Origin of the sequence: Actinoplanes sp. NPDC048967, from assembly GCF_040649415.1 — a bacterium.
Classification (GTDB): domain Bacteria; phylum Actinomycetota; class Actinomycetes; order Mycobacteriales; family Micromonosporaceae; genus Actinoplanes.
On sequence record NZ_JBEZFL010000006.1, the window covers coordinates 110,742 to 223,514 of the forward strand.

Consider the following 112,773-nt stretch of genomic DNA (forward strand, 5'->3'; position numbering starts at 1 on the left):
GCCCTCGGCCACCAGCGGTTCGCCGTCGCCGGCCACGACACCGGTTTCGCGATCAGCTACGCGCTGGCCGCCGACCACCCGGACCGGGTCGCCTGCGCGGCCCTGGCCGAGATCCCCGGGCCGCCCGGGGTCACTCCCTCCCCGGCGTTGTTCGTCCCGTCGGCGGTCAACGACCGGCTGTGGCACATCCCGTTCAACCGGGTCGAGCAGGTGCCCGAGCAGCTCGTGGCCGGGCGCGAGGACATCTTCTTCGGTTACGAGTTCGCCGTCCAGGGCGGGAAGCTGCCCGCCGAGGCGATCGAGTACTACGTCCGCCTGGTGTCCGACCCGGAGGCGCTGCGCGGCAGCCTCGGCTTCTACCGGGCGTTCGACGCCACGGTGCAGCAGAACGGGCAGCGCAAGGACCGGCATCTGAGCATGCCCGTGCTGGCGATCGGCGGCGAGCTGAGCTACGCCGGGCACGTGGCCGAGGTGATGCGGCTCGTCGCTGACGACGTCCGGGGCGTCGTCATCCCGGGCGCCGGGCACTGGGTCGCCGAGGAAGCGCCGGAACACATGCTGGCGGCGCTGACCGAGTTCCTGGCCCCGTACCGCGGCACTGCGGCCCGATAGAGCGACGGCCGTGAAGGAGACGACAGCAAGCACCGGAACCGGCGACGACGCCCGGATGTCCCGGCGTGGCGTGATCCGTGCGGCCGGAGCGGGTGCGATGGCCCTCGGGCTGGGCAGCGCCGCACTGACCACAACACCGGCGGCGGCGCACGCGCCGGCGCTCCGCGGTCCGGTTCCCACCGGACCCGGTTCGGTGTCCGGGGCGCCGCACCTGCCGCCCGGGTTCCGCCGAACGTTCACCAGCCGGTTCGTCACCACCGGAGGCCTGCGCCAGCACGTGGTCGTCGGCGGCGCCGGGCCGCCGCTGCTGCTGGTGCACGGCTGGCCGCAGACCTGGTACGCGTGGCGGCTGCTGATGCCGGCCCTGGCGCGCCACTTCCGGGTCGTCGCGGTCGACCAGCGCGGCATCGGACTGTCCGGCCGGCCCGCGACCGGGTACGACACCGGCACGCTCGCCCGCGACCTGGCGGACCTGATGGACGCCCTCGGCCACCAGCGGTTCGCCGTCGCCGGCCACGACACGGGCATGCCGATCGGGTACGCCCTCGCCGCCGATCATCCGGACCGGGTCCAGCGGCTCGCCGTGGCCGAGGCCGCCCTGCCCCGGGTGGGGGACTCACCCGCGATGTTCGGTGAGGCGGCGGCCAACAACCGGCTCTGGCACATCCCGTTCAACCGGCTCGACACGCTCAACGAGCAACTCGTCCGAGGACGCGAGCACATCTACTTCGGCTGGCAGTTCGCGACCAAGGCCGCGAAGCCGCTCCCCCGGTACGCCGTCCGGCACTACGTGGACACTCTCGCCCGCGACCCGCACGCACTGCACGGCAGCTTCCAGTGGTACCGGGCACTGGACGCCACCGTCACGCAGAACGAGCAGCGGGTGAAGCGGGGACGGCTGACCCTGCCGGTCCTGGCCGTCGCCGGCGCCACCAGTGCCGGCGGGGGTGTCGCGGAGATGATGAACCTCGTCGCGGACGACGTGCGGAGTGTGATCATCCCCGGCACCGGTCACTGGGTCGCCGAGGAGTCGCCGGAGCGGATGCTGGCCGCGTTGGCCGGCTTCCTGGCGCCGTACCGGGCACGCCCTCACGGCTGACCCCGGCTGCGGCCGGGTGGCCCGGCGCCGGGCCACCCGGCCGCACACCGGTCGATCCAGTAGGTTCCGGAAGGTGCAAGCGAACGACCCCACCGTGCGGCCCGCCACCGCGGCCGATGTCGATGCCCTGGTGCGACTGAGGGTGGCCAACGCCGAGGCTCACCTGGCTCTGGACCCGCAGGTCTACCGCATCCCCGAGCGGGCGGCGGTGCGGCGCCACTTCGCCGCACTCCTGGCCGAGGGGCCGGCCGGGCACGCCGTGCTGGTCGCTGAGGTGGCGGGCCGGATCGTCGGAATGGTCGAGCTGGTACGCAGCCCGGAGTCGCCGGACCATCAGATCCTGCGGCCGGAGCCCGCGGCACAGATCCACACCGTGGTCGCCGAGGACGCGCGCGGCCGGGGTGTCGGCTCGGCGTTGCTCAGCGCCGCGGAGCAGTGGGCGTCCACCGCGGGGATCACCTATCTGTCCGCGGGGATCCAGCACCGCAACGCCGCAGCCGTGCGGTTCTACGGCCGGTACGGATACACGACCTCCGGTCTTTCGCTGGGCCGGCGGGTGCAGGCGTGACGGACCGCCCCGGCCGGTCGCGGCAGCCCCGCCGGGCTGATCCGCTAGCGTCGCCGGGGTGAGCGGGAACATCGACGACTTCTACCGTGACGTCGCCACCATCGCCCTGACCGTCGGGGAGAAGCACGGCTTCGTGCTCGGCGGTGGTGTCGCCTGGCTGGTCAACGGCCTGGTGCAGCGCCCGACCGAGGACATCGACCTGTTCACCGACACCGCCGGCGCCGTCGAGGCCGCCGCCGGGCAGGTCACCGCCGCCCTCACCGCGGCCGGCTATCAGGTGTTCCGTGAGGTCGGCGACGAGCTCTTCGCGGGCATGGACGACGACCTGCGCGAGTATCACGTGGCCGACGGCACCCGCGCGCTGCGGCTGACCCTGACCCGGCTGGACCGCAGCCGGGCCCCGGTGGTGATGGACGTGGGCCCGGTGATGCACCTGGACGACCTGGTCGCGTCCAAGGTCGCTGCGCTGGTCAACCGGCGCGAGGTCCGCGACTACATCGACGTGGCGGCCGCGCTGGAGCGGTACTCGCTCGCGCGGGTGCTGGAGCTGGCCCGGGCGCTGGACCCCGGGCTGGACGACGACGAGGTGGCCGACGCCGGGCGGTATCTGGACCGGCTCGACGACGCGCGGTTCGCGGTCTACGGACTCAGCCCGGAGCAGGTCCGGGCGGTACGGGAGCGGCTGGCGGCCTGGCCCCGCTGAAGAGTGGACGTCGACGGATGTAGTGGACGAAACCTTCCCAATCCGGTTCCGCGCGGTCCAGGCGCATGCCAGCCGCCGCCGCGCACCGCGCACTGGCCACATTGTCCGGCTCGACGCCGGCCGCGAACAGCACCACATCGGCCACCTCCGGCGCGGCCATCACGGCCAGCAGCGCCGCCGTCCCGATGCCCTGCCCCCATCGCCGCGGATCGACCACGTACGCCAGCCCCATGCTCGGGCCCGGCTCCACCGCCTCGATCACCGGGCCGTCCGGGCCCTCCGCATACCGGCACCAGCGGTCGTACACCTCACCGCCGATGTTCGCGACCACCGCCCCCGACGAGTCGTACGCCACCCAGGAGTGGTCGCGCAGCACCCGGCGCCCGCGGAACGTCTCGCCCAGGCCGGTGCCGGCCAGGTCCAGGTTCCGGACCGGCCATTGCGGGCCGCCCAGCCGCCGGACCACCTCCGGGTGCGCGAACCAGGGCTGTACGGCGGGCAGCAACTCCCGGGTGAACGGAGCCAGCACGACGTCCATGGCCTCCAGTGTGCGCGCGAGGCGCCCGTCCGAATACCGCCAGACCAGCGGGCGGCCGGCGCAGCAGGATGAGGTCATGACGACGACCATCGCGTACCGGATCAGCGCCCTCTCCCCCGCCGTGCTCGACGAGGCCCGTGCCGGGGGTGCGGCCGAGCGGCACTGTGCGGGCGGGGGTGAGCCGCTGCGGTGCTGCCTGCGTGACGCGGCCGCCGGTGAGGGACTTCTGTTGTTCAACTACGAGCCGCCGCTGCCCGTGACGCCGTACCGGGAGAAGGGTGCGGTGTTCGCCCACGCCGCACCGTGCGGCGGGCCGGCGGACGACCTGCCCTATCCGGGTGACTGGTACGGCCGTCCGCAGGTGCTGCGGGCCTACGACAGCGCCGGGCGGATCCATCCGGCCAGCCGGCAGCACGACGGTGGTGATCCGGTGGCGGCGATAACCGCCGTGCTGTCCGAGCCGGGGGTGGTCCTGGTGCACAGCCGCAACGTGGTCTACGGCTGCTACATGTTCAGCGTCCTGCCTACGGGCGCAGCGTCGCGGTGACGTCGTCCACGTCGAAGGTGGTCACGCCGCCGCCCGCGGTTTCGCTGCTGAGGAAGGTGATGGTCGCCGTGCGCTCGGTGGCCGCGACGGAGGCCGCGGCGCTGTACTGCTGCCAGTCGGTCCGCATGTCGAAGGCGAACGAGAAGCGGGTCTTGGGCGGCTCGCCGGACACGGCGAGACCCATGTTGAGGTAGTCGCCGCGGCTGGTCTCCGTGGAGTCGGCCCGGCCGTAGAACCGCACGTCGAGGCCGCAGCCGGCCGGGATCGTCACCGTGGCACGCAGCAGGTCGGTGCGGGTGACGTCGAGACCGGCGAAGGTCGCGTACGCCCGGCCGGTGTGCGCCGGACGTTCCGGCGTGCCCAGCACCACCATGCGGGGGCCGGCGGTCCAGCCCGCCGTCCCGCGTTCGAAGCTGGGGTTGACCTGCACCTGGGCTGTGCAGGGGGCCGGTGCGGGCGGGGCCGGGGCCTGGGCGCCACCGGTGGTGACCACGAGGGCGGCGGCGAGGACGACGAGGACTTTCACGGGACCTCCGAAGATCAGTGGCATTGAGCGGTGTCGATACATTCTGCAACCGATCGGCAACCTGGTGTGTCCCGTTCCGCACCCGGCGGCGCGCAATCTCTGTCGTGCGAGGCCACCACACGCACCAGAGGAGCTCCCGAATGCGCCTTCGAATCGGTTCCACCATCGCCGTCGTCGCCGCCGTCATCGGCCTCGCGGGCAGCGTCGCCGGCCCGATCTACTCGGCGTTCGGCGTCTAGCGGATCGGCCGCAACTCCACAGCAGGGTCCCCTTCCGTGGCCGGGCGCGCGACGCGCCCGGCCACGGTGCTGGGAAAAGCGCGACGGATAGGGTGGGGACATCATGACGCTCACCGACCGCCTGCCCGGCACCGCCGAACCCGACGCCGTCTTCGATGCCTTCCAGAGCTGGGTGAGCGAGCAGGGACTGACGCTCTACCCGCACCAGGAGGAGGCGCTCATCGAGATCGCCACTGGGGCGAACGTCATCCTCAACACCCCCACCGGCTCGGGCAAGAGTCTGGTCGCCACCGGCGCGCACTTCGCCGCCCTGGCCGACAAGCGCACGACCTTCTACACCGCGCCGATCAAGGCGCTGGTCAGCGAGAAGTTCTTCGCCCTGTGCGCGGTCTTCGGCGCGCACAACGTCGGCATGCTCACCGGCGACGCCAGCGTCAACGCGGATGCCCCGATCATCTGCTGCACCGCGGAGATCCTGGCCAACCTGGCGCTGCGCGAGGGCGCCGACGCCGACGTCGGCCAGGTCGTCATGGACGAGTTCCACTTCTACGCCGAGCCCGACCGGGGCTGGGCCTGGCAGGTGCCGCTGATCGAGCTGCCGCAGGCCCAGTTCATCCTGATGTCGGCGACCCTGGGCGACACCACCCGCTTCGTCGACGACCTGAGCCGGCGCACCGGCCGGCCCACGGCCGTGGTCAGCAACACCGAGCGGCCGGTCCCGCTGGTCTTCCAGTACGCGATGACCCCGTTGCACGAGACCATCGAGGAGCTGCTGACCACCCGGCAGGCCCCGGTCTACATCGTGCACTTCACCCAGGCCGCCGCGTTGGAACGCGCCCAGTCGCTGATGAGCATCAACATGTGCACCCGCGCCGAGAAGGATGCGATCGCCGCGGCCATCGGCAGCTTCCGGTTCACCGCCGGTTTCGGGCGCACTCTGAGCCGGCTGGTGCGCCACGGCATCGGCGTGCACCACGCCGGCATGCTGCCCAAGTACCGCCGGCTGGTCGAGACCCTGGCGCAGGCGGGCCTGCTCAAGGTCATCTGCGGTACGGACACCCTCGGCGTCGGCATCAACGTGCCCATCCGGACCGTGCTGTTCACCGGCCTGAGCAAGTACGACGGGGTCCGTACCCGGCTGCTCAAGGCCCGCGAGTTCCACCAGATCGCCGGGCGGGCCGGGCGGGCCGGCTACGACACCCTGGGCACGGTCATCGTGCAGGCCCCCGAGCACGTCATCGACAACGAGCGGATGCTGGCCAAGGCCGGCGACGACCCGAAGAAGCGGCGCAAGGTGGTCCGCAAGAAGCCGCCGGAGGGCACCATCGGCTGGGGCCAGCCGACCTTCGACCGGCTGGTGGCGGCCGACCCGGAGCCGCTGACCTCGTCGTTCCAGGTGTCGCACGCGATGCTGCTCAACGTGCTGGTCCGCGGCGGCGACCCGTTCGCGGCGATGCGGCACCTGCTCACCGACAACCACGAGGAGCCGGCCGCCCAGCGCCGGCACATCCGCCGCGCGCTGGCCATCGCCCGGGCGCTGCTGGCCGGTGGGGTCATCGAACGGGTCGAGACCGACGACGGCATCCGCTACCGCCTCACCGAGGACCTGCAGATCGACTTCGCGCTCAACCAGGCGCTGTCGCCGTTCGCGCTGGCCTGCCTGGAGCTGCTCGACCGGGAGTCGCCGGAGTATCCGCTGGACGTGGTCTCGGTCATCGAGGCGACCCTGGAGGACCCGCGCCAGGTGCTGTCCGCGCAGCAGTTCAAGGCCAAGGGCGAGGCCGTGAACGCGATGAAGGCGGAGGGCATCGAGTACGACCAGCGGATGGAGCTGCTCGAGGAGGTCACCTACCCCAAGCCGCTGCTGCCGCTGCTGGAGGGCGCGTACGAGACGTACCGGGGCGGGCACCCGTGGGTCGCCGACTACGAGATCAAGCCCAAGGCCGTGGTCCGCGACATGTACGAACGCGCGATGACCTTCACCGAGTACGTCTCGTTCTACGGCCTGTCCCGTTCCGAGGGTCTGGTCCTGCGGTATCTCGCGGACGCGTTCCGGGCGCTGCGCCAGACCGTGCCCGAGGACGCCCGCACCGAGGAGCTCACCGACCTGATCGAGTGGCTGGGCGAGCTGGTCCGCCAGGTCGACTCCAGCCTGCTCGACGAGTGGGAGCGGCTGCGCAACCCGGGCGCCGAGATCGTCGAGGTCTCGCCGCTGGACGACAAGCCGCCGGCGGTCACCCGCAACGTGCGCGCGTTCCGGGTGCTGGTGCGCAACGCGATGTTCCGCCGGGTCGAGCTGTTCGCCCTGCGCCGGGCCGAGGACCTGGGTGAGCTGGACACCGAGTCGGGCTGGAACACCGATCGCTGGATCGAGGCCCTGGAGGACTACTACGCCGAGTATCCGGTGGTCGGCACCGGGCCCTCGGCGCGCGGGCCGGCGCTGCTGCACATCGAGACCACGCCCACGGTGTGGAAGGTGCGGCAGGTCTTCGAGGACCCCGAGGGCGACCACGACTGGGGCATCGAGGCCGAGGTCGACCTGGCGGCCAGCGACGAGCTCGGCGCCGCGGCGATCCGGATCACGGCGGTGGGCCCGCACTGAGCGACGGCGGGTCGGCGCCGGCCCCCGCGGTCGGGCGCAGCGGCAGGCACACGGTGAAGGTGGTGCCGGCCCCGGGTTCGCTGGTGACCTCGATGTAGCCGTCGTGGTCGCGGACGATCCGCTGGGCGATGGTCAGGCCCAGCCCGGTGCCGCCGGTGGCCCGCTGCCGGGCCGGGTCGGCCCGCCAGAAGCGGTCGAAGACGCGCAACAGGTCCTCCGGGGTCATGCCGACGCCGGTGTCGCGCACGGTCAGCACGGCCTGCGCGTCGCGCTGACGGACGCGGACCAGGACGTGGCCGCCGGTGTCGGTGTAGCGCACCGCGTTGGTCAGCAGGTTGCCCAGCACCTGGCGCAGCCGGTCCGGGTCCGCCTCGATCCACACCGGGGCCGGCACGTCCACGGTCAGCGCGATGCCCGCCTCGGCCGCGACCGCCCGGTGCACGGTCGCGCCGACCTGCACCAGGTCGGCCAGGTCGATCGGGCCCTTGGCGTAGCGCAGGTCGCCGACCTCGGCCAGGGCCAGCACCTGGAGGTCGTCCAGGATGCGCCGCTGGAGCATGGTCTCCTCGTGGAGCGAGACGAACAGCTCCCGGCTCGGCTCGACCACCCCGTCGGAGAGTCCCTCGAGGTAGCCGCGCAGGTTCGACAACGGCGTACGCATCTCGTGCGCGACGTCGGCCACCAGCCGCCGCTGGCGTTCCTCGCTGCTCTGCACCGCCTCGGCCATGGCGTTGAACGTCTGCGACAGCCGGGCCAGCTCACCGCGGCCGGAGGTGGGCACCCGGACGTCCAGCCGGCCGCCGGCGAGCAGCCGCGAGGCCTCGGTGAGCCGGCGTACCGGATGGCTGACCACGCGGGCGATCCAGGCCGTGCCGATCAGCGCCACCACGATCAGGCCGGCGGCGCCGAACGCGGCGGGCCGACCGAGCCGGCCGACGTCGGTGTCGGCGGGCGCGCCCAGATAGAGCTGCAGGGGCAGCGCGGCCGACACCCCGGCCCGATCGTTGAAGGTGGTGGCCGCGCAGGTGCGGTCCTCGTCCGGCGATGTCGGCGCGCTGCACTGCCGGTACGTGAGCATGTCGATGTCGATGCGCCTGCGGTCGTCCAGCACCAGCTTCGACGCCCGGCTGACGCAGTCCGGGTGCTCCTTGAGCTGCTGCCCGGTCAGGTAGGGGGCCCGGTCGGTGGCCAGGACCGCGTCGCTGCCGGGTTTCTTGTCGGCGATGCAGCGCACGGCGACCAGCGCGGCCCGGTACTGGGCGAGCTGGCGCAGCATGCCCGCCACCGGCGTCCGTTCCAGGTCGCCGCCCCGGGCCGGCTCGAACAGCGGGGTCGTCAGCAGCCGCCGGCCGGGGACGCCCTTGGCGAGCAGAGCGGACAGCGCCGGTGGGCTGCTGTCGCCGGCCCAGCCCTCCAGCTGCGGCCGGGGGTCGATCAGCATCGGGCCCGGACGCACCGGGCCGGCGGCCCGGCCGGCGAGGTTGTCCGTGTCGACCAGCACCGTCTGGTCCAGGGTGATCAGGCGGATGTGCAGGCCGGTCTGCCGGGACAGCCCGGCGGCGAGTTTGTCCACACCCGGCCACCGCCCGTGCAGCAGGCCGTAGCGGGCCACCTCGTCGGCGATCTCGTAGCGGTGCCGGTCGGCACTGGCCTGGGCCTCGTTGAAGGCCCGGGAGGTCAGGTTCAGGGTCAGCCAGGCCGTCGCCCCGATCGCCGTCACGGCCACCACCATGACCAGCAGGAAGATGCGCAGCCGGAAGCTCATTGCTCGGCCATCCGGTAGCCGCGGCCGTACACGGTCTGCACGTACCGGGGCTCGGCCGGGTCGGCCTCGATCTTGCGGCGCAGGTTGACCACGTGGGCGTCGACCGTGCGCTCGGAGACGTCCTGCTCGAAGCCGAAGGTCCGGTCGATGATCTGTCCCCGGGTGAAGACCCGGCCGGGCTCGCGGGCCAGCAGCTCGACGATGCCGAACTCCTTGGCGGTCAGGTGCACCGTGGCCCCGCCGACCCGGACCTCGAAACGGCCCGCGTCGACCTCGAGATCACCGACGCGCAGGGTCGCGGACCGCTCGTCGGCCGGGCCGATCCGGCGCAGCAGGGCCCGGACCCGGGCGGTCAGCTCCCGCGGGCTGACCGGCTTGGCCAGGTAGTCGTCGGCGCCGATGTCCAGGCCCAGCAGCATGTCGTTCTCCGACGAGCGGGCGGTCACCAGCAGGATGGCGATCGACGACGCCTCGGCCCGCAGGATCCGGCACACGTCGAGCCCGTCGACCAGCGGCATCATGACGTCCAGGATCAGCAGGTCGGGCCGGCGGGCCCGGGCCTGCTCCAGCGCGGCCCGCCCGTCGCCGACGGTGAGCACGTGGTGGCCCTCCCGCTCCAGATACAGGCGGATGAGCTGTGCGTGCTTCGGGTCGTCGTCGGCTACCAGGATCCGGGCGGTCACGGACGCGATTCTCACCCAGGCGGTCAACCTCCGCGGGGAATGTCAGATTCCGGTGAAGATCCGGTCCGGTTCTCGTCCGTCCACGATTCCCGGCCACTTCCTCACAGGTCCTTCATAACCGGCTTCCTACGGTGCAGACCCGCCGTCAACCGAAGGAGTGCCACGATGTGTGGTCTGAGCGTGTTCGTGAGCAGCCGGGCGCACGCCGGTGTCCCCGACCCCGCGTCGGCCGCCGCCTTCGCCGAGGCGCTGGCCACGATGCACCACCGGGGGCCCGACGACACCCAGGTCGAGTACGGCGACGGCCTGGCCTTCGGCTTCCAGCGGCTGGCGATCGTCGACGTGGCGGAGAGCCGGCAGCCGGCGCACTACCCGTTCGACGGTCCGCAGGCCGGGCGCTGGACCGTGGTGTTCAACGGCGAGATCTACAACTACCGGGAGCTGCGGGCCGACCTGGTCCGCGAGCACGGCGCCACGTTCGCCACCCACGGCGACACCGAGGTGCTGGCCGCGGCGGTCCACTACTGGGGTGCGGCGGCGTTGTCGCGGCTGCGGGGGATGTTCGCGTTCGTCGCGTACGACCACTGGACCGGCACCGTGCACGCCGCCCGCGACCCGTTCGGGATCAAGCCGCTGTACCTGCTGGAGACCTCGGACGGGCTGTTCCTGGCCAGTGAGCGCAAGGCGCTGCTGCCGTTCAGCGGCGACTCCGGCGCGGCCCTGGACACCGACGCTCTGGCCCACTACCTGACCTTGCAGTACGTGCCGGACCCCATGACGCTGCACCGGCACGTGCGGCGGCTGCCGCCGGGGCACCGGATGACCTGGACCCCCGGCGGCGGCCTGCGCCTGGACCGCTGGTTCCGGCCGTCGCTGCGGCCGCTGCACGTACGGCCGGACGTGGCGATCCACGCCATCCGGGACGCGCTGCGCGACAGCGTCCGCAAGCACCTGCACGCCGAGGTGCCGTTGGGGGCGTTCCTGTCCAGCGGGGTGGACTCGTCGGCCATCGTCGCGCTGGCCGCCGAGGTCGAGCCGGACCTGCACGCGTTCACCGCCGGTTTCGCCCATGAGGGCTACTCGGAGATCGAGATCGCCCAGCACACGGCGGACCAGCTCGGGGTACGGCTGACCCCGACGGTGGTCACCGAGGACGACGTGATCCGGGAGCTGCCGCGGATCGTGCAGCTGCTCGACGACCCGGTCGCGGACCCGTCGCTGGTGCCGCTCTACTTCCTGGCCCGTACGGCGTCCCGGCACGTCAAAGTGGTGCTGTCCGGGGAGGGCTCGGACGAGCTGTTCGGCGGCTACACGATCTACCGCGAGCCGATGTCGCTGGCCGGCATCGAGCGCCTGCCGGCCGGCATGAAGCGCGGGCTGCGCAGCCTGTCGAAGGTCATCCCGGAGGGCGTGAAGGGCCACAGCTTCCTGGAGCGCGGCACCACCCCGATCGAGGAGCGCTACTACGGCAACGCCCGGATCTTCTCCCCCGCGGAGAAGGCGGAGCTGATGCGCTTCACCGCCGACCCGCACACGGTCGTCACCGCCAAGCTGTACGCGGAGACCGCCGACGTCGACGACGTCGCCTCGATGCAGTACGTGGACCTGCACACCTGGCTGCCCGGCGACATCCTGACCAAGGCCGACCGGATGTCGATGGCGCACTCGCTGGAGCTGCGCGTGCCGTTCCTGGACCAGGCGGTGTACGCGGCCGCGGCGGGTCTGCCCACCGAGATGAAGCTCCCGGCCGGCAGCCGCACGACCAAGTACGCGCTGCGCGAGGCCATGCGCGGCATCGTGCCGGAGTCGGTGCGCGACCGCCGCAAGCTGGGCTTCCCCACCCCGACGCGGCTGTGGCTCAAGGGCGCCATCGGCGACTGGGTCGCCGAGCTGATGGCCGGCTCGCCGACCGGGCACCTGCTCGACCTCGGCTACGCCCAGCGGCTGCTGGCCGAGCACCGGGCCGGCGTGGCCGACAACTCCCGCAAGGTCTGGACGGTGGCGATGTTCTGCCTGTGGCACGCGATCACGGTGGAACGGTCGCTGGACCCGGCCCCGCCGATGATCCGGCCGGTCACTCAGCCGGCGGCGACCGCGGCCGCGTGAGCTCAGCAACGCGCCGGCCCGTCCGAAGGTCAGGTGTGGGACGGCTGGGGTGGATCCTCGCGGCGGCGCTCGCGCTCGGCCCGGCGGCCGGGTGCGCGCCGGCGCCGTCCGCGGTGCCCGCGACCGCCGAGCCGTCCGCGCCGGCTCGGCTGAAGGCACCGGCCGCGAAGCCCGTACGGGTCAGCTATCCGGCGCGGGGGCGCGGCGACTGGCGGATGGCCGGTGGATCGCCTCGGACCGCCGGCCGCAGCGGCCCGCTGCTGCGCTACCGGGTGCTGGTCGAGAAGGACATCACCGGGATCTCGACCGCCGGGTTCGCTGCCGCGGTCACCGGGACCCTCGCGGATCCGCGCGGCTGGACGGCCGGCGGGACGCTGCGGCTGCGGCGGGCCGGGCCGGGCCAGCGGTACGACTTCACGATCTATCTGGCCACGCCCCGCACCCGCGACCGGCTCTGCGGCAGCAGCACCGACGCCTACACGTCCTGCCGCAACGGTGACCGCGTCGTGCTCAACGTGGCCCGCTGGGTCAAGGGCGTGCCGCGGTACGGCTCCCCGCTCGCGGTCTACCGGCAGTACATGGTCAACCACGAGGTCGGGCACCGCCTCGGGCACGGTCACGAGCGCTGCCCGGGCAGGGGTGAGCCGGCGCCGGTCATGCAGCAGCAGACCCTGGGACTGCACGGGTGCCGGGCGAACGCGTGGCCGTACCGCGGCGGCAAGCGGTTCGCGGGACGCTCCGGCGCGTACGCCGATCCGGTGCCGCCGCCGGACCGCGGGGTCCGCCGTCCGGGTTAGGCCGAACGCAGCCCCCTGCCCGCCGTTGCGGCAGAACAGGGATAAAGCGTGGATCCTCCACTTTTGCCACCGTAGGGTGGGTCTTGACCACGAGCGATCCTCTGTCAGGAGAACCATGCACAGCCACCGCCTCAGCGCCGCTGCGACCCATCGCCGCTGGGCCTTCGTCCTCACTCTCGCCGTCGCGGCCATCGCCGGCGGCACCCACCTGATCGCCTGACGCTACGACGGCACCTCGTCGTCATAGCTGCCCGACGGGCCCGCGTACCGCCGGCCGTCCCGGTACGGCCACGCGTTGGCCGTGCACCCGTGCAGGCCCAGCGTCTGCTGCTGCATGACCGGGGCCGGTTCGCCCTTGCCGGGGCAGCGTTCGTGACCGTGCCCGAGGCGGTGCCCGACCTCGTGGTTGACCATGTACTGGCGATAGACCGCGAGCGGCGCTCCGTAGTGCGGCACGCCGTGCGCCCAGCGGGCCACGTTGAGCACCACCCGGGCGCCGTTGCGGCAGGACGTGTAGCCGTCCGGGACGTCCTGGCACAGCTCGTCCCGGGTGCCGGGCGTGACCAGGTAGATCGTGAAGTCGTACCGGTCGCCCGGGCCGACCCGGCGCAGCTGCCGGACCCCGCCGCCGGACCAGCCGCGCGGGTCCTGCAGGGTCCGCTGGACCGCGGCGGCGAACCCGGCGGTCGAGATCCCGGTGATGTCCTTCTCGACGAGCACCCGGTAGCGCAGCACCGTGCCGTGCGGCGGCTCGGGGCGCTGGGCGGCGGCCGTGCGGAACCGGCCACCGCCCCGCTCCGGATAGCGAATCCGGGGTGCCGTGCGCAGCGGCGCCCGGGACACGTCGGGCGACGCCGACGGGCTCGCCGGTGCGGCCGCCGGCGCCGCCACGGTGGGATCCCCCACCGGGCCGCAGCCGGCCAGCAGCAACGTCAGGACCAGCACCGCGGTACGGCCGCCGGCGCGCGACATGGGACTTCCCTTCGGCAGGCAACAGGTGTTGTGCGAAGGGAAGGACTGCTGGGGGCCGCGGAAGGTTGATCCACCGGGCCGTCAACCTTTTCGGGCCGTCACTCGTCTCAGGCGGGAGCGTGCCGGGCGGTGTGCACGGCGAACGGGTCCAGGCCGGCCTCGGCGCGGCGCTCGTCCATGCCGTCCGGGTCCTCGATCGGCCACGGCACCGGTACGCCGTCGGCCACCCCGGCGATCTGGGTGCCGTAGACCTGCGGACGGCCCTCGTTGACCAGCACCCGGTCCCGCAGCATGGCCAGCGCGGACGGGTCGGCCTCGCCGGCCGCGACGGCTGCGCTGAGCAGGGGCAGCACCCGGCGTTGCAGGTCGAGCTGCTGGTCCGCGTGCTGGGCGATGAGAAAGGCCCGGCGCGCGGCCTCCGCACCGACCAGGGTCACGGTGGGCCAGCCGTACGCGTCCAGCAGCTCGGCGAGGCGGTCGGCGTTGCGCACCGTGACCCGCCGGTGGGCGAGCCGCGCGGCCGGGTCCCCGCCCAGCGCGCCGGCCTGCCGGTCGCGGTCCTCATCGGTCAGGGTGATCAGTTCCCGGGCGAGGTCGTCGTTCGTCATGGACGTCAACGCTAGGGCGCGCGACACGCGGGACACGGGGGTGCCACCCGCAAGCCCACCGGCGGCGCTCTGCGATGATTCATACCGTGGCCGCGACAGGCTCGCGGGCCTCGTCGTCGCTGTGCTCCTCGGCCGCACGGGCGCCGGTACGCTCGGCGCCGATGCCGGCCGCGACCACGAAGGCGATGCCCGCCACCGGCGCCCAGCCGGGCACCTGACCCAGCACCAGCAGGCCGATCAGCAGGGCGAGGGCCGGTTCGAGGCTCATCAGCGTGCCGAAGGCGGCGGTCGTGAGCCGGCGCAGCGCCAGCATCTCCAGCGCGAACGGCACCACCGGCAGCATGATGGCCAGGCCGAAGCCGGCCAGCAGCAGTTGCCAGGTCATCTCCCCCAGCACGGCCGGGCCGGCCACCACGGTGGCCACCAGCGCGGCGACCGGCATCGACACAGCCAGACCCTGCAGCCCGGCCACGTCGTCCCCGACGCGCTGGGTGAGCAGGATGTACGCGGCCCAGCACAGCGCCGCGGCCAGCGCGAAGCCGACCCCGACCAGATCGATGCCGCCGTGCCAGGGCTCGGTCAGCAGCACCACGCCGACCGCCGCCAGCGCCGGCCACAGCTTGGTGCCGCGCCGGCCCCGCACCACGGCCACGCCGAGCGGGCCGAGGAACTCCAGGGCGCTGGCGGTGCCCAGCGGCAGCCGGGCGATGGCCGCCATGAACAGCATGGTCACGCCGGCGGTGACCACGCCCAGGGCGACGGTGTTCAGCAGGCTGGCCCGGGTGAACGAGCGCAGCCGGGGCCGGACCAGCACCAGCAGGATCACGCCGGCCCAGGCCAGCCGCAGCCAGGCCGCGCCCTCCGCGCCGATCCGGTCGAGCAGGCCGACCGAGACGGCCAGACCGAGCTGGACGAGGACCATCGAGGCGAGCGCCATCGACGCCCCGGTCCGTGCTTGTGAACGCATGCCGACCAGTACAACCTCGGAGCACCGTTCATGTCCACGTGCCGATGATGGACATACCGTTCGGCATTGGCTGACAATGGCGGCATGGACACCCGCCGCCTGCGGTTATTGGTGGAACTGTCGCGGCTGGGCTCGATGCGAGCGGTCGCCGACGAGTTGCACATCACCACCTCGACCGTGTCGCAGCAGCTCGCCGTGCTGGCCCGCGAGGCCGGTGCGGTGCTGATCGAGCCGGACGGCCGGCGGGTCCGGCTCACCCCGGCCGGACAGCGCCTGGCCGGGCACGCGGTCACCATCCTGGCCGCGGTCGAGGCGGCCCGGCTCGACCTGGACCCGCTGGCCGAGCCGGCCGGTGCGCTGCGGGTCGCGGGCTTCGCCACCGCCGTACGGCGGTCGCTGCTGCCCGTCGCGGCCACGCTCGCCGCGACCCACCCCCGGGTCCGTCTGCTGATCCATGAACACGAGCCGTTCGAGGCGTTCGAGCTGCTCGCCCTGGACGCCGTGGACCTGGCCCTGACCTACGACTACAACCTGGCCCCGGCCGCCTTCGACGCCGCGCTGGAGTCGGTCCCGCTGTGGGAGATGCCGTGGGGCCTCGCGGTGCCCCGGGACGACCCGGGCGCCGACTTCGCCGGGTTCGCCGGCCACGACTGGATCGTGAACTCCCGCAACACCGCCGACGAGGACGTGGTCCGCACGATGGCGTCACTGGTCGGCTTCACACCCCGGATCGTGCACCGCGCCGACAGCCTCGACCTGGTGCAGGACATGATCGTCGCCGGGCTGGGGTCGGGCTGCTGCCGATGGGGACCGCCACGCTGCCCGGCGTCCGGCTGATCGCCCTGACCGGGTTCGAGCCCCGGCTGCGCTGCTACGCCGTGACCCGGCGCGGCCGGGCCACCTGGCCGCCGCTGGCCCTGGTGCTGCGGATGCTGTCCGGCACCTGATCAGTCCCCGGCCCGGACGACGGCGAGCACCACGTCGTCGTCGGTGCCGCCCGCGAAGTGCCCCAGCAGGTGGTCGCAGATCTGCTCGGCGTCCATCGCGGCGCAGCCCCGCAACGCCCGGGTCAGCTCGGCCAGGCCGTCGTCGAGGGTGGCGCCGCGGCGCTCGATCAGGCCGTCGGTGTAGAAGATCACGCTGGTGCCGGGCAGCAGCTGCACCCGGTGGTCGGTCCGCACCGTGCGGGCCCGGGTCCCCAGCAGCGTCTCGGGGCGGGTCTCCAGCAGCCGTACGACGCCGTCCGGGGCGACCAGCACCGGCGGCGGATGACCCGCGTTGGACCAGCGCAGCGTGCGGGTGCCGTGCTCCTCGCGTTCGATCTGGGCCAGCACCACCGTGGCGAACGCCTCGACGGCGAAGCCCCGCATCGCGTCCTGCAATCCGGTCAGCACCAGCGCCGGCGGTTTGAGCAGCGCGTACGAGATGCCCCGGAGCAGGTTGCGGATCTCGCTCATCGCCGCCGCGGCCCGCCGGTCGTGCCCGGTGACGTCGCCGACCACCACCGTCACCCGGCCGTCGGGCAGGGTGAACGCGTCGTACCAGTCGCCGCCGATGTGCGCGCCCGCGCCGGCCGGCTGATACCGCACCGCCACCTCGGTGTGCTCGGGCTGCACCGGCGCGGCCAGCAGGCTGCGCTGCAACGCCTCGGCCAGCTCGCGTTCCATGGCCGTGGCCCGGCGCTCGGCCTGCCGGACCCGGGTCCGGTGCAGCCCCTGGGCCAGGGAGGCGCCGAGCAGCCGGAAGAACCGCAGGTACTCCTGGTCGACGGCGAGGTGCGGGCTGACCCGGCTGACCAGCACGGCATCCGAGCGGTCGCCGTCCGCCCCGGTGAGCCGGATCCGGGCGATCCGGCCCTGCTCGGTGATCTCGACCGCCACGTCCCGGTCCAGCGGCGCGGGCCAGGCCGCCGTCGGCACCTGCGCCTCCGGCAGCAGGATGTCCACCCCGGGCAGGTCCTCGGGTGCCGAGCGCAGCACGGGCAGGGCGTGGTCGAGCAGCTGCCCCACGTCCTCGGCGTCGGTGAGCTGATCGTTGAGCCGGCCCAGCAAAGCCAGCCGGCGGGCGCCGAGCACCTGCGCGGTGGTCTCGGCGGCGATGTCGACGGCCCCGGCGATCCGGCCGTCGCTGTCGTGCACGGCCGAGTACGAGAAGGTGAAGTAGGTCTCCTCGAGGAAACCGCGGCGGTCCATCAGCAGCCGCAGATCCTCGACCCACGTCGCGCCCCGCCCGGCCAGCACCGACTCGAGCATCGGACCGATGGTCGCCCAGATCTCGGCGAAGACCTCGGCCGCCGGCGCGCCCAGGGCGGCCGGATGCTTCTCGCCGATCATCGGCACGTAGGCCTCGTTGTAGATCAGGACGTGGTCCGGGCCCCAGAGCAGCGTCACCGGCGCGCGGGTGTTCAAGGTCAGATCCAGCGCGGCGAGCAGCACAGGACTCCACGACGGGACCGGTCCGAGGGAGGTGGCCGCCCAGTCGACGCGCCGGTACGCGTCGCGCAGCGTCCCGGCGGCGGCGAAGGGATCGGTCACCCGCAGAATGTAGCCGGGATGATCGTGCGGGGTGTGCGGGCGGTCAGCCCGCGCGGCGGCGGGCCCGGCGGGCCGCGAGCTCGTCCCCGGCGGCGGGCTCGGCGTCCAGGCCGGTGCCGACCGGCTGCGGGCCGGCGGCGGGCTCGGCGGGCAGGTGCGACAGCGAGCCCTGGATCTCCTTGAAGGCCCCGCCGATGGCGATGCCGAAGACACCCTGACCGCCCTGGAGCAGATCCACGACCTCTTCCGGCGACCGGCACTCGTACACCGTGGTGCCGTCGGAGATCAACGTGATGCCGGCCAGGTCGTCGACGCCGCGCGAACGCAGCGTCTCGATCGCCTTGCGGATGTTCTGCAGGGAGACGCCGGCGTCCAGCAGGCGCTTGACCACCTTGAGGACGACCAGGTCACGGAACGAGTAGAGCCGCTGCGTGCCGGAGCCGGAGGCGTCGCGGATGCTGGGCACCACGAGCGTCGTCCGCGCCCAGTAGTCGAGCTGGCGGTAGCTGATGCCGACCGCCTGACAAGCCGTCACTCCGCGATACCCGGTATCGCCGTCCTCGCCGACAAGCGGACCCTCTTCAGAGTCTGACTCGTGCACGCGACTACCTCCCCGCTGCGCGGTGCCGCTTCACCTGGACTTCACGAGCGTATAACCCAGCGAGCCACGAAACAGGGAGGTAATGCCGCGACACGCCGCGTACGGACGACCGGACCTGTGGTGATCGTCGATGCGCGGATCAGCCCGCGAAGTCCTCCGGGCGGACCTGGTCGAGGAACTCGCGGAACTTCTCGACCTCGTCCTCCTGCTCGTCCGGGATGACGATCCCGGCCTCGGTCAGCACCTGATCGGCGCACCGGATCGGCGCCCCCACCCGCAGGGCCAGGGCGATCGAGTCGCTCGGCCGCGCGGACACCCGCAGGTCGTCACCGATCAGCAGATCCGCGTAGAACACGTTCTCCTTGAGTTCCGTGATCTCGACGGCCTTCAGCGGCGCCTCGAGCGCCGCGAGGATGTCCCGTAGCAGATCATGGGTCAACGGCCGGGCGGGCTTGACGCCCTGCTGCTCGTACGCGATGGCAGTTGCCTCCACCGCGCCGATCCAGATCGGCAGGTACCGATCGCCGTCGACCTCCCTGAGCAGGACGATCGGCTGGTTACTGGGCAGCTCCACCCGAACCCCGACCACGCTCAGCTCGCGCACCGCCCGCCTCCGTGTCGCTTCGTCGTGCCGCCCCGTAAGGCCACCGCCGCCTTGTGAGGGCAACGCGACCATCAGGCTGTTTCCCGCCTATCCTGCACGGTACACGGACGCTCGGGACCGAGCGCCACACGATGCCCGTGTCTGTGGGGTTACCCCGGCCCTGCCGGACAAACCGGCAACCCCGCGCCTCACCGTCCGAGAGTGTCCCGCAGGCCCGCCCGCACCAGCGCCGCGTGCAGCCGCTGGGACAGCGCCTGCAGCTCGCGCGCCGTCTCGGCGGCCCGGGCCCGCGCCGCCGGGTCGTGCTGGCGCATCAACGGCGTCAGCAACTGGGCGAAGAGCCCGACCTCGCGGTCCGCCCCGGTCCGGAACGCGCGCAGGTGCCGCAGCTCCAGGCCGTGCCGGACCAGGCCCACCACGGCCTCGACGATCACCACGGCGTCGCCGTCGTACCAGCCCGGCGGCCGGGACAGCACCAGGCCCATCTGCTCCAGCTCGGTGAGCATCTGCTCGGCGATGCCGGTGCGCTCGACCAGGTCGGCCCGCGACACCCGGGTGTCGGCGGCGTCCGCCGGCACCTCGGCCTCCGAGCCGACCGCCACCAGCGACGGGCGCCGGTGCGACAACGTGTCGTCCCCGCGCTCCTGCGCCTCGAGCTGCTCGCGGATGACGCGCAGCGGGAGGTACTGGTCCCGCTGCGCGGTCAGGACGAAACGCAGCCGCGCCACGTCGTTCCACGAGTACTTGCGGTAGCCGGAGGCGGTGCGCTGCGGGTCCACCAGCCCCTCCGCCTCCAGGAACCGGAGCTTGGAGATCGTGGTGTCCGGGAACTCGGTACGCAGCTGGGCCAGCACCTCCCCGATGCTCATCAGCGCAGCGTCACGTTGACCCTGGGCCCGAGACCCGGGATCGTGCGCGGCCGCCCCCGACGGGTTCACGCCCCGCTTCCCTCGCCCTCCGGCCGGGGACCGGCGATGAAGACCAGCCGGAACTTGCCGATCTGGACCTCGTCCCCGTTGCTCAGGGTGGCCGACTCGACCCGCTCACGGTTGACGTAGGTGCCGTTGAGCGAACCCACGTCGCGCACCGTGAAGGTGCCCCCGTCGCGGTGGAACTCGGCGTGCCGGCGCGAGACCGTCACGTCGTCGAGGAAGATGTCGCTGTCGGGGTGGCGGCCACTCGTGGTCACGTCATGGTCCAGCAGGAACCGCGCACCCGCGTTGGGGCCGCGGCGCACGACCAGCAGCGCCATCCCCGGGGGCAGCGAACCGGACATCCGGCTCGGTACCACGTCGGTCTCGGGGCCCTCGAGCACCTCGTCGAGCGCACCGAGGTTCAGCGTGGACGTGACGTCGAGCGGGGGGAACTCGTCGTCTGGGCGCGTCATCGGACCACCTCACGGATCTGTTTCGGTCGCCGCCCGACGACACGGGGTGAGCGAGCCGGACCCGGGTCCGGAGCGCAGCGCCCCCCGCCGCTGCCCGGAGGTCCGGACGGCACGACTATCGGTATGAGAAAGGAATTGCAGATTTCTCCATGTGCCCCGCGAGCCTAGTCAGCGCCGAAATGGCGGGCAACCAGACGCGCGGGCGATCAGCTGTCGGTCAGCGCCTTGTAGGCGTCGGCGTCCAGCAGCCCGGCGAGCGCCGCCGGGTCGTCCGGGGCGATCTCCACGAGCCAGCCGGCCGCGTACGGCTCGGCGTTGATCAGCTCCGGCTCGTCGGCGAGACTGCCGTTGCGGGCCACCACGGTGCCGGCGATCGGCGCGTAGATCTCGGAGACGCTCTTCGTCGACTCGATCTCGCCGAGCTGGTCGCCGGCCTGCACAGCCGTACCCTCGTCGGGCAGCTGCACGAAAACGATGTCGCCGAGCGCGTCCTGCGCGAAGTGGGTGATGCCCACCCGCACGGGCGCGGTGCCGTCACCGGACACCCACTCGTGCTCGGCCGTGTACCGCAGGTCCTCAGGAATCACGCATTCCTCCGTTGACAAGCGCGCCCGCTCACGAGACCGGACGCGCGTACTGCAGGCTGGTGGGCTGACGCACCGCGGACACCTCGACCGCCGTGCGTTGCTCCATGGTCACGTTACCGCCGGCCTGGCTCACCGAAGCGACCACCCCACCGGGGATCTGCAACGCCGTCTGCATCGTCGACGGCACACCGATCACCCACAGCGTGTACGGGCCGCTGAGCTGCTTGCCGTCGACGATCACCCGACCGCCGTCACCGTCGACAAAATAGGACGAGGCCACGATCCGTACGGCGACGCCGTTGTCGCCGATGATCTCCATCACCTCACCGCCGGCGCCGCGCAGCTCCTGCACGGCGTTCAGAATGGCGGAAGCCTTGATCGGCTGGCCCCTGGGGTCGATGGAAATCTTCAACCCGGGCCCGCGCGCGGGCAGCGTGCCGGAGAGCAGCCCGAGCTCGTCGGCCCGCTTCCCGGCCTCGGCGAGCGCGGCCTGCCGCCCGGCGACCCCGGAGGTCAGCTGCCGCTGGCTCTCCTCCAGGGCGTTGATCTCCTGCTGCAGGCGCTGGTCACGCGCCTCGAGGTCACTGAGGATGCCGACCAGGTCCTCCTGACGCGCGGTGGCCAGGCCGGCGTCCTGGTCGTTGCTGCGCAGCTGCACGGCCAGGGTGAAGCCGAGCAGGGCGAGCAACAACCAGATGAGCGCGCCGGCCGACGACAGCCGCCGCCCGGCAGGCGCCTTCTCCTTGTCCGGTACGGCGGGAGCTCCCGTCACCGGTTCGGGTGAGTCCTCCGGCGTGGCGCCGCGGGGGTCGTCCCGCGAATCCTGGTCGTCGGCGGCTGCCGCGCCGCGGGCCGCGCTTTCCTGCCACCGCCCGGGCGTGTCGCCCTCGGCACCCCTGGTGGCCGACCCGCTTCCGCCGGGCTGATCGGGTGCGTCGTGGTGCTCGGACGCGTCGCCGAGAGGCCAGGAAGGGCTGTCCGACCACCGGCGCGGGGTGTCGGCGGCCTCCGCACCCCCGGATTGCTCATCCCGGAGGGCCGGCGGCGCGTCGTCGGCGTCGAGCCGGCTCTCGTCGTGCCGGGTGGGCGATGGTTCGTCGGCGCGATCGGCCCAGGCCTGGTCATCAGCGTGCGCCGACGCGTCGGCCTCCCACGGCCGGTCGCCCTGCCCACCCGCGGCGTTGACCCACGACTCGTCATCGTGGCCGGCCGGCAGCTGATCGGGGTGGGAACGGGCGCCGTCCGGCGTGGACGGCCCGGCGGCGGAATCGGGCCAGGGCGGATCGTCCTGGGGTGTCCTGGCGTCATCGGCGGCCGAGGACGCGCGCGGCGTCCTGGTCGTTCCCGGCGCGAAGAACGGCGGCTGCAGCCGCATGGTGGACCCGCCGTCGAACGACCGCCGCCGCGCCGGCCCAGCATCAGGGGAACGGGGCTCGACCTGCACCGTCGGCTCGTCGTCGACCGCCGCGGGTGGCGGCGTCAGCAGGGTCGTGGCTTCGTCAGCGGGCCGGTCCGGGCGGGACACCACGGTGCTCTCGTCGCCGGCCGCAGCGGCGCTGTCAGCCGGCGCGCTCGCGGGCTGGTCCGGCGGCCCGTCCGGGTCCGTGGCGGGCGGCGGCAACATCGCCCCGGAGAGGCGAACCGTCGGACCGTCAGCGGACAAGGGCGCGTGCGGATCGGCCGTCGCATAGGGATGGGGAGCGTTCTCCACGTCCGGTGCCACCGCCTCGGCCGCCGGTTGCCTACCGGCGGCAGGCATCCCCGGATCCCCGAGAGCCGCCGGCCGGCCGGCGCTGTGCCGCTCACCGGCCTCCCGCTCAGCCGCCGCGCCACCGGACGACGAGCGGTCGCCCTGCGCGGCCGCGGATGGCGGCCGGTCGCCGCTCTCCTGGTCACCCGCGAGCTGGTCAGGCCGCTGGGCCACGGGCTCCGGCCGCTCGCCGGAGGCCGGCTCGGCCGCGGGCCAGTCGCCGGAAGCCGGCTCGGACGCGGGCCGCTCAGGCCGCTGGGCCACCGGCTCCGGCCACTCGCCGGAAGCCGGCTCGGACGCGAGCCAATCGCCGGACACCGACCCGGACGCTGGCCGCTCAGGCCGCTCATCACGCGGGGCGGGCTGCTGGTCGTCGGTCATCGCCGCCCCTACGCCCGGAACAGGTGCCGGCGGATCGCGGCCACGTTGCCGAAGATCCGGACGCCGAGCACCACCACGACGCCGATCGAGAGCTGGCCGCCTACGCCCAGCTGGTCGCCCAGGTAGACGATGATGCCCGCGACCAGCACGTTCGAGATGAAGGAGACCACGAACTGCTTGTCGTCGAAGATCCCGTCGAGTTTCGCGCGCACGCCGCCGAACACCGCGTCCAGCGCGGCCACGACCGCGATCGGCAGGTACGGCTGCAGCGCGATCGGCACCGTCGGATGGAACACGATGCCGAGCACGACGCCGGCGATCAGGGCGAGTACGGCGATCATCAGCCGCCTTTCGACTCTTTGCTGGACGGGGTCGGGACACTGGACGGCGGCACGGACGGCGAGGCCTGCCGCAGGTTCGGCTCGGTGGCCGCGTCCAGGGTGACGTCGCTGAGCTCGGCCACGTCGTACGAGATGCCGAACTTGGTGTTGAGCGCGCGGAAGAAGCGCCCCGCCGGGCCGTCGCGGAACTTGCCGGCCAGCTGGTCCGGTCCGATCGCGATCACCTGGTACGGCGTGGTCACCGGCCGGAAGTCGACCAGGATCGCCTCGCCCGCCTGCCGGATCGTGGAGGTGGCGGTGAGCCGCTGGCCGTTGACCGCGACGGCTTCCGCACCGGCGGCCCACAGCGCGTTCGTCGCCACCTGCAGGTCGGTGTCGCGGACCCGGGCCTCGCTCTTGCGTTCGCCGGTCAGCGGATCGACCGGCATCGGGCCGTCGCCGACGGTGACCCGGGCGCCGGGGCCGCGTACGGGGGCCAGCCCGGTCTCGGCCTCGAGGTCACGCAGCCGGGCCACGGCCGCCCCGCCGAGCTGTTTCTCGCGCAGCTCGGCGACCTCGGCGCGGAGCCGGTCGGCGCGGGCCTGCAGTTCGGCGGTCCCGGTACGGCGGCTCTGCACCTGGTCGACGAGGGTGTCGCGGGCCTGGCTGCGGGCCGGTTCGGCGGCGGTCGTCTCCTGGTAGGCCACGACCAGCAGGAAGCCGAGCCCGACCAGGGTCAGGGCGCTGATCGCGCTGACGATCCGTTTCGGGGCGCCGGTGCGGCCCTCGCCGCGGGCCTTGCGGGCGGCCGCGTCGGCGTAGCCGGGGTCGAGGGGGTTCTGGAACAGCTCGGTCAGGAAGTCCGGGGCGAACCGGCGCTGGCCGTCGCCGCCGTCGGGCGAGGTCATCCGGCGACTGCTCCGCTCCGGGCCTGCTCGGCCCGGTCGGCGCGCAGCAGCGCGCGGGTCTGGGCCAGGTAGAGCACCGCGGCGGCCCAGTACAGGCCGAGGGCCCACCAGGCCAGGCCCCAGCCGATCGGCGCGACGACCGCGTGGATCGACGGTACGGCCTCGGCGAGCAGCAACAGCGGGAGCGCACCGAGCAGCACGAACGTGCCGGTCTTGCCGACGTAGTGGACCGGCGGCGGCCCGTACCCGTGGCGGCGCAGCACCAGCAGCGCGACGGCCAGCACGGCCTCGCGCAGCAGCAGGGCCGCGGTCAGCCACCAGGGCACGACCTCGCGCACGGTGCAGCCGATCAGGGTGGCCAGGATGTAGAGCCGGTCGGCGAACGGGTCGAGCAGCTCGCCGAGGCGGCTGACCGAGTTCATCCGGCGGGCCACGTAGCCGTCGACCCAGTCGGTGGTGCCGCCCAGGGTCAGCACGATCACCGCGGCGACGTCGTGCTGCGGGCCGAGCAGCAGGTAGAGGAAGAGCGGCACGCCGAGCAGCCGGACGAAGCTGATGACGTTGGGAATCGTCCAGATCCGGTCGGAGGCGGTGATCGGCGGGGTGCTTCCGGGCGCCGGGGATCCGGGCGTCACCTGCGCAGGCTGCTGCGACATCGCGCCCCCTCTCCCCCTGCCGGCCGCGGGACCCCACCCGCGGACGTCGTGCGCCGCCTCGGTGGGATCGTCCGCTGCCGACCCCCCGGTCGGCACGCCGGACACGCCGGGCCGGTCACTCGCGAGCCACTATAACCAGCCCCGTCGTTGTCCCGGTTCACCCCGGGCCGGACCGTGCGCGGGCCGTTGTGCGGGACACACCCTGTAGAGCGTCCTAGGAAGGATGGGTACCGCACTTCTCAGCGTTTGCCGCGGCGGCTGCGTACGTAGTCGTCGACCACGTAGCGGCCCAGCTCCGAAACGTCCGGGCTGAAGACCCGGCCACCGCTGCGCTTGGCCACCGCGTCGACGAAGCGGCGCAGCCCGGGGTCCTCACCCAGCATGAAGAGGTTCAGCGTGGCGCCGTAGCGGGTGAGCAGGTCCACCTCGCGCACGGTCAGCTGCACCGTCTCCGGCAGGGTCGGCCAGTTGAAGTACGCCTGGCCGTCGTCCTCCAGGTGGGCCGTCGGCTCACCGTCGGTCACCACCAGCACCACCGGCTCGGCGCCCGGGTGCCGGCGCAGGTGCCGGCCGGCCAGTTTCAGCGCGTGCTGCAGGTTGGTGCCCTGCACCATGTCCGGCTCGATCGCCGCCAGCTCGCCCTGCGACAGGCTCATCGCGTACCGGCCGAAGCCGATGATCTGCAGCGAGTCCTGCGGGAACTGCGTCGCCACCAGGTGCGACAGGGCCAGCGCGGTCTGCTTCATCGGACCCCAGCGGCCGTCGGCGAACATCGAGTACGACAGGTCGACACACAGGGCGACCACCGCCGACGCCCGGCGCTCGGTCTCGGCGACCTCGAAGTCCTCCGGCTCCAGGCGCACCGGCAGCGTGCCCACTCCCCCGCCGGCGCGGCGGCGGACCGCGTTGCCGATGGTGCGGACCACGTCGAGCGGCTGCTCGTCACCGAACTGCCAGCGCCGCGACGACCCGATCAGATCCCCGGCCGCGCCCGCGTCCCGCACATCGTGCGAGCCGCGCTTCTTGCTGGACAGGTCGGAGAAGACCTGCGCCAGCGCGGTGCGGCCGAGCCGGCGCAACGCCTTGGGCGACAGGGTGAGGCCGTCCTCGTCACGGGTGACCCAGCCCTGGCGGCGCAGCTCGCGTTCGAGCTCGCGCAGCCGGCGCACGTCGTCGGCGGCACTGCGGCCGAGCTGGCGCTCGACCGCCTCGACGTCGACGTCGTCCAGGGTCGCCCCGGGATGCTCCTGGCCGAGCTGCTCCAGCAGGTCGTCGAGCTCACCCAGCTCGCCCAGCGCCGCGGTGGCGTCGCCGTAGCCGAGGTCTTCGTTGCCCCGCATCCGCTCGCCGCGATTCCAGTTCAGCTCCGGCCGCAGCGCACGCAGGTTGTCGGTCAGCTCGGCCAGCTGACCGCGCAGCGGCCCGTCGCCGAGCGCCTGGTCCATGAGCTGGGCCAGCTCCTCGCGCTGCTGCGGGCTCAGCGAGCGCATCAGCCGCTCGGCGGCCGCGGCCCGGCGGGCCAGGGAGTCGACGAGCTCGTCGATATTCTGTGGATTCTCCGGGAAGAACTCGCCGTGCTTGGCCATGAACTGCTGGAACGCGTCGTCGGTGTCCTCGCCGCGGGCGTGCTTGCCGAGCAGGTCGTTGAGATCGCCGACCATCTCGGCGACCCGGGCGTCGGTGGCCGGGTCGCGGCCCTGCAGCGCGTCCTTCATGCCGGCGAAGCGCTGCTCGACCACCTCGCGCCGCAGACCGTCGAGGATCTGCTGGTACGTCGCCCGGGCCTCGTCGCTGGCCCAGTTGTAGTCGGACAGCTCCTGCACAGCCTGGGCCGTGGAGCGCGGCAGGTTGTCGAGCACCGCCTCCTGGAAGCGGGCGTCGTCGCCCTCCCGCCCGCGCAGCTCGTCGCGTTCGGCGGCGACGGCCTGGTCGAGCAGCTGCTGGGCCCGCGTGACGGCACCGTCGAGGTTGCCCCGGCGCAACGCCTCCCGCCGCATCCGCCGGGCCCGGGCCTCCAGGTCGTCCAGGCCCCGGCCGTCGCGGGGACCCCGGCGCAGCAGGTCCCGCAGGGCGTCGCGCAGATTGTCGCCGCCGAGCACCCGCTCGCCGACCTCGTCCACGGCCGCCCGCACGTCGTACGGCGGCGCGAGCGGGTCGGGCCCGTCCCGCCAGACGCCGTACCGGAAACGGTTACCGGCCATGGCCGGGCCCGTTCTGGGGAAAGAGGCCCATGTCAGCTCCCGTAGAGGGTGCGGCCGTCGTCGGTCAGCTCCTTGGCCAGCCGGCGGGTGAGGTGCAACCCTTCCAGGACGAACTCGACGCCGGAGGCCGCCTGGCCGGAGCTGGGCGCGTCGCCCAGGCCGAGCCGGTCGAGGACCTTGGCCAGGCCCGGCACGGTGCCGATCTGGCCCAGCAGCTCCTCGGCCGGGACCAGGTCACCGGTCTCGATGATGGCGCCCTCGGCGACCAGGTCGGTGAAGCCGGACAGGTCGAGGCCGGCCAGCCGGGCCCGGAACGTCTCGGCGGTGGCCAGGCGCAGCAGGTGGGCCAGGATCTCGGTCTCGCGTCCCTCCTCGCCGCTCTCGAACTCGACCTTGCCCCGCAGGGTGCTGGTCACCGAGACGGTGTCGCAGATCCGGGCGACGGCCTCCCGCTCGTTCTTGAGCCCGGCCCGGCGCAACGCGGACGCGGCGACCGTCTCGGCCGCGGCGATCGCGAAACGGGCCGAGATGCCGGAGCGGGTGTCCACGGCCGGCGAGTCGCGGACCGCGCGGGTGTACCGCGCCAGCACGTCCACGAGGTGGTCCGGCACCGACGCCGCGAGAGCCGCCTCCTGCCGGATCAGCGCCGTCTCCAGCTCGATCTCGAGCGGGTAGTGGGTGCGGATCTCGGCGCCGAAGCGGTCCTTGAGCGGAGTGATGATCCGGCCCCGGTTGGTGTAGTCCTCCGGGTTGGCCGAGGCCACCAGCAGCAGGTCCAGCGGCAGGCGCAGCTGGTAGCCGCGGACCTGGATGTCGCGCTCCTCGAGCACGTTGAGCAACGACACCTGGATGCGCTCGGCCAGGTCGGGCAGCTCGTTGACGGCGAAGATGCCCCGGTTGGTCCGCGGCACCAGGCCGAAGTGAATCGTGTCCGGGTCGCCCAGGGCCCGGCCCTCGGCCACCTTGATCGGATCGACGTCGCCGATCAGGTCGCCGACACTGGTGTCCGGGGTGGCGAGCTTCTCGCCGTACCGCTCGGAGCGGTGCAGCCAGGAGATCGGCAGCAGGTCGCCGGTCTCGGCGGCCAGCCGCCGGGTGGCCGGGACGAGCGGCTGGTACGGGTGCTCGCGCAGCTCGGAGCCCGTGATGAAGGGCGTCCACTCGTCGAGCAGGTCGACGAGCCCGCGGATGAGCCGGGTCTTGCCCTGGCCCCGCTCGCCGAGCAGAACCATGTCGTGGCCGGCGAGCAGGGCCCGCTCGACCTCGGGCAGCACGGTGTCGTCGTAGCCGACGATGCCGGGGAAGCGGGGCGCGCCGCGGCGCAGCCGGTCCAGCAGATTGTCGCGCAGCTCCTCTTTGACCGTGCGGAACTCGTGGCCGGAGGCGCGGAGCTCGCCCAGTGTGCGGGGAAGATCGGTCGGAGGTGTGGGGACGAGCTGTGTGGAAGCTTCAGTCACTTCGGAAACGCTACTCCGGACCTGTGACAAGTGACCAAGACCGCGGCCAGACCCGCGGAATTGGCTCTGGCCGGGCGCTGCCGCGGGACGGGACGCTGAGGACATGAGCGACATCGACATTCTCAGGTACGCCGCGTTCAGCGCCGATCCGGCGGGCGGCAACCCGGCCGGCGTGGTCCTGGCCGCGGGCACCCTGACCGACGCCGAGATGCTGGCGATCGCGGCGGAGGTCGGCTACTCGGAGACCGCGTTCCTCACCGAGGACCGGGGCGCCGGGGTGTACCGGGTCCGCTACTTCAGCCCGCTGGCCGAGGTGCCGTTCTGCGGGCACGCGACCGTGGGCACGGCGGTCGCGCTGGCCGACCGGCACGGGCCGGGCACCTACCTGTTCGTCACCAACGCCGGGGAGGTGCCGGTGGTCGTCGACGACCAGCGCCGGGCCACCCTGACCAGCGTCGGCGCCCGGGTGGCCGAGCTGGCTCCCGAGGACCTGTCCGCCCTGCTGGCCGCGCTGCGCTGGGACGCGGGCGACCTCGACCCGGCCCTGCCGCCCCGGGTCGCGTACGCCGGCGCGTACCACCCGGTGATCGCGGCCGCGACCCGGCAGCGGCTCGCCGAGCTGGACTACGACGTGCCGGTCCTCAAGGCGCTGATGGAGGCCCGGGGCTGGACCACCGTCCAGCTCGTGTGGCGCGCGGCCGAGGACCGGTTCGACGTGCGGGACCCGTTCCCGGTCGGCGGGGTGTACGAGGATCCGGCCACCGGTGCCGCCGCGGCGGCGTTCGGCGGGTATCTGCGCGACGAGTGGCTGGTGCCCGGCGACGCGGTGGTGCAGCTGTCGCAGGGTGACGACCTCGGGCGCCCGGGACGGCTCACCGTGACGCTGACCCCCGGCGAGGACGGCGTACGCGTCAGCGGCACGGCGGTGCCCATCCCCGGCTAGCGCGGCGATAGAGTCGGGCCCCGATGAGCGCCACGATGATCGTCAAGGACCTCGCCGCGGGGCACGGCGACCGCACCCTGTTCAGCTCCCTCGACCTGGTGGTCGCCCCCGGGGACGTGATCGGGCTGGTCGGCGTCAACGGGGCCGGCAAGACCACGCTGCTGCGTACCCTGGCCGGGCTCCTGCCGGTCGAGGCCGGCACGGTGTCGCTGAGCCCGCCCACCGCGAACGTCGGCTATCTGCCGCAGGAGCGTGAGCGGCGCGCCGGCGAGACCGTGCGCGACTTCCTGGCCCGGCGCACCGGGGTCGGGCCGGCCCAGCTCGCCATGGACGCCGCCGCCGAGGCCCTGGCCGAGGGCGCGCCCGGCGCCGACGAGACCTACGCGACCGCGCTGGAGCGCTGGCTCGACCTGGGCGGCGCCGACCTGGACGAACGCGCCGCGGCCGTCGCCGCGGAGCTGGGGCTGGGCGTCGCGCTGGACCATCCGATGACGGCGCTCTCCGGCGGCCAGGCGGCCCGCGCCGGCATGGCGTCGCTGCTGCTCAGCCGGTACGACGTGTTCCTGCTCGACGAGCCCACCAACGATCTTGATTTGACAGGGCTGGCCCGGCTGGAGGAGTTCGTCACCTCGCTGCGCGCCGGCACGCTGCTGGTCAGCCACGACCGCGAGTTCCTCACCCGGACGGTCACCGCGGTGCTGGAGCTGGACCTGGCCCAGCAGCAGGTCCGCCGGTACGGCGGCGGGTACGGCGCCTACCTGGAGGAACGCGAGCGGGCCCGGCGGCACGCGCGCGAGGACTACGAGGAGTTCGCCGACAAGAAGGGTGCGCTGCAGGAGCGGGCGCAGATGCAGCGCGGCTGGATGGAGCACGGCGTGCGCAACGCGCGCCGCAAGGCCAAGGACAACGACAAGATCGGCCGCAACGTCCGCGCCGAGTCGACCGAGAAGCAGGCCGCCAAGGCCCGCCAGACCCAGCGGATGATCGAGCGGCTGGAGGTCGTGGAGGAGCCGCGCAAGGAGTGGGAGCTGCGGATGGAGTTCGCCGCCGCACCCCGCGCCGGTGCGGTCGTGGCGACCCTGCGTGACGCCGTCGTGCGCCGCGGCGACTTCGTCCTGGGCCCGGTGACCCTGCAGATCGACTGGGCCGACCGGGTGGCCATCACCGGGGCGAACGGGGCCGGGAAGTCGACGCTGCTCGCCGCCATGCTCGGCCGGCTGCCGCTGGAGGCGGGCTCGGCGGCGCTGGGGCCGGGCGTGGTCGTCGGCGAGGTGGACCAGGCCCGCGGGTTGTTCCTCGGCGACGAACCGCTGATGGCGGCGTTCGGCGCGGCCGTGCCCGAGCTGCCGGACGCCGAGGTCCGCACGCTGCTGGCCAAGTTCGGCCTGCGGGCGGCGCACGTGCTGCGCCCGGCGGACACCCTGTCGCCCGGGGAACGGACCCGGGCGGCGCTGGCGCTGTTGCAGGCCCGCGGGGTCAACCTGCTGGTGCTGGACGAGCCGACCAACCACCTGGACCTGGCCGCGATCGAGCAGCTGGAGGCCGCGCTGGCCGGCTACCCGGGCACGCTGCTGCTGGTCACCCACGACCGCCGGATGCTCGAAGCGGTGCACACCACCCGCACGTTCGAGGTCGCGGACGGCACTCTCACTGGTTGACGCCGCGGGGCTCGCTGATCGGGCTCTCGTTGCCGGAGCGGTCCAGGCCGCTGAGGCAGTACTGCGCGGCGGCCGGTGGCGGGGCCGGGTCCTGGACCTTGGTGCCGCCGCGGCCGGTGGCGACCAGCTTCGCGGCGGCGCCGTCGACCCGGTAGAGCGCCCAGCTCGCCGGCTCGGCACCGGTGCCCGGCTGCCAGTCGAGCTCCACCGGGCCGGCGGCGGTGCGGCGGGCGCCGACGAGCCGGGGCGCGCCGGGTGGCTGGGCGGGCAGCTGCGCCATCGTGGGCAGCAGCGCCGGGGCGGCGTAGTGGTTCTTGCGGTAGCGGGTGACCGAGCCCAGCCGGTCCTCGCGGATCTGCTTGGCGCTGAAGTGCACGCTGCCCAGCACGCCGTACTTGTCGTTCAGGGTGAGCTGGCGGTCGATCTGGTCCGGCTGCCGCCACGGGCCCTTCTCGCCGACGCGGTAGTCGCCCTGCCCGATGTAGAGCTGCACCCGGGTGCCCTTGACCAGCGCCGACCACCAGGGCAGGGCCTTGGTGTAGTCGGCCTTGTCGAAGCCGATCGCCCAGTACAGCTGCGGCACGATGTAGTCCAGCCAGCCCTCGCGCACCCACTTGCGGGTGTCGGCGTAGATGGCGTCGTAGCTCTGCAGCCCGTGGGTGTCCGAGCCGGCCCTGTCGGTCTCCTGGTTGCGCCAGATCCCGAACGGGCTGATGCCGAACTTGACCCACGGCTTGAGCTGCTTGATCCGCTGGTTCATCTCGCGGACCAGGGTGTCGACGTTGGCCCGGCGCCAGTCCCCGCGGCTCTGCGACTTGTCGGCCCGGCGGGCGAAGCTGGCATCGTCGGCGAACTCGTTGCCACCGCCCTCGGGGTACGGGTAGAAGAAGTCGTCGAAGTGGACGCCGTCCACGTCGTACTTCTCGACGGCCTCCAGCATCGCGTCCTCGACGAACTTGCGGGCCGCCGGGATGCCCGGGTCGAAGTACAGCCGGGCGTTCTTGCCGTCCGGGTAGGAGATCGCCCAGTCGCGGTGCTTGAGCAGAGGATGGTTCGGCGCCAGCTTCCGGAAGTCGGCGCCGGGCCCGGACGGGGCCGGCTGGGTCCCGCGGTACGGGTTGAACCAGGCGTGGAACTCCAGATTACGGGCGTGCGCCTCGGTGATCATGAACGCCATCGGGTCCCAGCCGGGCGACCGGCCGTCCCGTTTGCCGGTCAGCCACTCCGACCAGGGCGCGTACGCCGACTCCCAGAACGCGTCGCCGCTGGGCCGGACGTGCACGAAGATCGCGTTGTGCCGCATCGACACGGCCAGGTCCAGCCAGGCGCGGTACTCGGCCTGCACCTTCTCCTTGCTCAGGCCGGGCCGGCTGGGCCAGTCGATGTTCATCACCGTGGTGAGCCACATGCCGCGCAACTCCCGGGTGGCGCTGACCGGCACGCCCGCACAGCGGCCCGGGGTGCCGGCGGCCGGACCGACCCGGGCCGCGCCGGGCGACGCCTGCTTGCCGGCGCCGGGTGGGTCGTAGGTGGCCGCCCGGAGCAATCCGATGCCGAGGACCGACACTCCCAGGAGAATGGCAACCACAAGGACCACGGTGGGCCGGACGGGGGGACGGCGCATCGGACCAGTGTGCCTGGTCTTAACCTCAGGCCATGAATGTGGTCGTGGTGGGTGCGGGAATCGCGGGGCTGGCCTGTGCCCGGGAGCTGGCCGCCGGCGGTGCCGCCGTCCGGGTGCACGAGCGCGGCCGGGTCGTCGGCGGACGGCTGGCCAGCAAGCGCCTGAACGGCCGGTACGCCGATCTGGGCGCGGCGTACTTCGTGGCCGACGACCCGGATTTCGCCGCTCTGGCCGAGGCGTGGCGCGCGCGGGGACTGGCCCGGCCCTGGACCGACACCCTGGCGGTGTTCCCGGGCGAGCCGACCACCGGGCCGATGCGCTGGGCGGCGCCGGGCGGGCTGCGCTCGCTGGCCGCCGACCTGGCCGACGGGCTGGACGTCACGTTGAGCAGCGAACTGAGTGCGGTGCCGGAGGATGCCGACGCCGTGGTGCTGGCCATGCCGGGACCGCAGGCGCTGCGGCTGGATCCGCCGGCGGCCGTGGCGGACGCGGCCCGGGCGCAGGTGTGGGAGCCGGTGCTGGCGGCCGTCTGCACGTACGAGAAGCGGTCCTGGCCCGAGCTGCACGGCGCGTTCGTCAACGACCACCCGGTGCTGGCCACGATCTTCGACGACGGTGACCGGCGCGGCGACGCCGCGCCGGTGCTGGTGGCCCACTCGACGCCCGCCTTCGCCCGGCCCCGGCTGGCCGACCCGGGCGCCGCGGCCGGCGAGCTGGCCGCGGCGGTCAACGACGTGCTGGGGCTCACCGACCGGCCCGAGGTCCACGTGCACCGCTGGACCTACGCCCAGCCGAAGCCCGGCGACCGGTCGTTCGCCACCGACGGCCGGGTCTGGCTGGCCGGGGACGCGTTCGGCAAGCCGCGGGTGCAGACGGCCTGGCTCTCCGGATGGGCCGTGGCCCGGGCGATCCTGGCTCAGAGCACCGAGCGGTAGACCTCCAGGGTGTCCACGGCGATCCGGGACCAGCTGAAGTGCTCCACCGCGCGGCGGCGCCCGGCCAGGCCCATCTCGGCGGCCCGGGCCGGGTCCTTGATCAGCTTGGTCATGGCGGCGGCCAGGTCGGCGATGAAGCGCTCCGGGTCGACCGGGGTGCCGGTGCCGTCGGTGACCTGCTCGATCGGCACCAGCAGGCCGGTCTCGCCGTCGGCGACGACCTCGGGGATGCCGCCGGTGGCGGTGGCGACCACGGCCGTCTCGCAGGCCATCGCCTCCAGGTTGACGATGCCCATCGGCTCGTAGATCGACGGGCAGACGAAGACCGTGGCGTGGGTGAGCACCTGCACGACCTCGTGCTTGGGCAGCATCTCCTGCACCCAGATCACCCCGGCCGCGTCGCGGGCGTTGCGCAGCTGAATGGCCAGGCCCTCGACCTCGGCGGCGATCTCCGGGGTGTCCGGCGCGCCGGCCAGCAGCACGATCTGGGTCTCCGGCGGCAGGTCGTGGCAGGCCCGCATCAGGTACGGCAGGCCCTTCTGCCGGGTGATCCGGCCGACGAAGACCACGCTCGGGCGGTTCAGGTCGATGCCGAGCCGCTCGATGACGTCGGTGCCACGGTTCGGGGCGTACTGCTCGGTGTCGATGCCGTTGTAGACCACCCGGATCCGGTCCGGGTCGACACCCGGGTACGCGGTGAGCACGTCGCGCTTCATGCCCCCGGAGACGGCGATGATCGCGTCGGCGCCCTCGATCGCGGTCCGCTCGCAGAACGAGGAGAGCGCGTAACCCCCGCCGAGCTGCTCGGCCTTCCACGGGCGCAGCGGCTCCAGGCTGTGCGTGGTGACCACGTGCGGGACGCCGTACAGCAGCTTGGCGGTGTGGCCGGCGAAGTTGGCGTACCAGGTGTGGCTGTGCACGATGTCGGTGCCGTCGCAGCCCGCGGCCATCTCCAGATCGACCCCCATGGTGCGCAGGGCGGCGTTGGCCCCGGCCAGCTCGGCGGGCTCCGGGTACGCCGTCACGCCCGGCTCGTCGCGGGTGGCACCGAAGCAGTGCACCCGTACGTCGGTGAGCGGACGCAGGTCACGGGCCAGGTATTCCACGTGCACCCCGGCGCCGCCGTACACCTCCGGCGGATACTCCCGGGTGAGCAGGTCGACGCGCAGATCCCTACCGCTGGAGGTCGAACGTGAGTCGGTCACGTGTCGCAGAATAGTCTCATCCCGGCCGGTCGGCCCGGTTGTCACATCGGGGTGGCGTAGACGACGACATTGTGGTCGTAGGTGCCGTCGCGGAACGCTCCCCCGCAGGTGACCAGAGCCAGCTGCGGGCTGGTGTCCCGGCGGAACAAAGCCTCCGGCAGCTTGCTCTTGTCGTAGCTGCGCCGGGCCGTCACCCGGTACGCGACGGTACGGTCGCCGGCGCGGACCTCGATCCGCGACCCGACCGCCAGCTTCTCCAGGCGGTAGAGCGCACCCGGACCGTCCTCGGCCGTGTCGACGTGACCGGCGATCAGGACGGTACCGCGCCGCTCGCCGGGCAGCACCGAGCCGATCCACCAGCCGAGCCGGTCCGGGTCGTCCGGCACGTCGAGCGCCCCGTCCCGGGTGACGCCGACCGGATCGACCGGGGCTCCGACCTCCAGCCGATCGATGGTCACCTTCGTCGGCGTCCACAGGGCGGGCGCCGGGGTCCGCACGGCCGGCGCCGCGGAGGAGGGTGCGGGTGGAGCGGGCAGCACGCCCGCGTCGGCCGGGGCCGAGGGCGGGCGCAGCGCCAGGACGAGGCCGACGGCCAGCGCGCCCAGGCCGGCCACCAGGGTGGTCCAGCCCGCGGCGCGCCGGCCGTGGCGGCTCATCGCGTGGCGGCCGGGGAACGGCGGCGCAGCAGCACCAGGGCCGCCGCGACCAGCAGCAGACCCAGGGCGCCGAAGCCGATCGCCGCCGGGGCGTTCGACGTGGCGGCCTGACCGCCGGTGCCCGTGCCGATGCTGCTCGGCACGCCGAGGTCGCTCGCGGCGTCCTCCAGCAGGCCGTGGTGGGCGGCCACCACCGGCGCGGAGTTCTGCGCCACCTTCTTGGCCTGGGCGTCACTGCCGTCGGCGACCTCCTGCTCGCCGAGCCGCATGGCCTTCATGTGGGCGTCCATCTGGGTGGGGATCCACAGCGCGTCGAAGTCCTTGCCGGAGGCCGCCTGGTAGCGCCGGGCCAGCGCCCGCTGCTCCGCGTTGGGGGCGTCCGGCAGGTCGACCCCGAGCGCCTCGGCGGTGTCGGTCAGCGTCGCGTCGAGCTTGGTGTGGTCCGCGACCCAGCGGGCCCCGAGGTCCTTGACCTGCTCGCTGGCCGCCTTCTGCTGGGCCAGCTTGCCGGTGGCGATCTCGGCCAGGTTCGACTGGTGGGCCGCCTTCAGGAACGTGGTGTCCTGGTCGGACGGCGCCGCCGCCGCGGCGGTCGCCGGCAGGAGCAGGAGAGTGGCCACTCCGGCCACCGCTGCCGCACGTCGGATAAGCATGATCATCGATCCCTTCGTCGTCGTGACCGGGCGACTACCCGGCCGCCCGGCCACTATGCGAGGAATCGACGCGGAAATCGACGCAACTTGTCTCACTCGGGCACGGTGATGTCCTCCGCGAAACGAATCAGCTGGTCACGGGTGAGGGGGACGTCCGCCTGCTCGACCGCGATCGACAGCAGACGCTTCGCGTCGAGCCGCACGTTGAGCGTTCCCGGCCCCTGGTCCGAGGACTCGAGCGTGGCCGGCCGGCCACCGATGGTGAGCCGCTCGTCCTCCGGCGACGGCTCGTCCTGCCCGGAGACAGTGCCCAGGCCGAGGCAGATCCCCCGGCCGCTCTCGCCGTCGGTGAGGGTCGCCGGTGGCGCCAGGCAGAGATAGTCCGTGGTGAGCGTCTGCAGGACCAGCCCGGGCGGTGCCGTGGCGATGCCGAACGGCAGCGGCGTGGGCGGCATCGCCACCGGTCGCAGGCCGTCGGCGAAGCGGAGCACCTCGGCCTCGGTGTTGCGGCTGCCACTGCCGAGCTGGGCCCAGCGGCCGTCGGCGAGCTGCCAGCGCACGCCCACGTACCGGTCGCCGGGACGATTGCCCTGGTAGACATCCGCGTCCAGGGTCCGGATCAGGGCCGGGCGGCCGTGCACGGTGGTCGCCCGGTCCTCGCCCTCGACCCACCAGTCCGCCGGCTTCGGCCCCACCGACAGCTCCATGGACCGGTCGGCCGAGTCCCCGTAGATGAGCAGGACGTTCGGACCGACCCGGCCGACCCGGGCGGTGCCCGCACCGGGTGGCGTCCAGCCGGGCGTCAACGGAAAGACGGGCAGGTCCAGCCGAGGCCGCTGCCAGCCCGCCACCGGGTCGGCCGGTGCCGGTTCTTGCGGCACCGGCGCGGGCGGGCGGTCACCGGAGATCGCGACCGGTACGGCGACCGCCGTCGCCAGCACCGCCGCCGCCACCAGCACCGCCCTCCGGCGCCGGCCGGAACGGCGGATGCCCCCGCGCACCGCTTCGAGCAGATCCGGCGCCGGCACCGGCGCGTCGGCGCGCTCGCGCAACATCGCGCGCAGGTCGTCCTCGAGCATCATCGCGAACCTCCGGACAGGGTGGTGGACGGGGCCGGGCTCAGGTCGGTCCGCAGCCGGGCGAGCCCGCGGGCGGCGTGCACGCGGACGGTCGAGGCGGCACAGCGCAGCACCTCGGCGATCTGCCGGTCGTCGAGATCCTCGTAGTAGCGCAGCACCAGCACGGCCCGCTGAGCGCGGGTCAGCCGGTCCAGCCGGGCCCACAGGTCGTCGCGTGCGGCGTGCTGGTCGGCGAAGTCGGGCACCGAGCGGCCCGGCGCCGCGGTGGTCTCCGGGTCGCTCCCGCGCCGGCCAGGGCGTTCCGCGCTGGAGCGCCGCCGCAGCCAGGACACGTGCGAGCGCACCAGCGCCGTCCGCAGGTAGCCGTCCGGGTCGTCAGCCTCGATCCGCGACCACCGCCGGTACGCCTTGATCAGCACCTCCTGCACGAGGTCCTCGCCCAGGTGCCGGTCGCCGCAGAGCAGATGGGCGAACCGGCGTAACGCGTCTCCCCGCGCTCTGACGTACTCCTCGAAACCATGGCGCACTGCCTCGCTCCCCCGCTGCGGTCGTGGTGTCTGCCTCCAGGACGCCGTGGCGGCGCGATTCTGCTTACCGGAAACCGTAAAATCCGGGGAATCGGCTCTTCGACTGGCGCTGGGGCACCGGGAAAGTTAGCGTCACGGGCATGGCTGTCAAGGTGCTCGCGATCGTTCTGGCAGGTGGCGAAGGCAAGCGCCTGATGCCCCTCACCGCGGACCGGGCCAAGCCCGGTGTGCCCTTCGGCGGCATATACCGCATGATCGATTTTGTCCTGTCCAACCTCGCCAACGGCGGGTTCCTCAAGATCGTGGTGCTGACCCAGTACAAGTCGCACTCGCTCGACCGGCACATCACCAAGACCTGGCGGATGTCGACGCTGCTGGGCAACTACGTGACCCCGGTACCGGCGCAGCAGCGGCTGGGCCCGCGCTGGTTCGCCGGCTCGGCGGACGCGATCTACCAGAGCCTCAACCTGATCAACGACGAGAATCCCGACTACGTCATCGTCTTCGGCGCGGACCACATCTACCGCATGGACCCCAAGCAGATGGTCGACGACCACATCGCCTCGGGCGCGGCCGTGACCGTCGCCGGGATCCGCCAGCCCAGGTCGATGTCCGACCAGTTCGGCGTCATCGACGTGGGCGAGGACGGCAAGAAGATCCGCGCCTTCCGGGAGAAGCCGGTCGACGTCGAGGGCCTGCCGGACGCCCCGGACGAGATCTACGCGTCGATGGGCAACTACGTCTTCACCACCCGGGCGCTGTGCGAGGCGGTCACCGCCGACGCCCAGGACCCGGACAGCAAGCACGACATGGGCGGCAACATCATCCCCATGCTGGTGGAGCGGGGCGAGGCCAACGTCTACGACTTCCGCGACAACGACGTGCCGGGCAGCACCGAACGCGACCGCGGCTACTGGCGCGACGTGGGGACGCTCGACTCGTTCTACGACGCCCACATGGATCTGATCGCGACCCTGCCGGTCTTCAACCTCTACAACATGGACTGGCCGATCCTGACCGCGTACGGCGCGTGGCCGCCGTCGAAGTTCGTGCACGGCTACGACGACCGGCAGGGCCGCGCCGTCGACTCGATGATCTCTCCCGGCGTGGTCGTCTCCGGTTCCCTGGTCGAGCGGTCGGTGGTCTCCCCCAACGTGCGGGTGAACTCCTGGGCGCACGTGGAGGGCTCGGTGCTGATGGAGGGCGTGCAGGTGGGCCGGCGCGCGGTGGTCCGCAACGCGATCATCGACAAGAACGTGCTGATCCCGGAGGACGCGCAGATCGGCGTCGACCTGGAACGCGACCGCAAGCGCTACACGGTCTCCGACAGCGGCATCGTTGTCATCGGCAAGGGCCAGCGCATCGAGCCCTGACAGTCGCTCCCGCGACCGCCTCGCCTCAGAGGCGGTCGCGCAGCGTCTGGCTCGGCGAGACGCCGTAACGCTCACGGTAGGCGCCCGCGAAGCGGCCCAGGTGGGTGAAGCCCCAGCGGGTCGCCACCTCGCTCACGCTGACCTGACCCGGGCCGGCCCGGGTGAGTTCCGCGTGCACACCCTCCAGCCGCAGCCGGCGCAGGTAGGTCAGCGGGGGCACGCCGACGTGCTGGCGGAAGGACTCCTGCAGCACCCGGATGCCGACGCCCGCGATGCCGGCCAGCTCGGCCGCCGTGAAGGAGCGGCCCGGCTCGGCGTGCATCGCGTCCAGTGTCCGTTTGACCGTCCGGGGCCGCCGGGCGGTCGGCTGTCCCGCCGGACCTTCGGAGAACGGGTGCTCGACGGCCTGGGCCAGCCCGCTGATCGCCAGCTCACGCCAGCGGCGCAGCAGGTGCGGCAGCAGCGTGAGGCCGTCCTGCTGGCGGGTCTCGGCCAGCAGCAGCCGGACCAGCGCCAGCCAGCTGCGGCCCGGCCCGCCCGCGAGCCCGAAGGTCGCCCCCAGCGGCAGCGGCGAGCCGACCTTGCGGTCCAGGGTCGCGTCGAGCTCGCGTTCCAGGGCCAGGCGGTCCACCTTGAAGCTGATCAGCCGGCAGTCGGCCGACCAGCGCAGGGAGATGTCGCCGACCGGGCGGAACACCGCGGCCTGGCTGGGGTCGGCCGTGGTCGCCGCCCCCCGGTGCAGCACCTGCACCGCGCCGGTCAGCGGGGCCAGCACGTGGTACGCCGTCTCCAGGTTGCCGCTGTCCAGGCACATCTCGACGCCGTAGCTGATCTCGCCGATGGTGATCGGCCCGATCTGCGCCACCTCGCCGGAGAAGGTCACCTCCGCGCTCCCGGCCGGTTTGATCTCCAGCGGACCGTAGTACATCCGCCGGCAGAACGAGCTCGCCTGTTCCACATCGGCCGTCCTGAGGCTGGCGGAAACCGCCACGTCCCCGTCCGGAGTTCCCGTACCGGGCTCCGGACCGGCCGCCCCTGCCGTGTCCATCCGCTCACCCTAGACCGACAGAGGCGTCACCGCGCGTCACACTTTGGCGGGTACCGGCCACTCGTACTCGGTGACCGAGCCACTGCGCACGTCGACCTCGGCCAACGGGGTGACCGCGTCGCGCCAGACGACGTAGCGGCCCTCGGCCAGGTTGTCGATGACGACGCTGAACAGCACGCCGTCGCGCACGTACCGGGCGCGGACCGCGGCGTGGGTACGCGTCGCCGCGTCCCCCACCGGGCTCACCTCGATCTCGTGGCCGTGCAGGCTGCCGGGGGTGTGGATGACCAGCGCACCGATGCCCGCCCCGATGTTGAGGACCACGGTGCCCTGCCCGGACGGGTCGAGGGTGTGGTGATGGTGCACGCCCGCGCTCACTTGTCCGCCGGCTCGGGGTTGTTGAAGCCGTCGAACGGCACCCCGAGGTACGGGAACTTCTTGAGCAGCTTGGAGCTGGCGTCCTTGGCGGACAGACCCTGCTCGACCAGCGCGGCCGCGGCGTCCGGCTTGAACTTCTCGTCCACCAGCGGCACGGTGACGCCGGCGATGGCCCGCAGCGAGATCGACACGACGTCGTCGGCGACGCGGCGCCCGTTCGGGAAGCCGGCCAGGTCACCACCGAGGATGCCGAACGCGTTCGGGTCCTCCTTGGTCGGCGGGACGGCCGTGTTCAGGCGCAGCATGTCGGCCTGCACGTCACCGGTGTTGTTCTGGAAGTCGTCGATCAGCCCGTCCGGGATGCCGGTGAGCAGGATCGCCACCAGGTCGGCCCGGGCGGTCTTGGCCTTGTTGAGCGCGGCCAGGTTGTCGAACAGGCCCGGGTAGAGCACCGGCAGCAGCGCTCCGAGCTCCGGCTGCTCGACGAACTCGGCGAAGCGCTTGTCCTCGCTCGGCGGCAGGCTGTTCCACAGGTCCTTCTGCGCCATCGGCACGATGACCTCGTTGAACAGCGGGTTGCCGAGCCGCGACACCTGGACCTGTGGGCCCACGTACACGTCGTCGTTGTCCTTCTTGCCGTGCCGGACCTGCACCTGGCGGCGGCTCGCCGAGGTCCAGACGCCGATGACGGCGCCCGGGTCGCGGCCGCGGACCTTCTTCTTGCCGTCCTTGCGCACATAGTGCAGCGGCAGCTGGATGGCGATGCTGTGCACGTTCATCTTGTCGGTGGCGTTGACCGCCTTGCCGGCGTAGTTGAACAGCTTCTGCCCGACCAGGTGCTTGTCCTGGAACGGCCGCAGCGTGCCGAGGTCGAAGATCGCGCCCAGGTCGACGAAGAACGGGTCGGCGCGCTGGCCGGCGAAGACCTTCTCACCGGTCTTCAGCTTGTGCACCGCGTCCTCGGCGAGCTTGTCGTAGTCCGGGATGGACAGCGGGCCGACGTTGCACGGCGGGCAGGGCAGCTTCTCGGCCAGCACCGTGTGCTTGCCGTTGGCGTCCACCTTGGTGACCGAGTAGAACTGCCGGCGGTTCCAGTTCTCGCTGTCGAGCGACTCGATCGGCCCGGTGTTGTACAGGAACGTCCGGTCGTTGCGCAGTTCGGTCCGGAACCGGAACTGGTACGTCAGATCCGGCCGGCCGTCACCGTTGGAGTCGACGTGGATCTCGTACAGCACGTCGTCGCCGAACTCGAAGAAGTTCGGGCCACTGGCCGGCAGCTGCAACGGCACGTAGTTGGCGATCAGCGTGACGGTGTCCGGGTGGTCCGGGCTCACGAACGCGTACAGGTCGGCGCTGTCGGCGACCGGGTCCTTGCTGATCTCCGGCGCTTCACGGTGCGATGACATGGAGGACTTCCTTACTCAGGAATCGACGGGGCTGGGTGAGGAAGCGATTCAGGCGCGCTTGACGGCCTTGAGGAGCTTCTCGGCGAGGTCGGGATCGGTCAGCGTCACTCTGGACCCGCCGGAGAACACGTCGAACGTGCCCTTCTTCGCGTCGCGCAGGGAAATCACCAGCGGCTCGCTGTCGCTCGAACCGGCCTTCTCACCGGCTAGGCTGAGCCCGGCCACGCTGGCGCCGGCGGCGCCGACTCCCACCGTGGCGGCGATGGCAAGAACCCGACGGCGCGACAGGCGGTTAACCGCCCGCGTGCCGTAGTGGACACGACTCATGCTCGGCCTTTCGTCAAACGCTGCGGCGGTCTCCCGCCGTCGCGCGAATCGGGGTTATTGCCCGGGACTTACGTCGTCGACGTCCATCAGTACGAAGCCACCACCGCCGTGGTTCAAAGCAATTTCCCAGCAAAGGTTTCCTTCAGGTTGCCGTTGCCACGGAATCGATGAATGCGCAGCTCAACCCGGGAAAGGCCGATTACTGGGAGCGTTTCCGGCGCGATCGGAATCGGCCACTCACCGTCTCTCCGCGACTGCGTGGGGTGATCTTGGGAGGGTGACCCGAGCGGATCCGGGTCGTTGGAGTTGTGGCCGGCACGAACACGGACGAGCGGGGTGGATGATGGCGGGACGATGGCTGGTCGCGGCGGTGCTGCTGGTCACGCTGGGCGGGTGCGGAGACGAACCGGAGGCCGAGCCGGCGACCGTACCCGTGCCGGTGACGACGAGTACGGCGCCCGTACCGGCGTCGCCGAGCGGGATGGTCAGCCGGGTCGCCGTCGCGGTCTCCCCGGCCCGGACGACGCCGCGGACGACGCCGAAGGCTGTCGGGCGGGACCGGGCCGATCCGGCCGAGTTCGTCGCCGTGGTGCAGCGCACGATGCCCGGCCTGGCCCTGGACCGCCGGGACGAGGAGATCGCCGCGCTCGCCCAGCAGGCGTGCGCGGCGCTGGCCGCCGGCCGGTCCGCCGCCGCCGTGGTGACCGAGGTCCGGACCTTCGGCACCGATCGGGCCGGCGCCCGGCAGCTGATCAAGCTGGCGGTCGGCACGGTGTGCCCGGAGCAGGACCGCCGGGCCGGGGAGTTCTGACCGGGCGTCAGGGCTTGCGGGCCACTCCGCAGTACTGGTTGACGTCGATGTCGGGGTCACCGGGCCCGGGCCGCCAGCGCGAGCACGACACGACGCCGGGCTCCAGCAGCTCCAGGCCGTCGAAGAAGCGGGTGATCTCCGCCGAGCTGCGATAGACGATCTTGGGTGTGCCGTGCTCGTTCCAGAACGACACGATGCTGTCCGCGGCCTCCCGGTTGATGTCGTTGCAGCCGTGCGCGATGGCCAGGTAGCTGCCCGGGGGCAGGGCGTCGACGAGGCGCGCCACCACGGCGCGGGCCGCGTCGTCGTCGAGGACGAAGTGCAGGATGCCCAACAGGGTGACGGCCACCGGCCGGGAGAAGTCGAGGGTGCGCCCGGCCGCCGCGATGATGGCCTCCGGGTCGTTGAGGTCGGCCTCGATGTATTCGGTGGCGCCCTCGGCGGTGCTGGTCAGCAGGGCGCGGGCGTGCACGAGCACCAGCGGGTCGTTGTCGACGTAGACGATCCGGGCGTCCGGCGCGATCGACTGGGCCACCTGGTGGGTGTTGTCCGCGGTGGGCAGGCCGGTGCCGATGTCCAGGATCTGCCGGACCCCCCGCTCGGCGACGAGGTGGCGCACCATCCGGCCGAGGAAGGCCCGGTCGGCCACCGCCAGGTCGATGATCGAGGGCAGCTGCCGGGCGATCTCGTCCCCCGCGGCCCGGTCGGACGCGAAGTTGTCCTTCCCGCCGAGCCAGTAGTTCCACAGCCGGGCCGAGTGCGGCACGTTCGTGTTGATCCGGGCGTCCCCGGCCGGTTCCGGCATCGCGGTGGCTCCCTGTCCGGTGTGGGGGTGGGCGCATATCTTTGCACCATCTCTGCAATAACTACAGCCCGGCGCGGGTCAGCCGAAAGTCGCAGCCGACGCACAGCAGGTCGCGCCCCTGGTCCGATGCCACGCACAGGTCGGCCGCGGATGCTGGGAAGTGCCCGTCACCCACCCCAGGAGGTCATCATGTCGGCACGCGGAATGCTCGGTCTGGTCGGCACCGCCGTGGGTGGACTGATCGGCTGGGGCGAGGAGGTCCCGGCCGCGGACCCGGCTGCCCTGCGCGGCCTGTTCGCCGACCTGGGCCTGAGCGTCGGGCGCACCGAGCAGGAGCTGACCGCCGCCGTCCGGGGCTTCCAGGCCCGGGTCGGCCTGGAAGCGGACGGCGTCGCCGGTCCCCGCACGGTGCACCTGCTCGCCCGTTACGCCAAGGAAGCCCGCGAGCTGCACCGCTTCGAACGCGCCGCGGCCGCCTGACTCACTCCGGCTTGCCGAGCGCCCGCAACGCGTCCAGCCCCGGCAGCAGGAAGTACTCCCCGCCCCGGCACGTCACCAGCGGCCGCGGCACGTCGACGTACGCCGGCGGCGAGCCCTGCAGCAGGATCCGGGCGCCCGGCCCGCCGGCCGTGGTGAAGATGTCCTCCTCGCGGCCGCGGCCGAAGGCGTTGCCGTCGGCCATCCACTCCGTCTGCACGAACTCGAACTGCCGGCCCGGATCGGCCACCACGGCCAGGAAGAGCAGCCCGCGTTCGGCGCCGTCGTCCTGCGCGCCGGGCGGCAGGTACGGCCCGTACGGGATGCCGCGGCGCAGCATCAGGTGCCGGCGGGTGAGCTTGCTGCCCCCGGGCAACGCGCCGCGCGGATTGGCCCGCCGTACGTGGGCCGCGGCCGGGCACGGCGCCAGCAGCTCACCGTCGCGGCGGCGCCCGACGAGCCCGGCGGCGACGTCGTCGGCTCCCCCTTCGAACCCCGCGGCGGCGGCCCCGGTCATCTCCCGGAACGCCGGCACGTCCTGCTCCAGCTTGCGGTAGACCAGAAAGCTGCCGTTGCGGCTCAGCCCCGGCGGCAGGAGCCGCCCGGCCACGTCACCGTCCACATCGGGCAGGCCCAGCACGAACTCGCCGGGCGGCAGCACCTCGCCGGGGGCGTCGCGGCGGCCGTAGCCGGCCACCCGGGGCTGGGAGATGCCGTCGGCGAAACCGAAGTGCTCGACAAACGTACGGCTGTCGCCCTCGGCCTGCGGCAGGCGCCCGCCGCGCTGCTCGCCGACGACCCGCAGTCCCTCGCTGTCGGCGATGCCGGCCCGCAGCCGGTCGAGCCACGGGTCGAGCTCGGTGGAGTCGGTCGCGGTCAGCAGCAGCACGACATCGACGGCCCCCGGCTCGCTGAAGGGCGCCTGCCAGGGCCCGGTGCCCCGGCCGGGCGACAGCACGTCCTCGCGGGCGTGCATGCCCTCGCGGAACTCCTCGGGGAAGTCCTTCAGCTCGGCGGCGGGCACCCCGAGGCGGGCCAGTCCGGCGTGACTGAGGCCCAGGTGCAGGGCCCGGGCGGGCCGGTCACCCACCTCGGCGGCCGAGGTGACCTCCGGTGCGACGGTACGCAGCCAGCGCCGGGCCCGCGGCCCGGAGGTGATCCGGAGGAACAGGTGGGCGGCCACACCGTGGTCGGCGAAGCCGCGCAGCACGATGCCCTGGATGTCGGGCAGCTCCAGCTCCGCCACCGGACCCGGCTCGGGGACGCGGTCCTCGTCCAGGTCGACGGCGATCCGGAAGCGGCTGCGCAGCATGCCGTCGGCGTTGCCCGGCGCGGTCGCGGCGAACGCGGCCACCCGGCGGCGCAGGCGCAGCGCGTCGGTGAGCTGAGCGACCGAACCCTCCGGGCTGCCGGAGAACGTGTAGTCGGCCCGCACGCTGCGCTCGGTGAAGAACGCGACGAAGGGTGCCTCCCGGTCGTGCCCGGGATAGCCGGTGCAGTCGCGCCAGATGGCGTCGGCGTCCGGGCCGAGCAGTCGCAGCCGCCGGAAGAAGTCGGCCGGGTCGCCGTCGACGGTCGCGGTCATCAGCAGGTACGGGTGCGGCAGGTCGTCCGGGCGCGGCGGGCGGCCGCCGTGCGCGAGCAGATCGAGCAGCCGGGCCTTGCGGCTCATCCCCTCCGGCCGTTGCTGGCGCACCGCGTGCTCGAGCACGACCAGGCGGGCGAAGTGGACGCCGGCCACCGTGGCGAACGGGCTGCGCTCGAAGGACCGGATCCGCTCGCGCAGCCCGGCGGCGCGACCGTCGGCGATGCGCGCGAACACGGTCACTGACCGGGTGCCGGTCCTGGTGCGGCTCATGACTGCGCCTCCCAGCTGTAGAGGTCACCCTGGACCTCGTCGACGAAGCGCTGCCAGGCCTCGCCGAACCCGGCCGGGTCGGCGGTGCCCAGATGACGGTCGTAGGCCTCCCGGACGCGCAGCGCGGATGCGATCTCGGTCACTCCGGCGTCCGGGTAGGCGGCGTAGTAGTGGTCGACGTCGAGGTCGTTCGCCCGGATGTAGCGCCGGAACGGCCCCGGCGGCAGCGCCCCGGGGAAGCCGAAGGACCAGCCCCAGATGAGCGCCATCCGGGCCGGGATCTCCAGCGAGAAGGCGTCGATGTACTTGCCCCAGGCGCCGTTGAAGTCGCTGCGGAACAGCAGGTAGGCGTACCGGGAGCGGCGGCTCTGGCCGGGGAGGCGGGGCAGCACGGACCAGTGCGCGAAGTGGATGAACGACATCCGCTTGAGGTCCTCGGGCGCCCCGAGCAGGTGCCGCAGGAACAGGAAGCCCCGCAGCAGCGGCACCCAGCGCCGCGGCATCGGGGTGAGCACGGTCAGCGGGGTGCCGCGACCGGCCAACGAGGACAGATAGGAGCCGTCCCGCGACTCCCCGCCCGGTGGATTCGTTGTCTCGATCATGGTGATGATCCTTCACGAAAGATCAACCGCGTCGGCTCCCGCTGACACGGTACGGGTACCCTCGCCCGGTTGCGACGGGAATACACTCGGCCGATGATGCTCGGACGGACCGCCGAACGTGCATTGATCGACGGTCTTCTGACAGGCGCGCGGGCGGGCCGCAGTGACGCCCTGGTGCTCACCGGCGAGCCCGGCATCGGCAAGACGACCCTGATCCAGTACGCCGTCGGGCAGGCCGAGGGCATGCAGGTGCTGTCCGCGCGCGGCTACGAGGACGAGTCGGAGATCCCGTTCGCCGGCCTGGCCGACCTGCTGCGCCCCGTGCTCGGGGTGCTCGACGAGCTGCCCGCCCCGCAGGCCGCCGCGCTGCGCAGCGCCCTGGCCCTGGGCCCGCCGGTGGCCGGGGACCGCTTCACCGTGTGCGCCGCCACCGTCGGCATCCTGGTCGCGGCGGCCGAGAGCTCGCCCCTGTTGATCGTGGTGGACGACCTGCAGTGGCTGGACGCCTCCTCGCGCGAGGCCGTGCTGTTCGCCGGTCGCCGGCTGCACGCCGACGGCATCGCGCTGTTGCTGGCGACCCGCGATCCGGCCGACGCCGCCGGACTGCGTTACCCGCAGGTGGCGCTGTCCGGACTGTCGGTGGAAGACGTCGATGAGCTGTGCCGGGCGACGCTGACGGTCGCGCCGGCGGGCACCGGGGAGCGGCTGCACGCCGCGACGGCCGGCAACCCGCTCGGTGTCATCGAGCTGTGCCGGGAACGGCCGGAGATCGTCGAGGACGGGGTCACCGCGCCGTTCGTGGCGCCGGGCTCGCGCATCGAGCGGGCGTTGCGCGGCCGGCTGGAAGAGCTCGACGACGACACCCGCCGGGCCCTGGTGCTGGCCGCGGCGGCTGTCGGCGGCGACATCGCCACGCTGCTGGCCGCCGCCCGGGCCAGCGGGCTGCACCTGCGCCACTTCGCGCCGGCGGAGAAGCACGACCTGATCACCGTCGACGAGCAGCGCATCGAGTTCCGGCATCCGCTGCTGCGCTCGGTGGTCTACCACGGCGCCTCCACCGACGACCGCGTCGCCGCGCACACCGCGCTGGCCACCGCCCTGGCCGGCGCCCCCGGTGACGCCGCGGCCGACGCCCGGGCCTGGCACCTGGCCGCGGCCACCCTGGCCCCGGACGAGCAGATCGCCGCGGAGCTGGAGCAGGCCGCACTGCGGGCGAGCCGGCGCGCCGGCTACGTGGCCGCGGCGCGGGCGTTCGGGCAGGCCGCCCGGCTCAGCCGCGGTCCGGAACGGGCCCGGCGGCTGCTGCGGGCGGCGCGTTGCTGGCAGCTCGCCGGGCGCAACGACCAGGTGCTGACGCTGCTCGACGACGCGCTGCCGTTGACCACCGACCCCGGCCGGCGCGCCCTGATCCAGCACATGGACGCGTACGTGCGGATGTGGCGCGAACGTCCCGACGGCGTGCTGCCGTTCCTGGTCCGCAGCGCCGAGGCCGTGCAGGAGATCGACCCGGCCCGGGCCGCGCTGATGTATTCCGACGCCTGCATCCCGTACTTCATGGTCGGTGACATCGAGCAGTTGCAGGCCGCGGTCCGCCGTGGCTACGAGCTGGCCGAGCGGGTCGGCGGGGTGGCCCAGCTGGTCGCCGCGGTGGCGCTGGCCGGCGGGCTCACCCTGGCCGGGGAGCGCGAGCAGGCGAGCGCGCTGCTGCGCGACTGCCACGCCGAGCTGCTGGCCGCCGATCCCCTGGTCCGCGCCCAGGATCTGTGCCACGCCTCGCTGACCTGGATCTGGCTGGAGGGCTACGAGCAGGCCGGCGAGCTGCTCGGCCGGGTGGTCGCCGCGGCCCGGTCGGCCGGCGCCCTGGGCGTGCTGCCGCAGGCGCTGGGCATCGAGTCGGAGCTGCACTTCCGGGTCGGGCGCTGGCACGACGCGCGGGTCAGCGCGGCCGAGAGCCTGCGCCTGGCCAGCGAGACCCGCCAGGCCAACCTGTACGGGATGTTCTTCGCCGGCCGCCTCGACGCGGTCCAGGGCCGCGACGACGAGTGCCGGCGCCAGGTCAGCCGCACGATGGAGGTGGCCGAGCGGCTCGGCGTCGCCTGCATGGCCCTGTACACCGGTCACGAGCTGAGCCTGCTGGCGCTGAGCCACGGTGACGCGGGCGAGGCGATCACCCGGCTCGAGGCGGTCCGGGAGCTGCCCGTGGTGGCGCACATCCACGAGCCGGCCGTGGTGCCGTGGGTTTTCGACCTCGTGGAGGCGTACATCCGCGACGGCCGGGCGGACGCGGCCGGTGAGCTGCTCGCCCGGCAGGAGTCGCATCCCGGCGGGCAGTGGGCCGAGGCCGCCGCGGCCCGGTGCCGGGCGCTGCTGGCCGCGCCGGAGGAGATGGACGCGGCGTTCCGGGTCGCGTTGCAGGCCCCGGGGTGTGCCGTGATGCCGTTCGAGCGGGCCCGCACCCAGCTCTGCTACGGCGAGCGGCTGCGCCGGGCCCGCCGGCGGGCCGACGCGCGCCGGCACCTGCACGACGCGCTGGAGACGTTCACCCGGCTCGGCGCGCAGCCCTGGGCGGAACGGGTCCGCACCGAGCTGCGCGCCACCGGCTCCACGGTCGGCCGGTCCCCCGATGCGCTGCCCCGGCTCACCCCGCAGGAGCTGCAGGTGGCCCTGGTGGTCGCCCGGGGGGCCACCAACCACGAGGCGGCGGCCACCCTGTTCCTGTCGCAGAAGACGATCGAGTACCACCTGAGCAACATCTACCGCAAGACCCACATCCGCTCCCGCGCCGACCTCGCCGGCATCGCGAGCGCCGCCCAGGCCTAGTGCCATGCGTGCGCCCCGAGCCCGGCCCGCTCCAGGGAGGTGCGCAGCTTGCGCAGCGAGCGCATCCGGGTCGGCCCGATGCTGCCGATCGGGATGCCCTGACACCGGGCGAGATCGGCGTACGCCGGGGCGTCGTTGCTGCTCAGCGCCACGACCAGGGCGCGCGAGGAGTCCGGCAGCGAGTTGACGTGCTGCCACAGCAGGTCGTTCATCCGGGCGTCGACGGCGGCCTTCTCCGGGTGCGGGGACCGCTCGTCGCGCTGCTCGGCCTGCTGCTCCAGGCCGGGCACCTCACGCTTGCCGTTGCGCATGAGCTTGAGGCACTCCCGGCGGGCGATGGTCACCAGCCAGGAGCTGACCCGCTCCGGGTCACGGACCTCGCCGAGATGCTCGAACGCGCGCAGCCAGGTGTTCTGCACGACGTCCTCGGCATCGGACTCGGGTAGCCGGAACGAGCGCACGGTCCACCAGACCAGGCGCTCGAACTCGTGGACGAATCTGTCGGCCGCGCCGGTCGCACCGGACTGCGCCGCGTCGATGATTTCCCGGGTGCCGTCGTACTGGTCGATCGTCATGACCGCGCCTCTCCTGGTCCGAACGGGACCTGGATGACGCTAGGGAGCGGCGGGCCGGTTGAGATCCGGGCGCCACCCTGGGGTTGGCCGGCACCCACCCTGGGGTTGATACCGGCCGGCCAGTCGGGGATCCGACTGCATCAGGGACCGTGGCGGCGCGCACGGCGGCGCGACGTCAGGCCGAAGGCGGGACCAGCAGGCGGACGACCGGGAACTTGCGGTCGGTCTTCTTCTCGTACTCGCGGGCGTCGGGCCAGTAGTCGCGCCAGATCCCGTACACGCTTTCCCAGCGGGGGTCGCCGGGCCGGATGACCTCGTAGTCGACGCTGATCGTGGCCGCGCCGAGCTCGATCGTGGTGGGGCCGGTGGCCGCCTCGAGGTTGGCGACCCACTGCGGGTCCTCCGGGGCGCCGCCCAGGCTGGCGCAGATCACGTACGCGTCGGCGTCCGGCGCCGCGACCAGCGGGGTGACGTACTCCTGGCCGGACCGGCGGCCGACGTGGTGCAGCAGCACGAGGGTCTTGCCCTCCCAGTGCTCGCCGACCACACCGTCGTTGGCCCGGAACCTGTCGATGACGGTGTCGTTGAACGAAGCCATGAGCAGAGGCTAGCCGTCGATGGACGGTCCCGCCCGGTATGCTGCGTGCCCGCAGCCTGGGTCCCGCCGTACGGGGTGACGGACAACTGTGTCGACGTGCGAACACACGCAACATCACTTCTCGGGGTACCGGCGGAACAACTTCTTGATCATTCTCAACGGAAGCCCACCCAGGGGTGCCTGCGGCGCCGGGCCGAAATCCATGTCGACGCCGGGGCGAAACGCCAGCATCGCGGTGACGGTCTGGTTCTGACGTCGTTCCTCGGCGGCGCTGCCAGGGGCGGGAATGTTGAGACGTTCATAGAGCGCGAACCTGTTCAAGGCCACGACAGCGCCGATCGCCGCTCCATATTCGTGAGCTGTGACGACCGCGCCACAGTAGAACAGGTAGGAAAGGCCGTACGGGATCAGTGCCACCAGGAGCCAGATGCCGTCGTTCCAGAGCCATACGACAGTCACCATCGTGGCCATTAGGGATGTCGCGCTCAGCCGCACAGCCAGATCCATACCGGATCGCTGATCATTGAGGTAAGCGAGGTCCTTCTCGGCAGATACCAGCGCGAGCTGCGGCAGGACGCGGACCGCGTCCAGGCCGAAGGGCGCTCCCGCTGACCGCTCATAGCGGCGAAGAACATTGCCCAGGCGCGTGGGCATGAAGTCCGCGCTCCGCTCAGGGTACAAGTCCGACGCCCGTAGAGCTTCCATCAATGTCGCGTTCAGCCATTGTCCGACACGGTCCGGCATCTTGCGGCGCTCCAGCTGCGCGGTCAGGTGGAACTGCTGAGTGCGCAGCGGCCGGATGTACTCCCAGTGCCGCCCCGACAGATGCAGGGCAGCGCGCCTGGCGAGTTCGGTCCTCCCCCAGTACCCCTCGTACAACTGCACGATCGCAAATTGCAGGGGATGGAGGGTGAGTCCCAGCAGGAGTGCCACCAGCGACAGCGCGGCCGCAGTACTGATACTGATGTGGGTCAACGACCGGAAGCCCTGGGCCCAATTCGGCGGACCGGTGAGCCCGCCGCTCGATAACAAGAAATAGGTGTAGAAGACGAGAACCGCCGACGGCACTGCACTGACCAGCCCGAAGTAGCGACCGATGCGTGATTCCGCCCATCCCGCGACGTCCAGACCGCTCATCGGTCACTCTCGGTCGGCACGGCGAAAACGTGCCGCTTCGACCTGGTGCAGTGGAACTGGAAGTCCCGGTCCAGCACGGCCTCTCCGCGGCACGATCCGGCTGGGCAGGGTCGCCGGACGCTCCGCATGTCCCATCGATGGCCGGCCACGCACTGGAACCAGTAGTCCATACCGAGCTGAGCGACACTGTCGTCGTTGCAGTAGTCGCAGGTCATGAGCAGACCCCAACTGGTGTGGATCGGAACGCCGGGCGGGGTCGTTCCCGGATTTTGAAGGGATAGCACAGCCGATGAGCCGACAAGCCAGACCAGCCTCATCAACGCGAATTGGGTGAGTCTCCGCTCGCCTTCAGTCGACATCGCGGCCTCCGGATGACCCAGCCATGCCTACCGATGGCTAGCTGACATCTGCATGTCCGATCAGTATCTGCCAGACTCAACGGCGTGGTCCAGCCGCAGACGATCCCCCTGATCCGGCCGACCCCGCCGGGAGCCGAAACTCCCGCCCCACCAGTGCCCCTCCGACAGAGCCGATCATTGTGGATGTGGCCGGCGGCGGCGATCACGGCGATCGCGGTTGCGGGACAACTGTTCGGTCGATTCGGGGCCATGGTCGCGTTCGCGCTGTGCATCATCGTTGCCGTCACCGCCGTAGGGCGACTGCTCGATCGGCCGGCGCGACTCCGTGCGGCGGCGGGGTGCACCATCGCGACGGGGGCGCTGATCGCTGTCACGTTCACACCCGCCGGACTGCTGCCCGGGCAATCACGCCGATCCGAGGCTGTTGATCTCAGAGGACGCCAGATCTCCCCGGCCACGGCCGCGGCGCTGAGCCTGCGCGGCGCGCTGCTCGACGGTGCACAGCTCGACGACCGCGACCTGCGTTCCAACAGCCTCGCCGGTGCCTCTGCCACCGGCGCATCCCTGGTACGAGCGAGACTCGACAACGTCAACCTCCGGGGAGCCGATCTGCGAGGAGCCGACATGTCCCGGGCCTGCCTGCGCGGCGCCGACCTGACCGGCGCAATCTTGACCGGCGTGCGGATCGACGGTGCCGACGTGACCGACGCGACCCTGCCGGTCGACGCCTACTCGGCATGGGTCGGAACCACCAGTTCCACTACTACGACCACCGTCGGCCCCTGCGCGGGGTACGTCGCACGTCAAGGTGAGAAACGGTGACGCTGCTTCCGCGGTGCACCGATTGAGCACCATCCCCGCGGTCGCCTCGACCTCCGGACGTGAAGGAGAGTGCGAGGCACTCAGGTGCCGGCGAAGTCCCAGATCGCCTCCAGGGTCTGCCGCGGGGTCTCCAGCTGCGGCAGGTGACCGGCACCGGGCAGCGGCACGTGGACGGCGCCCGGGATGGCGGCCGCGTAGGCCTGGCCGTACGCGAAGTCGACGATCCCGTCGCTCTCGCCCCACAGCACGCAGGTCGGCACGGTCACCGCGCTCAGCCGGGCCGCCAGCGTCGGGTCGGCCATGGTGGTGCCGGCGAAGAGCGCGATGGCCTGCCGGTTGGCCGCCAGCACGGCGCGCTGCGCGTCCGGCAGGGAATCCGGGTCGAAGCGGAACCGGTCCGGGTCGGCGTAGGACAGCTGGGTCAGCTCGGCCGGGGTCAGCGCGAAGAAGTCCGCGACCGGATGGCCGGGCACCGCGATGCCGACGCCGTTGAGGATCACCACCCGGCTCACCCGGGGGCGACCCAGCAGGGCGAGCTCGGCGGCGATCCAGCCGCCGATGGAGTTGCCGACGACAGTGACGTCGGTGAGGTCCAGCTCGTCGAGCAGAGCGGCGTAGAGCTCGGCGAGCCCGCGCACGGTGGTGAGGTCGTCGGGGCGCGGCGTGCCGTTCCAACCCGGGTGGGTCGGGGTGAGGACCCGGGCGGGCCGCTCGCGGGCCAGCAGGTCGCCGAACGACAGGAACGACACCGGCCCGGCCCCGCCGTGCAGCAGCAGGAACGGGCGCCCGGAGCCGGACTCGGCCACGGTGACGGCGGCCGACGCCACCGGGTACGTGTTGATCGTCATGCCCCGACGCTAGGCCAGCATCCTTATATAAGCAACCTTAGTTAAGGATGTTGTTATGCTGCTCACCATGGAAAGATCCGTCCAGGAGGTCGGCCTGCTGGTCAAGCGCCTCCAGCACCGCCACCACCGCGCGATGACCGCCGCCCTCACCGATCTCGGCGTCTCCCTGGTGCAGTGGGACACGCTGCGCCACCTGCACGAGAATCCCGGCGCGTCGCTGCACGACCTGGCCCAGCTGACGTTCCAGACCGACCAGGCCTTCGGCACCCTGGCCACCCGGATGGCCGACCGCGGCCTCATCGCCCGCGAGCCGGGCCCCGGCCGGGCCATCCGCCACCGCATCACCGCCAAGGGCGAGCACATCCGGCTGGAGGGCGGGCGGCGGGCCGCCGAGGTGCTCACCCGGTCCCTGGGCCGGCTGACCGCCGGACAGCTCGATCAGCTCGGCGGCCTGCTGGAACTCGCCCTCACCGACGGACCGCCGGACGCCGGGTGACGCCGGGTCGAGCAACGACTTCCGCCCGGGAGCCGGAGCCGACCGCCCGGTCTCGCCGTGATGCCCGGCCGGATCAGGACCTGGCCGTCACACCCGGGGCGATCCGGAGGGTGCCGGCCGCGGTGTCGATCGTGGCCTTCGTGCCCAGCGGCACGGTCAGCTGCCCGTTGCCGTGCCCGATGCGCAGCCCGCCCAGCACCGGCACGCCCAGGTCGCCGACCCGGTCCTGGACCGCCTGGGCCGCCGTCCACTGGCCCTCGGTCACCGGGGCGTTGGTGAACTGGCCGATCGCGATGCCCCTGATCCCGCGCAGCGCGCCCGACCGGCGCAGCTGGGTCAGCATCCGGTCGTAGCTGTACGGCGCCTCGTCGACGTCCTCGAACATCAGGATCGCCCCGGTCAGGTCGGGGAAGTCCCGGGTGCCGTAACCGGTCTGCAGGATCGTCAGGTTGCCACCCAGCAGGGTGCCCGTCGCCGTCCCCGGCACCTGCACCGCGGCGCTCGGCTCAGCCGGGTCGCGGGTCAGCACCACCGAGTCGGTCGTCATGACCGCCCGGCGCAGCGCCTCGATCTCCACCGGGCCGGTGCGGGAGTCCGTCCAGTTGACCATCGGCCCGTAGAAGCTGACCAGCCGCGCGCCGCGCCACAGCCGGCCGATCAGCGCGGTCAGATCGCTGAAGCCGACCAAAACCCGGGGGTCGCGGCGCACCGCGCCCAGGTCCAGCCCGTCCACGATGCGCTGGGTGCCGTAGCCGCCGCGGGCGGCGAAGACGCCCCGGACGCCGGGGTCGCGGAAGGCCGCGTTCAGGTCGGCCAGGCGCGCCTCGTCGGTGCCGGCCAGGTAGCCGAACTTGTCGTTGACGTGGGCGCCCAGCTCGACCTCGAGGCCGAAGCCGCGCAGGATCTCGACGCCGCGGGCCAGGCGGGTGTCCGGCGCCGACCCGGTGGCGATGACCCGGACCCGGTCGCCGGGTCGCAGCATCGGGGGCCGGACGGCACGGCGGGGCGCGGCCTGGGCCGCTCCGGGGACGAGGGTGCCGCCGCTCGCGACGGCGGCGGCTCCCAGCAGGGTACGGCGCGTGATCGTCATCCTTCGCAGCGTGCCGCCCGGCCCGCCGGCGGTCAAGGACAGCCGGCGTACCGGGCGGTGTCGCCCAGCTCCTCCTCGATGCGGATGAGCTGGTTGTACTTCGCCGTACGGTCCGAACGCGACAGTGAACCGGTCTTGATCTGGCCGCAGCCGACCGCCACCGCCAGGTCCGCGATGGTGGTGTCCTCGGTCTCGCCCGAGCGGTGCGACATGACCACCCGGTAGCCGGCCTTGTGGGCCGCGTCCACCGTGGCCAGTGTCTCGGTCAGGGTGCCGATCTGGTTGAGCTTCACCAGGATGGCGTTGGCGTAGCCGCCCTCGATCCCGGCGCGCAGCCGCTCGGCGTCGGTGCAGAAGACGTCGTCGCCGACCAGTTGCACCCGGTCGCCGGTGCGGGCGGTCAGCAGCTGCCAGCCGGTGATGTCGTCCTCGGCCATCGGGTCCTCCAGCGAGCTGATCGGGTAGCGGGCCAGCAGCGCTTCGAGGTAGTCGACCTGCTCGGCGACCGTGCGGTCGAGGTCCTCGCCGGCGTAGCGGTAGCGGCCGCCGGAGAAGAACTCGGACGCGGCCGGGTCGAGGCAGATGGTGATGTCGGTGCCGGGCCGGTAGCCGGTGTCCTCGATGGCCCGCAGCACGAACTCCAGGGCCTGGTCCGCGGTGGCGAAGCCCGGCGCGAAGCCGCCCTCGTCGCCGACGTTGGTGTTGTGGCCGGCCGCGGCCAGGGACTTCTTGAGGGTGTGGAAGACCTCGGCGCCCATCCGGACCGCCTCGAAGAAGGTCGGCGCGCCCACCGGCGCGATCATGAACTCCTGGAAGTCGAGCGGGTTGTCGGCGTGCGCGCCACCGTTGACGATGTTCATCATCGGCACCGGCAGCAGGCGGGCCCCGACCCCGCCGACGTAGCGGTGAAGCGGCTGGTGGTGCGCCTGCGCGGCGGCCTTCACGGTGGCCAGGGAGACGCCCAGGATCGCGTTGGCGCCGAGGCGGGACCTGCCGGGCGTACCGTCGAGCTCGGTCATGGTCCGGTCCACCCGGGCCTGGTCCTCGGCGTCCAGGCCGGTCACCGCCGCGGCGATCTCGCCGTTGACGGCGGCGACCGCCCGGCGCACCCCGCGGCCGTGGAAGCGGGCCGGGTCGCCGTCGCGCAACTCGACCGCCTCGTGGGTGCCGGTCGACGCCCCGGACGGCACCGCCGCCCGGCCCCGGGAGCCGTCGGTGAGGACCACGTCGACCTCCACCGTCGGGTTGCCGCGGCTGTCCAGCACCTGCCGTCCGGTCACGTTCTCGATCTTCGTCATGGGGCCAGCCTGGCCAGCGGAGACGGGTTGCGGAAGGGCGATGATGAACACCTTGACCCGTACCCGGGGGTGCGGGTTTAGGGTCGGCGGATGCGGGTGGGTGAGCTGGCGCGGCGGACCGGGACGACGGTCCGGGCGCTGCGGTACTACGAGACGGCCGGGCTGGTCGTGCCGCGGCGGCTGGGCAACGGCTACCGCGAGTACGACCCCGTCGCCGTACGGCTGGTGACGCAGATCCGCGAGCTCATGGCGCTGGGGCTCAGCGTCGAGGAGACCCGCCCGTTCGTGGAGTCGATCGCCTCGGGGGCCGGGGAGGCGGACGTGTGCGCGGCGGCGCTGGCCACGTACCGGAGCACCATCACCGGCCTGCAGGAACGCATCGGCCGGCTGACCGCCCAGCGGGAGGCCCTCGACGCCCGGCTCGACGAGGCCGCCGGCCGGGTCGTGACCGGCCGCCCGGCGCCGGGCGCGGATCCGGGCGCGCTGGTGGGCCACCGGCTACCGGCGCTGGCGTTCTACGGCACCGACGGACGGCCGGTGGATCTCGGTGCGCTGGGGCCGGGCCGCAGCGTCATCTTCGTGTACCCGCTGACCGGGCGTCCCGGCGTCGACCTGCCGAACGGGCCGCTGGAGATCGCCGGGGCGCGCGGCGGCACCGAGCAGGCCGCGTGGTTCCGCGACCATCACGCGGAGCTGCGCACCGCGGGCGCGGCCCGGGTCTACGGGCTCTCTGCGCAGTCCAGCGGTTATCAGCGGGAGCTCGTGCACCGGCTGCGGCTGCCCTATCCGCTGCTCCCCGACCCCCAGCTGACCGGCGCGCGGGCGCTGGGCCTGCCGACGTTCGCCGCCGGTGACATGACCCTGTATGAGCGCCTCACCCTGATCGTGGCCGACGGCGTGGTCGAGCACGTCTTCCACCCCATCCCCCAGCCCGCCTCGCACGCCCGGCAGGTGCTGCGCTGGCTCACCAGGCGCCGGTCGGCGGGCCGCGACGAACAGCGGGTGTGACACTGGCAGCGATGCCAACCACCGACAGTGCCGCGACCCCGTGGCGAGCCGCCCGCCTGATCGCCGCCGAGGCCGCCACCGCCCTGCCGGCCGAGGACGTCCCGCTGGACCGGGCCGTGGGCCGGGTGCTGGCCGCTCCGGTCCTGGCCCGCGCCGACCTGCCCGGCTTCGACACCGCGGCGATGGACGGCTACGCCGTGGCCGGCGCCGGCCCGTGGCAGGTCAGCGGGCGGATCCTGGCCGGCGGGCCGGGGTGGGCGCGCGAGCTCGGGCCGGGGCAGGCGGTGGAGATCATGACGGGTGCGGTCGTGCCCGCCGGGACGGTGGCGGTGCTGCCGTACGAGACCGCCGACCTGAGCGGCACGACGCCGGCCGCGAAGGCGCACATCCGGCGGGCCGGTGAGGACGCCCGGGCCGGCAGCGAACTGGCCGGTGCCGGCCGGCTCGTCACGCCCGCACTGGCCGGGTTGCTGGCCCAGGGCGGCGCCGACAGCGTGCCGGTGCACCGGCGGCCCCGGATCCGGCTGCTGGTCACCGGCGACGAGGTGGTCAGCCGCGGGGTCCCGGCCACCGGGCAGGTCCGGGACGTCTTCGGGCCGATGGTCTCGGCCCTGGCCACGGCCGCGGGAGCGGTGGTGGCCGAGCGGCTGGTGCTGCGCGACGATCCCGGCCTGCTGGCCGAGCGCCTGACCGCGCCGGACGCCGACGTGGTCGTGGTGACCGGCTCGTCGTCGGCCGGTGCGGCCGATCATCTGCACCGCGTGCTGGAGCAGGTCGCCGCGCGGCGGCTCGTGGACCGGGTGGCCTGCCGGCCGGGCGGGCCGCAACTGCTGGCCGCCTTGCCGGACGGGCGGTGGGTCGCGGGCCTGCCGGGCAATCCGTTCGCCGGCCTGGTCGCGGCGGTGACGGTGCTGCAACCCCTGCTGTACGCCCTCACCGGCCGTTCCGTGCCGCTCGCCACCCGCCTGCCGGTGCGTGGTGACGTGGTCGTCACCGCGCCGGTGACCCGCCTGGTGCCGGTCCGCCTCGCCGGTGACCACGCCGTGGTGGTGCCCGGGAGCCGGCCCGCGAGCCTGGCCGGTGCCGCCGCGGCGGACGCCCTGGCCGTGCTCGGGGACGGCTGGACCGACGGCTCCCCCGCCGATCTGCTCCCGCTCGGCTGACCGGATCGCGTCCCGGCTCCGCGCGGCCCGGCACTCACTAGGCTGGACGGATGGATCGACGGCAGGTGCGGGTGGGCAGCGCCGTGACCGCCGTCGCCGCCGTCACTCTGGCCGCGGTGCTGGCCCTGCACCGGCTGGTGCCCGGAGCGCTCGGCACGGCCCTGGACAGCGGCCTGCCGTGGCTCGGCCTGCTGGTGCCGGCCCCGCTCGCGGTGGCGGCGCTGCGCCGCTCGTCGCGGACCTTCGTCGTCTGCCTGCTGCCCGCGGTGTTCTGGGCGGCGATGTTCGGGCCCGTGCTGGTGCCACGCTCGGCGGCCGACCACCACGACCTGCGGGTCGCGACCCTGAACCTGGGCGCCGGGAATCCGAGCCCCGGGCCGGCGGTACGCGCGGTGCTGGCCGCCGCGCCCGACGTCCTGGTGCTGCAGGAGCTGACCCCGGCCAACCTCGCCGCGGCCCGGCGCGAGCTCGCCGGCGGGTACGCGTACCACGCGGTGACCGGCACCGTGGGGTTGTGGAGCACGCTGCCCCTGACCGAGCCCGGCCCGGTCGACATCGGCATCGGCTGGACCCGGGCGCTGCGGGTCACCGTGCCCAGCGCCGACGGCCCGGTCCGCGTCTACGCCGCGCATCTGGCCTCGGCCCGCCCGGCCGCGACCGCCGAACGCGACCAGACGATCGCCGCGCTGGCCGCCGCGCTGGCCGCCGACGAGAGCCCGCGGGTGCTGGTGGCCGGTGACCTGAACACCGCCACCACCGACCGGCAGTTCGACGCGTTCGCGCCGCTGCGCGACACCCAGCAGGAGGCCGGCGCGGGTTTCGGCTTCACCTGGCCGGCCGAGCTGCCGGTGCTGCGCCCGGATCACATCCTGCAGCGCGGCATGTCGACCCAGCGGTCCTGGGTGCTGCGGGCGCCGGGCAGCGACCACCGGGCCGTGCTGGCCGAGCTCGACACCGCCTGACCGCCACGGCCGCCAGGTCCGGGCCGGTTCAGGCCGGGACGACGAGACGGAAGCCGACGCCGCGGCGGTTCTCGATCCACTTGGCGTCGCCGAGTTTGCTGCGCAGGCTGGCCACGTGGAAGTCCAGCGTCTTGCCGGGACCGAGGAAGTCGGGCTCCCACACGGTGTCGAGGATGTGCCGGCGGGCGACGACCGCGCCCGGTTCGGCGGCCAGCAGCACGAGCAGGTCGTACTCCTTGGGGGCGAGCGGGATCGGCACGCCGTGCAGGCGGATCTGCCGGGTGCGGGTGTCGATGGCCAGGGGCCCGTACCGGCGGACCGGCTCCTGGGCCGGCACCCCGCGGGCCCGGCGGGTCGCCGCGCGCATCCGGGCGACCAGCTCCGGCACCCGGTAGGGCTGCCCCACCAGGTCCTCGACGCCGAGCTCCCGGCCGAGGCTGCGGTCGTGCACGCCGCCGCGCCCGGTCAGCAGGATCATCGGGATGTCACCGTCGCCGCGCAGCTTGCGGCAGGCCTCGACGCGCCCGGTGTCGCGCCGGCCGAGGTCGAACAGGACCACGTCGGGTGGCGCCGCGGCGAGTGCGGCCGCACCGGTGGTGACGTGGTCCGCGGTGATGCCGTACCGGGCCAGGCCGTCGATCAGCGGTTCGGCGATCGACACGTCGTCTTCCACCAGCAGGACTCTCATGGCCGGTGATACGGCTGCCGAGCCCGCGCGGATGAATTCAGACGCGGTAGAGCGAGACCGTGCTGCTGAGCTCGGCGGCCATCCGGGCCAGCTCGGCCGCGGTCTGCTGGGTCTCGGTGGCGCCGCTGGTGACCTGCTGGGCCGCCTCGGCGACGCCCGAGATCGTCTCCGCGATGCTGGCCGAGCCGGCCGCCGCCGTGCCGACGCTGTGCGCGATCTCGCCGGTGGTCGCGGTCTGCTCGGCCACCGCCGAGGCGATCGTGGTGGTGTAGCCGTTGATGGTCGTGATCACCTGGCCGATCTCACGGATCGCCTCGACCGCGCCGTCGCTCTCGGCCTGGATCGAGGCGACCTGGGTGGAGATGTCCTCGGTGGCCCGGGCGGTCTCCTGGGCCAGGTCCTTGACCTCGCTGGCCACCACGGCGAAGCCCTTGCCCATCTCCCCGGCGCGGGCCGCCTCGATCGTCGCGTTGAGGGCCAGCAGGTTGGTCTGCTGGGCGATCGCGGTGATCAGCCGGACCACGTCGCCGATCTGGGTCGAGGCCGCGCCGAGGCGGGCCACGCTGGTGTTGGTCGCCTCGGCGGTGCGCGCGGCCCCGGCGGCCACCTCGGCCGCCTCGCCGGCGTTGTCGGCGATCGCCCGGATCGACACGCCCATCTCGTCGGCGCCGGCCGCGACCGCCCGGACGCTGTCCGACACCTGGCCGGCGGCCGAGGAGACCGTGCTGACCTGTACGGAGGTCTCCTCGGCGGAGGCCGAGAGCTGCAGCGACACGGCGGAGAGCTGCTCGGCGGCCGAGGCCAGCGTCTGGGAACTGCCGGTGACCTTGCCGACCAGGCCGGCCATCGCCTCGGCGGTGGCGTTGAGCGTGTCCGCGAGCTGGGCGATCTCGTCGCGGCCGCCGACTTCGACCCGGGCGGTCAGGTCACCCTGGCCGATCTGCTGGAGGGTACGCACACAGCGGGCCAGCGGCCGGACGATCAACCGGGCGATGCCGGCCGCCAGCAGCAGGCCGGCCACCGCGCTGACCGCCAGCACGACGATGACCCAGAGCCGGGTGGAGTGGAACAGCTCCTCCGCGCCGGCCTCCTGAGCGGCGGCTTCCCGCACGGTGGCCTCGGACAGCGTGGCCAGGTCGGCCCGCAGGGCGTTGAGCTCGTTCTCTTGCGGGCCCGAGCGCAGCGCCTCCACCGCGGTGCGGTCGCCGCTGGTCACGGCCGGGACGAGCTGGTCGTCCACGAGGGTCTGATAACGCGCCCAGTCGGCCTCGAAGGTGGTGACCGCCGCACGTGACTCGGCGCCCAGCGGGAAGGCCTCGTACTCGGCGGAGGTGGTGGCGACGCCCTGCTCGGCGTCCTTCAGGGCGGTGGCGGCGGCCGAGCGTTGTGCGCCGTCACGGGCCAGGATGAAGTCGTCGGCCGCGAGCCAGGCCAGGTTCGCCGCACTGCGCAGTTCCCCTATGGTGTTCAGCTCCAGGCTGTGCCCGTACACCGTCTTGACCTGGTCGTTGGTGCGGCTCAGGCTGCTGAGGGCGAAGGCGCCGTCGGCCACGCTGAACGCCGCGATGATCCCCACCGCGATCATGATCTTGGTGCCGACCCGCCGGTCCGTCAGCAGCCGCCAGCGCAGATTGTCCGCCACCCGCTCAGCAAACCACCCATCGCGGCCCCGACGAGCCGGAATGCCGCACAAGCGGGTGTGTGACCCAGCCGCTTGTGAGGCGGCACGGCGGCCTGCACCCTGGGGACATGGAGCTGACAGAGCCGGACCGGCCGGCCGGGGCCGAACCGGTCCGCATCGGGCTGGCGCTCGGCGGCGGGGCCGTGCGCGGTGCGGCCCACATCGGCGTGCTGAACATCCTCGACAAGGCCGGCCTGGCCCCGTCGGTGATCACCGGCTGCAGCGCCGGCGCCCTGGTCGGCGCGCTCTACGCGGCCGGCATGAGCACGCCGGACATCTCCGCGCTGGCCCGCACCCTGCACTGGACACGCCTGGTGCGCCCCAGCATCACCGGCCGGTCCCTGTTCGAGACGTCCCGGCTGGGCACCTTCCTCGACAAGACCCTCGACGGCCGCACCTTCGCCGACCTGGACCTGCCGTTCGCCACGGTGGCCTGCGAGCTCACCACCGCCCGGCGGGTGGTGCTGGACGACGGCCCGGTGGCCAGCGCGGTCCTGGCCAGCTCGGCCATCCCGGGGGTCTTCCCACCGGTCACCCGCGACGACATGCTGCTGGTAGACGGCAGCCTGGTCGACATGGTCCCGGCCGCCCTGGCCCGCGGCATGGGCGCCGACATCGTGGTGGCGGTGGACGTGTCCGGCCCGCTGCCGCGCCGCCCGCCGAAGACGATGGTGCAGATCATGGTGGCGGTCAGCACCCTGCACCCCGGCGTCGAGGGACAGCTGGCCCGCGACGCGGACCTGGTGCTGACCCCGGACGTCGACGCGTACGCGTTCTGGGAGCTGTCCCGGATGAGCGAGTTCGAACTGGCCGGCGAGGCCGCCGCCGAGGAGTCCCTGCCCCTGGTGCAGGCGCTGGTGCGGGTGGCCGAGGCCCGCGCGGCCTGGCGCAACCGTCAGCGCCCCTGAGGACCGCGCCCCGCGAGCCTCCCTGCTCCGCGGCCCGCCCCGGGTGACAGACTTGCGGTCATGGGGTTGTTCACGCCGGCGCAGGCCCGCATCGAGCTGGCCGGGTTGCGGCCGGTGCTCGACGAGCTGGTCGTCGTCCGGGCCGACATGGTCGAGCTGTCCGCCGCGCTGGCCGTCGGGGGCACGCCGACGGCGCTGGGCGGGCTGCCCGAGCAGAAGGCCGCCGAGGCCCGGCTCAATGAGCTGATGACCGAGGTGCAGGAGACCGGGGCCGAGCTCAAGGGCGTCGCGCCGCTGCTGGTCGACTTCCCCGCCGACCTCGACGGGGTGCCGGTGCTGCTGTGCTGGCTCGAGGGTGAGGCCGAGCTGGGCTGGTACCACCGCCTGGACCTGGGCTTCGCGGGCCGGCGCCGGCTGCCCTGAGCCGAGCGGCCGGCGCCGGGACGCTCAGGTGTCGGAGGGCAGCTGCCGGCGGCCGAACTCGAGGGTGTCGAGGTCGCCGTGGAACTGGTCCGTGTCGATGTCACTCTGGCTGGCCCGGATGCGCTTGCCGCCGATGACGACGGCGCCGCTGGGCAGGATGTCCTCCAGCGGACCGGTCTGCTGCGCGGGCGGCAGCACCTGCCGGCCGGTCTCCCGGTCGTGGACGCGGATCTGGAACAGCACCGGGGACAGCCGTACGCAGGTCACCCGGTACCACCGGCCCACCGTCAGCCGGAAGTCCTCGGGCCCGGCCGGCAGCAGGACGAACCGGGTGCCGTCCGACCACCGGCACGAGGGCCGGCCGTAGTCGACCTGCATCTTCCACTGGCTGACGCCGGCCCCGGCCGCGCCGAACTGGAAGACGTTCATGCCGGCGGCCGGGGACGGCGGTTCGGTGAGGCGGAGGTCGGCGCCGAACACGAACCGTCCCTCGCCACCGTCGTCCGGGACCAGGGTGATGCTGCTGGCCGGTTGGATGATCGCTTGTGGACACGGCGCGACGGTGCAGCTGCCGCCGGGGAAACGCAGGAACGGGTCGCCGCCGGGTCCGGCCACCGAGGTCACGGCACCGCCGCCGCCGGTGAGGATGCTGCCGTGCAGGTCGTTGCCGCTGCTGTCGGCGACCTGGGTGGCGGTCACCAGGTCACCGGCATAGCGCAGTTCCAGGGTGCCTGTCGGTGGTGCCGCCGCCGCGGGACCGGCCAGGGCGAGGACGAGCACGGCCGCGGCCCCGCTCGTCGCTGATCGCAGAAGGTTCATGGTCCCGAGTGCAGCGGAGCCGGTGGCGGCGGACAAGGCGGATCGGTGCGACAAGCCGGGCCGTACCCGATCGGGGTCGTCCGGTCGTCGTATCGTGGGGTGACGTCGCAGGCCACGTCGGAGGTGATCACGGTGCACCGGTGCTCATGACAGCCCCATCCCGGGGTGTCACGGAGCCGAAAGGCGACCGTATGAGCAGGACCGACAAGACCAGGCCGTGGTGGGTGAAGCTGGCCGAGCGGCCGATGGTGACCTGCCGGCCGCAGCATGATCACCGCTTCGGGGCGTGCACGCTGCCGGACCGGATCGACGCCACGACTCCGCCGAGCAACCGCCCCTCGCCGGGCTGCCGCTGGGTGGTGACCGCCCGCTTCGCCGACACCATGCACAACGGCTGCCGCGAGTGCACGGGCTACTACTTCCGCCGCGACGAACGCCGCCGGAGCCGTCATGAGACGCGCCGCGAGCTGCGCGGCTATCACGGCCGGGACTGACGGGTCGACGGCCGGGCCGGGCCGGCCGTCTTCCGCGGTCAGCGCAGGTACGAGGCGAGCGCGATGCCCTGTTCCCGCAGCGCGGCGGTGATCAGGGCGGCAATCTGCCGGGCTCCCGCGGTCTCGAAGTGGGTGTGGTCGTTGCAGAAGAAGGCACCGACCGCGCCGGTGCTGTAGTCGCCGTTGTTCGGGCACAACTTCAGCGAGTTGTACAACGCGACGCTGCGCTGATGCAGGTCGATCAGCGGCACGCCGTTGGCGGTGGCGGCGTTGCGTGTCTCGGTGAGGAAGCCGCGGTTGCCCACGGCGGTGCTGCCGCTGCAGGTGATCGCGGCGACCGGGGTCACGAAGATCGGCGTGGCGCCGCGCGCCTTGGCGGCCTGGGCCATCACGCCGAGCAGTTGCTGGTAGCGGGCGGCGCCGACGTGCCGGGGGCAGGCGGAGTCGCCGTCGTTGATCCCGAACTGGATGACCAGGTAGTCGCCCGCCCGCATCCCGTCGGTGGCATCGAGCATGGTGGTCCACCGCGAGCTGGAGGTGGTCGGGCTGACGATGCACTCGCCGGCGGCGTTCTTGGTGCCGGTGACGTTGCCTTCGTAGAGCCAGGTCTGGATGCTGCGACCGCCGACGGCGCTGTTCTGCACGGTGACGTCGCTGGTGAAGTACGGCGCGAACTGGCTGCCCCAGCCGACCGGGCAAGCGCCGGCGTTCGCCATGGTCGAGTCGCCGGCCATCCAGATCTTGACCCGCGCGGCCGGTGCCGACGGCGAGGCCGGCGGGGTGCTCGGGCCGGTGCAGGGCGTCGGCGACGGCGTGCCGGGGGCCGGCGAAGCGGTGCCGCCGGTCGGTGACGGCGGGCCGGCCGGGCCGGCGCAGACGGTGCCGTTGAAGGTGAACGACGCCGGTACGGGGTTGCTGCCGGTGTGGGTGCCGTTGAAGCCGAAGGTGACCGACGCCCCGGACGCCACCGCGCTGTTGTAGCTCACGCCGGTGGCGGTGACCGCGGTCCCCGCGGTGGTGACGGTGGCGTTCCAGGCCTGGGTGATGCCCTGGCCGGGCGCCGTCGTCCAGCCGAGCGTCCATCCGGTCACCGCGTCGCCGAGGTTGGTGACGGTGACGTCGGCCCCGAATCCCGTACCCCACTGGCTGGTGATCTTGTAGTCGACGCGGCAGGCCGGGGCCGCGGCCGCCTGCGCCGTGGTGAGGCCGACGCTGCCGGCCAGCACGGCCAGGGTCGTGGTGGTCAACAGCGCGAGGCGCCGCCGGGAAAGCGTCATGGAGTGCTCCTGGGGGGACAAGGCCGTCAAGCGGCCGTACATGCCGCGCCGTTGAGGGCGAAGCCGGTCGCGCCGCTCTGCGCGCTGTCGGCGATGAAGCCGAAGCTGGTGGCGCCGCCCACGGGGATCTGTCCGTTCCAGGCGACGTTCAGCGCTCTGGCGCTCGTACCGGACTGGGTGGTGGTGGCGTTCCACGCCTGGGAGATGTTCTGGGCGGTCGGCAACGTCCAGGTCAGCGTCCACCCGTCGACCGGCGCGGTCGACGTGTTGCCGATGGTGACGTCGAACTGCGCGCCGCCGGCCCATTCGCTGGTTCTGACGTACGTGATCGCGCAGGAACCGGTCGGCGGGGGAACCGTCGCCGTCGGCGACGCCGGCGGGGACACCGTCGGGGACGGGGAGGTGCTGGTGCCGATCCTCTCGGCGATGATCGGGGCGAGCCGGGCCGCGATGGCCTGGTGACCGGCGTCGTTGGGGTGCACGTTGTCGCTGAGTCCGCCGGCGGGCACCCAGCCGTCGGTGGGCACGAAGAAGGTGTTGCGATCGCCGGCGGTGGTGACGGTCTGCACGGCCGCCTGGGTCTGCGCGGCGTACCGCTTGGTGAAGGTCTGCAGGGCCAGGATCGCGGCCTGCGGGTACCGGGCGCGGATGTCGCGCAGCAGCTGGGTGTAGACGGTCTGGAACGTGGTGCTGCTGACGCCGTGGCCGACATCGTTGGTGCCGAGGTTGATCACGACGGCGTCGGCCCGGTACCGGGTGAAGTCCCACAGCGGTGACCCGGCCGCGGTGTTGGTCCGCAGGAACCGGTCCGCCATACCGGTGCAGCCGTCGGCGGCGCTGACCAGGCAGGCCCCGCCCTCGGCGATCTGGGTGTGCGCCGCGCCGAGCCGCTCACCGGTCAGCCACCCGTACGCGGTGAGCGCGTTCTGCGACGAGGTGGTGCCGACGGTGATCGAGTCGCCGATGAACTCGACCAGCCGGGCGGGCCGGGGCGGGGCGACCGTGGTGGCGCCGCTGTCGAGCACGAGCCCCTGGAAGACGGCGTCGCCGTGGTACGACCCGGCGACCACGCGGTAGGAGACCCGCAGCGTGTGGTTACCGGCCCGCAGCGGCGTCGGGGTGAGGTTCACCGTGCCGCTGACGTTGCGCAGGTAGACATCGGCGGCGCCGTCGACGCTGTAGTAGAGGTCGATCGCGGCCCGCTGCTTCAGGGCGACCCTGGTGCCCGTGAAGCCGGTGACGAGATAGGCGCCGGCGAAGTGCGGCACGACGGCGGCGGGGTTCGCGGTGTCCCAGCGCCCGTAGAAGGCGATGTTGGGGTCACGCGGTGAGCCGTCGCCCGCGGCCGCCTGCGCCGCGGGGACGGGCAGCAACGCAGCGGCGGAGAGGACAAGAACAATCAGCCACCGTCGCATGGACCGTCTCCTCGCGATTGGGAGCGCTCCCAATCGGGAGGTGGCCTCATCGTCGGTCGTCGATCGATGCTTGTCAATGGAGGATCCGCCGGATCAGTCCTCCCGGGGCACCGTCAGCGGGTGGCGGTCCGCGTCGCGTTCGGCCAGCCGCTGCACCGCCCGCCGGTACTGCGGCCCGGTGATCTCGCCGTCCAGCAGCTGCCGGGCCAGGACGCCCTCCAGCGTCTCCGGCACCGCCGGCACCGGCACCACCTCGGCCTCGGCCGGCTCGGCGGCGCCGTCCTGGTCCGCGTTCCGGACGGCCGACCAGGCGGTCGCCACGACGATGGCCGCCAGCGTGATCGTCAGCAGCACCATGAAGATCATCCTCGTCATCACCTCCCGGCACCATCTTGGATCCGTTCGACCTGACAGACCAGAGCCGAACGTCCCATTGCCCGGAAGGCGGCACCAGCCTGAGCCGATGCCGCCTTCTCGATGACCGGGTCAGCCCTGCTGGGCCCAGTCGCCCAAGGACCAGTCGCGCACCTCCGGCATGTCCTCCAGGTGCTCCACCACGTACGCCTCGTGCCTGGCCAGCTGCTGCTCGCACCAGGTCTTGAGGTCACTGGCGCCGCGCGGCAGCCGCTTGGCGTTGTTGATCGCGTCCATCACCAGGTGGTAGCGCGACGCCTTGTTGCGCACCGTCATGTCGAACGGGGTGGTCGTCGTCCCCTGCTCGATGAAGCCGCGGACCCGGAACCGGTCGGCGTCGGGGCGGCCGTGCACCAGCTGGTGGATGGCGCCCGGGTAGCCGTGGAACGAGAAGACCACATCGACTGTGTCGGTGAACAGCTCGGTGAACATCGTCTCGCTCATGCCGTGCGGGTGGTCCTTCGGGCGTACCAGGGTCATCAGGTCGACCACGTTGACCACCCGGACCTTCAGTCCGGGCAGCTTCTCTTTCAGGATCTGGGCCGCCGCCACGGTCTCCATGGTCACCACGTCGCCGGCGCAGGCCAGCACGATGTCCGGGTCGCTGCGGCCGTCGTCGGTGCCGGCCCACTCCCAGATGCCCGCGCCGCGCGCGCAGTGCTCGATCGCCTCGTCCATGGTGAGGAACTGCAGCTGGGGCTGCTTGTCGATGACGATCAGGTTGATGTAGGAGCGGGACCGGAAGCAGTGGTCGGCCACCGACAGCAGCGTGTTGGCGTCCGGCGGCAGGTAGACCCGGGCCACGTCGCCGCGCTGGGTCAGCACCACCTGGATCAGGCCGGGGCCCTGGTGCGAGAAGCCGTTGTGGTCGTTGCGCCAGGCCGTCGAGGTCAGCAGCACGTTCAGGCTGGGCACCTTGGCCCGCCACGGCAGATTCTTGGCCTCCTGCAGCCACTTGCCGTGCTGGACCGTCTGCGAGGCGCTGACCATCGCGAACGCCTCGTAGGTGGCGAACATGCCGTGCCGGCCGGTCAGCGTGTAGCCCTCCAGCCAGCCGTGGCAGTTGTGCTCGGAGAGCACCTCCATCACCCGGCCGTCCCGGCTGATCTTGACGTCCTCGTCCGTGACGTGCTCCATGAAGCCGCGGTCGGAGACGTCGAAGACGGCCCCGAGGCGGTTGCTGTTCGTCTCGTCCGGGCAGAACAGCCGGAAGCTGTACGGGTTGCGCGCGTAGATGTCGCGCATCAGCTCACCGAGCTTGCGGGTCGACTCGGCGTGCTGCGCGGCCGGACGTGGCACCTCGACGGCGTAGTCCCGGAAGTCGGGCAGGTCCAGTTCCTCGGTGAGCCGGCCGCCGTTGGCGTGCGGGCTGGCGCTCATCCGCAGGTCACCCTCGGGGGCCAGGGCCCGGACGAGCTCGGTCGGGGCGCCGTCGGCGTCGAACAGCTCCTCCGGACGGTACGAGCGCAGCCAGGTGTCCAGGATGGCCAGGTGCTCCGGGTTGTCGCGGACTCCGGAGAGCGGCACCTGGTGCGAGCGCCAGGTGCCCGTCACCTTGACCCCGTCGACCTCGGCCGGGCCGGTCCAGCCCTTGGGCGAGCGCAGGATGATGAGCGGCCAGCGCGGCCGGGTGCCGTCCCACTCGCCGTCGCGGGCCGAACGCTGGATGGCCCGGATCTTGCCCCAGGCCTCGGCCAGGGCGGCGGCGAAGCGGTGGTGCATGCCCGGCAGGTCTTCGCCCTCGACCTCGATGATCTCGTACCCGTGGCCCTGCAGCAGCGCGCGCACCTCGGTCGGGTCCTTGCGGGCCAGCACGGTGGGCCCGGCGATCTTGGCCCCGTTGAGGTGCAGGATCGGCAGGACCGCGCCGTCGCGGGCCGGGTTGATGAAGGAGACGCCCTTCCAGGAGCCTTCGAGGGGGCCGGTCTCGGCCTCGCCGTCACCGACCACGGCGACAGCCAGCAGGTCGGGGTTGTCCATGACGGCGCCGAACGCGTGCACCAGCACGTAGCCCAGCTCACCGCCCTCGTGGATCGAGCCCGGCGTCGTCACCGACACGTGGCTCGGGATGCCGCCCGGGCTGGAGAACTGCCGGAACAGCCGCAGCATGCCGGCCTCGTCCTGGGCGACGTCCGGGTAGATCTCGCTGTAGGTGCCCTCCAGATACCCGGCGGCGACCAGCGCCGGGCCGCCGTGGCCGGGCCCGGCGAGATAGATCGACTGCTGACCGGTACGCCGGATCAGCCGCGACACGTGCGCGTAGATCAGCGACAGGCCCGGGCTGGTCCCCCAGTGCCCGAGCAGCCGCGGCTTGATGTGCTCAGGCGCCAGCGGCTCACGCAGCAGCGGATTGCCACCCAGGTAGATCTGGCCGATGGTCAGATAGTTGTTGGCCCGCCACCAGGCGTCCAGCTGAGCGATCTCCGTGTCGTCCGGAGCGGCGAGGGCGCGCACCAGCTCGTCGTCGCGGGTGCCGGCCTGGTGTTCCGATACGGCGGTCACGGTGTTCCTTCCGTTGACAGCTGACTGGGTCACTTCTCAATCTAGGGGCGCGGAGATCACCGCGCTCAGAGGACGACGGACGTCGTCGGCGGGCCGGCCGGCCCCCGCCGGCGGGACTTTCGGCCCACCACGGTCACGCCGGCACCAGCCCCGGCTCCGGCCGGTCCGCCTCCGCGCGGTCCCGGATGCCGTTCAGCATCTTGCGTTCCATGATCAGGCTGCCCGGCTCCAGCACCACCCGGCTCACCAGCCGGCGAACGGGCGACGCCGTCGGCACGGCGATCCGGTTACGGCTGACCAACCGGGTTCCGCCCCGGTGGGCGGACAGCCCGAAGATCCACACCCAGGTGCCGTCGGCGGAGCGGAAGGCCAGCGTGCGGGGCGCATCGCAGATCTCGACCCGCATGTCCGGGCCGTCCGCGCCCAGCGGCAGCACGTCGCCGACGGTGAGCTGCTGGAACTGCGGCAGGATGCGGTCGGCGCTGTGCATGTCGAGACCGAACAGGTTCTCGATCCAGTCGTAGGTGTAGGCGCCGCCGCGGTGACTGCCCATCTGCACGAGCCAGGGCCAGACGGCGTCCGGCGGCGCGTCGATCGTGACGGCGCGGGTGGAGACGAGATCGGTGCCGGCCAGCAGCTCGTCGCCGGGCATGGCCGCGGCGACCTCTTCCGGCGTGGCGCCGAAGGTCAGATACCACCGCCGGGCCGGTGGTCCGTAGGCGACGGCGGCCAGCAGTGCGGCTCCGGCCAGGCCTTTGACGACGAGGTTCATGGTCCTCCTCCTCCGCTTCTGCCCCGACCGTGCCCCCGCACCGGCCGCCGCCGGTAGGGCCGGCCGGCCCGCCCGTGATGACCCGTCAGTGCGGGTGGTCGCCGAGCAGCTTCGTCGCCAGGACCGCGGCCTGCGTACGCCGCTCCAGGCCCAGTTTCGCCAGCAGGCTCGACACGTAGTTCTTGACGGTCTTCTCGGCCAGGAACATCCGGCCCGCGATCTCCCGGTTGGTCAGCCCCTCCGCCACGAACTCGAGGATCCGCCGCTCCTGATCGGTCAGCGCGGCCAGCTCCCGGGGCTGTTCGACGCCGTGCCGGATGCGTTCGAGGACCCGCTGGGTCACCGCCGGATCGAGCAGCGACTGGCCGGTGGCGACCCGGCGGACCGCGTCGACCAGGTCGGTGCCGCGGATCTGCTTGAGCACGTATCCGGCGGCACCGGCCATGATCGCCGCGAACAGCGCTTCGTCGTCCTCGTACGAGGTCAGGATCAGCCCCTTGATCGACGAGTCCACCGCCCGCACGTCACGGCACACGTCGATGCCGTTGCCGTCGGGCAGCCGCGCGTCCAGCACCATCACGTCCGGCCGCAGCGCCGGGATCCGGCGGGTCGCCTCCTGCGCCAGCCCCGACTCCCCCACCACCTCGATGTCCCCGGCGGCGTGCAGCAGGTCGGCCAGGCCACGGCGGACGACCTCGTGGTCGTCGAGCAGGAAGACACGAATCATGCCTTCTTCCTACCCCGCGCCGGGCTCGGGCCCAAGGGTCGTAGGTCCTGTCGGCGTGGGACCGGTGGCCGCGGCGAGCCGTACGGTCAGGACAGGGCCTCCCGCATGGCGATCCGGGCCCGCCGGGCGCGGGACTTCACGGTGCCTTCCGGCACTCCGAGCAGCAGAGCCGTCTCCCGTACGGACAACCCGTCGAGGACCAGTGACCGCAGCACCACGCGCAGCTCGGCCGGCAGCACCAGCAGGGCCTGCTCCAGCTCCTGGCCGATCCGACCGGCCATGACCTCGTCCTCGGCAGCCGGCGCGGTCGACGCGGTCAGCGGGACCGCCGGCAGCTGGGCCTGCCGGGCCCGCCGGCGGAACGCGTCGACCAGCCGGTTCGCGGCGATCGTCCAGAGCCAGCCCACCGCGCTGCCCTCGGTGGCCGCGCCGGCGAAGCTGCCCGCCGCCCGCCAGACCGCCAGGTACGTCTCCTGGAGCACGTCGGCGACCACGTCCTCGTCGGCGCACCGGCGTCGCAGCCGCGCCGCGAGCCACGGCGAGGTGCGGCGGTACAGCTCGTCGAACGCGGGCCGGTCCCCGGTGGCCGTCCGGCGCACCAGGGTCTCCTCGTCGGCCGCGGCCGGGCTTCGTCTCACACCACGCAAGACGACTCCCAGCTGTCCACGGTTCTGCGCCTGAGGTGACCCCCGTCACTATGCGGCAGAACGAGGGGGATTGTCAGGCGGTCGGCCGGCCCATCCGGGCACTGGCCGCCACCGTCTCCTCGGTCTGCGCGCGGCGCCGCGCCGAGTAGGCGGCGAACGCCGTGGCGGGCTCCGGGTGCTCCCGCAGAGCGGCGGCCAACGCGACGGCGTCCTCGAGCGCCATCGAGGCGCCCTGGGCCGCCGCCGGGGACGCGGCGTGCGCGGCGTCGCCGACCAGCACCATCCGGTCGTTGTGCCAGCTCGGCGTCGTCGGGATGTCGTAGGAGTCGCCGCCCACGACGTCGCCTCCGGTCGCCTCGATGATCGCCGCCGCGGGGGTGGCGTCGTCGCGTACGGCGTCGAGGACGAGCTCGCGCCACTGCGCGGCCGTCGTCCCGGCGGGGCGGCTGTCGCCGGTGAGGCGGGCGAACCACCAGGTGCGCCCGTCGCCGGGAGCGGTGAAACCGAAGAAGGCGCGAGCGCCGAAGACCATGTGGTACGCGTCCGGCGCGCTGCCGGCCGGGTTGCCGTCCGCGTAGCCGTAGACGACGTGCTGGCCGGTGTAGCGCGGGGTCGGCGCCTGCGGGTCGATGAGGCGGCGGGTCGGTGAGTGGATGCCGTCGGCGCCGATCAGGACGTCGCCCCGGGCGTGGGTGCCGTCGGCGAAGCGGGCCTCGACGCCACCGTCGACGGTCGCGGCGTCGATCAGGCGCTTGCCGTGCACCACCGGGATGCCCCGGGAGATCGCCAGGTCCTGGAGCACCCTGTACAGGGCCGCGCGGCTCAGGGTGCGGGCCGTACCCTCGATCGCCCGGTGCTGCAGATGCGCGCCCCCGGCATCGAAGAGCTCCACCGCCGCGGCCGGGTAGGAGGCCGCCATGACGGCCGGGCCGGCGCCGATCGACTCCAGCGCGGCCATCCCGTTGGCCATCACGGTCAGGAACGCGCCGGCGTCGTCCCCGCCGGCCGGGTGTGCCTCGTGGACGCTCGCGGAGATCCCGGCCCGGTGCAGGGCGAGCGCGGTCGCGGCCCCGGCGACGCCGCCGCCGGCGATGAGTACTTTCGTCATGGTCGTTGGATATCCTTCGATGACTTCACCGGCGGCGAGGGGGCGGGCTTCAGGGTGAGCGATCGCAGGCTGCGCAAGCGGTGCCGGACGCTGCTGCGTGAGCTGGATGTGCGGCCGCCCCTGGACGTCCGGGAGCTGTGTGCGCGGCTGGCCCGGCAGCGGGGCCGCCCGATCCGGCTGGTGGACCATCCGATCAAGGTGCCGGGCCCGTTCGGGCTCTGGTTCATGACGGAATCCATGGACGTCATCTTCTACCAACGCGAGACCACGCGTCCGCACCAGGATCACATCATCCTGCATGAGATCGGACACCTCATCGCCGACCATCCCAGCGACGAGGGCGACGACCAGGCCTGGGCGGCGCTCAGCCCGGACGAGCGCCCCGGCGGCAGCACCCGGGCGCTGCGCCGCACCTGCTACGACTCGGCCTACGAGCGGGAGGCGGAGCTGATCGCCACCGTCATCCTGGAGTGGGCCAGCGTTCTCAACCCGCTCTATCCCGCCGGTGCGGAGCGGCTCGGCTCGGCACTGTCGCACCATCAGGGCTGGCTGTAGTGGCGCCCGTCCTGCTCGCTGTCATCGCCGCGGCGCTGTGGATCGGCGTGCTCAACAAGGTCGTCCAGCTCCGGCGCGCGCCGGAGGATCTGCCGCTGCGTGCGGTGGCGGCCTGCGTGGTGTGCGCGACCCTGAGCTTCACGGCCAATCTGCCGCCGCTCGAGCCGCTGCTCGACCGGGCGGGGGCCGGGGTACGCAGCCTCGTGGTCAACGTGGGCACGATGACCGCGGCGTACTTCCTGCTGGCGTTCCTCACGTACTCCATGCGCGGGAGGGCTGCCCGTCGCGCCGTACGCGGGCAGGCCGTGCCGCTGGCGGCCGGGATCTTGATCGCGGTCGTGGCCTGGTCCCTGGCCCCGCCCGCGGTGCGCGCCGACCCCGCCGAGACGGCCAACGGCGCCAACCCGCACGCCACCGTGTTCGTCGTGGCCGTGCTCGGCTACATGGCGTATGCGCACTCGCAGTCGCTGCGCTGGTCGATCGCGTACGTGCGCGCCGCCGGCACCGCCCGGCTGCGCCGCGGTCTGATCATCCTGAGCGTGGCGGTCTGCGCCTTCCTGGTGGCCGACGCCACCAAGTCGGTGCTGGCCCTGCTCCAGGCCTTTGTCGAGCCGGCCCCGGCCGCCGTCCGCGTCCTCACCCTCGGTTACCTGACCGGGGTCGCCACGGGTGCGCTCGCCTTCGTGGTCGGAGTCAGTTACGCGGCGGTTGTCGGCATGCTGGTCTCGGTGCCGCTGTGGCGCGCGCACCGGCGCTACTACCGCCAGCTGGAGCCGCTGTGGACCGCCGTGGATCAGGCGTTCCCGCAGCTCGTGCTGGGTCGGGTGCCCGCCGTCCCGTGGCGCGGCCGGCTCGGCTGGGACAGCAGCCACTACCGCTTCTACCGGCGGGTCGTCGAGATCCGCGACGGGCTGGTGCTGCTGGGGCCGTACTTCGAGATCCCCGCGGACGCCCCGCGCGACGAGCAGCAGTGGGCCGCAGTGATCCGTGCTGCGCTGCGGGCGAGGCAGGCGGAGAGCCCCATCGTGGACGCGGACCCGGTGCTGGTGCCCGGTGGGGACGATCTGGAGAGTGACGCGCGCCGGCTCGCCGGCATCTCGCGGGAGCTGATCATGCGGTGACGTCCCGGGCGCCGCGGCGTGGCGCGGGCCCGGTCTCGGCCGCCCCGTGATCGGTCGGAACGGGCCCGCGTTGTCCACTGTCGGCACGCAAATACTTTGCGACACTATATTTAACGGCTGACACCGGTCAAGGCGGATCCGCGGCCCCGACGGTCAACCGATGACGACAGGCGTGGGAGCCTCGACGACATGTCCGACAGTGCAGGCCGGCCGCCGGCCACAGTGGCAGCCCGGTTGAACGAGCTGTTCGCCACCGTCACCTGGGTCGACGACCGCGGGCGCACCCGCGGGTACTCGACCCCGCAGGTGGCCCGGGCGATCACCGACGACCCGGCCCACGACACCAGCGTCTCGCGTGTGTATCTCGCCACACTGCGCTCGGGGGCCAACACCAACCCGACCGTCGCCGTGCTCAAGGCGATCGCCAAGTTCTTCGACGAGCGGCGCTCGCCCGGCAGCCCGCCGGTCACCGCCTCGTTCCTGCTCGGCGAGCACGGCCCGGCCGACGACGACCCGGAGGCCCGGGAGCTGCGCCGCAAGCTCGCCGACCGGCAGGTCCGCATGATCGCCATGCGGGCGGGCGACATGACCCCGGCGGTACGCCGCCAGGTGCTGCAGATGCTCGACGTCCTGGGCGGTCCGACCGCCCCCGGCACCCCGCCCGCGCCGGAAAAGGTGCGCGCCGAGGACGACACGACCGAAAGTGGATAGTCCACCGGTTAGACAGCGCCGGGCGTTGTCGTTTAAGTTGGTCCCACGGCGCCGTTGCGAGTTCTTCCCCCGTGGAATTCGCAGCGGCGCCTCTTTGTCCTCACCCCCTGGCTAGTAGCCGATGTGGAACGTGGCGTCCTGCTTGTCGGTGCCCGACGAGCTGCCGGTGATCGGGTCGATCCGCAGCACGTAGCCGCTGTGCCGCACGTAGCGGTCCGGGAAGTTGTGCGAGCGCAGTGACGTCCAGCCGGCGTCGGCCCAGCCCGCGACCCGGTGGAAGGTGGCGTCGGCCCGGAAGCCGCTGGTGCCGTCGTTCGCGTCGAGCACCAGCGTGTAGTTCGCGTGCCGCAGGTAGCGGTCGGGATAGTTCACCGACCGCAGCGACACCCCGGCCGGGTCGGCCAGGCCCGGTACCAGCGTCCACAGCTGATCCTGATACGGGTCGAACGGGTACGCGTCGACGCGCCCCACCCCGTCGGCGTGCCGGACGTAGCGGTCCGGGAAGTTGTACGACTTGAGCCGGTTCCAGGACGGCGTGCCCCACGTGCCGGTGAGCCCGGACAGCTCGGCGGCAGTGATCGCGGTGATGCCCAGGTGCTTGGAGTTCAGCGGCTGGGTGTACGCGCGGTCGTTGAGCAGGCTCCACGAGCCACCCGCGACGTCGCCGCTCTGCCAGCAGTAGAACCGGCCGTTCGGGCTCCAGGTGTCGCCCCACATGTACCAGACGTTCGCGCTGTTGGACTTGACGATCTGCGGGGCCTCGACGCCGCGGCCGGGGCCGATCGCGCCGGTGTAGACACTGAAGCTGCCCGGGTTCAGCGAGGTGGACCGGGTGCCCAGCAGCGTGCTGTTGGTGTTGTTCTTGTAGTACATGTAGGTGACACCGCCGACCGTGACGAAGTTGCCGTCGATGGCGTCGTAGCCGGGGTCGAAGAAGACCTGCGGCGCCGAGGCGGTGACGAAGTCGGCGGTGTAGGAGACCATCAGCACGTTGTGCCCGTTGACCACGGCGGAGAAGACCACGGCGTAGCGGCCGCGGGCGGCGTCCCAGAAGGCCTCCGGGGCCCAGGCGTGGGTGGCCAGCGAGTGCACCTTGAGCAGCCGGTAGTTGCGGAAGCTGCGCAGGTCCGAGGAGTCCCAGACGTGCAGGTACTGGCTCTGGTAGGACCAGTTCGTGCCGTTGAGGTCGGTGGCCAGCACGGTGAACGTACCGTCCTGCTTGCGCAGGATGAACGGGTCGCGCAGCCCGCCGCTGCCCGCGGTCGGTGTCGCGACCGGCCGGTTCTGGTTGAGCGGGGTCCAGTCGAGGCCGTCGCTGCTCACCGCCAGGTGCAGGTTGTAGCTTGCGGCGCTCATCGACGGCGACTCGGTGAAGTAGGCCATCGCGTAGCCGGAGTAGGTGGCGGCCTGGGCGGCGGCCGGCCGGACCAAGGCGCCCGCGGCAGCGCTCGCCCCCAGCGCGGACAGCAGAGTACGACGTCTCACGAGCACCTCACAGGAGCGGATGTGACCGGTAACATTGACGTTAACGAATGATTCCGGTCTCGTGGCGCGATTGTCAAGAAGCCCTATCGACGTGCGGGCGCGCACGTGCCAGAGTGTGCGGCCATGGAGATCGTTTCTCGGTCGGCACCCGGATGACAGCTGCGGAACCCTCCGGTGGCACCCGGGCCCGGTGGATCGGCGCGGGCTACGCGGCGCAGGGCCTCGGGTACGCCGCGGTCGTCACCGCGCTGCCGATGTTCAAGGAGCGCCAGGGCCTCGACGACGCCCTGGTGTCGGCGATCCTGCTGCTCGTCGTGGTCGCGGCGGCCGGCGGCTCACTGGTCGCGGACGCGGTCGCCGCCCGGTGGGGCAGCCGCTTCGCCCTGGCCGGCGGGCTGGTGACGATCGGCGTCGCGCTCGGCCTCACCACCTTCCCCACCCCGACGGCTGTGTTCGTGGCCGTCCTCGTCGCGTACGGCGTAGGCCTGGGCACCGTCGACGCCTCGCTGAGCATGCAGGGTGTGCTCGTCCAGGCCCGGCTGGGCCGCAGCGTGATGAACCGGCTCTTCGCCGCGTACACCGCCGCCGCCTTCGTCGCCGCGCTGCTGATGTCGGCCTTCGTGGCGAGCGGGGCCGGCGCCGGCGTGGCCGTGGGCGTCGCGGGCGGGTTCGCCGTCCTGGTGGCGCTGACCGGCTGGCGGGGCTACGAACCCGCGCGCACTGTCATGCCCGACCTGACCGGGCACCGCCACCCGCGCGACGGCAGCCGGCGGGTCGTGCTCATCTGCGGGGCGCTCATCTTCACCGCTTTCCTCGCCGACTCGGCCGTCAGCACCTGGAGCTCGGTGTACCTGCACGACACGCTGCTGGCCGCGGACTCCGTCGCGCCGCTGGGCTACGCGGCGTACCAGATCGCGGTGCTCGTCTCCCGGCTGGTCGGCGACCATGTCGTGCCCCGCACCGGCGTGGTCGCCGCCGCGGGCGCGTCCCTGCTGGTCTGCGCGGTGGGCTGCGGCCTGGTCGTCGCGGTCCCGTCGGTCGCGGTGGCCGTCGCCGGTTTCGCCCTGACCGGCCTCGGGGTGGGCGTGCTGGTGCCGCTGGCGTTCAGCGCCGCCGGGCACGCCGTACCCGGCAACAGCGACGAGGTGATCGCCCGGGTCAACCTGTTCAACTACGGCGGCGCGCTGATCGGCGCGGTCCTGCTCGGCCTGCTGTCCGAGCCGGTCGGGCTGCGGATCGCCTTCCTCGTGCCGGTGCTGGGACTGCTGCTCACCCTGCCGGTGGTCCGGCAGCTGCGGCGGCTCACCGTCGCGGCGCCCTCGCAAGCAGTGCCGTGACAGCCCGGGGGCGCGGCATCAGGCCGGCACGAAGCGTACGGCGTCGGCAACGACGTAGCCGGTGGTCGACTCCGTCCGGATCAGCACACTCCCGGTGCTGCCGGCGGCGAAGGTGAACGTGCCCAGCGACACCCACTGACCACCGGACACCCGCTGGTCGACGGTCCTCGTCGTGGTGCCGCCGCCGTGCACGACGTCGACCGGCACGTTGCCCGCCCGGTTCTCGTGCGCGGTCCACCGCAGGTACACCGCATAGCTGCCGGCGGCGGGCAGGGCCGGCGTGAACCGCAGCCGGTTGACCCCCTTGGCCGTGTTGCCGTCGTGCTCGTAGTCCGGGCCGTGGAAGCCGCCGGTCGCGGTGCTGCGGACCCAGGTGCCGGCCCTGGTCACCCCGGTCGTGGCGGCGTTGTCGACGATGACCTCGCCGGTGCCGGTCAGGGGCCACCGCAGCAGCTGGCCGTCCTGGCGCAGCCGGGCCTCGAGAGCGGGATAGCTCACCTGCTGCACCGGTACCGCCGCGTCGATGGCGAGCACCGCCGCGGTCGCCGCCGACTGGGCCAGGATCATGAAGACCGGTTCCATCCGGATCGAGCCGTACGCGATGTGACTCGCCGCCAGGCACACCGGCACCAGCAGGTTCGCGCACTGCGCCGGGGCCGGCACGATCGAGCGGTAGCTGATCGGGAAGGGTCCCGGCACACCGGTCTGCACGTCGCCCTCGTTGCGGACCGCGCCGCCCACGACGACCCGCTGACAGTTGTGCGAGTCCATGGTGTAACTGGCCAGCCCGACCGGATCACCGGCGCGCGTCGATCCCCGGCAGTCACGTTCGGTCATCACGTAGGCCGACCGCATCCGCCGCGCCTCGCGGACGTAGAGCTGCGGCGGCCACCCACCGGAAGCGGTGAACTCGTCGACCGGCAGCCCCCAGGACGCCGTCGCCGTGCGGACCGGAGCGGGCAGGCCCGGGTCGTTGGCGAGGAACCACATCAGGCCCTGCTGGTACGTCCGGTGCTCAGCGACGATCGCCTCCCGCGCGGCGGGACCGGCGGTGGGGTACGCGTAGTTGCGAGCGATGAAGTCGGTCGAGACCGCGCCGTTGTTGTTGGAGTCCGTCTTGCCGCCGCCGACGCTCTGCGTGGTGAAGAACGGCCCGGCGTGCCCGGCCTCGATGTACCGCCGGAGCAGCTCGTACTCCGCGGGGTCGTAACCGGCCGGCTTGGGGAACGGGACGCGGCCGGCGTCGCGGGTCAGGCACATCCGGAAGTTGTACGCCTGGATCCGGTCGTCGGCGGTGCCGTTCGGCGCCACCGGGCTCGCCGAGATGCCCGGCAGCAGCCCGCTGCCCGGGTTGCCCGCGACCACGTACGGATCGACGGGCCGGTCGAACTGGTGCTGGTCCCGCAGCTGGACGCCGTTGATCGTCTCGCCGTACTCGGTGTTGGCCTCCCGGCCCAGCGTCCAGCTGACCCCGGCCCGGTCCATCAGGTCACCCTCGTAGCCGGCGTCGACGTACATCAGCCCGCGGAACACCTGGCCGTTGCCGGTCACCAGCTCGGTGATCCGGCCCCCCGAGCGGGTCACCGAGCTCAGCCGGGCCCCGAGGTAGACGGGCACCCCGGCCTCGGCCAGCAGGTCGTCCAGCACCGCGCGGGCCACGTGCGGCTCGAAGATGAACCGGGCCGGAGAGGCGGGGGTGACGACCGTGCCGTTGTACTTCGCGTACACCCGGCGGTAGAACTCCCCGGCGATGCCGCCGATGGACTCCTTGACGCCGCTGTCGGTGAAGCCCAGCCCACCGGTGGTCAGACCGCCCAGGTGCAGGCCCGGCTCGACGACCACGGCGGTACGGCCCATCCGCCGGGCCTGGACCGCGGCGACCAGACCCGCCGCCGTCCCGCCGTAGACGACCAAATCGGCCTGCACGGCGGCGGCCGCGAGCGCGGGCAGGGCCGGTGCGGCCGCGGTGACCGCCAGGGTCGCGCCGCCGATCCGCAGGACGTGACGCCGGCTGAGGTGAGCTGACACCCCGTCATCCTCATCAGCCGCCGAGTCCACTGTCAACGGTCGGTGGACGGGCCCGGAATCGCCTCGCGCCGCCCCGGGCGGTGTGTGATCGTGGCGGGATGCCACAACCGATCCTGTGGACCGAGCGGCTGGTGCTCGTCCCCCTGGCCGACCGGCACCTCGACCAGGAGGTCGAGCTCGACTCGGATCCGGAGGTACTGCGCTACATCTTCGGCCGGACGCGGCCGCGCGAGGAGGTCGTCGCCGCCCACGCCGAGCGGATGGCGCTGGGACGCAAGGTGGACGGGCTGGGCTACTGGATGGCGTACCGGTCCCCCGGCGACGAGGACGAGTTCGTCGGGCTCATGATGCTGCCGCCGGCGCACGGGCCGGACCAGCCCGACGACCCGGCCGTCGCCGAGCTCGGCTACCGCCTGCTGCGCCGCTGGTGGCGGCAGGGACTGGCCAGTGAGGCGTCCCGAGCTCTGCTGGCCCACGCGTTCGGGACCGTCGGGCAGACCCGGGTGATCGCCCAGACCATGGCGGTGAACGCCGGGTCGAGAGGCGTGATGGCCGCCGTCGGGATGCGCTACGTGCGCACGTACTTCCCGGTCTGGGACGACCCGCTGCCCGGCGCGGACCGGGGCGAGGTCGAGTACGAGATGACCCGGGAGATGTGGGCGGCCCGCAATACCGATTCCGGGTGACACCGGCCGGCGCCGGACGCCCCTATGCTCGGGGACAACCGGCCCGGTGGGCGGGCCGCCGGGACGAAGGCGGACCCCGTGTCGACACCGGTTCTCGACCTGTACGGCGATGAGTTCCGCTCGCGGCCGCACGAGGTGCTGGCCGCCCTGCGCGAGCAGAGCTGGTGGGCGCAGTCCCCGGTCGGCCCGGCCGTGCTGCGCCACGAGCCGGTGCAGACGTTGCTGGGGATGCGTCAGCTGCGGACCCCCGGGGTGGATTTCCTGGCGCTGCAGGGCATCACCGACGGGCCGCTGGTCGAGACGATGCGCAGCTTCCTGCTCAACGCCGACGGCGAGGACCATCAGCGGCTGCGCCGGCTGGTGAGCAAGGCCTTCACGGTACGGCGGGTGCAGGACTTCCGCCCGAGCGTGCGGGCCTGCGCGGACGAGCTGATCGCCGCCATGGCCGGCACCGACGGGGTGGACTTCGTGGCCGCGTTCGCCGAGCCGTACAGCCTGCGGGTGGTGTGCGAGTTCATCGGCATCCCGGAGGGTGACAGCGCGCGGGTCAACCGGTGGGCGCACGACGTCGGGCTCATCTTCGGCTTCAGCGTGGCCGAGCACGCCGAGCGCATCGAGACCGCCGTGCACAGCCTGAACCTGTTCATCGACGGGCTGATCGAGACGCGCCGCCGCGCACCGGGTGCGGACCTGTTGAGCGCGCTGATCCTCGCCGAGGAGGCCGGGGAACTGCTCGACGACGCCGAGCTGCGCGCCATGGTCATCACGATGCTGTCCGCGGGTCAGGGCACTGTGCAGTTCCAGCTGGCCCAGGCGGTCGACACCTTCATCGCGTACCCGGATCAGTGGAGCCTGCTGGCCGATCGGCCGGACCTGGCCGCGAACGCCGCCGAGGAGGTCGTCCGGTTCTGCCCGTCGGCGCTGCTGGGCGTGCCTCGGATCGCCAAGTCCGACGTGGAGCTGCACGGCACGGTGTTCCCGGCCGGGACGTGCCTGCTGCCGATCACCGGGTCGGCCAACCGCGACAGCGCCGTCTTCGCCCGCGCCGACACCTTCGACATCCGCCGCGAACCTTCCGGGCAGCTCACCTTCGGCGGCGGCATCCACTACTGCCTGGGTGCGGCCCTGGCCCGGGTGGAGCTGCAGGAGGCACTCCCCCGCCTCGCCGCCCACCTGCGCGGCCTGACCGCGGCCGGGGAGGCGGAACGGCTGGCGCCCACCGAGGCCGTCTACGGGCCGACGCGCCTGCCTGTGAGCTATGTGGCCGTCCAAACGTGACGGATGTCAGCAGTTCTCCCTCACGCATCACACCCTGACCTGATGACAGCGCTCACTACGCCGGCTCCCTCCGCCTGACCAGACTGAGAGGCAGGAAAGCACACGGAGCGGTACGAGGGGAGCCGGGCGATGGACAAGCACTACGAACGGTTCTGTGTCACCGATCCGTACTTCTACGACTCCCTGACCAGCGCCCGGCCCGAGGCGACCTGGTTCGCCGCGGCCCGGCGCCCGGTGCCGGAGGGCTGGCAGCGCGAGACCCTCGACGACTGGCTGATCTACGGACCGGCCGGCGGCGAGCTGCCCGAGCAGGGCTGGAAGATCCACATCTCCGCCTGCCTGGACAACGCCGAGCGCATCCTCGATCAGGTCTTCGGCTACTGCCACGACCGCGGCCTGCCGTTCAAGTTCATCCACGGCCGGGCGGCGCTGCTGATGCGCAACGCCAAGTACGCCCGGCGCGGCACCAGCGGCAAGTTCATCACCGTCTACCCGCGCGACGACGCCGAGCTGGAGGTCGTCTGCAAGGAGCTCAGCGAGCGGCTCGACGGCGAGCCGGGCCCGTACATCCTCAGTGACCTGCGGCTGGGCGACGGACCCGTGCACGTGCGCTACGGCGGTTTCGCCGCCCGGTACTGCGTCGCCGACGGCGTGGTCGAGCCGGCCATCGCCGATCCGTCCGGCACGTTGGTGCCCGACCGGCGCGACCCGGTCTTCCGGACCCCGGAGTGGGTGTCGCTGCCACCGTTCCTCGGCGCGCACCTGGCCGCCCGCAACGCCACGACCGTCGTCGACCTGCCGTACACCATCGAGGAGGTCATCCACTTCTCCAACGGCGGCGGCCTCTACCGCGGCACCGACACCCGCACCGGTGAGCCCGTGGTCCTCAAGGAGGCCCGGCCGCACGCCGGCCTCGACGCCGACGGCGTGGACGCGATCGCCCGGCTCGGCCGGGAGCAGGCAGCGCTGGAACGGCTGTCCGACCTCCCGAGCGTGCCCCGGGTGCACGACCGGTTCCGGCTGGGCGAGCACGAGTTCCTGGCCCTGGAACACATCGACGCCAAGCCGCTCAACAAGCTGCTGGTCGACCGCTACCCGTTGATCGACCCGGAGGCGAATGCCGAGGACTACCGCGCGTACACCCGGTGGGCGCTGCACATCTACCGCCAGATCGAGCGGACCGTCGACGCCATCCACGAGCGCGGCCTGGTCTACGGCGACCTACATCTGTTCAACGTGCTGGTGCGCACCGAGGGCCCGGACGCCGACACAGCGGTGCTGATCGACTTCGAGGTCGCCGGCCCGGCCGACGGCTATCGCCGGCCCGGCCTGCGCAACCAGGGCTTCGCGGCCCCCCGCGGGGTCACCGGACCCGACGTCGACCGGTACGCCCTGGCCTGCCTGCGGCTCGCGCTGTTCCTGCCCCTGACCGCGATGCTGCGGCTGGCGCCGGAGAAGGCCCGCGACTTCGCCGCCGTGATCGCCGAGCACTTCGACGTGCCGGAGGAGTTCCTGAGCGAGGCGGTCGCCACCATCACCGCCCGGCCGGCCGGCCCGCACGGCGGCACCCAGCAGCGCTCCGACCCGTCCGGGCCGGCCATGATGCGCCGGCTCACCGACGCCATCGTGGACAGCGCCACCCCACAACGCGACGACCGGCTGTTCCCGGGCGACATCGAGCAGTTCCACTCCGGTGGGCTGAACCTCGCGTACGGCGCCGCCGGGGTGCTGCACGCCCTCGCCGTCACCGGCGCCGGCCCGTTCCCCGGCTTCGAGGAGTGGCTGATCCGGCGGGCCCTGCACCCGCAGTCCGGCTCCCGGCTCGGCCTCTACGACGGGCTGCACGGCGTCGCGTACGTCCTGCACGAGCTGGACCGCCGCCAGGAAGCCCTCGACGTGGTCGAACGCTGTCTCGGCGAGCAGTGGGAGCAGCTCGGCCCCGATCTGATGAGCGGCCTGGCCGGGATCGGCCTCAACCTGCTGCACCTGGCCGAGGCCACCGGCGAGACAACCCTGCACGACGCCGCCCGGCGCGCCACCGACCTGGTCTCCGGACGGCTGGCGCAGATCGCCACCGACGAGCCCCCGGCCGCCGAGCTGGCCGTCAGCGGCGGACGGCAGCCCCGCGCCGGTCTCACCCACGGCTGGACCGGCCCCGCCCTGCTGTTCCTGCGCATGTACGAGCGCACCGGCGACCCCACGCTGCTCGACCGGGCCGTGACCGCGCTGCGCCAGGACCTGCACCGCTGCGTCGTGCGCCCCGACGGCGCGCTGGAGGTCAACGAGGGCTGGCGCACCATGCCGTACCTGGCCCAGGGCAGCGTGGGCATCGGCATCGTCCTCGACCAGGTGCTGGCCCACCGCGCCGACGACGGCCTGGCCCGGGCCGGCGCCGCGATCAGCCTCGCCGCCCGGTCCCCCTTCTACGCCCAGGCCGGCCTGTTCGCCGGACGCGCCGGGATCATCCGCTACCTCGCCGGGCACGACCGTGACGACGAGCGGCTGGCCCTTCAGCTGCGCAACCTCACCTGGCACGCCGTGCCGTTCCGCAGCGGGCTCGCCTTCCCCGGCGACCAGTTGCTGCGGCTGTCGATGGACTTGGCGACCGGATCGGCGGGCGTGCTGCTCGCCCTCGGCGCCGCGGCGCACGAACCCGCCGCGGACCTGCCCTTCCTCACGCCGGCCGCCGGGTCCCCGCGACCGGCCGGCACCCGATGACTTCCGCCCGACCGGGCGGGGAGAAGGCAACACCGAGCAAGGAGGAGAACGACCATGGCACTTCTCGACCTGCAGGGAATGGAACTGTCCACCGAGGCCAAGAACGCCGGCGGCGGCGGCGGGAGCCGGGCGAGCCTGCTGCTCTGTGGCGACAGCTCGCTGAGCGTCACGACCTGTAACTGACCGGCGGTCCTGAGCGCGGCCCCGGACCGGGACACCCTGTCCCGGCTCCGGGGCCACTCCTGTCGTACCGACCTCGAGGAGGCGTGATGTCCGCCGTGACCGGTGACCGGGTGCTCGTCCGGGCCGTACGGCACGGCGGCCCGTGGGTTGCCGTCCTGGTGCTGGCGGCCCTCGCGGTCGCCGCGGCGGACCTGCTGCTCCCGGCCGCGCTCGGCGCGGCCGTCGACGCGGCACTGACTCCCGGTGCCCGGCCCGGCCGGTGGATCGCCGCGGCCGTCGCCCTGATCGTCGTCATCGCCGTCGCCGAGATCCTCACCGGTCTCGCGGCCGGCCTGAGCACCGCCCGGGCCACCGCCCGGCTGCGGCACACCCTGGTCCGGCACGTGTTCGCGCTCGCCCCCGGCGCCGCCCGCCGGCACCCGGCCGGCGACCTGGTGAGCCGCCTGGTCGGCCAGGTTCCCAGCGCGGCCGGCGCCGGTGCCGCCGTGGCCCTGGCCGGCACGGCGCTGGTGCCCCCGCTGGGCAGCCTGGTCGCCCTCACCCTGATCGACCCGTGGCTGGGTGCCACCTTCGTCACCGGCCTGCTCGTGCTGACCCTGCTGCTGCGCACGTACGTCGTCGACACGGCCCACGCGACCACCCGCTACCAGCGCACCCAGAGCGACATCGCCGCCCGGCTGACCGAGGCACTGACCGGCGCGCGCACGATCGCCGCGGCCGGCACGGTCGAGCCGGAGATCCGGCGGGTGCTGCGGCCCCTGCCCGACCTCGGCCGGCACGGCGCCCGGACCTGGGACGCGATCGGCCGGGCCGCCGCGCAGGGAGTCCTGCTGGCACCGCTGATGCAACTGGCCGTCGTCGCTGTCGCCGGGCTCGCGCTGAGCGCCGGCCGTCTGACCCCCGGCGCGGTGCTGGCCGCCCTGCAATACGTGGCGCTGGGCGCCGGGCTCGGTGGGGTGGTCGGTGTGCTGGGCCGGATCGCCCGCAGCCGGGCCGGCTGCCGCCGCACCGCGGAGATCCTGGCCGAGCCCCTCCAGCAGTACGGCGGCCAGGACCTGCCACCCGGCCACGGCCGCCTGGAGCTGCGCGGAGTCACCGTGCGCCATCCGGCCGGCGCGGATCACCCGCCGGTGCTCGACCACATCGACCTGGTGATCCCGGCGGGCGCCACCGTGGCGGTCGTCGGCCGGTCCGGCGCGGGCAAGTCCACCCTGGCCGGGGCCTGCGGGCGGCTCCTCGACCCGGACGAGGGCGAGGTGCTCCTCGACGGCGTGCCGCTGCCCCGGGTGGACCACGACGCCCTGCGCCGCGCGATCGGGCACGCCTTCGCGCGGCCCGTCCTCGTCGGGGCGAGCGTCGGCTCCGCGTTGGCCCTGGGCCCCGGCTCCCCCACCGGGCAGCGGATACGCGCCGCCGCCCGGGCAGCCCGCGTGGACACGGTCGTCGAACGCCTCCCCGACGGCTACGACACCCGGCTCGCTGACACGCCGCTGTCCGGTGGCGAGGTGCAGCGGCTGGGCATCGCCCGCTCGCTGGGGGCGGAACGGCTGCTGGTGCTGGACGATGCCACCTCCAGCCTGGACACCGTGACCGAGTACGAGGTCGGGCGGGCGTTGCTGGATGCGGCTGATCGCCGTACCCGGGTGGTCGTCACCCACCGGGCCGCCACCGCCGCCCGGGCCGACCGGGTCGCCTGGCTCGACCGGGGCCGGCTCCGCGGCTGTGCGGAGCACCGGGTGCTGTGGCAGGACCGCGCCTACCGGGAGCTGTTCGCCGGAGCGGACCGATGAGATATCTGCTGCGGTTCCTCCGCCGCCACCCCGCCCCCCTGGCCCGGCTCGCCTGGTGGTCGGCCGTCGAGGCGGTGCCCGCCGTGCTGTCCGGGCAGGTCATCGCCCGCGCCGTCGACCGTGGTTTCCTGGCCGGGCACCCGCACACCGGCCTGGCCTGGCTGGGCCTGCTCGCGGCGGCGGTGATGCTCGGCGCGTACGGCACCCGCAACACCTACCGCTGCCTCGCCGGCCTCGCCGAGCCGCTGCGCGACGAGCTGGTGGCCCACGTCGTCGGCGGTGCGCTGCGCGGCGCCGCCGACCGCTCGGCCGTCGCCCGGCTCACCCATCAGGTGGAGATCGTCCGTGACACCTTCGCCGGCGCGGTCATGACGGTGCGTGGCTTCCTGTTCGCGGTGACCGGAGCCCTGCTGGGCCTGGCCGCTCTGGCCCCGCCGATCGCCCTGGCCGTGGCGGTGCCGATGCTGGCCGGCCTCACGCTGTTCGCCGTGACGCTGCCGGCGATGGTGGCCCGGCAGCGCGCGTACGTGGCCGCCGACGAGCAGCTGGCCGACGAGGCGGGCTCCGCGTTCGCGGGCCTGCGGGACGTGGTCGCGTGCGGGGCGGAGGACCGGATGACCACGGACCTCGCCGTCCCGGTCGACGCCCAGGCCTCAGCGGAACGCTCGGTCGTGCGCATGACCGCCGTACGCGGACTCAGCCTCGCCCTGGCCGGCTGGCTCCCGGTGGTCATCGTGCTGCTGGCGACACCGTCGCTGATCCGCGGTGGCCTCACCGCCGGGGCCGTGCTCGGCGCCCTGACCTACCTGCTGCACGGCGTCCAACCAGCCCTGAACACCCTGATCGGCGGCCTGGGCGGCGGAGGCGTACGGCTCACCGTGACCCTCGACCGCATCCTGCGAGCCGGCAGGCGGCCGGCACCCGCACCGCTCACCACCGTGCTGCAACCCGCCGATGCTGAGGTGAGCCTGCGCAACGTCACCTTCTCCTACAGCCGCCACGCCGAGCCGGTGGTCCGCGACCTCGACCTGACCATCACCGACGGCGACCACCTGGCCGTCGTCGGCCCCAGCGGCATCGGCAAGTCCACCCTGGTCGCGCTCCTGGCGGGCACCCTGCGACCCCGGCAGGGCGAGGCCCGGCTGGGCGAGGCCCCGATCGCCGACCTGGACCCCCGCACCCTGGCCCGGCACCGGGTGCTGATCCCGCAGGAGGCGTACGTGTTCAGCGGCACGCTGCTGGACAACCTCCGCTACCTGCACCCCGACGCCGATCGCCGCGACATCGACCACGCGGTGGCCGCCGTCGGCGCGGACGACCTGGTGGCCCGCCTCGGCGGCTACGAGGCGCCGATCACCCCCGACATGATGTCGGCGGGCGAACGGCAACTCGTCGCGCTGGCCCGGGCGTACCTCTCCCCGGCCCGGCTCGTCCTCCTCGACGAGGCCACGTGCCACCTCGACGCGGCCGGCGAGGCCCGCGCCGAACGGGCGTTCGCCGACCGCCCCGGTGCCCTGGTGGTGGTCGCCCACCGGGTCAGCTCCGCCGTACGGGCCCGCCGCATCCTGCTGCTGGACGGCAAGGAGGCGACCCTGGGAACGGACAGGTCGCTGCGGCTCAGCTCACCGCTGTACCGCGAGATCGCCGGCCACTGGGACGCCGAGTCAGTGGAACCACCCGGCCTCCTCGGCCAGCCGGACAGCCTCCAGCCGGTTGCGGGCGCCGGTCTTGCGGAGAATGGCGGAGATGTAGTTCCGGACGGTGCCCGCCGTCAGATGCAGCTTCTCGGCGACCTCCTCCGACGGCAGCCCTGAGGCGACGGCGTTGAGCACGTCCAGTTCCCGGGGCGACAGCGGACTGCGCTGAGCGGCCACCATGGCGACGGCCAGGCTCGCGTCGATCACCCGTTCGCCCCCGGCCACCTGCCGGATACTCCGGACCAGCTCACACGGCGCGGCCTGGGTGCCGACCACCCCGCGTACCTGAACCTCCAGGGCGCGGCTGAGCCGCCCCGGAGCCTCCGGCCCGGCCAGCACCAGCGTGGCGCAGCCCGGCAACTCGGCGGTGAGCCGGTCGATGGTACGGAGCCCGTCATCCGCCAGCAGATCAACGCTGACCACGGCAACGTCCGGAGGAACAGCGCGGGCCATGTCCAGCGCTTCGTCGAGGCAGCCGAGAGCGGCGACCACCTCGAAGTCCTCCTCCAGCGACAAGGTCGTAGCGAGCGCGCCGCGGAGCAGGTTGACGGGCTCGACGAGCAGAATGCGGATCACAATGGCCTCCCAGCCAGGGTCAAAGCTTCGCGGTGGGAATGCCGGCAGCTGAACGGGCTCGGCCACGGTGGCGGCGGAGCACGCAAGCCGGCGGACGGCCGATCGCGGGTCCGTCTGCGGACCGGCGTGGCCTGTTTCCTGTCCCCGGAGGGAGAGCGATCAGCTGGGAGGTCCGCTGTAGCGGACGGTCCGCCCGTGGGCGGAGGTGTCATCGGCTGAGGAGAGGGTGCCGGAGGAGATCTCGGGACGCCAGAACGACGGGACGGTACCCGCCGCGGGCGAGCCGGTGCCGGCGGCATCGCGGGCGTGGCCCGTGCCGGCGGAGTCAGAGGGCTGGTGCGGTGGGGCGGGCGGCGGGGTGGGGAAGTTCGAAGCCTGAGGCTTGGCGTGCCCGCCGTGGCCGACTGTGGCCGGGGTTGGTGTGTCACGCAGGTCGAGTGCGGGCATCGCGCCGGTCCGCAACAGGGCCGACGCCGGGTGGGCCGGGGTGCGGGTTGCTTCTCGTCGCGGCTCGGTGGTGGTGGTCTGCGCCTGGAGCTTCTCTTGGGCGGTGGGCGGCACGGGGTTGGCGGGCAGCGTGGGGAGGTGCGGGGTTGCCGGTGTCGCGGGCGTCGTTGGGAGCGCAGGGGCGACCGGTGTGGGTGGCGGGGTGGGCGCTTGAGGGAGGTTCGGCAGCTCGGACGGCGCAGGCAGGGCGGGCAGGGCGGGCAACGCAGGCATGCCCGGCAGCGCAGGCTCGCCCGGCAGCTCAGGTAGCGCGGGCAGGCCCGGCAGCGCAGGCAGGCCCGGCAGCCCGGGCAGCGCGGGCAGAGCGGGCAGGCCCGGTAGCGCGGGCAGCGCGGGCAGCGCAGGCAGGCCCGGTAGCGCGGGCAGCACGGGCAGCGCAGGCAGGCCCGGTAGCGCAGGCAGCGCAGGCAGCGCGGGCAGCGCAGGCAGGCCCGGTAGCGCAGGCAGCGCAGGCAGCGCAGGCAGCGCAGGCAGCGCAGGCAGGCCCGGTAGCGCAGGCAGCGCAGGCAGGCCCGGTAGCGCAGGCAGCGCAGGCAGGCCCGGTAGCGCAGGCAGCGCAGGCAAGGTTGAATGCCACGGCACGAGCGAGGATGCGGGCGCCGCGGGCACGGGCGGCAACGCGGGCAACGCTGGCAGGGCAGGCGCGGCGGGCACGGCCGGCAGGGCAGGCGCGGCGGGCACGGCTGGCAGGGCAGGCGCGGCGGGCACGGCCGGCAACGCAGGAATGGCGGGCGGCGCAGGCAAGGCGGGCAAGACTGGCAGCGCAGGCGCGGCGGGCACGGCCGGCAACGCAGGAATGGCAGGCAGAGCCGGCATCGCGGGCAGAGCCGGCCTAATGGGCAATGTGCTGACTGCCGGAGGTTCCGGCCCTGATGTCAGCGCCGGGTTGGCGGGCAACGTGGGCGACACGGGGTACGAAGGCCGCTCGGGCTGCGCCGGCACCGAGGGCTGCTCCGGCAGCGTGGGCGCAGAGGGAAGGGCTGGCACACGTTCCGGCTTCGCAGGCAACTGAGGCTGACCAGGATGCACCGGGGCGCTCGCGTCCGCGGGCGACCGGGGCGCTTCAGGCAGTTCGGGCGCCGCCGGCATGTCGCGGACAGCCGGCAGCAGCGTGCGGCTGATCGGCAACGCTGGCAGTCGCGACGGCCCGGATACGACGGGCGAGCCCGGATCGCGATCTGCCGGAGCAGGATCGGTCCGCGGCGATCCCGCGGGGCGGCCAGACCGCTCATCCGCGGCGGGCTTCGCCGGGCGGCCAGTCGGCGTCCGCTTCCCCGTGAGGTCGGTATCACCATCAGGAAGGCGCCGGACCGCCACCGGCGTCCTGCCTACAGGAACCACCTCGGATGCAGCATCCGAGCGGCTCTGGGCTCTCGAACCCGCGTCCGTCTTGGGAGCGGTGATCTCAAGACCCTTCCGCGCCGTCCCTTGAGGTGCATCGGCCTCGCGGCCTTCGGCCTTCAGGCCCGCATCCTCACGCTCACCCGAACCGGAAGAGGTGGCCTTGCGGCGGTCGGCCTTCGCAGTCGCAGAAGCCCTCGACCCCGAACGAGCGCTCGTCCGCCCGGCCGCCTCCGCTACCAGACCCTTCCGCACCTCCGCCGTCGAGACCTTCCCCGCCTCGACGTTCGCAGCGGTGACCTTCCGACCATCCGCCTTCGAACCCCGCCCCTCCGCCGCCTCCACCTTGGAGGCCGAGCCCTTGGAAACCGAGACCTTCGAAACCGAGACCTTCGAAGCCGAGACCTTGGAAACCGAGACCTTCGAATCCGAGCCCTTGGAGACGGAGCCCTTGGAAACCGAGACCTTGGAAACCGAGACCTTCGAAGCCAAGACCTTCGAGACCGAGACCTTCCGGCTGTCAGACCTGGACTGGTGAGCTTGGGCCGCGGCAACCCGCCGCCCACCCGCCTGGGAACCGCCGACGTCCCGGCCACCAGCCTTCGAGACCCGAGCCCGCCCCGGCACCGGAACCTTCCGATCCTCCAGGGAAAGCGCAGCCTTCCGCACCCGAGGAACCGTCCGCCCAGCAGAAACCGCTTTCCGATCCGAAGATTCTACAGATTTACCCCCATGGATCTTCGAAACAGAGATCAACGACGCCGCGCGGTCCTTTTTCGCATTGTCTGCGAGATCCGGGCCACCCTCCGTGACGCCGACTTTTCCGCCGCGATCAATAACACCCGCGTCAGCCCGCGCAGCGTGATCAATGACGCTCAGAGCGAAGTAGGCGGCAACGATCAGCCCGATCATCACCAGCAGCCGGTAAATGCGCTGAGCTGCTGCTCCAGCGACATTCCGGCGCACGGCGAACCCCCACTCGATCATTTACCCGGGCTGTCGATTCATTCCTACCCGCCAATCGGAAGCTAACACCGCACCGCCGCCGCCGCAGAACTCGGCCGGGCGCCGCTCACCCATTCGTGAACCCGGTAAAAGATGCATCATGCCGCCCGGGACAGACCGCGCAGTCTGCTGTGGAGCTCCGTGGTCTCCGGCGCCGGACGCGCCCCGAGCTGGGCTTCCAGCACCCTGACCAGTTCCTCGTACTGGCGCAGCGCCCGCCCCCGCTCCCCCAGCGCGGCATAGCAGCGCATCAGAGCCCGGTGCGCCCCCTCCAGCAGCGGATCGTGCGCCACCAGCCGCGCGAACACGTCCGCGGCTTCGACGAAGCGTTGTTCCCGCGCCAGCAGGCCGCCGAGGTTGCGGAGCACGTGCTCGTACTCTCTGCGCAGCTCTTCCCGGTGCGGTTCCGCCCACGCCCCGACCTGGGTGTCGGTCAGGAAATCACCCGGGTAGCACGCTGCGGCCCTGGTCAGGGCATCGATTCCGGCGCGCCGGGCCGCCGTTCGGAAGTCCGGGACGTCGTAGCGCAGGGTGCCGACCGCTTCCAGGTGGTACGCGCCGCCGGCGAACCGTACCCGCGCGGCCCCGTCGAGGGCCCGGCGCAGGAACTTCAGGCACGTGTGGAAGCTGTTGCGCAGCTCGGTCGCGGACGCCTCCGGCCACAGCGCCAGTCCGATCTCCGCCTTGATGCTGCCCGGGCTGGTGAGCAGGTAGAACATCAGCTCGCGGGGCTTGGCGTAGGTCCAGTCCTCGGGACCGAGCGCCCGGCCGTCCACTTCGACCCGGCTGCGCCCGAGCGCGTGGACCGACAGCCCGGCCCGCGGCACCAGGCGTGGGGCGGACGCCGGGACGGACGGCGAGGAGGTCGCCGCGGCCACGGCCTGCTCCACCGTCAGCGCCGCGCCCTCCCGCGCGGCCCGTTCGAGGTCCGCTTGACTCAGCTCAGCCCGTACCCCCTGCACTCGCCGGTCGTGGTCCGCCCGGTCGCACGGCGGCAGTGGCGTGCCCAGCTTTCGGCGCAGGCGGTCGGCTGCGGCCAGCAGCCGCGCCCCGGTACGGGCATCAGCCCCCACCCCCGCCAGCGCCTCCAGCACGCTGGCCGTCCGCCACCGATCGCCCAGCTCGTGATGCACCGTGAGGCTCCGGCGCAGCCGGGCCACCGCTTCCACCCGATCGCCCGACGCCTCCGCGATCAGCCCGAGTTGCTCGTTCGCCCAGGCCGTCGCCTCGCGCAGGCCCATCCGCTCGGCGTCGGCCAGGCTCTCGCGGAGCAGCCGCACGGCACCGTCCGGATCGCCCCCGCGGAAGGTCGACGCGGCCAGGTCGATCAGGGCACCGACGACGCCCTCGGTGTCGCCCAGCTCGCGGAACCGGCGCAGCGCCTCGCCGGACAGCTCGGCCGCCCGGGCATGGTCACCCTCCAGCCACGACGTGAAGCCCAGCAGCTGCAGCGCCCGGGCCTCGCCGACCGGTTCAGCCAGCCGGCGCCACAATTGCCGGCCTTCCTCGTGGTACGCGCGGGCCTCGGCGTACCGGCCGCGTTCCCGGGCGATGCTGCCGAGGCTCTGCACCGCCTCGGCGACGCCGCGCCCGTCGGCGGCCGCCGCGAACAGCTCCCGGGCCCGGGTCAGGCGGGCTGCGGCCGCCGCGTAGTCACATTGCAGGAATTCCAGGCGGCCCAGCGCGGTCAGGGCCTTGGCCAGCGCGGCCGGGGCGATGTCGCGGTCCACGCCCGACACGGCCGCGTGCAGCCACTGGCGGCCTTCCGCGTACTGCCCGGTGAGCTGCCAGTAGCGGCCCAGCGCTCCGGCCAGTTGCACTTCGAGCGGCCCGTCGTCGCCCCGCGCCCAGGTCAGCGCGGCTCGCAGGTTGCCCCGGTCGCGGTGCAGCCGGTCGCGCCAGAGTGGCTAGTCGGCGCCGCTGAGCCCGCGCTCCGCTTGCCGGGCCACGTCGAGCAGGTACGCGGCGTGCCGGGCCGCCACCGCCCGGCGCTGATCACCGAGTCGCTCCGCGGCGTACTGCCGGACTACTTCGAGCAGGCGGTAGCGCTCCTCCGCGGCGTCGGTGCGGGCCTGCACCAGCGACTTGTCGACCAGGCGGGCGAGCAGTTCCAGGGTGTCGGTCGCGTCCTGGCCGGCGACCGCGGCAGCGCCGTCGACGGTGAAGCCGCCGCGGAACACCGACAGCCGGGCGAACAGCTCGCGTTCGGGGCCGGGCAGCAGGTCGTAGCTCCAGTCCAGGGTGGCCCGCAGGGTCGCCTGCCGGGCCGGCACGTCGCGGTTGGTGGTGGCCAGCAGCGAAACAGCGTCGTCCAGCAACGCGACGATCCGCGGCAGGGGCAGCACCCGCAGGCGTGCGGCGGCCAGTTCCAGCACCAGGGGCATGCCGTCGAGGCGGCGGCAGAGCCGGGCCACGTCGGCGGCGTTGTCGTCGGTGACCGTGAAGTCGCGGCGGGCCAGGCGGGCCCGGTCGGCGAACAGCTGCACGGCCTGGCTGCCGGCGAGGTCCGCGGCGTTCGGTGCGGGCAGGTCGGCCGGTACGGACAGGCCCTCCACCCACCAGGTGGTCTCCCCGGTGACGGCCAGCGGTTCCCGGCTCGTGGTGAGCACCCGCAGGCCGGGGCAGGCCCGCAGCAGGTCGGCCGCGAGCCCGGCGCAGGCGGCCACCAGGTGCTCGCAGTTGTCGAGAACGAGCAGTCCCGGGTGTTCGCGCAGGTGGGCGACGACCATGTCGGGGCGCGAGCGGCCGGGCACCTCGGCGACGCCGAGGACGTCGGCCACGGCCGCGACCAGCAGCGCCGGCCGGTCCAGCGGGGCCAGCGACACCCACCACGTCGGGCGACGGGCCTCCTCGTTCAACCGGTCGTGGACCGCGTGCGCGAGCCGGGTCTTGCCGCTGCCGCCCGGGCCGACCAGGCTCAGCAGCCGGGTCCGGCGGACGGCGGTGACCAGGGCGGCGACCTCGGTGTCGCGGCCGACGAACCGGGTCAGCGGCGGGCCGGTGGCCGGTCCGGGGCCGGTGCGCCGCGGTGCGGCGACGAGCGAAGCAGGCATGGTGGGTGCTCCGGCGCCGGGGACAGGAGGGTTCGCCCCACGACGGGCGACGTGCTCTCCAGCGTCGGTTCCGGCGCCGGGACGGTCAACCCGTCTGTCGGCTACCCGCCGGGCCGCGACCTGTGTCCCCCCGCGGTTCCCCCCGCGCCACCCCGCGCTGCCCCCCGCACCCGCACCGCAGCCTTGGGTCGTTCCACGGGGCCCGGTCCGACGGGCTCCGCCACACACAGGGGAGATCATTGATGCGCACCAACCCGTTCCGCCGCCGGCTGCTCCAGCTCGCTGCCACCGCGGCCGTCGTACCGGTGGCCCTGCTGCCGTTAGGACCGGCGACGGCGGCGCCGTCGGCCGCGGCCGACTCGTTCGCGGCGCCGTCCTTCACCAAGATCGAGGGCGCCGCGAGCGACGCGGCGGGCCTGCAGCCCACCGTGGACGCCTACCGCGCGCTGCTCGGCGAGCCCAACAACGGCAGCGCGCCGGGAACCCAGCCGGCCGGGCGGCGTGAGATCAACTGGGACGGTGCGCCGGACGCCCAGTCCGCGCCGAACCTGCTGCCCCGCGACTTCTTCAACACCACCGTGCCCCGGGGCGCGGTGTTCTCCACCGGGGCCGGCAACAAGTTCCAGGTCAGCGCGGACAGCGACAACCCGACCCAGACCGCGGTCCGGTTCGGCAACATCAACGCCCAGTACCGGGAGAACTTCAACGTGTTCAGCGCGCAGCGGCTGTTCACGCCACTGGGCACGAACCGGATGAGCGTCCGGTTCTTCCAGCCGGGCACGACCAAGCCGGCCACGGTCAAGGGCTTCGGCGCCGTCTTCACCGACGTCGACAAGGCCGGCACAACGAAGATCGAACTGTACGACCAGTGGGGCACCCAGCTCTGGTGGCAGGCGGTGCCCAAGGGCACCACGGCCAACCGCAGCCTCTCGTTCCTCGGCGTCAAGACCACCGCCGACGTGTACGAGGTCCGCATCACCACCGGCAACGCCCCGCTGAGCAGCACCAACACCGACACGTCGACCCGCGACGTGGTCGTCATGGACGACCTGCTGTACGGGGAGCCGCAGCCGCTGTCCTGACCAGGACAGCCGACACAGCGTGGCCGGGGGTCCTTCCGCCCTCGGCCACGCCGCGCGTCACACCGCCACGCCGTCGATCTGCAGGGTCTGGACCGAGGCCGCCGGGAACGGGACGGTGACGCGCTGGCCGACCATCCGCATGTCCTGCCGGACGGTGTACCGGTCGGAGCCGCCCGGGACGGTGGACCAGCGTGGGACCACGGCGCCCGTGCCGCCGGTGGCCTGGCCGAAGCGGGACAGGTCGAACGTCAGGTTCTGCGCGGCTCCGGCGTTCAGCGCCACGATCACCAGACGGCGGGCGGCCGCGTCGTAGCCCGCGATCGCGTGGTCCACGCCGAGGTCGAGGATCCGCATGCCGGGACGGATGTGCCGGGTGAACTGGGCGAGCGTGTAGTACTTGGTCTCGATCGCCCCGGCGGTGGCCGTGGTGCCGTTGTAGCGGATCGTGCCCCAGCCGGCCGACGGGTCCATCACCTGCCAGTAGCACCACGCCGTCGGGTGCAGCCAGCGCCAGTCCATGCACAGATTGCGGGCCATGGCCAGGCCGGTGCCGTCGCTGTCGCCGTGCTCCGAGTTCCACAGCACCTTGTTGTCGGCGCGGACGGCGTTGTAGAGCAGGTCGCGGCGGGTGTCCGGGCCGTAGCCGTGCACGTTCACCTGCCGTACGAGTGCTTTGGTGGCACTGTCGAAGCTGTTCCAGGTCGCCCGGGCGGCGTCGAAGTCGGTCTCGTCCGAGGCCGAGATCGTCACGCCGGTCAGGCCCTGCCGGTTCAGCTCGGTGCGCAGGTGCCCGAGCACGCTGCGCTGGGTCTGCGCGTCGATGTGGCAGCCTTCCTGGGTGCCGTCGGCGCGCCACCAGCCGGCGGAGGGCTCGTTGAACGGGTCCACGGTCCGGAAACGCACGCCCCACCGCTCCTGCGCGTAGCGGGCGGTGACGGCGAGGTGATGGGCGTGCTGACGGTGGTTCCACGCCTGCAGGTTCAGCCCGCCGCCGGCCGCCCCGGAGGGGTTGTGGTTGCTGCACATCCACCACATCGGCGAGTTGGCGAACAGCTCACTGATCGCGCCCCGCTGGGTCGCCTTGACCAGGGCGGCGCGCTGCTTGGCGTCGAGGTTGAAGTTCCACGCCGACGAGGCCGGGTCCTCGTTGGTGTAGTCGAGCCAGAATCCCTCGATCTGCTTGAAACGCGGGATGTTGGGCGAGGCCACCATCCGCTCGCCGTTGATCGCGTTCCAGCTGCTGGCACCCAGGTTGTAGCGGGCGATGGTCAGGCCGAGGCCGGGCAGCGTGGTGCCGTTGTACGACACGTTCCGCATGGTGAAGAAGAGGTCGGCGAAGTCGTCACGGTCGCCGAAGACGGTGGCCCACCAGGCCAGTGAGGTGCCCCAGCCCTCCCACGCGCCGAAGTCGGCGCCGGGGTCGACGGCGATGGTGGCGTCCGCCCACGCCGGCCCCGCGCCGAGGGCGCCGGTGGCGACGGCGAGCCCGGTCGCTCCCGCGGCGCCGAGAACCGTCCTTCTTGTGGTCATGGAGTCCTCCCGAGATTGATCACAGGCCCCAGCCCGAGCGGATCACCTGCATCCCGTGCCCGAGTGCCGAGTCGATGGCGCCCTCGTAGTCGCCGGAGGATCGATCGACAGGGCATCGATGTTGCTGAATGATTGCGCTAACATTTGCGGTGTGTCAAGCAGCCGTCCGGCGGCTGCTACCCGGCGGTCCGGTCCAACTGTCCGGTTTCGTTCAGCGCGCGGGCGACCTCGACGAGCCTGATGTTGGACTCCTGGCTGGCCCGGGCGAGCACGGAGAACGCCTGGTCGGCGGTCAGTCTGTGGCGTTCCATGAGAATGCCCTTGGCCTGCCCGATGGCGTCCCGGGCGGCCAGGGCCTTGTTCAGGTGATCCTGCTGCTGAGCGCCGGACATCGCCACGGCGGCGTGCGTGGCGAACAGCAGACCGATGTGCTCGGAATCGCCGTCGAAGGCGTCGAGCTGCCGCGAGTAGAGGTTCAGCGCGCCGAGATTGTCGTGCTGCACGAACAGCTGGAACGACAACATGCTGCGCACCCCGAGCTCCTGGGCACGGCCGGTGAACTCCGGCCACCGCTGCTCGGTGCTCATGTCGCTCAGGCGCACTGTCCGCTGTTGGTACACCGCGTCGAGGCACGGGCCCTGGCCGGTTTCGTACTGCGCCTGGTCGACGAGGTAGACCAGTTCGTCCGTGCCCGCCTCGGTCCGCACTTCGCGGCGGCGCTGCACCACGGACAGAGCCGCGTAGTGCGCGCCGGGGATCGTATCGACCGCCGCGTACACGATGGCTCGCAGCGTGTCGTCAGCGTTGTCGTTGTCCTGCAAGCTGCGGGCCAGACGGCTCAGCGTCACCGCCAGGTCGGTCCGCGGCGACGTCCTGCCGCGCCCACCGTTGCTACCGCTGTCGTCGGCCATGGCCTGCTCCCCGCCCACTCCGGTCCGGGACGGCCCCGGCCGGCACCGACTCCGCCGCCCAGGCTATTACCGTCCCGCCGGGACGAGGTTACCGCCGGCCACCTCTGATCTGCGGTAGGGTCATCGGTGCGCCTGCCCTTGCCTTCAGCCCAGAGGGATCCTGGCCGTCGCATCGACGCCGGAGCTGTCCTCATGGACCTCGAGCGCCCGCACCATCCTCCTGACGCCCGGTCAGCGCCCTTGGGCATCCGCACGCTGCTGACCGACGATCACACCAGGGCCGAGCTGATCCTCACCGGAGAAGCCGACCGTTCCACGGCCCCGCGACTGCACGAGGCGATCCGTCGCCTGCTGCGCGAGCAGCACCTCACCACCATCGACCTCAACGCCTCGGCGCTGACCATCCTGGACTTGTCGGGCCTCCGGGGCCTGCTCAGATGCCGCGCCGAGGCCGTCGCTCGGGGCTGCCGGCTCGTGCTGATCAGTCCCGGGCCGGCCGTCCTGACCGTGCTGCGGATATCCGGCCTGCTCGAATGGTTCGGACTGCCGCCCTCGGCCGGGCCCCCGACCACTGCCGCGCCGGCACCGCGGCCCGCGCCAGGCCACGACGAGATTATCGCTCGCTCGGAAGCCCTGCGGCGGGCCGCCGTAGAGACCCGGGCACGCGCCAGAGACATGCGCGCTGACAACGAAGCTCGCCACCAGCGGATACAGGCGGCCCGGTACGCGCCCGGCGCGGCACCGCCGGCGTAGCGCCGAGTCCGGCCGGCCGGCGGCGACTACGACGGGCGGTGCACGGACGGCCGGGCCCACATACCTCGCGCAGGCCGACGGCGGCACCCGTGGTGGGTGCCGCCGTCGGTGGGTGATCGTGGGCTACTTGAGCCAGGGCAGGCGCTGGACCAGCGGCAGCCGGGCCCACATCTTGCCGAGGCCGAGGGTGTCACCGGCGGCGGTCAGAGCCAGCAGGGCCAGGACACCGGCGTAGATCAGGTGGTCGTCCATGAACGGGTTGTTCTCCGGAGGCAGCACCGCGGTCCACATCAGAACCAGCAGCAGACCGCCCGCGGCGGCGGCCAGGCGCATGCCGATCCCGGCGATCAGGGCGATGCCGATGCCGGCCAGGCCGAGCATGAACAGCCAGTCGGCCCAGGCCGCACCGGCGATGCTGTGGTAGACGCCCTCGAACGGACCCGCGACGGCGTTGCCCAGGAAGCCCTTGGTCGGGCTGCCGCCGTTGATCCACGCCCCCTTGTCGGGAGTGGCCAGGCCGAGGCCGAACAGCTTGTCGATGAACGCCCACAGGAACACCCAGCCCAGCGCCAGACGCAGACCGGCGAGAGTGAAACGGGTGGCCTTGCTGCGACGGGTCTCGGTGACGGTCGCTCCGGCGGCGCCGATGGAGATTACGGTGCCGTCGCGCTCTGCGGTGATGGTCTTGGGGTGCTGGACGGCGGTCATGGCGTCCACGTCCTTCCGTGTTGTTGTCTGCATCCCTATTCCATCCAGGAACGCCGGCGGTGATCAGTGCCGCACTGCCGTACCTTCCGGGACCTTCGGCCTATCCGAGCTTGGCCACGGTCAGCAGCACGGCGGCGTCCTCCAGCGCGGTGAGGCTGTGCCGGGCGTCCGGTATCACGAGCAGGTCACCGGTCGTGCCGTCGGTGGATGTGTCGCCGCTGGCGAGCCGGACGCGGCCGGTCAGGACGTGCAGGGTGGCCTCGCCGGGATTCTCGTGCTCGTCCAGGGCCGCACCGGCGCGCAGCGCGATCAGTGTCTGCCGCAAGGTGTGCGAGTGCCCGCCGACGAGGGTCTCGGCGCTGCGGCCGCTGGACGAGTCGCGGGCCGTGGCGAGGTGCTGGGTGACGAGGGTGGTCAACGAGGTGGGCATGGTGCTCCTTCAGGTGGTGACCGGACGGCGGACCAGGCCGCTCATCTTGACGGCGGTGTAGACGGCGGCCGCGATCGCGACGTCCGACAGCAGCATCAGGCCGATGGCGTACGAGCTCTCGGCGCCGTACACCCAGCCCATGATCAGGGGTGGGACGAAGCCGCCCAGGCCGCCCGCCGCCCCGACAACGCCGGTCACGCTGCCGACCTTGTCCGCCGGTGCGACCTTGCCGACCAGGGCGAACACGGCGCCGCTGGCCGCTCCGAGCAGTCCGGCCAGGGCCAGGAAGGCGATCGTGGCGACCGGGACGAGCGGCGGCTGGAACGCCTGCACGACGGCGAACAGCGCGGTGCCGGAGAAGCACCACACCAGCACGGGCACCGGGTGCAGCCGGTCGGACAACCAGCCGCCCACCGGCCGGGCGATCACGGCCAGGACCACGAAACCGGCGGTACGCAGGGCCGCGTCGTTGGCGGTGAGACCGTACGCCTCGCGCAGGTACGCCGGCAGGTAGACGCTGAACGCGACGAACCCGCCGAAGCCGACCGCGTACAGGAAGCACATCTGCCAGGTGACGGCCAGACGGCCGACGTCCTTGATCCGTCCCCAGGCCGAGCCGGCCGGCCGCTGCCGGTCCGGGGCGTCGCGGATCAGCAGGAACGCGGCCACCGCGTACGCCGCCAGCAGCGCCGCGACCAGCAGGAACGGTGTGTTGTCGCCGTAGGCGTCAGCCAGCTTGACGGTGGTGAAGTTGGCGATCGCCGTGCCGCCCATGCCGACGCCGAAGACGCCGATGGCGAAGCCCTTGCGGGCCGGCGGATACCAGCCGGAGACCAGCGGCACGCCGACGGCGAAGGTGGTGCCGCCCAGGCCGAGGAAGAAGCCGGTGACGATCAGCGCCGGGTACGACGACACGACGGTCAGGGTCAGCACCGGGACAATGGTGGCCAGGCTGACCAGCGGGAACATGATCCGGGCCCCGTACCGGTCGGTGAGCGCGCCGACCGGGATCCGGCCGAGCGAGCCGACCAGCACCGGCACCGCGACCAGCAGCGACTGGGCCGCGAAGCTGAGCCCCAGGCGTTCTTTGACGCCCGGCCCGAGCGGGCCCAGCAGGGCCCAGGCCCAGAAGTTCACCATGAAGCCGATGGTCGCGAGGATCAGGTTGCGGGTGGCGCCCGGTCGCACCGCGGCGGCGGATGTGGTCATCGTGGTTCCTCGGGTCGGGCCGGTCAGCCGCGGTCGCGGCCGGAGCGGGTGGGCAGCTTCGGCGGGCCTTCCCAGCCCGGCCGGGACGGACGCAACCCGGGGCGGGTGTCCCGGCTGCGGTAGGGCACGTAGGGACGGGTCAGGTAGCCCACGGGTGCGCTGAAGGCGTGCACGAGGCGGGTGAACGGCCAGAAGGCGAACAGCGAGAACGCGGCGATGATGTGGAGCTGGAAGCCGATCGGGACGGCGGCCATGATCTCCGGGTCCGGGCTGAGATAGAACAGCGACCGGAACCACGGCGAGATGGTCTCGCGGTAGTCGTAGCCGTCGCCGGCCACGTTGGCCCGCAGGGTCGACCACAGTCCCAGCACGATCACCCCGGCCAGCACCAGGTACATGGCCTTGTCGTTCTTCGTGGTGGCGGCGAAGACCGGCCCGGTGAGCCGGCGCCGGGCGATGAGGATCGCCATGCCGATCAGCGTGCAGAAGCCGGCGACGGTGCCGACGAACACGGCCGTCAGGTGGTAGGCGTGTTCGGTGATCCCGGCGGCCTCGGTCCAGGACTTGGGGATGATCAGCCCGCCGACGTGCCCGACGAGCACCATCAGCACGCCGAAGTGGAACATCGGGCTGCCCCAGCGCAGGATCGCACTCTCGTACAGCTGGGACGACCGGGTGGTCCAGCCGAACTTGTCGTAGCGGTAGCGCCAGAGCAGGCCGCCGACCAGCACGGCGATGCACAGGTACGGGAAGACGACCCAGAGCAGCACGTTCATCGCCGGCCTCCGGTGGTGTCGACGAGCCCGAACGGCTCGAGCCCGACCTGTTCGACCGGCGGTCCGGTCTGCGCGAGCCGGACGGCGGCGGCGATGTCACCGGGCTGGGGCGGTGGCAGCATGGCCCGTACCGCCTCGATGACGTGCCGGTAGACCGACTTCTCGGTGTGCAGCGCCCTGGCCAGCAGGTCCAGGCCGATGCGGTTCTCCCGCAGCAGCCGCCACCCGTCGTCGTCCAGCGCCGCCAGGTCGAGCACCGCGGGCAGATAGTCCGGCAGTTCGCCGCCGACGAGCCGCAGACCCGCTTTCTTGTACGCCTCGGCGAACAGCACCAGCGCCTCGCCACGCTTGCGGGTGTCACCGGCGGTGTAGTAGGTCAGGTGCAGGCAGCAACGGCGGCGGAAGTCGAACAACTCGACGTAGGCCGCCGCGAGCGTGACCGGGTCACCGGCACGGCGGTGCTCGGCGACCACCCGCAATGGCTGCGCGACCGGGGCCGGCAGGTCGTCGAGCGCCGCCACCAGAGTGGGCAGCGCCGACAGCACCTCATGGTCGGGGTACCGCAGCAGCAGCGAGGCGGCGCGGGCCGCGACAGGCCGCCAGGCCGGGGTGGTCACTGGTCGCCTCCGTCCTTCTTGGACGGGAAGAGTCCCTCGGGACGACCCTTGCCGTCCCAGTTGAGCAGGTTGACGCGCTGGGCCTTGTCCTCGGGCGCGGCGGCCGAGTCCGCGGTCTGCCGGTTCCGGAGCATGTGGAAGTTCTCGATCGAGATCGGCGCCGGCGTGCCGGATGCCTCGCCGAACGGCCCGGAGCCGCCCATGCCCGGCCCGCCGTCGGTGTCGAGGCTGCACTCGGTGGCCAGTTGTTCGAGGTGGTGAGCGTCCTCGGCGTGGGCGGCCGGGATGACGTAGCGCTCCTCGTACTTGGCGATGGCCAGCAGTCGGTACATGTCGTCCATCTCGGTGCCGGTCATGCCGACCGCGGCGGCCAGCGATTCGTCGCGCTGTTCACCGAGGTTGATCCGGCGCTGGTAGGCGCGCATGGCGGCGAGCCGCTGCAGGACGGCGGTCACCGGGGCCGGGTCGCCGGCGGTGAACAGCCCGGCCAGGTAGTCCACCGGGATGCGCAGCGCGTCGACGGCGCCGAAGAGGTTGTCCAGGTCCTCGCCGTCGTGGCCGGTGTCGCGCAGGATGTCCACGACCGGCGACAGCGGCGGGATGTACCAGACCATCGGCATGGTGCGGTACTCCGGGTGCAGCGGCAGCGCGACCTCGTACTTCATGATCAGGTCCCAGATCGGGGAGCGCTGCGCCGCGGTGATCCAGTCGTCCGGGATGTCGGCGGCGCGGGCCGCGGCGATCACCTGCGGGTCGTGCGGGTCGAGGAAGACCGACTTCTGGGCCTCGTACAGGGCGTGCTCGTCCTTGACCGCCGCCGCCTCACCCACCCGGTCCGCGTCGTACAGCATCAGGCCGAGGTAGCGCAGCCGCCCGACGCAGGTCTCCGAGCAGATGGTCGGCTGGCCGAGCTCGATGCGCGGGAAGCAGAAGGTGCACTTCTCGGCCTTGCCGGTGCGGTGGTTGAAGTAGATCTTCTTGTACGGGCAGCCGGTCACGCACATCCGCCAGCCCCGGCAGCGGTCCTGGTCGACCAGCACGATGCCGTCCTCGGCGCGCTTGTAGATCGCCCCGGAGGGACAGGAGGCCGCGCAGGACGGGTTGAGGCAGTGCTCGCAGATGCGCGGCAGGAAGAACAGGAAGGCTTTTTCGTACTCCTGGCGTACCTGTTCGGAGAGCTGTTGCAGCACCGGGTCGCCGGCCGCGATCTCATTGCCGCCCGCGAGCGAGTCGTCCCAGTTCGCCGACCAGGTCACCTTGGTGTCCTCGCCGGTCAGCAGGGACTTGGGCCGGGCCACCGGGGTGTCGTTGCCGGCCGGGGCCGTGAGCAGGTGCTCGTAGTCGTACGTCCAGGGCTCGTAATAGTCCTGCATGGTGGGCATCTTGGGGTTGGCGAAGATGCTGAACAGCTTCTTGATCCGGCCGCCGGCGCGGGGCTTGAGCCGCCCGGCCCGGGTACGCGTCCAGCCGCCCTGCCACCGGTCCTGGTCCTGATAGGTGCGGGGATAGCCCTGCCCGGGCCGCGACTCGACGTTGTTGAACCACACGTACTCCACACCGGAGCGGTTGGTCCACGCCTGTTTGCAGGTGACCGAGCAGGTGTGACAGCCGATGCACTTGTCGAGGTTCATCACCATCGACATCTGGGCCATGACGCGCATCAGTACTGCACCTCCTGGGAGCGACGGCGGATGACGGTGACCTCGTCGCGCTGGTTGCCGGTCGGGCCGAGGTAGTTGAACGCGAACGACAGCTGCGCGTAGCCGCCGATGATGTGGCTGGGCTTGATCAGCAGCCGGGTCAGCGAGTTGTGGATGCCGCCGCGCCGGCCGTTGGTCTCGGCCTTCGGCACGTCGATGACCCGCTCCTGGGCGTGGTACATGTAGACGGTGCCCTCGGGCATCTTGTGGGTGACCACGGCCCGGCAGACCACGACGCCGTTGCGGTTGACCGCCTCGATCCACTCGTTGTCCGTGACCCCGATCTTGGCGGCGTCCTGCTCGCTCATCCACATCGTCGGCCCGCCGCGCGAGAGCGTCAGCATGATCAGGTTGTCCTGGTATTCGGAGTGGATGGACCACTTCGAGTGCGGCGTCAGGTAGCGCACCGTCAGCTCCAGCTCCCCCTTGGGACCGAGCCTGGGCTCACCGAACAGTTTGTGCATGTCCAGCGGCGGGCGGAAGACGGGCATCTCCTCGCCGAGCTCCTTGATCCAGTCGTGGTCGAGGTAGAAGTGCTGCCGCCCGGTCAGCGTGTGCCAGGGCTTGAGCCGCTCGACGTTGATCGTGAACGGCGAGTACCGGCGCCCGCCGTGCTCACTGCCCGACCACTCCGAACTCGTGATCACCGGCACCGGCCGGGACTGGCAGTCGGCGAACCGGATCTGCTTGCCCTCGTGCTCGGCCGCCAGATCCGCCAGCCGTTGGCCGGTACGCCGCTCGAGGAACTGGAAACCCTCGGTCGCGACCCGGCCGTTGGTCGTGCCCGACAGCACCAGGATCGCCTCGCAGCAGCGGATGTCGGTGTCCAGGCGCGGGCGGCCGTCGGCGACCCCACCGCGAACCGTGCCGTTGACCTTCCGCAGGAGCTCGACCTCCGGATTGACATCGACGGTGACGGCCTTGGTGGTGGTGCCGAGCCGGTCCAGCAGCGGGCCCAGCGAACTCATCTTCGCGGAGATGGCACCGTAATCGCGTTCCACCACGACGAACTTCGGCATCGTCCGGCCCGGGATCGCGTCGGCCTCGCCGGTCTTCCAGTCCCGCACGACACCGCCGGGGGTCGCCATCGCGTCCGGGGTGTCGTGCAGCAACGGCGCCGCGACCAGATCCTTGCGCACGCCCAGGCGCGGACCGGCCAGCTCGGAGAAGACCTTCGCGATGCCGTGGAACGCGTCGAAGTCGGTGCGGGTCTGCCACGGCGGGTTGATCGCCGGGGTGAACGCGTGGATGAACGGGTGCATGTCCGTGGTGTTGAGGTCGTGCTTCTCGTACCACGTCGCCGCGGGCAGGACGACGTCGGAGAACAAGGTCGTGGAGGTCATCCGGAAGTCCAGCGACAGCAGCAGATCCAGCTTGCCCTCGGGCGCCTCGTCGTGCCAGACGACGTCCTGCGGGCGCTTGTCCGACGGTGCCTCCTCGGCACGCAGTGACGCGTCGGTGCCGAGCAGGTGCCGCAGGAAGTACTCGTTGCCCTTGGCCGAGGAGCCCAGCAGGTTCGCCCGCCACACCGTGAGCACCCGGGGCCAATTCTGGGGCGCGTCCGGGTCGGTGCAGGCGAAGCCGAGCCGGCCGTCGACGAGCTCCTTCGCCACGTGGGCGGCCGGGTTGTCGGCGTCGGCGGCCAGAGCGTCGTCGGCGACATCGAGGGGGTTGCGGTCGAAGGTCGGCATCGACGGCATCCAGCCCAGCCGGGCCGACTTGGCCAGCAGGTCGGCGGTGTGCTTGCCGGCGAACTCGCCCTTGGCCAGCGGGGAGCTCAGCACGTCGGCGCCGTACTGGTCGTAGCGCCACTGGTCGGTGTGCAGATACCAGAACGCGGTGCCGATCATCTGCCGCGGCGGCCGGGCCCAGTCCAGCCCGAAGGCCAGGTGCGACCAGCCGGTCACCGGCCGGCACTTCTCCTGCCCGACGTAGTGCGCCCAGCCGCCGCCGTTGACCCCCTGGCAGCCGGTCAGCGTGGTCAGGGTCAGCATCGCCCGGTAGGTGGTGTCGGAATGGAACCAGTGATTGGTCCCGGCACCCATGAGGATCATCGACCGGCCGCCGGAGCGTTCGGCGTTGTCGGCGAACTCGCGGCCGATCCGGGCCACGGCCGCGGCGGGTACGCCGGTGATCGGCTCCTGCCACGCCGGGGTGTAGGGCATCTCGCCGTCGTCGTAACCGCTCGGCCAGGTCCCGGGCAGACCCGGGCGGGCGACGCCGTACTGCGCCAGCATCAGGTCGAAGACGGTCGTCACCAGCTTGCCGCCGACCTCGGCGGTGGGCACGCCGCGGCGCATCAGCTCCGGGGTGTCGTTGTCGAAGCGCGGCAACGCGATCTCGACGCCCACACCACCGGCGCAGCTGAGCCGGGGCACGACGTCGCCGAGATCGAGGTTCCACCGGCCGACGCCGGCCTCGCTGAACCGGTCCCCCAGCGAGCCGCCGGGCACCGCGGGCGCGTCGGTGACCGAGTCCCACAACACCGGCCGGAACGCCGCCTCGGCCCCGGTCTCCCCCAGGTCGGCGGCCGTCACGAACTTGCCCGGCCGGTAGCCGCCGCCGTCGACCGGCTCCAGCGCGACCAGATACGGCAGATCGGTGTAGCGCGACACGTACTCGGCGAAGCGCGGCGTCACCTTGTCGACGAAGAACTCCTTGAGGATGACGTGGCCCATCGCCATCGCCAGAGCGCCGTCGGTGCCGGGCTGCGCGGGCAGCCATTCGTCGGCGAACTTCACGTTGTCGGCGTAGTCCGGCGACACCACGACGACCTTCTGGCCGCGGTAGCGGGCCTCGGCCATCCAGTGCGCGTCCGGGGTACGCGTCACCGGCACATTGGAGCCCCACATCACCAGGTAGGAGGCGTCCCACCAGTCCCCCGACTCGGGCACGTCGGTCTGGTCACCGAACATCTGCGGCGAGGCGACCGGCAGATCGGCGTACCAGTCGTAGAACGACAGCATGGAGCCGCCGATCAGGCTGAGGAAGCGGGCACCGACGGCGTGCGACACCATGGACATCGCCGGGATCGGCGAGAATCCGGCCACCCGGTCCGGGCCGTACGCGCCGATGGTGTGCACGTGTGCGGCGGCGACGATCTCCTGTGCCTCGTCCCACGACACCCGGACGAGTCCGCCCTTGCCCCGGGCCTGCTGATAGCGGCGGCGGCGGACCGGATCGGCCTGGATGTCGGCCCACGCCGCGACCGGGTCACCGCCGAGGCGGGCCTTGGCCTCCCGGTACATCTCGATCAGCACACCGCGGGCGTACGGATACCGCACCCGTGTCGGTGAGTACGTGTACCAGGAGAAGGCGGCACCACGGGGACAGCCGCGCGGCTCGTACTCCGGCCGGTCGGCGCCGACGCTGGGATAGTCGGTCTGCTGCTGCTCCCAGGTGATGATGCCGTCCTTGACGTACACCTTCCAGGAGCACGAGCCGGTGCAGTTCACCCCGTGGGTCGAGCGCACCACCTTGTCGTAGGACCAGCGGTCCCGGTAGAAGCTGTCCGCCTCCCGGCCGCCGATCTGGTGCAGCGTGCGGCCGTCCGCGGACACCTCCGCCCGCCGTACGAGTCCACCGGCCGCCAGTAGCGCCCGCGCCGCGGTTCCGGTCCCGCCCGCCATGTTTCCCCATTCCGTGGCTCGCGACCGCGCGTTCACGCGGCCGACACATCCGACCTGGCCACTCCACTACGATCTTGCCCGGCACACCCGGGCCGAAAGTCCCGAATCACCAGGCTCGTCGCCCGGTCAGGCGATGCCGTAGGCGATGCCGGTGCCGAGGACGGTGCTGTCGTCGTAGTCGTACTCGAGCTGGTCGACGACGTCGACCACGCCGGCGATCTGGCGGGTCAGCCGGCCGGCGATGTCGGTCGTCGACCACCGGTCCACCCGGCCGGTGAAGGTCACCACGCCGTCGTCGACAGCGACGTGCACTCTCTCGATGTCGTCGGCCAGGAAGGGGCGCAGGACGCCCGCCTGCACGTCCGCGAGGATCTCGTCGTCGGGACGCAGGTGCACCTTGAGCAGGTCGCCGCGGGAGACGATGCCGATCAGCCGGCCCAGGTCGTCGACGACCGGGAGCCGCTTGACCCCTTCGCCGTCCATCACCCGCGCCGCGGCCGGGACGGACGTGCTGGCCGGCACGGTCACCGGCGGCGTGCTCATCAGGTCGGCCGCGGTGCGCGCGGACGCCTTGACCCGCTCGCCCCGGCGACGCCGGCCGTCGAACATGCGTGGCTCCTCGGACCCGGCGTACTCGATCTTGCGGAGCAGGTCCGCCTCCGAGACCACACCGGTCACCCGCTGGAACTCGTCGACGACGGGTACCGCACTGAACCGGTTCCGCACCAGCAGGTCGACCACGTCCCGGTACGGCGTGTCCTGCGAAACGGTGACCACCGCGGTGGTCATGACGTCGTTCACTCTCCAGGTCTTCATCACGAAGCCTCCTCCTCGGTCACCTCGACGCTAGAAGCGGATCGCCGACCGGGGCAGGGCCGACCGGCCCCTACGGCAAGGACCACGGCCCGTCCGCGGCAGGTCTTCGCGCCGCCGGCCGGACAGCTACGCGACGCCGAAGGGCGTACCGCGCTCCGAACCGTTGATCATGCTGTCGTCGATGTCGAAGGTCAGCCCGTCCGCGACGTCGACGACGCCCGGCACGCGCCGGGTCGTACCGGCGATCCGTTCGGCGGCCGAGCGGAAGTGCACTCGCCCGGAGAGCGAGACGACTCCGTCGACACAGGTCACCCGAACTGCGGAACCGTTGGTCACCGAGGCGCCGCGCAGGGCCTCGTCCACGACGTCCCGGCAGATCTCGGTGTCCGACCGGCGATGCACCTTGAGCAGGTCGCTCCGGGTGACGATGCCGATCAGATGACCCTGGTGATCCACGACCGGGAGCCGCTTGACGTGCTCACGTTGCATGCGGCGGGCCGCCGCGGCGAGCGAGAGCGACGCGTCGGCCGAGACGACCGGTGAGGTCATCACCTCGGCGGCGGTCCGGCCGCCGGCCTTGGCCCGGTCGCCGCGGCGGCGCCAGGCATCGAAGATCCGCGGGCTCGCCGTGCCTGCGGCCTCGACCTTGTGCAGCAGGTCGGCCTCCGACACGACACCGGTCACCCGGTCGTGCCGGTCGACGACCGGCACCGCACTGACCCGCCGGCTGATCAGTAGATCCACCAGTTCCCGGTACGGGGTGTCCTCCCCGACCGACACCACGTCGCGGGTCATGACGTCATCCACACGCCACAGTTTCATGACCGCACCTCCTCCAGGCTCATCCCCGACGCTAGGAACGCCGCGCCCGGGGGGCCAGGGCCGGTCGGCCTGCCCGCCGGGGGCGGACGGCACGGCTCGGCCGACGGCCGCAAACAGGTCCTTCGGCCCTGCTCGGGCCGGGCCGTGGACCGGCAGAGTGGGCAGACGAAGGAGGTGTCCGCCATGACCGCACAATCCGGCCTGCCGGAACGTTCCCGCACAGCAGCCGCTCTCGAGGCCGCGGCGCTTGTCGCCGTGCACGCGCCGTCTGTCTTCAACACGCAGCCGTGGCAGTGGCAGATCACCGGCGACACGCTGGAGCTGCGCGCCGACCGGGCCCGTGCCCTACGGGCCACCGATCCCGACGGCCGGCTGCTGCTGCTCAGCTGCGGTGCTGCCCTGCAGCACGCCCGGGTCGCTCTGCGGGCCGCCGGATGGGACGTGCACGTCGAGCGCCTGCCGCAGGGCGACTCCTCCGACGTCCTCGCGCGCCTCACCGTCACCGGAACCGCGGACGCCGACCGCCGGGCGGAACGGATGGCGGGAGCGATCACGGTACGGCGTACGGACCGGCGGGCGTTCAGCGATCGGACCGTGTCCCCGGAGCTGCTGAGCCGGCTACGGGAAGCCGTGGAGGCGGAAGGGGCCTACCTGCATGTCGTACGCCGTGATCAGATGCCGATGCTGGCCACCTCCACCGCTCGGGCGGCCGACGCCGAGAACAACGATCCGGCCTACCGGGCCGAACTCGAGCACTGGACGAACCGGCCGGCGGGCAGCGGCGACGGCGTTCCGGCCGCCACGGCGGTGCAGCGTTCACCGCGCCGGGTCCCGGTGCGCGACTACGCCCCCGGCACCGTCGCCGGACTGAGTGCCGGAAACGACTTCGACCTCGGGGCTTCGTACGTGGTGCTGTTCGGGCTCACCGACGAGCCCGAGGCACTGCTGCGCGGTGGTGAGGCGCTGTCCGCGCTGCTGCTGACCGCGACTGCGGACGGGCTGGCCACGGCACCGATGAGCGACACCATCGAGGTCCAGTGGCCCCGCCACCTCCTGAAGGGCCTCCTGAGTGGCGTGGGCGAGCCGTACCTGACCGTCCGGCTCGGCTACAACGATGCCGCGCCGGACCTGCCGCCCGCTCCGCGGCGCCATGCCGCCGACGTCGTCCAGATCAGCGACAGGTAGAACCACCGTGAGCGAGCCCTCCTACGACGACGCCGACCTGAGGGTCGCCGCCGCAGCCGCGGTACGCGCGCCGTCGATGCACAACAGCCAGCCGTGGCGGCTGCGATTGAGCGAGGGCGCCATCGAGGTGCTCGCGGACCGGTCGCGGCAACTCGCCGTGGCGGACGGCGCCGGCTGGGCGCTGCGTGTCGCCTGCGGCGCGGCGACGTTCAACGCACGTCTGGCGCTGGCGGCCCGCGGTACGCCCGCCGCCATCACGCTGCTGCCCCGCGACGCCGACGGTGACGTGATCGCCCGGCTCACGCCGGGAAGCCCACGGCCACCGACCTACCCGGAACAGGCACTGGCCGCGGCGATCCCGCGGCGGCACAGCCATCGCCGGCCGTTCTGGCCCGACGCC

Annotated in this window: 106 protein-coding genes and 1 pseudogene (2 of these 107 running past the window's edge); 41 read left to right on the top strand and 66 right to left on the bottom strand. The window is 72.6% G+C overall.

Annotation, left to right across the window (positions count from 1 at the left end; genetic code table 11):
• The 4 genes from AB0C12_RS26070 to AB0C12_RS26085 all read left to right on the top strand — a co-directional run.
• On the top strand, window positions 1-612 hold the 3' portion of the coding sequence (locus AB0C12_RS26070; protein WP_360552220.1) for an alpha/beta hydrolase. Its footprint begins 321 nt before the window's first position; the window shows 612 of its 933 coding nt (coding positions 322-933); its start codon lies beyond the left edge, outside the window; its stop codon occupies window positions 610-612.
• A gap of 10 nt (window positions 613-622) precedes the next feature.
• On the top strand, window positions 623-1,711 hold the full coding sequence (locus tag AB0C12_RS26075; protein ID WP_360552222.1) for an alpha/beta hydrolase: 1,089 nt from the start codon (window positions 623-625) through the stop codon (window positions 1,709-1,711).
• Between the two features lie 73 nt (window positions 1,712-1,784).
• The gene (locus tag AB0C12_RS26080; protein ID WP_360552224.1) at window positions 1,785-2,279 is read left to right on the top strand and encodes a GNAT family N-acetyltransferase; all 495 of its coding nucleotides are present in this window, start codon (window positions 1,785-1,787) and stop codon (window positions 2,277-2,279) included.
• Between the two features lie 58 nt (window positions 2,280-2,337).
• The gene (locus AB0C12_RS26085) at window positions 2,338-2,982 is read left to right on the top strand and encodes a nucleotidyl transferase AbiEii/AbiGii toxin family protein (RefSeq protein WP_360552226.1); all 645 of its coding nucleotides are present in this window, start codon (window positions 2,338-2,340) and stop codon (window positions 2,980-2,982) included.
• Here the strand turns inward: AB0C12_RS26085 and AB0C12_RS26090 are convergent.
• Entirely contained in the window at window positions 2,927-3,598 is a 672-nt protein-coding gene (locus tag AB0C12_RS26090) for a GNAT family N-acetyltransferase (protein WP_360552228.1), read from the bottom strand. The two genes, AB0C12_RS26085 and AB0C12_RS26090, sit on opposite strands and share 56 nt — an antisense overlap.
• Here AB0C12_RS26090 and AB0C12_RS26095 point away from each other — a divergent pair.
• Window positions 3,597-4,067: a DUF1203 domain-containing protein gene (locus tag AB0C12_RS26095; protein ID WP_360552230.1), complete on the top strand. Its 471-nt coding sequence runs from the start codon at window positions 3,597-3,599 to the stop codon at window positions 4,065-4,067. The two genes, AB0C12_RS26090 and AB0C12_RS26095, sit on opposite strands and share 2 nt — an antisense overlap.
• Here the strand turns inward: AB0C12_RS26095 and AB0C12_RS26100 are convergent.
• On the bottom strand, window positions 4,045-4,593 hold the full coding sequence (locus AB0C12_RS26100) for a hypothetical protein (protein ID WP_360552232.1): 549 nt from the start codon (window positions 4,591-4,593) through the stop codon (window positions 4,045-4,047). The two genes, AB0C12_RS26095 and AB0C12_RS26100, sit on opposite strands and share 23 nt — an antisense overlap.
• 342 nt (window positions 4,594-4,935) lie before the next feature.
• Between AB0C12_RS26100 and AB0C12_RS26105 the strand changes: the two genes are divergently transcribed.
• Window positions 4,936-7,434: a DUF3516 domain-containing protein gene (locus tag AB0C12_RS26105; RefSeq protein ID WP_360552234.1), complete on the top strand. Its 2,499-nt coding sequence runs from the start codon at window positions 4,936-4,938 to the stop codon at window positions 7,432-7,434.
• Here AB0C12_RS26105 and AB0C12_RS26110 read toward each other — a convergent pair.
• Both AB0C12_RS26110 and AB0C12_RS26115 read right to left on the bottom strand, forming a co-directional pair.
• On the bottom strand, window positions 7,412-9,199 hold the full coding sequence (locus tag AB0C12_RS26110) for an ATP-binding protein (RefSeq protein WP_360552236.1): 1,788 nt from the start codon (window positions 9,197-9,199) through the stop codon (window positions 7,412-7,414). The two genes, AB0C12_RS26105 and AB0C12_RS26110, sit on opposite strands and share 23 nt — an antisense overlap.
• Window positions 9,196-9,891 (bottom strand): response regulator transcription factor, encoded by a 696-nt coding sequence (locus tag AB0C12_RS26115; RefSeq protein WP_360552848.1) that lies wholly within the window; start codon window positions 9,889-9,891, stop codon window positions 9,196-9,198. Before AB0C12_RS26115 ends, AB0C12_RS26110 begins: the two co-directional genes overlap by 4 nt.
• A gap of 156 nt (window positions 9,892-10,047) precedes the next feature.
• On the opposite strand from AB0C12_RS26115, the gene asnB reads away from it, so the two are divergent.
• On the top strand, window positions 10,048-11,988 hold the full coding sequence (gene asnB, locus AB0C12_RS26120) for an asparagine synthase (glutamine-hydrolyzing) (protein ID WP_360552238.1): 1,941 nt from the start codon (window positions 10,048-10,050) through the stop codon (window positions 11,986-11,988).
• 35 nt (window positions 11,989-12,023) lie between these two features.
• Complete coding sequence (locus AB0C12_RS26125; protein ID WP_360552240.1) at window positions 12,024-12,785, top strand: DUF3152 domain-containing protein; 762 nt, start codon at window positions 12,024-12,026, stop codon at window positions 12,783-12,785.
• A gap of 222 nt (window positions 12,786-13,007) precedes the next feature.
• On the opposite strand, the gene AB0C12_RS26130 is transcribed toward AB0C12_RS26125, so the two are convergent.
• From AB0C12_RS26130 to AB0C12_RS26140, 3 genes are all read right to left on the bottom strand, one after another.
• The gene (locus tag AB0C12_RS26130; RefSeq protein WP_360552242.1) at window positions 13,008-13,757 is read right to left on the bottom strand and encodes a DUF3152 domain-containing protein; all 750 of its coding nucleotides are present in this window, start codon (window positions 13,755-13,757) and stop codon (window positions 13,008-13,010) included.
• 107 nt (window positions 13,758-13,864) lie between these two features.
• Window positions 13,865-14,365: a DUF6624 domain-containing protein gene (locus AB0C12_RS26135; protein WP_360552244.1), complete on the bottom strand. Its 501-nt coding sequence runs from the start codon at window positions 14,363-14,365 to the stop codon at window positions 13,865-13,867.
• 79 nt (window positions 14,366-14,444) lie between these two features.
• Complete coding sequence (locus tag AB0C12_RS26140; RefSeq protein WP_360552246.1) at window positions 14,445-15,332, bottom strand: EamA family transporter; 888 nt, start codon at window positions 15,330-15,332, stop codon at window positions 14,445-14,447.
• Window positions 15,333-15,416: 84 nt separating this feature from the next.
• Here AB0C12_RS26140 and AB0C12_RS26145 point away from each other — a divergent pair, with 84 nt between their 5' ends.
• Both AB0C12_RS26145 and AB0C12_RS26150 read left to right on the top strand, forming a co-directional pair.
• Entirely contained in the window at window positions 15,417-16,169 is a 753-nt protein-coding gene (locus tag AB0C12_RS26145; protein ID WP_360552248.1) for a LysR family transcriptional regulator, read from the top strand.
• Window positions 16,136-16,279 (top strand): hypothetical protein, encoded by a 144-nt coding sequence (locus AB0C12_RS26150; protein ID WP_360552250.1) that lies wholly within the window; start codon window positions 16,136-16,138, stop codon window positions 16,277-16,279. The genes AB0C12_RS26145 and AB0C12_RS26150 overlap by 34 nt, the downstream gene beginning before the upstream one ends.
• Here AB0C12_RS26150 and AB0C12_RS26155 read toward each other — a convergent pair whose 3' ends face one another.
• The 12 genes from AB0C12_RS26155 to AB0C12_RS26210 all read right to left on the bottom strand — a co-directional run bounded on the left by AB0C12_RS26155 (window position 16,280) and on the right by AB0C12_RS26210 (window position 28,718).
• Window positions 16,280-17,866, bottom strand: a complete 1,587-nt coding sequence (locus tag AB0C12_RS26155) for a PP2C family protein-serine/threonine phosphatase (RefSeq protein ID WP_360552252.1) — start codon at window positions 17,864-17,866, stop codon at window positions 16,280-16,282.
• Window positions 17,867-17,909: 43 nt separating this feature from the next.
• Window positions 17,910-18,467, bottom strand: a complete 558-nt coding sequence (locus AB0C12_RS26160) for a MerR family transcriptional regulator (protein WP_360552254.1) — start codon at window positions 18,465-18,467, stop codon at window positions 17,910-17,912.
• A 139-nt stretch (window positions 18,468-18,606) separates the two neighbouring features.
• Window positions 18,607-19,071, bottom strand: coding sequence for a bifunctional nuclease family protein (locus AB0C12_RS26165; protein ID WP_125804926.1), 465 nt, complete (start codon window positions 19,069-19,071; stop codon window positions 18,607-18,609).
• 188 nt (window positions 19,072-19,259) lie between these two features.
• Complete coding sequence (locus tag AB0C12_RS26170) at window positions 19,260-19,940, bottom strand: MerR family transcriptional regulator (RefSeq protein WP_360552256.1); 681 nt, start codon at window positions 19,938-19,940, stop codon at window positions 19,260-19,262.
• Between the two features lie 65 nt (window positions 19,941-20,005).
• On the bottom strand, window positions 20,006-20,458 hold the full coding sequence (locus AB0C12_RS26175) for an FHA domain-containing protein (RefSeq protein ID WP_023362861.1): 453 nt from the start codon (window positions 20,456-20,458) through the stop codon (window positions 20,006-20,008).
• A 206-nt stretch (window positions 20,459-20,664) separates the two neighbouring features.
• Window positions 20,665-21,045, bottom strand: a complete 381-nt coding sequence (gene gcvH, locus AB0C12_RS26180) for a glycine cleavage system protein GcvH (protein WP_360552260.1) — start codon at window positions 21,043-21,045, stop codon at window positions 20,665-20,667.
• 28 nt (window positions 21,046-21,073) lie between these two features.
• The gene (locus tag AB0C12_RS26185; protein WP_360552262.1) at window positions 21,074-23,113 is read right to left on the bottom strand and encodes a DUF881 domain-containing protein; all 2,040 of its coding nucleotides are present in this window, start codon (window positions 23,111-23,113) and stop codon (window positions 21,074-21,076) included.
• Window positions 23,114-23,184: 71 nt separating this feature from the next.
• Complete coding sequence (locus AB0C12_RS26190; RefSeq protein ID WP_360552264.1) at window positions 23,185-23,517, bottom strand: small basic family protein; 333 nt, start codon at window positions 23,515-23,517, stop codon at window positions 23,185-23,187.
• Window positions 23,517-24,404, bottom strand: coding sequence for a DUF881 domain-containing protein (locus tag AB0C12_RS26195; protein WP_360552266.1), 888 nt, complete (start codon window positions 24,402-24,404; stop codon window positions 23,517-23,519). Before AB0C12_RS26195 ends, AB0C12_RS26190 begins: the two co-directional genes overlap by 1 nt.
• Entirely contained in the window at window positions 24,401-25,060 is a 660-nt protein-coding gene (locus tag AB0C12_RS26200; RefSeq protein ID WP_360552268.1) for a CDP-alcohol phosphatidyltransferase family protein, read from the bottom strand. Before AB0C12_RS26200 ends, AB0C12_RS26195 begins: the two co-directional genes overlap by 4 nt.
• A 239-nt stretch (window positions 25,061-25,299) precedes the next feature.
• Window positions 25,300-27,261, bottom strand: coding sequence for a hypothetical protein (locus AB0C12_RS26205; RefSeq protein ID WP_360552270.1), 1,962 nt, complete (start codon window positions 27,259-27,261; stop codon window positions 25,300-25,302).
• 32 nt (window positions 27,262-27,293) lie between these two features.
• A complete protein-coding gene (locus tag AB0C12_RS26210; RefSeq protein WP_360552272.1) occupies window positions 27,294-28,718 on the bottom strand; it encodes a sigma 54-interacting transcriptional regulator in 1,425 nt (474 codons plus the stop codon).
• 112 nt (window positions 28,719-28,830) lie between these two features.
• On the opposite strand from AB0C12_RS26210, the gene AB0C12_RS26215 reads away from it, so the two are divergent.
• Together AB0C12_RS26215 and AB0C12_RS26220 are read left to right on the top strand one after the other, a co-directional pair.
• Entirely contained in the window at window positions 28,831-29,661 is an 831-nt protein-coding gene (locus AB0C12_RS26215) for a PhzF family phenazine biosynthesis isomerase (RefSeq protein WP_360552849.1), read from the top strand.
• Window positions 29,662-29,684: 23 nt separating this feature from the next.
• Window positions 29,685-31,319: an ABC-F family ATP-binding cassette domain-containing protein gene (locus AB0C12_RS26220; protein ID WP_360552274.1), complete on the top strand. Its 1,635-nt coding sequence runs from the start codon at window positions 29,685-29,687 to the stop codon at window positions 31,317-31,319.
• Here the strand turns inward: AB0C12_RS26220 and AB0C12_RS26225 are convergent.
• Complete coding sequence (locus tag AB0C12_RS26225) at window positions 31,309-32,943, bottom strand: family 10 glycosylhydrolase (RefSeq protein ID WP_360552276.1); 1,635 nt, start codon at window positions 32,941-32,943, stop codon at window positions 31,309-31,311. The two genes, AB0C12_RS26220 and AB0C12_RS26225, sit on opposite strands and share 11 nt — an antisense overlap.
• Before the next feature lie 32 nt (window positions 32,944-32,975).
• On the opposite strand from AB0C12_RS26225, the gene AB0C12_RS26230 reads away from it, so the two are divergent.
• Window positions 32,976-33,878: an FAD-dependent oxidoreductase gene (locus AB0C12_RS26230; RefSeq protein ID WP_360552278.1), complete on the top strand. Its 903-nt coding sequence runs from the start codon at window positions 32,976-32,978 to the stop codon at window positions 33,876-33,878.
• Here the strand turns inward: AB0C12_RS26230 and glgA are convergent.
• The 5 genes from glgA to AB0C12_RS26255 form a co-directional block, all read right to left on the bottom strand.
• Entirely contained in the window at window positions 33,860-35,083 is a 1,224-nt protein-coding gene (gene glgA / locus AB0C12_RS26235) for a glycogen synthase (RefSeq protein ID WP_360552280.1), read from the bottom strand. The two genes, AB0C12_RS26230 and glgA, sit on opposite strands and share 19 nt — an antisense overlap.
• Window positions 35,084-35,124: 41 nt before the next feature.
• Window positions 35,125-35,739 (bottom strand): class F sortase, encoded by a 615-nt coding sequence (locus tag AB0C12_RS26240; RefSeq protein WP_360552282.1) that lies wholly within the window; start codon window positions 35,737-35,739, stop codon window positions 35,125-35,127.
• The gene (locus AB0C12_RS26245) at window positions 35,736-36,392 is read right to left on the bottom strand and encodes a DUF4142 domain-containing protein (protein WP_360552284.1); all 657 of its coding nucleotides are present in this window, start codon (window positions 36,390-36,392) and stop codon (window positions 35,736-35,738) included. Before AB0C12_RS26245 ends, AB0C12_RS26240 begins: the two co-directional genes overlap by 4 nt.
• Before the next feature lie 92 nt (window positions 36,393-36,484).
• Window positions 36,485-37,474, bottom strand: coding sequence for a hypothetical protein (locus AB0C12_RS26250; RefSeq protein WP_360552286.1), 990 nt, complete (start codon window positions 37,472-37,474; stop codon window positions 36,485-36,487).
• The gene (locus AB0C12_RS26255) at window positions 37,471-37,998 is read right to left on the bottom strand and encodes a SigE family RNA polymerase sigma factor (protein ID WP_360552287.1); all 528 of its coding nucleotides are present in this window, start codon (window positions 37,996-37,998) and stop codon (window positions 37,471-37,473) included. Before AB0C12_RS26255 ends, AB0C12_RS26250 begins: the two co-directional genes overlap by 4 nt.
• 140 nt (window positions 37,999-38,138) lie before the next feature.
• On the opposite strand from AB0C12_RS26255, the gene glgC reads away from it, so the two are divergent.
• Complete coding sequence (gene glgC, locus AB0C12_RS26260) at window positions 38,139-39,371, top strand: glucose-1-phosphate adenylyltransferase (RefSeq protein WP_360552288.1); 1,233 nt, start codon at window positions 38,139-38,141, stop codon at window positions 39,369-39,371.
• A gap of 25 nt (window positions 39,372-39,396) precedes the next feature.
• Here glgC and AB0C12_RS26265 read toward each other — a convergent pair whose 3' ends face one another.
• The 4 genes from AB0C12_RS26265 to AB0C12_RS26280 are packed head-to-tail and all read right to left on the bottom strand — an operon-like array spanning window position 39,397 to window position 42,530.
• Window positions 39,397-40,419, bottom strand: coding sequence for an AraC family transcriptional regulator (locus AB0C12_RS26265; RefSeq protein WP_360552289.1), 1,023 nt, complete (start codon window positions 40,417-40,419; stop codon window positions 39,397-39,399).
• 36 nt (window positions 40,420-40,455) lie between these two features.
• Entirely contained in the window at window positions 40,456-40,785 is a 330-nt protein-coding gene (locus AB0C12_RS26270; protein ID WP_360552291.1) for a phospholipase, read from the bottom strand.
• A gap of 8 nt (window positions 40,786-40,793) precedes the next feature.
• The gene (locus tag AB0C12_RS26275) at window positions 40,794-42,203 is read right to left on the bottom strand and encodes a DUF4331 domain-containing protein (protein WP_360552293.1); all 1,410 of its coding nucleotides are present in this window, start codon (window positions 42,201-42,203) and stop codon (window positions 40,794-40,796) included.
• Window positions 42,204-42,251: 48 nt separating this feature from the next.
• Window positions 42,252-42,530, bottom strand: a complete 279-nt coding sequence (locus tag AB0C12_RS26280; protein WP_360552295.1) for a hypothetical protein — start codon at window positions 42,528-42,530, stop codon at window positions 42,252-42,254.
• 340 nt (window positions 42,531-42,870) lie between these two features.
• On the opposite strand from AB0C12_RS26280, the gene AB0C12_RS26285 reads away from it, so the two are divergent.
• Window positions 42,871-43,341 (top strand): DUF732 domain-containing protein, encoded by a 471-nt coding sequence (locus tag AB0C12_RS26285; protein WP_360552297.1) that lies wholly within the window; start codon window positions 42,871-42,873, stop codon window positions 43,339-43,341.
• A gap of 7 nt (window positions 43,342-43,348) precedes the next feature.
• On the opposite strand, the gene AB0C12_RS26290 is transcribed toward AB0C12_RS26285, so the two are convergent.
• Entirely contained in the window at window positions 43,349-44,146 is a 798-nt protein-coding gene (locus AB0C12_RS26290) for an SAM-dependent methyltransferase (RefSeq protein WP_360552299.1), read from the bottom strand.
• A gap of 189 nt (window positions 44,147-44,335) precedes the next feature.
• Between AB0C12_RS26290 and AB0C12_RS26295 the strand changes: the two genes are divergently transcribed.
• Window positions 44,336-44,626 (top strand): peptidoglycan-binding protein, encoded by a 291-nt coding sequence (locus tag AB0C12_RS26295; protein ID WP_360552301.1) that lies wholly within the window; start codon window positions 44,336-44,338, stop codon window positions 44,624-44,626.
• Between the two features lies 1 nt (window position 44,627).
• On the opposite strand, the gene AB0C12_RS26300 is transcribed toward AB0C12_RS26295, so the two are convergent.
• The gene (locus AB0C12_RS26300) at window positions 44,628-46,481 is read right to left on the bottom strand and encodes a hypothetical protein (RefSeq protein WP_360552303.1); all 1,854 of its coding nucleotides are present in this window, start codon (window positions 46,479-46,481) and stop codon (window positions 44,628-44,630) included.
• A complete protein-coding gene (locus tag AB0C12_RS26305; protein WP_360552305.1) occupies window positions 46,478-47,083 on the bottom strand; it encodes a hypothetical protein in 606 nt (201 codons plus the stop codon). Before AB0C12_RS26305 ends, AB0C12_RS26300 begins: the two co-directional genes overlap by 4 nt.
• A 93-nt stretch (window positions 47,084-47,176) precedes the next feature.
• On the opposite strand from AB0C12_RS26305, the gene AB0C12_RS26310 reads away from it, so the two are divergent.
• Complete coding sequence (locus tag AB0C12_RS26310; RefSeq protein ID WP_360552307.1) at window positions 47,177-49,903, top strand: AAA family ATPase; 2,727 nt, start codon at window positions 47,177-47,179, stop codon at window positions 49,901-49,903.
• Here the strand turns inward: AB0C12_RS26310 and AB0C12_RS26315 are convergent.
• The 3 genes from AB0C12_RS26315 to AB0C12_RS26325 form a co-directional block, all read right to left on the bottom strand.
• Window positions 49,900-50,478 (bottom strand): sigma-70 family RNA polymerase sigma factor, encoded by a 579-nt coding sequence (locus AB0C12_RS26315; protein WP_360552309.1) that lies wholly within the window; start codon window positions 50,476-50,478, stop codon window positions 49,900-49,902. The two genes, AB0C12_RS26310 and AB0C12_RS26315, sit on opposite strands and share 4 nt — an antisense overlap.
• Window positions 50,479-50,653: 175 nt before the next feature.
• Window positions 50,654-51,076, bottom strand: coding sequence for a nitroreductase/quinone reductase family protein (locus tag AB0C12_RS26320; RefSeq protein WP_360552311.1), 423 nt, complete (start codon window positions 51,074-51,076; stop codon window positions 50,654-50,656).
• A gap of 114 nt (window positions 51,077-51,190) precedes the next feature.
• The gene (locus AB0C12_RS26325; RefSeq protein ID WP_360552313.1) at window positions 51,191-52,213 is read right to left on the bottom strand and encodes a hypothetical protein; all 1,023 of its coding nucleotides are present in this window, start codon (window positions 52,211-52,213) and stop codon (window positions 51,191-51,193) included.
• 608 nt (window positions 52,214-52,821) lie between these two features.
• Between AB0C12_RS26325 and AB0C12_RS26330 the strand changes: the two genes are divergently transcribed.
• Window positions 52,822-53,394 carry a pentapeptide repeat-containing protein gene (locus tag AB0C12_RS26330; RefSeq protein WP_360552315.1) on the top strand — a complete coding sequence of 191 codons (573 nt, stop codon included), beginning with the start codon at window positions 52,822-52,824 and terminating at the stop codon, window positions 53,392-53,394.
• Window positions 53,395-53,474: 80 nt separating this feature from the next.
• On the opposite strand, the gene AB0C12_RS26335 is transcribed toward AB0C12_RS26330, so the two are convergent.
• Window positions 53,475-54,242, bottom strand: coding sequence for an alpha/beta hydrolase (locus AB0C12_RS26335; RefSeq protein WP_360552317.1), 768 nt, complete (start codon window positions 54,240-54,242; stop codon window positions 53,475-53,477).
• A 67-nt stretch (window positions 54,243-54,309) separates the two neighbouring features.
• Between AB0C12_RS26335 and AB0C12_RS26340 the strand changes: the two genes are divergently transcribed.
• The gene (locus AB0C12_RS26340) at window positions 54,310-54,738 is read left to right on the top strand and encodes a MarR family transcriptional regulator (protein WP_360552319.1); all 429 of its coding nucleotides are present in this window, start codon (window positions 54,310-54,312) and stop codon (window positions 54,736-54,738) included.
• Window positions 54,739-54,811: 73 nt separating this feature from the next.
• Here the strand turns inward: AB0C12_RS26340 and AB0C12_RS26345 are convergent, their stop codons facing one another.
• Complete coding sequence (locus tag AB0C12_RS26345; protein WP_360552850.1) at window positions 54,812-55,720, bottom strand: LD-carboxypeptidase; 909 nt, start codon at window positions 55,718-55,720, stop codon at window positions 54,812-54,814.
• Window positions 55,721-55,860: 140 nt separating this feature from the next.
• Window positions 55,861-57,126, bottom strand: coding sequence for a phosphopyruvate hydratase (eno, locus tag AB0C12_RS26350; protein WP_360552321.1), 1,266 nt, complete (start codon window positions 57,124-57,126; stop codon window positions 55,861-55,863).
• A 90-nt stretch (window positions 57,127-57,216) separates the two neighbouring features.
• On the opposite strand from eno, the gene AB0C12_RS26355 reads away from it, so the two are divergent.
• The 3 genes from AB0C12_RS26355 to AB0C12_RS26365 are packed head-to-tail and all read left to right on the top strand — an operon-like array spanning window position 57,217 to window position 60,259.
• Window positions 57,217-58,134, top strand: a complete 918-nt coding sequence (locus AB0C12_RS26355) for a MerR family transcriptional regulator (RefSeq protein ID WP_360552322.1) — start codon at window positions 57,217-57,219, stop codon at window positions 58,132-58,134.
• 11 nt (window positions 58,135-58,145) lie between these two features.
• Window positions 58,146-59,297: a molybdopterin molybdotransferase MoeA gene (locus tag AB0C12_RS26360; RefSeq protein ID WP_360552324.1), complete on the top strand. Its 1,152-nt coding sequence runs from the start codon at window positions 58,146-58,148 to the stop codon at window positions 59,295-59,297.
• A gap of 50 nt (window positions 59,298-59,347) precedes the next feature.
• Complete coding sequence (locus AB0C12_RS26365) at window positions 59,348-60,259, top strand: endonuclease/exonuclease/phosphatase family protein (RefSeq protein ID WP_360552326.1); 912 nt, start codon at window positions 59,348-59,350, stop codon at window positions 60,257-60,259.
• Window positions 60,260-60,287: 28 nt separating this feature from the next.
• On the opposite strand, the gene AB0C12_RS26370 is transcribed toward AB0C12_RS26365, so the two are convergent.
• Entirely contained in the window at window positions 60,288-60,932 is a 645-nt protein-coding gene (locus AB0C12_RS26370) for a response regulator transcription factor (protein WP_360552328.1), read from the bottom strand.
• Between the two features lie 52 nt (window positions 60,933-60,984).
• Window positions 60,985-62,589, bottom strand: coding sequence for a methyl-accepting chemotaxis protein (locus tag AB0C12_RS26375; RefSeq protein WP_360552330.1), 1,605 nt, complete (start codon window positions 62,587-62,589; stop codon window positions 60,985-60,987).
• A 107-nt stretch (window positions 62,590-62,696) separates the two neighbouring features.
• On the opposite strand from AB0C12_RS26375, the gene AB0C12_RS26380 reads away from it, so the two are divergent.
• Together AB0C12_RS26380 and AB0C12_RS26385 are read left to right on the top strand one after the other, a co-directional pair.
• Entirely contained in the window at window positions 62,697-63,536 is an 840-nt protein-coding gene (locus AB0C12_RS26380; RefSeq protein WP_360552332.1) for a patatin-like phospholipase family protein, read from the top strand.
• Window positions 63,537-63,596: 60 nt separating this feature from the next.
• Window positions 63,597-63,959 carry a DUF2203 domain-containing protein gene (locus AB0C12_RS26385; protein ID WP_360552334.1) on the top strand — a complete coding sequence of 121 codons (363 nt, stop codon included), beginning with the start codon at window positions 63,597-63,599 and terminating at the stop codon, window positions 63,957-63,959.
• 24 nt (window positions 63,960-63,983) lie between these two features.
• On the opposite strand, the gene AB0C12_RS26390 is transcribed toward AB0C12_RS26385, so the two are convergent.
• Window positions 63,984-64,778, bottom strand: coding sequence for a hypothetical protein (locus tag AB0C12_RS26390; RefSeq protein ID WP_360552336.1), 795 nt, complete (start codon window positions 64,776-64,778; stop codon window positions 63,984-63,986).
• A 191-nt stretch (window positions 64,779-64,969) separates the two neighbouring features.
• Here AB0C12_RS26390 and AB0C12_RS26395 point away from each other — a divergent pair, with 191 nt between their 5' ends.
• On the top strand, window positions 64,970-65,272 hold the full coding sequence (locus AB0C12_RS26395) for a hypothetical protein (protein WP_360552338.1): 303 nt from the start codon (window positions 64,970-64,972) through the stop codon (window positions 65,270-65,272).
• Window positions 65,273-65,310: 38 nt separating this feature from the next.
• On the opposite strand, the gene AB0C12_RS26400 is transcribed toward AB0C12_RS26395, so the two are convergent.
• From AB0C12_RS26400 to AB0C12_RS26435, 8 genes are all read right to left on the bottom strand, one after another.
• Window positions 65,311-66,549 carry a cellulose binding domain-containing protein gene (locus AB0C12_RS26400; protein ID WP_360552340.1) on the bottom strand — a complete coding sequence of 413 codons (1,239 nt, stop codon included), beginning with the start codon at window positions 66,547-66,549 and terminating at the stop codon, window positions 65,311-65,313.
• Between the two features lie 26 nt (window positions 66,550-66,575).
• Complete coding sequence (locus AB0C12_RS26405) at window positions 66,576-67,964, bottom strand: cellulose binding domain-containing protein (RefSeq protein ID WP_360552342.1); 1,389 nt, start codon at window positions 67,962-67,964, stop codon at window positions 66,576-66,578.
• Between the two features lie 93 nt (window positions 67,965-68,057).
• Entirely contained in the window at window positions 68,058-68,339 is a 282-nt protein-coding gene (locus tag AB0C12_RS26410; RefSeq protein WP_360552344.1) for a hypothetical protein, read from the bottom strand.
• A 111-nt stretch (window positions 68,340-68,450) separates the two neighbouring features.
• Window positions 68,451-70,832, bottom strand: coding sequence for a phosphoketolase family protein (locus AB0C12_RS26415; protein WP_360552851.1), 2,382 nt, complete (start codon window positions 70,830-70,832; stop codon window positions 68,451-68,453).
• Window positions 70,833-71,013: 181 nt separating this feature from the next.
• Window positions 71,014-71,652: an SRPBCC family protein gene (locus tag AB0C12_RS26420; RefSeq protein WP_360552346.1), complete on the bottom strand. Its 639-nt coding sequence runs from the start codon at window positions 71,650-71,652 to the stop codon at window positions 71,014-71,016.
• A gap of 85 nt (window positions 71,653-71,737) precedes the next feature.
• Window positions 71,738-72,379, bottom strand: a complete 642-nt coding sequence (locus tag AB0C12_RS26425) for a response regulator transcription factor (RefSeq protein WP_360552348.1) — start codon at window positions 72,377-72,379, stop codon at window positions 71,738-71,740.
• A gap of 86 nt (window positions 72,380-72,465) precedes the next feature.
• Complete coding sequence (locus AB0C12_RS26430) at window positions 72,466-73,017, bottom strand: sigma-70 family RNA polymerase sigma factor (RefSeq protein WP_360552350.1); 552 nt, start codon at window positions 73,015-73,017, stop codon at window positions 72,466-72,468.
• An 82-nt stretch (window positions 73,018-73,099) separates the two neighbouring features.
• On the bottom strand, window positions 73,100-74,134 hold the full coding sequence (locus AB0C12_RS26435; RefSeq protein WP_360552352.1) for an FAD-dependent monooxygenase: 1,035 nt from the start codon (window positions 74,132-74,134) through the stop codon (window positions 73,100-73,102).
• 54 nt (window positions 74,135-74,188) lie between these two features.
• Between AB0C12_RS26435 and AB0C12_RS26440 the strand changes: the two genes are divergently transcribed.
• The 3 genes from AB0C12_RS26440 (at window position 74,189) to AB0C12_RS26450 (ending at window position 76,521) form a co-directional block, all read left to right on the top strand.
• Window positions 74,189-74,689 (top strand): hypothetical protein, encoded by a 501-nt coding sequence (locus AB0C12_RS26440; protein ID WP_360552354.1) that lies wholly within the window; start codon window positions 74,189-74,191, stop codon window positions 74,687-74,689.
• Complete coding sequence (locus AB0C12_RS26445; protein WP_360552356.1) at window positions 74,689-75,810, top strand: MAB_1171c family putative transporter; 1,122 nt, start codon at window positions 74,689-74,691, stop codon at window positions 75,808-75,810. Before AB0C12_RS26440 ends, AB0C12_RS26445 begins: the two co-directional genes overlap by 1 nt.
• A gap of 222 nt (window positions 75,811-76,032) precedes the next feature.
• Window positions 76,033-76,521, top strand: a complete 489-nt coding sequence (locus AB0C12_RS26450) for a hypothetical protein (RefSeq protein WP_360552852.1) — start codon at window positions 76,033-76,035, stop codon at window positions 76,519-76,521.
• A 111-nt stretch (window positions 76,522-76,632) separates the two neighbouring features.
• Here the strand turns inward: AB0C12_RS26450 and AB0C12_RS26455 are convergent, their stop codons facing one another.
• On the bottom strand, window positions 76,633-78,006 hold the full coding sequence (locus AB0C12_RS26455) for a glycoside hydrolase family 43 protein (RefSeq protein WP_360552358.1): 1,374 nt from the start codon (window positions 78,004-78,006) through the stop codon (window positions 76,633-76,635).
• 152 nt (window positions 78,007-78,158) lie between these two features.
• Between AB0C12_RS26455 and AB0C12_RS26460 the strand changes: the two genes are divergently transcribed.
• Window positions 78,159-79,343: an MFS transporter gene (locus AB0C12_RS26460; RefSeq protein ID WP_360552360.1), complete on the top strand. Its 1,185-nt coding sequence runs from the start codon at window positions 78,159-78,161 to the stop codon at window positions 79,341-79,343.
• Window positions 79,344-79,361: 18 nt separating this feature from the next.
• Here the strand turns inward: AB0C12_RS26460 and AB0C12_RS26465 are convergent, their stop codons facing one another.
• Window positions 79,362-81,371, bottom strand: a complete 2,010-nt coding sequence (locus tag AB0C12_RS26465; RefSeq protein WP_360552362.1) for an FAD-dependent oxidoreductase — start codon at window positions 81,369-81,371, stop codon at window positions 79,362-79,364.
• A gap of 98 nt (window positions 81,372-81,469) precedes the next feature.
• Here AB0C12_RS26465 and AB0C12_RS26470 point away from each other — a divergent pair, with 98 nt between their 5' ends.
• The 6 genes and pseudogenes from AB0C12_RS26470 to AB0C12_RS26495 form a co-directional block, all read left to right on the top strand.
• Window positions 81,470-82,057, top strand: a complete 588-nt coding sequence (locus tag AB0C12_RS26470; protein ID WP_360552364.1) for a GNAT family N-acetyltransferase — start codon at window positions 81,470-81,472, stop codon at window positions 82,055-82,057.
• A 78-nt stretch (window positions 82,058-82,135) separates the two neighbouring features.
• A complete protein-coding gene (locus AB0C12_RS26475) occupies window positions 82,136-83,335 on the top strand; it encodes a cytochrome P450 (protein ID WP_360552366.1) in 1,200 nt (399 codons plus the stop codon).
• 129 nt (window positions 83,336-83,464) lie between these two features.
• On the top strand, window positions 83,465-86,053 hold the full coding sequence (gene lanKC, locus AB0C12_RS26480; RefSeq protein ID WP_360552368.1) for a class III lanthionine synthetase LanKC: 2,589 nt from the start codon (window positions 83,465-83,467) through the stop codon (window positions 86,051-86,053).
• A gap of 54 nt (window positions 86,054-86,107) precedes the next feature.
• Entirely contained in the window at window positions 86,108-86,236 is a 129-nt protein-coding gene (locus tag AB0C12_RS26485) for a SapB/AmfS family lanthipeptide (protein WP_360552370.1), read from the top strand.
• A gap of 86 nt (window positions 86,237-86,322) precedes the next feature.
• A complete protein-coding gene (locus AB0C12_RS26490; protein WP_360552372.1) occupies window positions 86,323-88,026 on the top strand; it encodes an ABC transporter ATP-binding protein in 1,704 nt (567 codons plus the stop codon).
• A gap of 677 nt (window positions 88,027-88,703) precedes the next feature.
• Window positions 88,704-89,465 (top strand): annotated as a pseudogene (locus AB0C12_RS26495) (ATP-binding cassette domain-containing protein); the annotation flags it as partial.
• A gap of 225 nt (window positions 89,466-89,690) precedes the next feature.
• On the opposite strand, the gene AB0C12_RS26500 reads toward AB0C12_RS26495, so the two are convergent.
• Together AB0C12_RS26500 and AB0C12_RS26505 are read right to left on the bottom strand one after the other, a co-directional pair.
• On the bottom strand, window positions 89,691-90,299 hold the full coding sequence (locus AB0C12_RS26500) for a response regulator transcription factor (protein ID WP_360552374.1): 609 nt from the start codon (window positions 90,297-90,299) through the stop codon (window positions 89,691-89,693).
• A gap of 159 nt (window positions 90,300-90,458) precedes the next feature.
• Window positions 90,459-91,175, bottom strand: coding sequence for a hypothetical protein (locus AB0C12_RS26505; protein WP_360552376.1), 717 nt, complete (start codon window positions 91,173-91,175; stop codon window positions 90,459-90,461).
• A gap of 1,135 nt (window positions 91,176-92,310) precedes the next feature.
• Here AB0C12_RS26505 and AB0C12_RS26510 point away from each other — a divergent pair.
• Together AB0C12_RS26510 and AB0C12_RS26515 are read left to right on the top strand one after the other, a co-directional pair.
• Window positions 92,311-92,685 carry a hypothetical protein gene (locus tag AB0C12_RS26510; protein ID WP_360552377.1) on the top strand — a complete coding sequence of 125 codons (375 nt, stop codon included), beginning with the start codon at window positions 92,311-92,313 and terminating at the stop codon, window positions 92,683-92,685.
• Between the two features lie 194 nt (window positions 92,686-92,879).
• Entirely contained in the window at window positions 92,880-93,179 is a 300-nt protein-coding gene (locus tag AB0C12_RS26515; RefSeq protein WP_360552379.1) for a hypothetical protein, read from the top strand.
• Window positions 93,180-93,250: 71 nt separating this feature from the next.
• Here the strand turns inward: AB0C12_RS26515 and AB0C12_RS26520 are convergent, their stop codons facing one another.
• Entirely contained in the window at window positions 93,251-94,972 is a 1,722-nt protein-coding gene (locus AB0C12_RS26520; RefSeq protein ID WP_360552381.1) for a BTAD domain-containing putative transcriptional regulator, read from the bottom strand.
• 87 nt (window positions 94,973-95,059) lie between these two features.
• Window positions 95,060-96,205 carry an AAA family ATPase gene (locus tag AB0C12_RS26525; protein ID WP_360552383.1) on the bottom strand — a complete coding sequence of 382 codons (1,146 nt, stop codon included), beginning with the start codon at window positions 96,203-96,205 and terminating at the stop codon, window positions 95,060-95,062.
• Window positions 96,206-96,447: 242 nt separating this feature from the next.
• Here AB0C12_RS26525 and AB0C12_RS26530 point away from each other — a divergent pair, with 242 nt between their 5' ends.
• Window positions 96,448-97,287 carry a hypothetical protein gene (locus tag AB0C12_RS26530; RefSeq protein ID WP_360552385.1) on the top strand — a complete coding sequence of 280 codons (840 nt, stop codon included), beginning with the start codon at window positions 96,448-96,450 and terminating at the stop codon, window positions 97,285-97,287.
• 57 nt (window positions 97,288-97,344) lie between these two features.
• Here AB0C12_RS26530 and AB0C12_RS26535 read toward each other — a convergent pair whose 3' ends face one another.
• Complete coding sequence (locus tag AB0C12_RS26535) at window positions 97,345-98,817, bottom strand: glycoside hydrolase (RefSeq protein ID WP_360552387.1); 1,473 nt, start codon at window positions 98,815-98,817, stop codon at window positions 97,345-97,347.
• A 176-nt stretch (window positions 98,818-98,993) separates the two neighbouring features.
• Window positions 98,994-99,728 carry a GAF and ANTAR domain-containing protein gene (locus AB0C12_RS26540; RefSeq protein WP_360552389.1) on the bottom strand — a complete coding sequence of 245 codons (735 nt, stop codon included), beginning with the start codon at window positions 99,726-99,728 and terminating at the stop codon, window positions 98,994-98,996.
• A 192-nt stretch (window positions 99,729-99,920) separates the two neighbouring features.
• Here AB0C12_RS26540 and AB0C12_RS26545 point away from each other — a divergent pair, with 192 nt between their 5' ends.
• Window positions 99,921-100,481, top strand: a complete 561-nt coding sequence (locus AB0C12_RS26545; protein WP_360552391.1) for an STAS domain-containing protein — start codon at window positions 99,921-99,923, stop codon at window positions 100,479-100,481.
• Window positions 100,482-100,604: 123 nt separating this feature from the next.
• Here the strand turns inward: AB0C12_RS26545 and AB0C12_RS26550 are convergent, their stop codons facing one another.
• The 9 genes from AB0C12_RS26550 to AB0C12_RS26590 all read right to left on the bottom strand — a co-directional run bounded on the left by AB0C12_RS26550 (window position 100,605) and on the right by AB0C12_RS26590 (window position 111,188).
• A complete protein-coding gene (locus tag AB0C12_RS26550) occupies window positions 100,605-101,222 on the bottom strand; it encodes a hypothetical protein (protein ID WP_360552393.1) in 618 nt (205 codons plus the stop codon).
• 67 nt (window positions 101,223-101,289) lie between these two features.
• Window positions 101,290-101,619 (bottom strand): cupin domain-containing protein, encoded by a 330-nt coding sequence (locus AB0C12_RS26555; protein ID WP_360552395.1) that lies wholly within the window; start codon window positions 101,617-101,619, stop codon window positions 101,290-101,292.
• Between the two features lie 9 nt (window positions 101,620-101,628).
• Entirely contained in the window at window positions 101,629-102,828 is a 1,200-nt protein-coding gene (locus AB0C12_RS26560) for an MFS transporter (RefSeq protein ID WP_360552397.1), read from the bottom strand.
• Between the two features lie 23 nt (window positions 102,829-102,851).
• Window positions 102,852-103,604 (bottom strand): respiratory nitrate reductase subunit gamma, encoded by a 753-nt coding sequence (gene narI, locus AB0C12_RS26565; protein ID WP_360552399.1) that lies wholly within the window; start codon window positions 103,602-103,604, stop codon window positions 102,852-102,854.
• The gene (gene narJ, locus AB0C12_RS26570) at window positions 103,601-104,221 is read right to left on the bottom strand and encodes a nitrate reductase molybdenum cofactor assembly chaperone (protein ID WP_360552401.1); all 621 of its coding nucleotides are present in this window, start codon (window positions 104,219-104,221) and stop codon (window positions 103,601-103,603) included. The genes narI and narJ overlap by 4 nt, the downstream gene beginning before the upstream one ends.
• On the bottom strand, window positions 104,218-105,882 hold the full coding sequence (gene narH, locus AB0C12_RS26575) for a nitrate reductase subunit beta (protein ID WP_360552403.1): 1,665 nt from the start codon (window positions 105,880-105,882) through the stop codon (window positions 104,218-104,220). The genes narJ and narH overlap by 4 nt, the downstream gene beginning before the upstream one ends.
• Entirely contained in the window at window positions 105,882-109,550 is a 3,669-nt protein-coding gene (locus AB0C12_RS26580) for a nitrate reductase subunit alpha (RefSeq protein WP_360552405.1), read from the bottom strand. Before AB0C12_RS26580 ends, narH begins: the two co-directional genes overlap by 1 nt.
• A 126-nt stretch (window positions 109,551-109,676) precedes the next feature.
• Entirely contained in the window at window positions 109,677-110,366 is a 690-nt protein-coding gene (locus AB0C12_RS26585) for a CBS domain-containing protein (protein ID WP_360552407.1), read from the bottom strand.
• Window positions 110,367-110,492: 126 nt separating this feature from the next.
• On the bottom strand, window positions 110,493-111,188 hold the full coding sequence (locus AB0C12_RS26590; RefSeq protein ID WP_360552409.1) for a CBS domain-containing protein: 696 nt from the start codon (window positions 111,186-111,188) through the stop codon (window positions 110,493-110,495).
• 183 nt (window positions 111,189-111,371) lie between these two features.
• Here AB0C12_RS26590 and AB0C12_RS26595 point away from each other — a divergent pair, with 183 nt between their 5' ends.
• Window positions 111,372-112,373, top strand: coding sequence for a nitroreductase (locus tag AB0C12_RS26595; protein ID WP_360552411.1), 1,002 nt, complete (start codon window positions 111,372-111,374; stop codon window positions 112,371-112,373).
• A gap of 7 nt (window positions 112,374-112,380) precedes the next feature.
• On the top strand, window positions 112,381-112,773 hold the 5' portion of the coding sequence (locus AB0C12_RS26600; protein ID WP_360552413.1) for a nitroreductase. The gene runs 588 nt beyond the window's last position; 393 of the gene's 981 nt are visible here — the first part of the coding sequence; its start codon is at window positions 112,381-112,383; its stop codon lies off the right edge, out of view.

Bases quoted from the DNA above. Each gene is read 5' to 3' on its own strand.
- AB0C12_RS26310 (WP_360552307.1), top strand. From the start codon at position 47,177: ATGATGCTCGGACGGACCGCCGAACGTGCATTGATCGACGGTCTTCTG.
- AB0C12_RS26105 (WP_360552234.1), top strand. From the start codon at position 4,936: ATGACGCTCACCGACCGCCTGCCCGGCACCGCCGAACCCGACGCCGTC.
- AB0C12_RS26090 (WP_360552228.1), bottom strand. From the start codon at position 3,598: ATGACCTCATCCTGCTGCGCCGGCCGCCCGCTGGTCTGGCGGTATTCG.
- AB0C12_RS26555 (WP_360552395.1), bottom strand. From the start codon at position 101,619: ATGCCCACCTCGTTGACCACCCTCGTCACCCAGCACCTCGCCACGGCC.
- AB0C12_RS26460 (WP_360552360.1), top strand. From the start codon at position 78,159: ATGACAGCTGCGGAACCCTCCGGTGGCACCCGGGCCCGGTGGATCGGC.
- AB0C12_RS26265 (WP_360552289.1), bottom strand. From the start codon at position 40,419: ATGGACACGGCAGGGGCGGCCGGTCCGGAGCCCGGTACGGGAACTCCG.
- AB0C12_RS26285 (WP_360552297.1), top strand. From the start codon at position 42,871: ATGATGGCGGGACGATGGCTGGTCGCGGCGGTGCTGCTGGTCACGCTG.
- AB0C12_RS26545 (WP_360552391.1), top strand. From the start codon at position 99,921: ATGGACCTCGAGCGCCCGCACCATCCTCCTGACGCCCGGTCAGCGCCC.
- AB0C12_RS26305 (WP_360552305.1), bottom strand. From the start codon at position 47,083: ATGATCGAGACAACGAATCCACCGGGCGGGGAGTCGCGGGACGGCTCC.
- AB0C12_RS26525 (WP_360552383.1), bottom strand. From the start codon at position 96,205: ATGCCTGCTTCGCTCGTCGCCGCACCGCGGCGCACCGGCCCCGGACCG.
- AB0C12_RS26150 (WP_360552250.1), top strand. From the start codon at position 16,136: ATGGGGACCGCCACGCTGCCCGGCGTCCGGCTGATCGCCCTGACCGGG.
- AB0C12_RS26390 (WP_360552336.1), bottom strand. From the start codon at position 64,778: ATGAACCTTCTGCGATCAGCGACGAGCGGGGCCGCGGCCGTGCTCGTC.
- AB0C12_RS26535 (WP_360552387.1), bottom strand. From the start codon at position 98,817: ATGACCACAAGAAGGACGGTTCTCGGCGCCGCGGGAGCGACCGGGCTC.
- AB0C12_RS26200 (WP_360552268.1), bottom strand. From the start codon at position 25,060: ATGTCGCAGCAGCCTGCGCAGGTGACGCCCGGATCCCCGGCGCCCGGA.
- AB0C12_RS26490 (WP_360552372.1), top strand. From the start codon at position 86,323: ATGTCCGCCGTGACCGGTGACCGGGTGCTCGTCCGGGCCGTACGGCAC.
- AB0C12_RS26340 (WP_360552319.1), top strand. From the start codon at position 54,310: ATGGAAAGATCCGTCCAGGAGGTCGGCCTGCTGGTCAAGCGCCTCCAG.
- glgC (WP_360552288.1), top strand. From the start codon at position 38,139: ATGGCTGTCAAGGTGCTCGCGATCGTTCTGGCAGGTGGCGAAGGCAAG.
- AB0C12_RS26315 (WP_360552309.1), bottom strand. From the start codon at position 50,478: ATGACGATCGACCAGTACGACGGCACCCGGGAAATCATCGACGCGGCG.
- AB0C12_RS26280 (WP_360552295.1), bottom strand. From the start codon at position 42,530: ATGAGTCGTGTCCACTACGGCACGCGGGCGGTTAACCGCCTGTCGCGC.
- AB0C12_RS26385 (WP_360552334.1), top strand. From the start codon at position 63,597: ATGGGGTTGTTCACGCCGGCGCAGGCCCGCATCGAGCTGGCCGGGTTG.
- AB0C12_RS26585 (WP_360552407.1), bottom strand. From the start codon at position 110,366: ATGAAGACCTGGAGAGTGAACGACGTCATGACCACCGCGGTGGTCACC.
- AB0C12_RS26395 (WP_360552338.1), top strand. From the start codon at position 64,970: ATGAGCAGGACCGACAAGACCAGGCCGTGGTGGGTGAAGCTGGCCGAG.
- AB0C12_RS26135 (WP_360552244.1), bottom strand. From the start codon at position 14,365: ATGACGAACGACGACCTCGCCCGGGAACTGATCACCCTGACCGATGAG.
- AB0C12_RS26360 (WP_360552324.1), top strand. From the start codon at position 58,146: ATGCCAACCACCGACAGTGCCGCGACCCCGTGGCGAGCCGCCCGCCTG.
- AB0C12_RS26170 (WP_360552256.1), bottom strand. From the start codon at position 19,940: ATGAGCATCGGGGAGGTGCTGGCCCAGCTGCGTACCGAGTTCCCGGAC.
- AB0C12_RS26540 (WP_360552389.1), bottom strand. From the start codon at position 99,728: ATGGCCGACGACAGCGGTAGCAACGGTGGGCGCGGCAGGACGTCGCCG.
- lanKC (WP_360552368.1), top strand. From the start codon at position 83,465: ATGGACAAGCACTACGAACGGTTCTGTGTCACCGATCCGTACTTCTAC.
- AB0C12_RS26225 (WP_360552276.1), bottom strand. From the start codon at position 32,943: ATGCGCCGTCCCCCCGTCCGGCCCACCGTGGTCCTTGTGGTTGCCATT.
- AB0C12_RS26410 (WP_360552344.1), bottom strand. From the start codon at position 68,339: ATGACGAGGATGATCTTCATGGTGCTGCTGACGATCACGCTGGCGGCC.
- AB0C12_RS26330 (WP_360552315.1), top strand. From the start codon at position 52,822: ATGGTCGCGTTCGCGCTGTGCATCATCGTTGCCGTCACCGCCGTAGGG.
- AB0C12_RS26405 (WP_360552342.1), bottom strand. From the start codon at position 67,964: ATGCGACGGTGGCTGATTGTTCTTGTCCTCTCCGCCGCTGCGTTGCTG.
- AB0C12_RS26435 (WP_360552352.1), bottom strand. From the start codon at position 74,134: ATGACGAAAGTACTCATCGCCGGCGGCGGCGTCGCCGGGGCCGCGACC.
- AB0C12_RS26245 (WP_360552284.1), bottom strand. From the start codon at position 36,392: ATGCTTATCCGACGTGCGGCAGCGGTGGCCGGAGTGGCCACTCTCCTG.
- AB0C12_RS26335 (WP_360552317.1), bottom strand. From the start codon at position 54,242: ATGACGATCAACACGTACCCGGTGGCGTCGGCCGCCGTCACCGTGGCC.
- AB0C12_RS26140 (WP_360552246.1), bottom strand. From the start codon at position 15,332: ATGCGTTCACAAGCACGGACCGGGGCGTCGATGGCGCTCGCCTCGATG.
- asnB (WP_360552238.1), top strand. From the start codon at position 10,048: ATGTGTGGTCTGAGCGTGTTCGTGAGCAGCCGGGCGCACGCCGGTGTC.
- AB0C12_RS26560 (WP_360552397.1), bottom strand. From the start codon at position 102,828: ATGACCACATCCGCCGCCGCGGTGCGACCGGGCGCCACCCGCAACCTG.
- AB0C12_RS26205 (WP_360552270.1), bottom strand. From the start codon at position 27,261: ATGGCCGGTAACCGTTTCCGGTACGGCGTCTGGCGGGACGGGCCCGAC.
- AB0C12_RS26590 (WP_360552409.1), bottom strand. From the start codon at position 111,188: ATGAAACTGTGGCGTGTGGATGACGTCATGACCCGCGACGTGGTGTCG.
- AB0C12_RS26220 (WP_360552274.1), top strand. From the start codon at position 29,685: ATGAGCGCCACGATGATCGTCAAGGACCTCGCCGCGGGGCACGGCGAC.
- AB0C12_RS26420 (WP_360552346.1), bottom strand. From the start codon at position 71,652: ATGAACCTCGTCGTCAAAGGCCTGGCCGGAGCCGCACTGCTGGCCGCC.
- AB0C12_RS26425 (WP_360552348.1), bottom strand. From the start codon at position 72,379: ATGATTCGTGTCTTCCTGCTCGACGACCACGAGGTCGTCCGCCGTGGC.
- AB0C12_RS26130 (WP_360552242.1), bottom strand. From the start codon at position 13,757: ATGTCGCGCGCCGGCGGCCGTACCGCGGTGCTGGTCCTGACGTTGCTG.
- AB0C12_RS26175 (WP_023362861.1), bottom strand. From the start codon at position 20,458: ATGACGCGCCCAGACGACGAGTTCCCCCCGCTCGACGTCACGTCCACG.
- AB0C12_RS26380 (WP_360552332.1), top strand. From the start codon at position 62,697: ATGGAGCTGACAGAGCCGGACCGGCCGGCCGGGGCCGAACCGGTCCGC.
- AB0C12_RS26290 (WP_360552299.1), bottom strand. From the start codon at position 44,146: ATGCCGGAACCGGCCGGGGACGCCCGGATCAACACGAACGTGCCGCAC.
- AB0C12_RS26550 (WP_360552393.1), bottom strand. From the start codon at position 101,222: ATGCAGACAACAACACGGAAGGACGTGGACGCCATGACCGCCGTCCAG.
- AB0C12_RS26240 (WP_360552282.1), bottom strand. From the start codon at position 35,739: ATGAGCCGCCACGGCCGGCGCGCCGCGGGCTGGACCACCCTGGTGGCC.
- AB0C12_RS26190 (WP_360552264.1), bottom strand. From the start codon at position 23,517: ATGATCGCCGTACTCGCCCTGATCGCCGGCGTCGTGCTCGGCATCGTG.
- AB0C12_RS26515 (WP_360552379.1), top strand. From the start codon at position 92,880: ATGGATCTTCGAAACAGAGATCAACGACGCCGCGCGGTCCTTTTTCGC.
- AB0C12_RS26095 (WP_360552230.1), top strand. From the start codon at position 3,597: ATGACGACGACCATCGCGTACCGGATCAGCGCCCTCTCCCCCGCCGTG.
- AB0C12_RS26470 (WP_360552364.1), top strand. From the start codon at position 81,470: ATGCCACAACCGATCCTGTGGACCGAGCGGCTGGTGCTCGTCCCCCTG.
- AB0C12_RS26195 (WP_360552266.1), bottom strand. From the start codon at position 24,404: ATGACCTCGCCCGACGGCGGCGACGGCCAGCGCCGGTTCGCCCCGGAC.
- AB0C12_RS26485 (WP_360552370.1), top strand. From the start codon at position 86,108: ATGGCACTTCTCGACCTGCAGGGAATGGAACTGTCCACCGAGGCCAAG.
- narI (WP_360552399.1), bottom strand. From the start codon at position 103,604: ATGAACGTGCTGCTCTGGGTCGTCTTCCCGTACCTGTGCATCGCCGTG.
- AB0C12_RS26230 (WP_360552278.1), top strand. From the start codon at position 32,976: ATGAATGTGGTCGTGGTGGGTGCGGGAATCGCGGGGCTGGCCTGTGCC.
- AB0C12_RS26295 (WP_360552301.1), top strand. From the start codon at position 44,336: ATGTCGGCACGCGGAATGCTCGGTCTGGTCGGCACCGCCGTGGGTGGA.
- narH (WP_360552403.1), bottom strand. From the start codon at position 105,882: ATGCGCGTCATGGCCCAGATGTCGATGGTGATGAACCTCGACAAGTGC.
- AB0C12_RS26325 (WP_360552313.1), bottom strand. From the start codon at position 52,213: ATGAGCGGTCTGGACGTCGCGGGATGGGCGGAATCACGCATCGGTCGC.
- AB0C12_RS26400 (WP_360552340.1), bottom strand. From the start codon at position 66,549: ATGACGCTTTCCCGGCGGCGCCTCGCGCTGTTGACCACCACGACCCTG.
- eno (WP_360552321.1), bottom strand. From the start codon at position 57,126: ATGACGAAGATCGAGAACGTGACCGGACGGCAGGTGCTGGACAGCCGC.
- AB0C12_RS26250 (WP_360552286.1), bottom strand. From the start codon at position 37,474: ATGATGCTCGAGGACGACCTGCGCGCGATGTTGCGCGAGCGCGCCGAC.
- AB0C12_RS26355 (WP_360552322.1), top strand. From the start codon at position 57,217: ATGCGGGTGGGTGAGCTGGCGCGGCGGACCGGGACGACGGTCCGGGCG.
- AB0C12_RS26300 (WP_360552303.1), bottom strand. From the start codon at position 46,481: ATGAGCCGCACCAGGACCGGCACCCGGTCAGTGACCGTGTTCGCGCGC.
- AB0C12_RS26580 (WP_360552405.1), bottom strand. From the start codon at position 109,550: ATGGCGGGCGGGACCGGAACCGCGGCGCGGGCGCTACTGGCGGCCGGT.
- AB0C12_RS26275 (WP_360552293.1), bottom strand. From the start codon at position 42,203: ATGTCATCGCACCGTGAAGCGCCGGAGATCAGCAAGGACCCGGTCGCC.
- AB0C12_RS26530 (WP_360552385.1), top strand. From the start codon at position 96,448: ATGCGCACCAACCCGTTCCGCCGCCGGCTGCTCCAGCTCGCTGCCACC.
- AB0C12_RS26595 (WP_360552411.1), top strand. From the start codon at position 111,372: ATGACCGCACAATCCGGCCTGCCGGAACGTTCCCGCACAGCAGCCGCT.
- AB0C12_RS26110 (WP_360552236.1), bottom strand. From the start codon at position 9,199: ATGAGCTTCCGGCTGCGCATCTTCCTGCTGGTCATGGTGGTGGCCGTG.
- AB0C12_RS26145 (WP_360552248.1), top strand. From the start codon at position 15,417: ATGGACACCCGCCGCCTGCGGTTATTGGTGGAACTGTCGCGGCTGGGC.
- AB0C12_RS26345 (WP_360552850.1), bottom strand. From the start codon at position 55,720: ATGCTGCGACCCGGCGACCGGGTCCGGGTCATCGCCACCGGGTCGGCG.
- AB0C12_RS26320 (WP_360552311.1), bottom strand. From the start codon at position 51,076: ATGGCTTCGTTCAACGACACCGTCATCGACAGGTTCCGGGCCAACGAC.
- AB0C12_RS26365 (WP_360552326.1), top strand. From the start codon at position 59,348: ATGGATCGACGGCAGGTGCGGGTGGGCAGCGCCGTGACCGCCGTCGCC.